The sequence below is a fragment of the Roseateles toxinivorans genome, assembly GCF_004362525.1.
GTDB classification, from domain to species: domain Bacteria; phylum Pseudomonadota; class Gammaproteobacteria; order Burkholderiales; family Burkholderiaceae_C; genus Paucibacter; species Paucibacter toxinivorans.
Map to the genome: position 1 here is coordinate 563919 of NZ_SNXS01000002.1, position 111396 is coordinate 675314.

The 111396-nt window shown below is 67.5% G+C and carries 113 protein-coding genes and 1 tRNA gene (2 of these 114 running past the window's edge); 43 read left to right on the forward strand and 71 right to left on the reverse strand.

The window, feature by feature from the left end; all coding sequences use genetic code 11:
• From hpaH to DES47_RS08345, 6 genes are all read right to left on the reverse strand, one after another.
• Nucleotides 1-337, reverse strand: the start of a protein-coding gene (gene hpaH / locus DES47_RS08320) for a 2-oxo-hept-4-ene-1,7-dioate hydratase (protein ID WP_133700216.1). The gene continues 467 nt to the left of window position 1, outside the view; the window shows 337 of its 804 coding nt (coding positions 1-337); the start codon lies at nt 335-337; its stop codon lies beyond the left edge, outside the window.
• A 63-nt stretch (nt 338-400) separates the two neighbouring features.
• Nucleotides 401-808 carry a 5-carboxymethyl-2-hydroxymuconate Delta-isomerase gene (locus DES47_RS08325; RefSeq protein WP_133700217.1) on the reverse strand — a complete coding sequence of 136 codons (408 nt, stop codon included), beginning with the start codon at nt 806-808 and terminating at the stop codon, nt 401-403.
• 4 nt (nt 809-812) lie between these two features.
• The gene (hpaD, locus tag DES47_RS08330; RefSeq protein WP_133700218.1) at nt 813-1682 is read right to left on the reverse strand and encodes a 3,4-dihydroxyphenylacetate 2,3-dioxygenase; all 870 of its coding nucleotides are present in this window, start codon (nt 1680-1682) and stop codon (nt 813-815) included.
• Nucleotides 1683-1697: 15 nt separating this feature from the next.
• A complete protein-coding gene (gene hpaE / locus DES47_RS08335; RefSeq protein ID WP_133700219.1) occupies nt 1698-3152 on the reverse strand; it encodes a 5-carboxymethyl-2-hydroxymuconate semialdehyde dehydrogenase in 1455 nt (484 codons plus the stop codon).
• Nucleotides 3153-3165: 13 nt separating this feature from the next.
• Entirely contained in the window at nt 3166-3903 is a 738-nt protein-coding gene (locus DES47_RS08340; RefSeq protein ID WP_133700220.1) for a fumarylacetoacetate hydrolase family protein, read from the reverse strand.
• Nucleotides 3900-4562 carry a fumarylacetoacetate hydrolase family protein gene (locus DES47_RS08345; protein ID WP_133700221.1) on the reverse strand — a complete coding sequence of 221 codons (663 nt, stop codon included), beginning with the start codon at nt 4560-4562 and terminating at the stop codon, nt 3900-3902. Before DES47_RS08345 ends, DES47_RS08340 begins: the two co-directional genes overlap by 4 nt.
• 90 nt (nt 4563-4652) lie before the next feature.
• On the opposite strand from DES47_RS08345, the gene hpaR reads away from it, so the two are divergent.
• The 4 genes from hpaR to DES47_RS08365 all read left to right on the forward strand — a co-directional run bounded on the left by hpaR (nt 4653) and on the right by DES47_RS08365 (nt 10094).
• Nucleotides 4653-5180 carry a homoprotocatechuate degradation operon regulator HpaR gene (gene hpaR, locus DES47_RS08350; protein WP_133700222.1) on the forward strand — a complete coding sequence of 176 codons (528 nt, stop codon included), beginning with the start codon at nt 4653-4655 and terminating at the stop codon, nt 5178-5180.
• A gap of 56 nt (nt 5181-5236) precedes the next feature.
• The gene (locus tag DES47_RS08355; protein ID WP_208114938.1) at nt 5237-7528 is read left to right on the forward strand and encodes a C1 family peptidase; all 2292 of its coding nucleotides are present in this window, start codon (nt 5237-5239) and stop codon (nt 7526-7528) included.
• Nucleotides 7529-7967: 439 nt separating this feature from the next.
• On the forward strand, nt 7968-9350 hold the full coding sequence (locus DES47_RS08360; protein ID WP_243748214.1) for an ATP-binding protein: 1383 nt from the start codon (nt 7968-7970) through the stop codon (nt 9348-9350).
• 138 nt (nt 9351-9488) lie between these two features.
• Nucleotides 9489-10094, forward strand: coding sequence for a DUF642 domain-containing protein (locus DES47_RS08365; protein ID WP_243748215.1), 606 nt, complete (start codon nt 9489-9491; stop codon nt 10092-10094).
• A 45-nt stretch (nt 10095-10139) separates the two neighbouring features.
• Here DES47_RS08365 and DES47_RS08370 read toward each other — a convergent pair whose 3' ends face one another.
• The 5 genes from DES47_RS08370 to DES47_RS08390 form a co-directional block, all read right to left on the reverse strand.
• A complete protein-coding gene (locus tag DES47_RS08370; protein ID WP_133700224.1) occupies nt 10140-11357 on the reverse strand; it encodes a sensor histidine kinase in 1218 nt (405 codons plus the stop codon).
• 121 nt (nt 11358-11478) lie between these two features.
• Nucleotides 11479-13875 carry a xanthine dehydrogenase family protein molybdopterin-binding subunit gene (locus DES47_RS08375; protein ID WP_133700225.1) on the reverse strand — a complete coding sequence of 799 codons (2397 nt, stop codon included), beginning with the start codon at nt 13873-13875 and terminating at the stop codon, nt 11479-11481.
• The gene (locus DES47_RS08380; RefSeq protein ID WP_133700226.1) at nt 13872-14363 is read right to left on the reverse strand and encodes a (2Fe-2S)-binding protein; all 492 of its coding nucleotides are present in this window, start codon (nt 14361-14363) and stop codon (nt 13872-13874) included. The genes DES47_RS08375 and DES47_RS08380 overlap by 4 nt, the downstream gene beginning before the upstream one ends.
• Nucleotides 14364-14382: 19 nt before the next feature.
• On the reverse strand, nt 14383-15240 hold the full coding sequence (locus tag DES47_RS08385) for an FAD binding domain-containing protein (protein ID WP_133700227.1): 858 nt from the start codon (nt 15238-15240) through the stop codon (nt 14383-14385).
• 12 nt (nt 15241-15252) lie between these two features.
• On the reverse strand, nt 15253-15864 hold the full coding sequence (locus tag DES47_RS08390) for an SRPBCC family protein (RefSeq protein ID WP_133700228.1): 612 nt from the start codon (nt 15862-15864) through the stop codon (nt 15253-15255).
• 146 nt (nt 15865-16010) lie between these two features.
• On the opposite strand from DES47_RS08390, the gene DES47_RS08395 reads away from it, so the two are divergent.
• The 9 genes from DES47_RS08395 (at nt 16011) to DES47_RS08435 (ending at nt 23746) form a co-directional block, all read left to right on the forward strand.
• Nucleotides 16011-16718 carry a TetR/AcrR family transcriptional regulator gene (locus DES47_RS08395; RefSeq protein ID WP_133700229.1) on the forward strand — a complete coding sequence of 236 codons (708 nt, stop codon included), beginning with the start codon at nt 16011-16013 and terminating at the stop codon, nt 16716-16718.
• 1 nt (nt 16719) lies between these two features.
• Nucleotides 16720-17160, forward strand: a complete 441-nt coding sequence (locus tag DES47_RS08400) for a VOC family protein (RefSeq protein WP_133700230.1) — start codon at nt 16720-16722, stop codon at nt 17158-17160.
• 10 nt (nt 17161-17170) lie between these two features.
• The gene (locus DES47_RS08405; RefSeq protein WP_133700231.1) at nt 17171-18370 is read left to right on the forward strand and encodes an FAD binding domain-containing protein; all 1200 of its coding nucleotides are present in this window, start codon (nt 17171-17173) and stop codon (nt 18368-18370) included.
• Nucleotides 18371-18407: 37 nt separating this feature from the next.
• On the forward strand, nt 18408-19649 hold the full coding sequence (locus tag DES47_RS08410; protein ID WP_133700232.1) for an ABC transporter substrate-binding protein: 1242 nt from the start codon (nt 18408-18410) through the stop codon (nt 19647-19649).
• A gap of 6 nt (nt 19650-19655) precedes the next feature.
• Nucleotides 19656-20540: a branched-chain amino acid ABC transporter permease gene (locus DES47_RS08415; protein WP_133700233.1), complete on the forward strand. Its 885-nt coding sequence runs from the start codon at nt 19656-19658 to the stop codon at nt 20538-20540.
• The gene (locus DES47_RS08420) at nt 20540-21517 is read left to right on the forward strand and encodes a branched-chain amino acid ABC transporter permease (protein ID WP_133700234.1); all 978 of its coding nucleotides are present in this window, start codon (nt 20540-20542) and stop codon (nt 21515-21517) included. The genes DES47_RS08415 and DES47_RS08420 overlap by 1 nt, the downstream gene beginning before the upstream one ends.
• Nucleotides 21514-22260, forward strand: a complete 747-nt coding sequence (locus tag DES47_RS08425; RefSeq protein WP_133700235.1) for an ABC transporter ATP-binding protein — start codon at nt 21514-21516, stop codon at nt 22258-22260. Before DES47_RS08420 ends, DES47_RS08425 begins: the two co-directional genes overlap by 4 nt.
• 4 nt (nt 22261-22264) lie before the next feature.
• Nucleotides 22265-22969: an ABC transporter ATP-binding protein gene (locus DES47_RS08430; RefSeq protein WP_133700236.1), complete on the forward strand. Its 705-nt coding sequence runs from the start codon at nt 22265-22267 to the stop codon at nt 22967-22969.
• A gap of 102 nt (nt 22970-23071) precedes the next feature.
• On the forward strand, nt 23072-23746 hold the full coding sequence (locus DES47_RS08435) for a flavin reductase family protein (RefSeq protein WP_133700237.1): 675 nt from the start codon (nt 23072-23074) through the stop codon (nt 23744-23746).
• A gap of 2 nt (nt 23747-23748) precedes the next feature.
• On the opposite strand, the gene DES47_RS08440 is transcribed toward DES47_RS08435, so the two are convergent.
• The 19 genes from DES47_RS08440 to DES47_RS08530 form a co-directional block, all read right to left on the reverse strand.
• Nucleotides 23749-24462, reverse strand: a complete 714-nt coding sequence (locus DES47_RS08440; RefSeq protein ID WP_133700238.1) for a 2OG-Fe(II) oxygenase — start codon at nt 24460-24462, stop codon at nt 23749-23751.
• Entirely contained in the window at nt 24459-25535 is a 1077-nt protein-coding gene (ada, locus tag DES47_RS08445; RefSeq protein WP_133700239.1) for a bifunctional DNA-binding transcriptional regulator/O6-methylguanine-DNA methyltransferase Ada, read from the reverse strand. Before ada ends, DES47_RS08440 begins: the two co-directional genes overlap by 4 nt.
• Before the next feature lie 87 nt (nt 25536-25622).
• Nucleotides 25623-26336 carry a transcriptional regulator NanR gene (locus DES47_RS08450; protein WP_133700240.1) on the reverse strand — a complete coding sequence of 238 codons (714 nt, stop codon included), beginning with the start codon at nt 26334-26336 and terminating at the stop codon, nt 25623-25625.
• Complete coding sequence (oiaK, locus tag DES47_RS08455; RefSeq protein WP_133700241.1) at nt 26333-27718, reverse strand: 3-oxo-isoapionate kinase OiaK; 1386 nt, start codon at nt 27716-27718, stop codon at nt 26333-26335. Before oiaK ends, DES47_RS08450 begins: the two co-directional genes overlap by 4 nt.
• Nucleotides 27718-28971 (reverse strand): ribulose-bisphosphate carboxylase large subunit family protein, encoded by a 1254-nt coding sequence (locus DES47_RS08460; RefSeq protein WP_133700242.1) that lies wholly within the window; start codon nt 28969-28971, stop codon nt 27718-27720. The genes oiaK and DES47_RS08460 overlap by 1 nt, the downstream gene beginning before the upstream one ends.
• Nucleotides 28952-29719: an SDR family oxidoreductase gene (locus DES47_RS08465; RefSeq protein ID WP_133700243.1), complete on the reverse strand. Its 768-nt coding sequence runs from the start codon at nt 29717-29719 to the stop codon at nt 28952-28954. The genes DES47_RS08460 and DES47_RS08465 overlap by 20 nt, the downstream gene beginning before the upstream one ends.
• Nucleotides 29720-29729: 10 nt before the next feature.
• Entirely contained in the window at nt 29730-31169 is a 1440-nt protein-coding gene (locus tag DES47_RS08470) for an aldehyde dehydrogenase family protein (RefSeq protein ID WP_133700785.1), read from the reverse strand.
• 19 nt (nt 31170-31188) lie between these two features.
• Nucleotides 31189-32160, reverse strand: coding sequence for a TRAP transporter substrate-binding protein (locus DES47_RS08475; RefSeq protein WP_133700244.1), 972 nt, complete (start codon nt 32158-32160; stop codon nt 31189-31191).
• Nucleotides 32161-32231: 71 nt separating this feature from the next.
• Complete coding sequence (locus DES47_RS08480) at nt 32232-33062, reverse strand: phosphogluconate dehydrogenase C-terminal domain-containing protein (RefSeq protein WP_133700245.1); 831 nt, start codon at nt 33060-33062, stop codon at nt 32232-32234.
• Between the two features lie 114 nt (nt 33063-33176).
• The gene (locus DES47_RS08485) at nt 33177-34499 is read right to left on the reverse strand and encodes a TRAP transporter large permease (protein WP_133700246.1); all 1323 of its coding nucleotides are present in this window, start codon (nt 34497-34499) and stop codon (nt 33177-33179) included.
• 24 nt (nt 34500-34523) lie between these two features.
• Nucleotides 34524-35015 (reverse strand): TRAP transporter small permease, encoded by a 492-nt coding sequence (locus DES47_RS08490; RefSeq protein ID WP_133700247.1) that lies wholly within the window; start codon nt 35013-35015, stop codon nt 34524-34526.
• Nucleotides 35016-35076: 61 nt separating this feature from the next.
• Entirely contained in the window at nt 35077-36051 is a 975-nt protein-coding gene (locus DES47_RS08495) for a TRAP transporter substrate-binding protein (RefSeq protein ID WP_133700248.1), read from the reverse strand.
• 45 nt (nt 36052-36096) lie between these two features.
• The gene (gene denD, locus DES47_RS08500; RefSeq protein ID WP_133700249.1) at nt 36097-37101 is read right to left on the reverse strand and encodes a D-erythronate dehydrogenase; all 1005 of its coding nucleotides are present in this window, start codon (nt 37099-37101) and stop codon (nt 36097-36099) included.
• A complete protein-coding gene (otnI, locus tag DES47_RS08505; RefSeq protein ID WP_133700250.1) occupies nt 37098-37895 on the reverse strand; it encodes a 2-oxo-tetronate isomerase in 798 nt (265 codons plus the stop codon). Before otnI ends, denD begins: the two co-directional genes overlap by 4 nt.
• 19 nt (nt 37896-37914) lie before the next feature.
• Nucleotides 37915-38577, reverse strand: coding sequence for a class II aldolase/adducin family protein (locus DES47_RS08510; protein WP_133700251.1), 663 nt, complete (start codon nt 38575-38577; stop codon nt 37915-37917).
• On the reverse strand, nt 38577-39839 hold the full coding sequence (otnK, locus tag DES47_RS08515; protein WP_208114939.1) for a 3-oxo-tetronate kinase: 1263 nt from the start codon (nt 39837-39839) through the stop codon (nt 38577-38579). Before otnK ends, DES47_RS08510 begins: the two co-directional genes overlap by 1 nt.
• Nucleotides 39836-40744 (reverse strand): L-threonate dehydrogenase, encoded by a 909-nt coding sequence (gene ltnD / locus DES47_RS08520; RefSeq protein ID WP_133700252.1) that lies wholly within the window; start codon nt 40742-40744, stop codon nt 39836-39838. Before ltnD ends, otnK begins: the two co-directional genes overlap by 4 nt.
• Nucleotides 40741-41496, reverse strand: coding sequence for a FadR/GntR family transcriptional regulator (locus DES47_RS08525; RefSeq protein WP_243748217.1), 756 nt, complete (start codon nt 41494-41496; stop codon nt 40741-40743). Before DES47_RS08525 ends, ltnD begins: the two co-directional genes overlap by 4 nt.
• A 104-nt stretch (nt 41497-41600) precedes the next feature.
• Nucleotides 41601-42632, reverse strand: coding sequence for an isocitrate/isopropylmalate dehydrogenase family protein (locus tag DES47_RS08530; protein ID WP_133700253.1), 1032 nt, complete (start codon nt 42630-42632; stop codon nt 41601-41603).
• Nucleotides 42633-42849: 217 nt separating this feature from the next.
• On the opposite strand from DES47_RS08530, the gene DES47_RS29215 reads away from it, so the two are divergent.
• Nucleotides 42850-43653 carry a tyrosine-type recombinase/integrase gene (locus DES47_RS29215; protein WP_133700254.1) on the forward strand — a complete coding sequence of 268 codons (804 nt, stop codon included), beginning with the start codon at nt 42850-42852 and terminating at the stop codon, nt 43651-43653.
• A gap of 7 nt (nt 43654-43660) precedes the next feature.
• On the opposite strand, the gene DES47_RS08540 is transcribed toward DES47_RS29215, so the two are convergent.
• The 7 genes from DES47_RS08540 to DES47_RS08570 form a co-directional block, all read right to left on the reverse strand.
• Complete coding sequence (locus tag DES47_RS08540; protein ID WP_133700255.1) at nt 43661-44566, reverse strand: hypothetical protein; 906 nt, start codon at nt 44564-44566, stop codon at nt 43661-43663.
• A gap of 431 nt (nt 44567-44997) precedes the next feature.
• Nucleotides 44998-45073 (reverse strand) — tRNA-Phe (locus tag DES47_RS08545).
• Between the two features lie 76 nt (nt 45074-45149).
• Nucleotides 45150-45839: a response regulator gene (locus DES47_RS08550; RefSeq protein ID WP_133700256.1), complete on the reverse strand. Its 690-nt coding sequence runs from the start codon at nt 45837-45839 to the stop codon at nt 45150-45152.
• A gap of 13 nt (nt 45840-45852) precedes the next feature.
• Nucleotides 45853-48132, reverse strand: a complete 2280-nt coding sequence (locus tag DES47_RS08555; protein ID WP_133700257.1) for a sensor histidine kinase — start codon at nt 48130-48132, stop codon at nt 45853-45855.
• Nucleotides 48129-48761: a DUF4390 domain-containing protein gene (locus DES47_RS08560; RefSeq protein WP_243748218.1), complete on the reverse strand. Its 633-nt coding sequence runs from the start codon at nt 48759-48761 to the stop codon at nt 48129-48131. Before DES47_RS08560 ends, DES47_RS08555 begins: the two co-directional genes overlap by 4 nt.
• Before the next feature lie 30 nt (nt 48762-48791).
• The gene (gene rsmB, locus DES47_RS08565) at nt 48792-50144 is read right to left on the reverse strand and encodes a 16S rRNA (cytosine(967)-C(5))-methyltransferase RsmB (protein ID WP_133700258.1); all 1353 of its coding nucleotides are present in this window, start codon (nt 50142-50144) and stop codon (nt 48792-48794) included.
• Nucleotides 50145-50174: 30 nt separating this feature from the next.
• Entirely contained in the window at nt 50175-51068 is an 894-nt protein-coding gene (locus DES47_RS08570) for a DMT family transporter (protein WP_243748219.1), read from the reverse strand.
• A 121-nt stretch (nt 51069-51189) separates the two neighbouring features.
• Between DES47_RS08570 and DES47_RS08575 the strand changes: the two genes are divergently transcribed.
• From DES47_RS08575 to DES47_RS08585, 3 genes are read left to right on the forward strand one after another with little or no spacing between them, the layout of a single operon-like run.
• On the forward strand, nt 51190-52128 hold the full coding sequence (locus tag DES47_RS08575; protein WP_133700259.1) for a LysR family transcriptional regulator: 939 nt from the start codon (nt 51190-51192) through the stop codon (nt 52126-52128).
• A 7-nt stretch (nt 52129-52135) separates the two neighbouring features.
• Nucleotides 52136-52855: a GTP cyclohydrolase I gene (gene folE / locus DES47_RS08580; protein WP_133700260.1), complete on the forward strand. Its 720-nt coding sequence runs from the start codon at nt 52136-52138 to the stop codon at nt 52853-52855.
• Between the two features lie 13 nt (nt 52856-52868).
• Entirely contained in the window at nt 52869-53291 is a 423-nt protein-coding gene (locus tag DES47_RS08585; protein ID WP_133700261.1) for a BLUF domain-containing protein, read from the forward strand.
• A gap of 1 nt (nt 53292) precedes the next feature.
• Here the strand turns inward: DES47_RS08585 and DES47_RS08590 are convergent, their stop codons facing one another.
• The 7 genes from DES47_RS08590 to DES47_RS08620 all read right to left on the reverse strand — a co-directional run bounded on the left by DES47_RS08590 (nt 53293) and on the right by DES47_RS08620 (nt 59802).
• Nucleotides 53293-53838 (reverse strand): LemA family protein, encoded by a 546-nt coding sequence (locus DES47_RS08590; RefSeq protein ID WP_133700262.1) that lies wholly within the window; start codon nt 53836-53838, stop codon nt 53293-53295.
• Nucleotides 53835-54569 carry a 7-cyano-7-deazaguanine synthase QueC gene (queC, locus tag DES47_RS08595; RefSeq protein WP_133700263.1) on the reverse strand — a complete coding sequence of 245 codons (735 nt, stop codon included), beginning with the start codon at nt 54567-54569 and terminating at the stop codon, nt 53835-53837. Before queC ends, DES47_RS08590 begins: the two co-directional genes overlap by 4 nt.
• Before the next feature lie 41 nt (nt 54570-54610).
• Nucleotides 54611-54808 carry a hypothetical protein gene (locus DES47_RS08600; protein WP_133700264.1) on the reverse strand — a complete coding sequence of 66 codons (198 nt, stop codon included), beginning with the start codon at nt 54806-54808 and terminating at the stop codon, nt 54611-54613.
• Nucleotides 54809-54821: 13 nt separating this feature from the next.
• Nucleotides 54822-55478: a Crp/Fnr family transcriptional regulator gene (locus tag DES47_RS08605; RefSeq protein ID WP_425057417.1), complete on the reverse strand. Its 657-nt coding sequence runs from the start codon at nt 55476-55478 to the stop codon at nt 54822-54824.
• Nucleotides 55479-55694: 216 nt separating this feature from the next.
• Nucleotides 55695-56432: a Crp/Fnr family transcriptional regulator gene (locus DES47_RS08610; protein ID WP_243748220.1), complete on the reverse strand. Its 738-nt coding sequence runs from the start codon at nt 56430-56432 to the stop codon at nt 55695-55697.
• Nucleotides 56433-56496: 64 nt separating this feature from the next.
• Nucleotides 56497-58818 carry a cytochrome P450/oxidoreductase gene (locus tag DES47_RS08615; protein ID WP_133700266.1) on the reverse strand — a complete coding sequence of 774 codons (2322 nt, stop codon included), beginning with the start codon at nt 58816-58818 and terminating at the stop codon, nt 56497-56499.
• A gap of 18 nt (nt 58819-58836) precedes the next feature.
• Nucleotides 58837-59802, reverse strand: a complete 966-nt coding sequence (locus tag DES47_RS08620) for a Bug family tripartite tricarboxylate transporter substrate binding protein (protein ID WP_133700267.1) — start codon at nt 59800-59802, stop codon at nt 58837-58839.
• A gap of 128 nt (nt 59803-59930) precedes the next feature.
• Here DES47_RS08620 and DES47_RS08625 point away from each other — a divergent pair, with 128 nt between their 5' ends.
• Nucleotides 59931-60734 carry an IclR family transcriptional regulator gene (locus DES47_RS08625; RefSeq protein WP_133700268.1) on the forward strand — a complete coding sequence of 268 codons (804 nt, stop codon included), beginning with the start codon at nt 59931-59933 and terminating at the stop codon, nt 60732-60734.
• Between the two features lie 15 nt (nt 60735-60749).
• On the opposite strand, the gene DES47_RS08630 is transcribed toward DES47_RS08625, so the two are convergent.
• The 4 genes from DES47_RS08630 to DES47_RS08645 all read right to left on the reverse strand — a co-directional run bounded on the left by DES47_RS08630 (nt 60750) and on the right by DES47_RS08645 (nt 65982).
• Nucleotides 60750-61907: an OmpA family protein gene (locus tag DES47_RS08630; RefSeq protein WP_133700269.1), complete on the reverse strand. Its 1158-nt coding sequence runs from the start codon at nt 61905-61907 to the stop codon at nt 60750-60752.
• 56 nt (nt 61908-61963) lie between these two features.
• Complete coding sequence (locus tag DES47_RS08635; RefSeq protein WP_133700270.1) at nt 61964-63862, reverse strand: Ig-like domain-containing protein; 1899 nt, start codon at nt 63860-63862, stop codon at nt 61964-61966.
• Nucleotides 63863-63957: 95 nt separating this feature from the next.
• Nucleotides 63958-65244 (reverse strand): glutamate-5-semialdehyde dehydrogenase, encoded by a 1287-nt coding sequence (locus DES47_RS08640; protein WP_133700271.1) that lies wholly within the window; start codon nt 65242-65244, stop codon nt 63958-63960.
• Nucleotides 65245-65292: 48 nt separating this feature from the next.
• Nucleotides 65293-65982: a glutathione S-transferase family protein gene (locus DES47_RS08645; RefSeq protein ID WP_133700272.1), complete on the reverse strand. Its 690-nt coding sequence runs from the start codon at nt 65980-65982 to the stop codon at nt 65293-65295.
• A gap of 64 nt (nt 65983-66046) precedes the next feature.
• On the opposite strand from DES47_RS08645, the gene DES47_RS08650 reads away from it, so the two are divergent.
• Both DES47_RS08650 and DES47_RS08655 read left to right on the forward strand, forming a co-directional pair.
• Complete coding sequence (locus DES47_RS08650) at nt 66047-67726, forward strand: ExeA family protein (RefSeq protein WP_133700791.1); 1680 nt, start codon at nt 66047-66049, stop codon at nt 67724-67726.
• An 8-nt stretch (nt 67727-67734) separates the two neighbouring features.
• Nucleotides 67735-68364 (forward strand): general secretion pathway protein GspB, encoded by a 630-nt coding sequence (locus DES47_RS08655; protein WP_133700273.1) that lies wholly within the window; start codon nt 67735-67737, stop codon nt 68362-68364.
• A 16-nt stretch (nt 68365-68380) separates the two neighbouring features.
• Here DES47_RS08655 and DES47_RS08660 read toward each other — a convergent pair whose 3' ends face one another.
• The 16 genes from DES47_RS08660 to DES47_RS08735 all read right to left on the reverse strand — a co-directional run bounded on the left by DES47_RS08660 (nt 68381) and on the right by DES47_RS08735 (nt 85145).
• Entirely contained in the window at nt 68381-68950 is a 570-nt protein-coding gene (locus tag DES47_RS08660; RefSeq protein ID WP_133700274.1) for a dihydrofolate reductase family protein, read from the reverse strand.
• A gap of 9 nt (nt 68951-68959) precedes the next feature.
• A complete protein-coding gene (locus DES47_RS08665; RefSeq protein WP_133700275.1) occupies nt 68960-69595 on the reverse strand; it encodes an isochorismatase family protein in 636 nt (211 codons plus the stop codon).
• 36 nt (nt 69596-69631) lie between these two features.
• A complete protein-coding gene (locus tag DES47_RS08670) occupies nt 69632-69841 on the reverse strand; it encodes a DUF4287 domain-containing protein (RefSeq protein WP_133700276.1) in 210 nt (69 codons plus the stop codon).
• Nucleotides 69842-69954: 113 nt separating this feature from the next.
• The gene (locus DES47_RS08675) at nt 69955-70359 is read right to left on the reverse strand and encodes a hypothetical protein (RefSeq protein WP_133700277.1); all 405 of its coding nucleotides are present in this window, start codon (nt 70357-70359) and stop codon (nt 69955-69957) included.
• A gap of 6 nt (nt 70360-70365) precedes the next feature.
• Nucleotides 70366-70836 carry an NUDIX hydrolase gene (locus tag DES47_RS08680; protein ID WP_133700278.1) on the reverse strand — a complete coding sequence of 157 codons (471 nt, stop codon included), beginning with the start codon at nt 70834-70836 and terminating at the stop codon, nt 70366-70368.
• Between the two features lie 71 nt (nt 70837-70907).
• Nucleotides 70908-71126, reverse strand: a complete 219-nt coding sequence (locus DES47_RS08685) for a hypothetical protein (RefSeq protein ID WP_133700279.1) — start codon at nt 71124-71126, stop codon at nt 70908-70910.
• Between the two features lie 218 nt (nt 71127-71344).
• Nucleotides 71345-71812, reverse strand: a complete 468-nt coding sequence (locus DES47_RS08690) for a DUF2269 family protein (protein ID WP_133700280.1) — start codon at nt 71810-71812, stop codon at nt 71345-71347.
• Nucleotides 71809-72180, reverse strand: coding sequence for a DoxX-like family protein (locus DES47_RS08695; RefSeq protein WP_243748221.1), 372 nt, complete (start codon nt 72178-72180; stop codon nt 71809-71811). The genes DES47_RS08690 and DES47_RS08695 overlap by 4 nt, the downstream gene beginning before the upstream one ends.
• Before the next feature lie 11 nt (nt 72181-72191).
• Nucleotides 72192-72683, reverse strand: a complete 492-nt coding sequence (locus tag DES47_RS08700) for an SRPBCC family protein (protein ID WP_133700792.1) — start codon at nt 72681-72683, stop codon at nt 72192-72194.
• Nucleotides 72664-73782 carry a saccharopine dehydrogenase family protein gene (locus tag DES47_RS08705; RefSeq protein ID WP_243748222.1) on the reverse strand — a complete coding sequence of 373 codons (1119 nt, stop codon included), beginning with the start codon at nt 73780-73782 and terminating at the stop codon, nt 72664-72666. The genes DES47_RS08700 and DES47_RS08705 overlap by 20 nt, the downstream gene beginning before the upstream one ends.
• A gap of 42 nt (nt 73783-73824) precedes the next feature.
• A complete protein-coding gene (locus DES47_RS08710) occupies nt 73825-76656 on the reverse strand; it encodes a M16 family metallopeptidase (RefSeq protein ID WP_133700283.1) in 2832 nt (943 codons plus the stop codon).
• A 100-nt stretch (nt 76657-76756) separates the two neighbouring features.
• On the reverse strand, nt 76757-77902 hold the full coding sequence (locus DES47_RS08715) for a serine hydrolase domain-containing protein (protein ID WP_208114940.1): 1146 nt from the start codon (nt 77900-77902) through the stop codon (nt 76757-76759).
• A 150-nt stretch (nt 77903-78052) separates the two neighbouring features.
• The gene (locus tag DES47_RS08720) at nt 78053-79018 is read right to left on the reverse strand and encodes an AEC family transporter (RefSeq protein WP_133700285.1); all 966 of its coding nucleotides are present in this window, start codon (nt 79016-79018) and stop codon (nt 78053-78055) included.
• A 24-nt stretch (nt 79019-79042) separates the two neighbouring features.
• Complete coding sequence (locus DES47_RS08725; protein WP_133700286.1) at nt 79043-80230, reverse strand: methyltransferase; 1188 nt, start codon at nt 80228-80230, stop codon at nt 79043-79045.
• Nucleotides 80227-81048: a carbon-nitrogen hydrolase family protein gene (locus DES47_RS08730; RefSeq protein WP_133700287.1), complete on the reverse strand. Its 822-nt coding sequence runs from the start codon at nt 81046-81048 to the stop codon at nt 80227-80229. The genes DES47_RS08725 and DES47_RS08730 overlap by 4 nt, the downstream gene beginning before the upstream one ends.
• Before the next feature lie 14 nt (nt 81049-81062).
• A complete protein-coding gene (locus DES47_RS08735) occupies nt 81063-85145 on the reverse strand; it encodes a YhdP family protein (RefSeq protein WP_133700288.1) in 4083 nt (1360 codons plus the stop codon).
• Between the two features lie 129 nt (nt 85146-85274).
• Here DES47_RS08735 and glnE point away from each other — a divergent pair, with 129 nt between their 5' ends.
• From glnE to DES47_RS08755, 4 genes are all read left to right on the forward strand, one after another.
• Nucleotides 85275-88013 carry a bifunctional [glutamate--ammonia ligase]-adenylyl-L-tyrosine phosphorylase/[glutamate--ammonia-ligase] adenylyltransferase gene (gene glnE, locus DES47_RS08740; protein WP_133700289.1) on the forward strand — a complete coding sequence of 913 codons (2739 nt, stop codon included), beginning with the start codon at nt 85275-85277 and terminating at the stop codon, nt 88011-88013.
• On the forward strand, nt 88010-88585 hold the full coding sequence (gene rrtA / locus DES47_RS08745; RefSeq protein WP_166651916.1) for a rhombosortase: 576 nt from the start codon (nt 88010-88012) through the stop codon (nt 88583-88585). Before glnE ends, rrtA begins: the two co-directional genes overlap by 4 nt.
• Nucleotides 88586-88626: 41 nt before the next feature.
• Nucleotides 88627-89517 carry a DMT family transporter gene (locus tag DES47_RS08750; protein ID WP_133700291.1) on the forward strand — a complete coding sequence of 297 codons (891 nt, stop codon included), beginning with the start codon at nt 88627-88629 and terminating at the stop codon, nt 89515-89517.
• Nucleotides 89518-89595: 78 nt separating this feature from the next.
• Entirely contained in the window at nt 89596-90249 is a 654-nt protein-coding gene (locus DES47_RS08755; protein WP_133700292.1) for a glutathione S-transferase family protein, read from the forward strand.
• Nucleotides 90250-90257: 8 nt separating this feature from the next.
• On the opposite strand, the gene DES47_RS08760 is transcribed toward DES47_RS08755, so the two are convergent.
• Together DES47_RS08760 and DES47_RS08765 are read right to left on the reverse strand one after the other, a co-directional pair.
• Entirely contained in the window at nt 90258-90515 is a 258-nt protein-coding gene (locus DES47_RS08760) for a MoaD/ThiS family protein (protein ID WP_133700293.1), read from the reverse strand.
• On the reverse strand, nt 90512-91723 hold the full coding sequence (locus DES47_RS08765; RefSeq protein ID WP_243748223.1) for a sialidase family protein: 1212 nt from the start codon (nt 91721-91723) through the stop codon (nt 90512-90514). Before DES47_RS08765 ends, DES47_RS08760 begins: the two co-directional genes overlap by 4 nt.
• A gap of 218 nt (nt 91724-91941) precedes the next feature.
• On the opposite strand from DES47_RS08765, the gene DES47_RS08770 reads away from it, so the two are divergent.
• The 3 genes from DES47_RS08770 to DES47_RS08780 are packed head-to-tail and all read left to right on the forward strand — an operon-like array spanning nt 91942 to nt 94098.
• Nucleotides 91942-92289, forward strand: a complete 348-nt coding sequence (locus DES47_RS08770) for a GntR family transcriptional regulator (RefSeq protein ID WP_133700294.1) — start codon at nt 91942-91944, stop codon at nt 92287-92289.
• A 1-nt stretch (nt 92290) separates the two neighbouring features.
• On the forward strand, nt 92291-93166 hold the full coding sequence (locus tag DES47_RS08775) for an ABC transporter ATP-binding protein (RefSeq protein ID WP_133700295.1): 876 nt from the start codon (nt 92291-92293) through the stop codon (nt 93164-93166).
• 20 nt (nt 93167-93186) lie between these two features.
• Nucleotides 93187-94098 (forward strand): hypothetical protein, encoded by a 912-nt coding sequence (locus tag DES47_RS08780; protein WP_133700296.1) that lies wholly within the window; start codon nt 93187-93189, stop codon nt 94096-94098.
• A 60-nt stretch (nt 94099-94158) separates the two neighbouring features.
• On the opposite strand, the gene DES47_RS08785 is transcribed toward DES47_RS08780, so the two are convergent.
• Nucleotides 94159-95022: a ferritin family protein gene (locus DES47_RS08785; protein ID WP_133700297.1), complete on the reverse strand. Its 864-nt coding sequence runs from the start codon at nt 95020-95022 to the stop codon at nt 94159-94161.
• A gap of 68 nt (nt 95023-95090) precedes the next feature.
• Entirely contained in the window at nt 95091-96029 is a 939-nt protein-coding gene (locus DES47_RS08790; protein WP_133700298.1) for a MerR family transcriptional regulator, read from the reverse strand.
• Between the two features lie 150 nt (nt 96030-96179).
• Here DES47_RS08790 and DES47_RS08795 point away from each other — a divergent pair, with 150 nt between their 5' ends.
• From DES47_RS08795 to DES47_RS08835, 9 genes are all read left to right on the forward strand, one after another.
• A complete protein-coding gene (locus DES47_RS08795) occupies nt 96180-96776 on the forward strand; it encodes a glutathione peroxidase (RefSeq protein ID WP_133700299.1) in 597 nt (198 codons plus the stop codon).
• A gap of 343 nt (nt 96777-97119) precedes the next feature.
• Entirely contained in the window at nt 97120-98421 is a 1302-nt protein-coding gene (locus DES47_RS08800) for an NAD(P)/FAD-dependent oxidoreductase (RefSeq protein ID WP_133700300.1), read from the forward strand.
• 44 nt (nt 98422-98465) lie between these two features.
• Complete coding sequence (locus DES47_RS08805; RefSeq protein ID WP_425057432.1) at nt 98466-99206, forward strand: DUF1365 domain-containing protein; 741 nt, start codon at nt 98466-98468, stop codon at nt 99204-99206.
• Nucleotides 99207-99223: 17 nt separating this feature from the next.
• Nucleotides 99224-100450 (forward strand): SAM-dependent methyltransferase, encoded by a 1227-nt coding sequence (locus DES47_RS08810; RefSeq protein WP_133700301.1) that lies wholly within the window; start codon nt 99224-99226, stop codon nt 100448-100450.
• A 1-nt stretch (nt 100451) separates the two neighbouring features.
• Nucleotides 100452-100994, forward strand: coding sequence for a chalcone isomerase family protein (locus tag DES47_RS08815; protein ID WP_166651917.1), 543 nt, complete (start codon nt 100452-100454; stop codon nt 100992-100994).
• Entirely contained in the window at nt 100991-102247 is a 1257-nt protein-coding gene (locus DES47_RS08820; RefSeq protein ID WP_133700303.1) for an MFS transporter, read from the forward strand. The genes DES47_RS08815 and DES47_RS08820 overlap by 4 nt, the downstream gene beginning before the upstream one ends.
• Nucleotides 102247-102777, forward strand: a complete 531-nt coding sequence (locus DES47_RS08825) for a DUF3833 domain-containing protein (protein ID WP_133700795.1) — start codon at nt 102247-102249, stop codon at nt 102775-102777. The genes DES47_RS08820 and DES47_RS08825 overlap by 1 nt, the downstream gene beginning before the upstream one ends.
• A gap of 3 nt (nt 102778-102780) precedes the next feature.
• Entirely contained in the window at nt 102781-103566 is a 786-nt protein-coding gene (locus DES47_RS08830) for an SDR family NAD(P)-dependent oxidoreductase (protein WP_133700304.1), read from the forward strand.
• Between the two features lie 3 nt (nt 103567-103569).
• Nucleotides 103570-104046: a nuclear transport factor 2 family protein gene (locus DES47_RS08835; RefSeq protein ID WP_133700305.1), complete on the forward strand. Its 477-nt coding sequence runs from the start codon at nt 103570-103572 to the stop codon at nt 104044-104046.
• Between the two features lie 4 nt (nt 104047-104050).
• On the opposite strand, the gene corA is transcribed toward DES47_RS08835, so the two are convergent.
• Both corA and DES47_RS08845 read right to left on the reverse strand, forming a co-directional pair.
• Entirely contained in the window at nt 104051-105013 is a 963-nt protein-coding gene (corA, locus tag DES47_RS08840) for a magnesium/cobalt transporter CorA (RefSeq protein WP_133700306.1), read from the reverse strand.
• Nucleotides 105014-105236: 223 nt separating this feature from the next.
• Nucleotides 105237-105833, reverse strand: a complete 597-nt coding sequence (locus DES47_RS08845) for a response regulator (RefSeq protein WP_243748224.1) — start codon at nt 105831-105833, stop codon at nt 105237-105239.
• Between the two features lie 515 nt (nt 105834-106348).
• On the opposite strand from DES47_RS08845, the gene hpf reads away from it, so the two are divergent.
• From hpf to hprK, 3 genes are all read left to right on the forward strand, one after another.
• The gene (hpf, locus tag DES47_RS08850; protein ID WP_133700308.1) at nt 106349-106690 is read left to right on the forward strand and encodes a ribosome hibernation-promoting factor, HPF/YfiA family; all 342 of its coding nucleotides are present in this window, start codon (nt 106349-106351) and stop codon (nt 106688-106690) included.
• 235 nt (nt 106691-106925) lie between these two features.
• Complete coding sequence (locus DES47_RS08855) at nt 106926-107396, forward strand: PTS sugar transporter subunit IIA (RefSeq protein WP_133700309.1); 471 nt, start codon at nt 106926-106928, stop codon at nt 107394-107396.
• A 37-nt stretch (nt 107397-107433) separates the two neighbouring features.
• Nucleotides 107434-108393 (forward strand): HPr(Ser) kinase/phosphatase, encoded by a 960-nt coding sequence (gene hprK, locus DES47_RS08860; RefSeq protein ID WP_133700310.1) that lies wholly within the window; start codon nt 107434-107436, stop codon nt 108391-108393.
• An 8-nt stretch (nt 108394-108401) separates the two neighbouring features.
• Here the strand turns inward: hprK and fur are convergent, their stop codons facing one another.
• Nucleotides 108402-108833: a ferric iron uptake transcriptional regulator gene (gene fur / locus DES47_RS08865; RefSeq protein ID WP_133700311.1), complete on the reverse strand. Its 432-nt coding sequence runs from the start codon at nt 108831-108833 to the stop codon at nt 108402-108404.
• A 195-nt stretch (nt 108834-109028) separates the two neighbouring features.
• Between fur and DES47_RS08870 the strand changes: the two genes are divergently transcribed.
• The 4 genes in view from DES47_RS08870 to DES47_RS08885 are tightly spaced (at most 8 nt apart) and all read left to right on the forward strand, a layout consistent with a single transcriptional unit that may run on beyond the window.
• Nucleotides 109029-109499 (forward strand): outer membrane protein assembly factor BamE, encoded by a 471-nt coding sequence (locus DES47_RS08870; protein WP_243748225.1) that lies wholly within the window; start codon nt 109029-109031, stop codon nt 109497-109499.
• Nucleotides 109496-110308, forward strand: a complete 813-nt coding sequence (dapB, locus tag DES47_RS08875; protein ID WP_133700313.1) for a 4-hydroxy-tetrahydrodipicolinate reductase — start codon at nt 109496-109498, stop codon at nt 110306-110308. Before DES47_RS08870 ends, dapB begins: the two co-directional genes overlap by 4 nt.
• 8 nt (nt 110309-110316) lie before the next feature.
• Nucleotides 110317-110979, forward strand: a complete 663-nt coding sequence (locus DES47_RS08880; RefSeq protein ID WP_133700314.1) for a MotA/TolQ/ExbB proton channel family protein — start codon at nt 110317-110319, stop codon at nt 110977-110979.
• A 6-nt stretch (nt 110980-110985) separates the two neighbouring features.
• A protein-coding gene (locus tag DES47_RS08885; RefSeq protein WP_133700315.1) for an ExbD/TolR family protein crosses the window boundary here: on the forward strand, nt 110986-111396 show its 5' portion. It continues 9 nt past the right edge of the window; the window shows 411 of its 420 coding nt (coding positions 1-411); the start codon lies at nt 110986-110988; its stop codon lies beyond the right edge, outside the window.

The following is a 111396-nucleotide window of genomic DNA, read 5'->3' on the forward strand; positions in this document are numbered from 1 at the left end:
GGATGAAGGCCAGCTCGACCTCGACGCGGGGCGCGATGAAGTCCTTGATGGGAATGTCACCGCCCTGCTCGTAGAACATATCGTCCAGCAGCGGCGCGTAGTCGGGCTCGGTGATCTGCGAGGCCTGCTGCATCGCCCGCGAGGTCAGGCCTATCTTGCGACCCCGGATGACGCGACCCTGGGCCAGGCGCAGCTTGACCCACTCGCGCTGGATCGCGTAGCCGTCCTCTATCGTCATCGTCGGGTGGGCCTTGGAGAAATGGCGCAGCGGCGTGCGGCTGACGCGCGCGGCCTCGAGCTGGCGGGCGAGGTCTTCGATGATGTCTTGTGCAAGCATATTACTCAGTCAGTTGGTGCCAGAGCTTGCCGGAGTACCGCCAAGGTCTGGCACGCAAATCATTCAACTTTTGTTCTGGAACAACGGATGCAGGCTGCTGTGCTTGGCATCGAACACTTCGGGGCCCACATCGATCTGCAAGGTCACGCCCACGGGCCGGCTGGCGATCAGCTGGGCAAAGTGCTCGCGGGCCACGGCGCTGAGCGCCTCGCCCACCGCCTTGTGTACCGCATCGCTGCGGCCGCGGCCCATGCGCAGGTTCAGATAGACGAAGCCGTAGTCGCCCTGGCCATCGGCCACCGCCCAGTGCGCGGCCGGGTAGGCCAGCACGCGTATGCCGCCGGTGGGGAAGACCGGTTTATTTGCCTCGTCGCGCTGCACTTGCATCGTGTCGGCCAAGGCCCTGCACAGCACCGTCATATTGGTCAACTCGTCGAGCTGGCCGGTGTAATAGATCACCAGATGGGGCATGGTCCTATCCTTGCGCAGGCAGCGGCGTGACCGGGAAGATCGCATTGATTTGCCCCGTGCCCGAGCTGCCGAAGTAGGGCGTGATGACCTCGACCTTGCCGGTGTATTGCTCGCCACCGAGCAGGCCCAAGAGCATGGCCGTGTCGTGCATGCCGCCCTCGCCCCAGCATTTCTCGGCATAGAGCGGCAGCATGGGCGTGAAGGTCTTGAAGTCGCCCTGCTCCCACAGCTCGACGACGCGCCGGTCAACCTGTTCGAGGAATGGATCCCAGACCTTGTGCATGAAGTCGGGCGCGGTGCCGTTGTTGGCGAAGTGGTGCGACAGCGAGCCGCTGGCGAACACCGCCACCGTGCCTTCGTAGCGCTCCTCGATCGCGCGGCGTACGGCCAGGCCGAAGCGTTCGCTCTCCTTCAGGTCATGCCAGACGCACCAGCCGGCGATGGACACGACCTTGAAGTGCTGGTCGGCATTCATGTATCGCATCGGCACCAGGGTGCCGTACTCCATGCCCAGCGAGGTATCGCTGTGGGCGCGGCTTTTCACGCCCATGTCATTGGCCACATCGGCGATCAGATGGCCCAGGCCCGGGTTGCCGGGGTAGGCGTAGTCCATGTTCTTGATGAAGTGCGGCAGCTCGTTGCTGGTGTAGCAGCCTTCGAACTTCGGGCCGCAGTTGATGTGGTATTCGGAGTTCACCAGCCAGTGCACGTCGAACACGACGATGGTGTCCACGCCCAGTTCACGGCAGCGCCGGCCTATCTCCTTGTGGCCATCGATGGCGGCCTGGCGGCAGCCCTTGTGCGGGCCGTCCAGCTCGCTGAGATACATGGACGGGACGTGGGTGATCTTGGCGGCGAGGGCGAGTTTTCCCATGACAGTTCCTTGGCCTCACAGGCCCCAATGAGGGATGTGATGATCCGTTGTCGAGACACAGATGTTCTTGGCTTCCAGAAACACCTCGAAGCTCCAGGTGCCGCCTTCGCGGCCGGTGCCTGAGGCCTTGGTGCCGCCGAAGGGCTGGCGCAGGTCGCGCACGTTCTGGCTGTTGACGAAGCACATGCCGGCCTGTACGGCGGCGGCCACGCGATGGGCTCGGCCGAGGTTCTGCGTCCACACGTACGACGACAGGCCGTAGCGGGTGTCGTTGGCGATGCGGATCGCGTCGGCCTCGTCGTCGAATGGGATCAGGCAGGCGACCGGGCCGAAGATCTCGTCCTGGGCGATGCGCATCTCGTTGCTGACGTTGGCGAACACCGTCGGCCGCACGAAGTTGCCGCGCTTCAGATGGGCGGGCAGCTCGGGTGCATCCAGACCGCCGGTCAGCAGGGTGGCGCCCTCGGTCGGGCCCAGCTCGATGTAGTGGCGCACCTTGGCCAGGTGCTCCGGCGAGATCATCGGGCCGATGATGGAGTTCTCATCCATCGGGTCGCCGACCGCGATGCGGGAGGCCCGCGCCGCGAACTCCTTGGCAAATTGGTCGTAGATGCTCCGCTGCACCAGGATGCGCGAGCCGGCCGTGCAACGCTCGCCGTTGTTGCTGAAGATCATGAAGATGGCCGCATCCATCGCGCGCTTCAGATCGGCGTCCTCGAATACGACGAAGGGGCTCTTGCCGCCCAGCTCCATCGAGAACTTCTTGAGCCCCGAGCTCTGGATGATGCGGTTGCCGGTGGCCGTGCTGCCGGTGAACGAGATCGCGCTCACATCCGCATGCTTGACCAGCGACTCGCCGGCCGTGCGGCCATAGCCATGGACGATGTTCAGCACGCCCGCCGGCACGCCGGCCTCCAGGGCCAGCTGGCCCAGGTGGGCGGCCGTCAGCGGCGACAGCTCGCTCATCTTCAGCACCGCGGTGTTGCCAAAGGCCAGGCAGGGTGCGACCTTCCAGGTCGAGGTCATGAAGGGCACATTCCAAGGCGAGATCAGCGCGCACACGCCGACCGGATGGAACAGCGTGTAGTTCAGATGCGTCTCGGTCGGGTAGGTGTGGCCGTCGGTGCGCGTGCACATCTCGGCGAAGTAGTAGAAGTTGTCGGCCGCGCGGGGGATCAGCGCCTTCTTGGTCTGGCCTATCACCTGGCCGGTGTCGCGCGTTTCCATCTCGGAGATCTGCGGCACCTGGGCAGCGATCAGATCGCCCAGCTTGCGCATGATCTTCGCGCGCTGCGCGGCCGGCAGGCCGGCCCATTTCGGGAAGGCCTCCTTGGCCGCGGCCACCGCTTGTGCCACCTCAAGCTCGCCGCCGGACGCGACATCGGCCAGCACCTCCTGCGTGGCCGGGTTGACGGTCTCGAAAACCTCGCTGCTGGCGACGTTCCTGCCGTTGATCAGATGTTCAATCATTGCTTGCTCTCCATTACGAGACGATGGTGTTGACCAAGCGTCCTATGCCTTCGATTTCTGTCACGACTTCATCGCCCGGCTGGCAGTCCACCACGCCGTCCGGCGTGCCGGTCAGGATGATGTCGCCGGGCTTCAGTGTCATGAAGCTGCTCAGGTACTCGATCAGCAAGGCGACCGGGAACACCATGTCGCGGGTATTGCCCTGCTGCGTCAGCCGGCCGTTGACGGTGGTCGTCAAGGCCAGTGCCTGCGGATCGGCCACCTCGTCGGCGCTGACCAGCCAGGGGCCCAGCGGCGTGCAGGCGTCGCGGTTCTTCACGCGCAGATTCGGGCGGTAGAAGTTCTCCAGATAGTCGCGTATCGCATAGTCGTTGGCGACCGTGTAGCCGCCAACGTAGGACAGCGCATCCTCGCGCTTGACGCGGCGCGCCTCGCGGCCGATCACGGCCACCAGCTCGCACTCGTAGTGCATGAACTTCACGCCCACCGGCCGACGCGTCTGGCCACGGTGGCCGGTCAGCGCATTGGGACCCTTCAGGAACACCAGCGGCTCCTCGGGCGGCTTGAAGGCCAGCTCCTTGGCATGGTCGGCGTAGTTCAGGCCCAGCGCGAAGATGGTGCCGGGCACCACCGGCGGCAGCCACAGCACCTGGTTCTCGGCCAGCACGCGGCCATCGGGCAGTCGCACACCGTCGGCATGCGGCGTGACGGTGTGGATCTGGCCATCGAAAACAATGCGGGCGGTTCTCATCGTGCGCCCTCCGCCACCAGATGCGTGACAAGCGGCGCAAAGCCCGCAGCCTCAATCGTCACCACATCGCCGACCCGCACGCGCGGCGCGCCTTCGGGCACGCCGACATGCAGCACATCGCCGGCCTGCAGGGTCATGAACTCGGTCACATCGGCCAACAGCTGAGGCAGGCTGCGCACCAGCGCGTCGAGCCTGAAGCGCTGGCGCTCCTGGCCATTGACCTTGACGACGATCTCCAGCTGCTGCGGATCGGCCAGCTCGCCCGCCGGCAGCAGCGCGCCGATAGGGCAGAAGCCATCGCGGTTGCGGTGCCTGACCGGTGGCCGGTGCACGCTGGCATGGGGCACGGTCAGGTCGTTGATCAGCACATAGCCGGCCAGATGGCTCAGCGCCTGGGCCGTGGTCACCGCGGTCGCGGTGCGGGCGATGACCAGGCCCAGCGTCGCGCCGGCTTCCAGCTCGGACACCTCAGCGGGCACCTCGACGTGTGCATCGGGGCCGACCACGGTGTTGGCCGTCTTGATGTAGAGCACCGGGACCTGAGGCAGCGCCTTGTAGACGCTGGCGGCCAGGTCGCCCTGGGCCTGCAGCGTGGCCAGATTGGCCTGGTGGTTCAGCAGGGTGCCGTACACCGTGCCGGGTTGCGGGGGAATTTGCATGCGGCTTGGACTCAAAGTTATTTAATAAGTTAAATAACATGATAATGCAGTCACCGAAAAGCGCAAGCACTCCGTGCGAGCATTTGACCCATGACAAAGATTCAGAAGAAGACGGCCGAGCGCCCGGCCCGCCGCAGCCTGCCCCTGCTGCTGCTGCAGACCCGCGAGGCGGTGATGAGCCATTTCCGTCCCTTGCTGCGCGAGCATGGCGTCAGCGAACAGCAGTGGCGCGTGATCCGTGCATTGCAGGACGGCGGGCCGATGGAGATGGGGCGGCTGGCGAACATCTGCTCGCTGCACGGCCCCAGCCTGACCGGCATGCTGACACGGATGGACCAGGCCAACTTCGTCACCCGCAGCCGTTTCGAGGGTGACCAGCGCAAATGGATCGTCGCGCTGACGCCCAAGGCCGAGACGCTGTTCGACAGCATGCGCAGTGGCATGCAGCTGCAGTACGCGCTGATCGAGCAGAAGCTGGGCCGCGAGGACCTGACGGCGCTGTACGCGATGCTGGACACGGTCATCGAGCGCCTGGGGGGAGTGCCCGACGAGGAGGCCGCTGACGTGGGCAATGGCGCTGCCCCCGCGTCCAAGAGCAGGCGCAACCGTCCTACCTAGGGATTGGCGTTTTTGGCGAGCCCCGGTCAAGATGCGCGCCACCACAGGAGACGCATATGGCCACCACCCGCAGCAAGCCCGCATCAAAGACTTCGGCCAAGCCCGCAGCCAAGACGCGGGCCAAGTTGGCATCCAAGGTGGCCAAGCCGGCCGCCACCACGCCGGCTGCCGAAAGCACCACCAGCATGGGCCGCGTGCTCGACGCCCGCCCCGACCGGCTGGACTTCCGCGACCGCCTCTACGCCCCGCCGCTGCATTCGCTGCCGGCGGCGTTCCCGTCGAACGACGAGATCAAGCGCTTTCTGGGCAGCTATGTGAAGCAGGGCCTGATACTGAACCAGGGCACCGAGGGTGCCTGCACCGGCTTCGGCCTGGCCTGCGTGGCCAACTACCTGCTGTGGGTGCGGCATCTGGGCAGCGGCAGCCGGGCCAAGTTCGAGTCGGTCAGCCCGCGCATGTTCTACGAGCTGGCCAAGCGCTATGACGAATGGCCGGGCCAGGACTATGACGGCTCCAGCTGCCGCGGTGCGCTGAAGGGCTGGCACAAGCATGGTGTGTGCGCCTGCTCGCTGTGGGCCTATCCGCTGAATGCCAATAACGAGCCGGTGTTCGAGCGGCCCAAGGAGGGCTGGGCGACCGACGCGACCCAGCGCCCGCTGGGCGTGTACTACCGCGTCAGCAAGTTCTCGGTGGTCGACATCCAGGCGGCGATTGCCGAGATCGGCGCCGTCTATGTCTCGGCCGAGGCCCATGACGGCTGGGATGGGCTGCTGAACGACAAGCCGACCAAGCCGCCCCTCAATCATGGTCAGTTGCCGGTGATCGCGCCGGTCAAGGACCCCAAGAGCAAGGGCGGCCATGCTTTTGCCCTGGTCGGCTACAACGAACGCGGCTTCATCGTGCAGAACTCCTGGGGCGAGCGCTGGGGCACGGCCGGCTTTGCCATCCTGCCCTATGACGACTGGGCCCTGCATGCCACCGACGCCTGGGCCTGCGCGCTGGGTGTGGCCCTGTCCCTGCCCGATGGGAAGGGCGGCATGCGCTCGCAGGAGGCATCGCGCTGGCGCGTGGCCAGCGGCCGCTCGATCAACGAGCTCGATCGCAGCGCCCGCCAGCCCAACAACCCGGTCGATGATGCCTGGCCGCTGGACCATGCCTTCCTACGCCCCGAGCACGAGCCCTGGCCCACCGACCAGGCCTATCTGCACACGCTGGTGGCCGGCAACGAGGGTCGGCTGATGGTCAGCGACATCACCCGACACGCCAGCGACGCCGCCGGCCATGCCCAGGAGATCGTTGTCGAGCAGCCGCTGGCCTGGTTCAAGGGCCGCAATGAGAAGGTGCTGAAGCTGGCGCTGTATGCCCACGGCGGGCTGAACAGCGAGGGCGACTCGATAGACCGCATCCGCGTGCTGGCGCCCTACTTCGCCGCCAACGGCATCTACCCCTTGTTCGTCAGCTGGAAGACCGGCGTCGGCGAGACGCTGTCGGGCATCGTCGAGGACTGGGCGCGCAAGGTCTTCGGCCCCGAGGACGAGCGCGCCGGCGGCTGGCTGGATCTGGGCGAGGCCAAGGACCGCGCGATCGAGGCGCTGGGCCATGTGGTGGGCAAGGGCATCTGGGGCGAGATGCGGGAGAACGCGGCCTGCGGCGTCCAGGCCGGCCATCTGCTGGACCTGCTGGCCCAGCAGCTGCAGTCCTTGGCCCAGGCGCTGCAGAAGAACAAGTGCCAGCTGGAGCTGCATCTGATCGGTCACTCGGCCGGCTCGATACTGCTGGGCCATCTGCTGACGGTGCTCGGCAAGCTGCCGGCCAGCCCCCAGCGCCCGTCGGCCAGCAGCTGCACGCTGTATGCCGCCGCCTGCTCGGTGCGCTTTGCCGTCGAGCACTATCTGCCCGCCGACAGCCTGGGCGTGCTGAGCCTGAAGCAGCTCCATCTGTACCAGCTCAGCGATGCCAACGAGTGCGGCGACGGCCTGCCCAGCGCCGAGCGGCCGGTCTATGGCAAGTCGCTGCTGTACCTGGTGTCGCGTGCGCTGGACGATGCCCGCAAGATGCCGCTGCTGGGCATGGAACGCTCGCTGCTGCCCGCCTTTGCCAGGGACGCGACGCAGTGGGAGGCCAAGGAGCTGCCCTTTGTCCAGCAATGGCAGAAGGCCTGGAGCCCGCCCGCCGGTGTGCTCGCGGCGACCACGGTGACTAGCCCCAAGATCCGGCAGACGCGCATGGGCGATCAGGCGGTGTCCAGCCACGGTTCGTTCGACAACAATATCGAGGTGCTGACGCAGACGCTGGAGCGCATCAAGGGCGGGCCGCTGGTCGGCGAGCTGGAGTGGCTGGACTATTGATGGTGTTTCGCCGCACCACCGATTCAAGGGGCCAGACGGGGAGTCCGGCGTGATTTAATGCCCGTTCAATTTTATCGATTGAACGCGGGGATGAAGTGGTCAAGGTCCCTTCGCAAAGGCATGGCCGGCCGGCCGTCCCGATGACGGGAGGGCGACCGTAGGGCGTCGAATCGGCGCTGCGGCACTGGGCCCGCCGGATTGCCCGCGGGCACCAGGCCGAGGCCGAGTGCCGGCTGAGCGAGTCCATGGGTTACCGCAACACCGGGCTGACTCCGGCCGCGCTGCAGCTGGAGGACCCGATCAATGTGCTGGGCAATACCGCCTCCGGCTACTACTACCAGCTCGAGAGCGAGGACCTGCCCGGCTACCGCGAGCGCTGCATCGCGCTGAACGAGCGCGCGCTGGCACTGGCCGAGGCCGGCGACGAGCTCTATGCCCAGTGCCTGAGCCGGCTGAATCTGGCCACCAATGTGGCCCTGCGCTGGCGCGCCTACAGTCCGAGATCGAGCTGCGTCGCGCCACCGAGGCCGCCCTGCAAAGCACCCATGACGAGCTCGAGCGCAAGAAGCAGGTCAGGGCGCAGAGCGTGCACGAGGCGCGGCGCCTGCTGGCGCGTCAGGAGACGCTCGCCGCCCTGGGCAATCTGGGCGTCGGCCTGGCGCATGAGCCGAACACCCCGATCGGCAATGCGCGGCTGGAGCTGCTCAAGCAGGGGCAGGACCTGGAGCTGGTCGTCGCCAACGACGGCTGTGGCCTCGACGCGGCGCACCGTGACCGTGTCTTCGAGCCCTTCTTCACCACCCGCTTCGGCCAGGGCGGATCGGGCCTGGGTCTGCACCTGGCCCATCAGCTGGCGCCGCAGTGTCGGCTCAGCGACGGGCTGCGCAGCCTGCGCACGCACATCGCCGCCTTGCAGCTGGACGGCGCCGAGCGCCAGGCGGAGGCGCTGCTGCGCCTGGCCCAGGGCGATGCCTACTGGTCGCGCCGTCTGGAGATCTGCGCGCTGCATCAGCGCGCGGTCACCGCGCCCGACGCCGAACTGCTGCTGCAGGCCAGCGACCTGCTGACCTGGGCCGAACGCGAGGGCGACGCCGGCGTCCAGGCCGCCGCGCTGCTGACCCAGGCGATCGTGATGCGCCGCCAGCGCCGCTTAGGCAGTGCCCTGCAGCAAGCGCGCCGCGCCCGGCAGCTGTTCGAGCAATTGCCCGAGCATGCCGACGCGCAATTCATGTTGCCCTCTTTCTGCACCCTGCTGTTTCATGCCGAGCGCTATGCGGAGCTGATACAGGTCGGCGAGGCCGAGCTGGACCGCAGCGCCGAGCTCAGCGACCGCTTCGAGGCGGTGGCCGGTCTGGTCGCGCCGCTGGAGGCGAGCGAGTCACGGCAGCAAGACCTGACCCAGCTGCTGCGCAAATGCCCTCGCGCCTATGCCTCGCGTCTGCGGGCCCAGGGCGTGCGCCTGGGGCTGCAACTGCCGCCCAGCCTCGGCTGCGAGGGCCACGCCGAGACACTGGAGCAGGTGCTCAACCAGCTGCTGGAAAATCTGTTGCCGGTCAGCGCCAACAGCCTGCAGTGCGGGGCCGACGTGCTGTTGGAGCTGAGCAGTCAGGGCGAGCAGGCGCTGCGGTGCCTGGTGCTGCCCCATGCCTCCGGCCCCGGCCTGGCCCTGCAGCAGCAGGTCGTGCGCCATCTGGTCGATGTCCTGCTCCATGGCGAGCTACGCTGCCTGACCGATGCCGAGGGCGGGCAGCTGCGCTACGAGATCGAGTTCCCGCGGGAGACGCCTATGGCTGCCGCCGGCCGTGCACAAGTTCACGATTGAGCCGGCCGGCTGCCGCTTGAGGTGCCGCAACCCGCGAACGCGGGGGTGACCCAGGGGTCATGTCTGGGCACAGTCCGGACATCCGCTGCCAACGGTGGCAAGCAAACCCTTCACAACTGACCCCGGAACTCGCTCACCATGTTCAAGAAGATCCTGATCGCTGCCGCCCTGGCCACCCCGCTGTTCGCCTCGGCCTCGGTGGTCTTCTCCGACAACTTCGAAAACCTGGCCGCGCCCTACAGCACCGGTCTGAACTGGAGCGCTGCCGGCACGCCCTGGACGGTGGGCAATGGCACGGTCGACCTGATCGGGGCCGGCTCCAGCTGGAACTTTGTGCCCGCCTTCGGCAAGTATGTGGACCTGGACGGCTCCAGCGGCAAGGCCGGTGTGTTCTCGACCACGCTGAACCTGAACGCCGGCGTGACCTACAACCTGACCTTCGCCCTGGCCGGCAACCAACGCGGCGGCAGCGACGCGGTCGAGGTGCTGTTCGGCGGCGCCGCGCTGCAGAGCTTCACCCGCACCAGCTCGGCCGGCTTCACGACCGAGTCAATCCTGTTCACGCCCAGCGCCTCGCAGGCGTTCACGCTGAGCTTCCACAATCTGGGCGGCGACAACGTCGGCGCGCTGCTGGACAACGTCTCGGTGGCCTCGGTGCCCGAACCCCAGACCTACGCGCTGCTGATCGCTGGCCTGGCCGCGATGGGCATGGTGTCGCGCCGCCGCAAGCAGGCGCAGCGCTGATTCGCTCGCTGATTCAATGACGGGGCCCGCAACAGCGGGCCCTTTTTACGTCGGTCGCGGCAAGGGCAGTGTCAGCAGAAAGCTTGCGCCACCCGTTGCGCCGGCCGGCTCCAGCGCCAGCTCGCCACCATGCTCGCGGGCCACCGAGCGCGACAGCGACAGTCCCAGGCCGGTGCCGCTGCCCTCGGTCTTGGTGGTGAAGAAGGGCTCGAACAGCCTGGCGCGCGCGGCGGCCGCTATGCCGGGGCCGTTGTCGGCAATGCGCAGCCAGAGCTGGGCCGGTGTCTCCTCATCGGCGGCGGGCCGCAGGCCGGTGCTCACCTGCACGCGGCGCTCGCCCTCGTGGGCTGCCAGCGCCTGCTGTGCATTGACCAGCAGATTCAGTACCACCTGGCCGAGCTGGTCGCCATCGGCCTGCAGGCTGGGCAGATCTTGTGCCATCGCCAGCTCCAGGCTGATGCCGTGGCTGCGGTAGCTGTAGGCCAGCATGTCGGCGGCCGCCTGCACCAGCCCTTGCAGATGCACGGTGCCGCGCTCGGTCGGACGGCTGCGTGCCATGTTCAGGAAGGTGCGGACGATGCGGCCGCAGCGCTCGGCGGCCTCGCGTATGCGCTGCAGATCGGCGCAGGTCTGGGCATCGGCGCCCCGGTCCTGCAGCCGCTCCTCGAGCAGGCTGGCCCGGCCCATGACGATCGCCAGCGGGTTGTTCAGCTCGTGGGCGACGCCGGCCAGCAGGCTGCCCATGGCGCTGAGCTTCTCGCTCTGGCGCAGCGCGTCGCGCTGGCGGGCGATCTGCTCCGATTTCAGCGCCTCGCTGGCCTGCCACAGCTGCTCGTTGAGGCGCTGCTCGGTGTGGTCCAGCCCGCAGACGATGACGGCCGGGATGCTGCCGTCGGCGGCGGTGAACGGGAACAGCGTCTGCTCGCGGAAACGCCGGCCCTGGCGCTGATAGTCGACCCAGCCCTCGATGTGCAGGGTCTCGCCGCCGAACACGCGATCCAGCAGCGGCACGAAGCCCTGGTACAGCGCCGCGTCCAGCACCTCGGACATGTGGCGGCCGACCACCTGCTCGGCCGGCAGGCCCATGAACTTCAGCGCCTCGCGGTTCAGATAGCTGTAGCGGTGGCCGCGATCAATCACCGCCACGCGGGTGCTGATGTGCTCCAGGGTCAGGGCCAGCAGGGCCGGGTCGAGGCTGTGCAGCGCCGCGATCGGCGATTCCGGCGGCCCCGACCAGTGCAGAACGCGTTCGGCCTCGGTCATGCCGGCCCCGAGCCTGCTGATCGAGTCGTGAAGAAGTTGCTGGCGATGCCCATTGGAACTGCCTCCCACGCCGGAATGCCGGGTGGGGAGAGTATCGCCGCAGGCGCCCGAAGTCGGCCGCTCAGACCACCTTGCCCAGCGCCCGCAGTATCTTCTCCGGTGTGAAGGGCTGCGAGAACACCGCCGCGTTCAAGGGCTGCAAGGCGTTGTTGATCGCATTCATCACCGCCGCCGGCGCGCCGGCCGTGCCGGCCTCGCCGGCGCCCTTGGCACCAAGCTTGGAGCTGGTGGTGGGTGTCTGCACATGGGCAACGACGATGTCGGGCATCTCGCCGGACATGGGCACCAGGTAGTCGGCCATGCTGCCGTTGAGCAGCTGGCCGCTGGCGTCGTACAGGCATTCCTCGAACAGCGCGCCGCCTATGCCCTGGACGATGGCGCCGCGCATCTGCTCGTCGACCAGCATTGGGTTGATGACGCGGCCGCAGTCCTCCACCGCCCAGTGCTTGAGCAGCTTGACGAAGCCGGTCTCGATGTCGACCTCGACATAGGACACCTGCACGCCGTTGGTGAAGATGAAGGGGTAGTCGCGCTGGGCGTAGTGGCGCGTCACCATCAGCTCGGGGGTGAAGCCGGGCGGCAGGGTGTCGGGCCGGAAGTAGGCAACGCGACCCAGCTCGGCCAGCGGCAGCAGCGCCGCGCCCGAATCGAGGTCGATGATCTCGTCGCGCTTCACGGCCAGCTCGCCGGCCTCGCGGTTCAGGATCACGGCCGCGACCTTGAGGATATTGGCCTGCAGCGCCAGGCCGGCCTGCAGCACCGCCTCGCCGCCGATGCCCGCGCCGCGTGAGGCCCAGGTGCCGCCGCCGTAAGGCGTGACGTCGGTGTCGCCGGTGACGACGCGGACTTTGTCCATCGCCACGCCGACGGCATCGGCCGCGATCTGCGCAAAGATGCCCTCGGCCCCCTGGCCCTGCTCGCCGACGCTGCACAGCACGGTGATCGCGCCGGTGGGCTCCAGCCGGATGGTGGCGCCATCCTGTGCCGCGATGCGGGCGCCGCCGACGCCGTAGAAGGCCGCGCCGGGATTGGTCAGCTCGATCAGCGCCGCAAAGCCGATGCCGCGATAGACGCCCCTGTCGCGCAGCGCCGCCTGCTCGGCCAGCAGTGCCGGGTAGTCGATCAGTGCCTCCATCTTGCGCAGGCACTCCTCGTGAGACAGCACTTCGAGCTTGATGCCCGAGGCGCCGGCGGTCGGGTAGGCATCGTCAGGGATGACATTGCGCTGGCGAAAGACCAGCGCATCCATGCCCAGCTTGGCGGCGGCCAGATCGACCAGGCCCTCGGTCACCGCGCAGGCGATCGGGTGGCCCACGCCGCGGTACTGGCAGGTCGGCGGCTTGTTCAGGAACACCACCTTCAAGTTGGCACGGTACTGCTGATGCTTGTAGGGCCCACCGGTCAGGTTGACGACCTGATTGCCCTCGATCGCGCTGGTGCGCGGGAACATCGAGTAGGGGCCGATGCCGGTCAGGTCGTCGATCTCGAAGGCAAGGATGTCGCCGGCCTTGCTGGCCGCGATACGGCCATGGATGCGGTGCTCGCGCGCATGGATGTCGCTGGTGAAGGACTCCAGCCGGTCGGCGACGAACTTGACCGGGCGCTTCAGCAGCATGGACACGGCCACGGTCGCGAAGTCGTCCGGATAGGCGTGGACCTTGATGCCGAACGAGCCGCCAACGTCCTTGCAGATCACCCGCACCGCCGACTCGGCCAGGCCGAACTGGCGGGCATACAGGTCCTGCATCATGTGCGGCGCCTGCTGCGAGTGGTAGACGGTCAGCCGCTGCTCGCCGGGGTTCCAGTCGGCGATCTGGCAGCGGGGCTCCAGGGTCACGCCGGTGTGGCGGCCGAAGTGGAAGGTGGCCTCGGCGACCACGTCGGCGGCGGCGAAGGCGGCGTCGACGCCGCCGGTGTCCAGGCTGCGCGTGAAGCACAGGTTGTCGCCCAGTTCGGGGTGGATGACGGGCGTGCCGGCGGCCAGCGAGGTTTCCATCTCGGTGGTGGCGGGCAGCGCCTCCCACTCGACCTGCAGGTATTGCAGCGCGTCTTCGGCCTGGGCGCGGGTCTCGGCCACGATGGCCACCACCGGCTCGCCCTGCCAGCAGGCGCGCTCCATCGCCAGCGGGTACTGCGGCGCCGACTTCATGCCGGCCAGATGGCCCAGCGTCGCGACCCAGGGCTTGCAGATCGTGGCCACATCGGCGCCGTCGAAGATGCCCAGCACGCCGGGCATCAGCCGGGCGTACTCGCGCTGGACGGCGACGATGCGGCAGTGCGCTACCGGCGAGCGCCAGTAGACGACATGGGCCATGCGCGGCAGCTTGATGTCATCGACATAGGTGCCGCGGCCCTCGACCAGGCGGCGCGCGCCGGGCCGGCTGACGGCCGCGCCGATGTAGCGCGGGTCGTCGGTGATCGGCCGCAGCTCGGGTGGGTGCTTCTCGGGGGCGTTCATGCGGACACTCCGGCGGCGCGGCGGCTGGCCTGCACATCGCAGATCGCATCGACGATGGCCTGGTAGCCGGTGCAGCGGCAGTAGTTGCCGGAGATCCAGGCGCGCACCTGCTCGCGCGAGGCATTCGGCCGCGTGTCCAGCAGCTCGGCGGCGGCCATCAGCATGCCCGAGGTGCAGTAGCCGCATTGCAAGGCGTTGCGGGCGACGAAGGCGTCCTGCAGATCGCGTACGGTGCCGCCCTCGGTCAGTCCTTCGACGGTCTCGATCGCCCGGCCGTCGGCCTGCACCGCCAGTACCAGGCAGCCTCGCACGACCTGGCCGTCCAGCCTGACCGTGCAGGCGCCGCAGACGCCGTGCTCGCAGCCCAGGTGCGAGCCGGTCAGGCCCAGGTCCTCGCGCAGAAAGTCCACCAGATGCTGGCGCGGCGCCACCGCGCAGTGGCGGCTCTCGCCGTTGACGGTGAGATGGATGGTTCGCTTGTCGTCCATGTTCTTCAAGCTCCAGGGTTCAAGCAGCAAGTGCACTTGTGAGCAAGCGGCGGGTCAGCACGCCGGCCAGATGCCGCTTGGTCGCGACCGAGTTCGTCAGATCGGCCAGCGGCTGCAGTTCGTCCAGCAGCGAGTCCATCAGCGCGCCCAGCTGCATCGTCGTGAACGGCGTGCTTGCGAACAGGGCCTCTGTGCGCCGCGCGCGTATCGGTGTCGTGCCCAGGCCCAGGAAGGCGAGCTTCAGCTGCCCCAGGCCGCCGGGCACGCTGCGCGCGGCCAACGCCAGGCCGACGATGGCGTAGTCGCCATGGCGGCGTGCCAGCTCGTCGAAGCGGAACACGTCCGCGGCTTGGGCCAAGGGCAGCTCGCAGGCAATGACCAGCTCGCCCTCGGCCAGCGCCGTGGTGTACAGGTCGAGGAAGAAGTCCTTGGCGGCAATGCGCCGTTCACCTTGGGCGCCGCGCACCACGACCACGCCGTCCAGCGCGGCCAGGCAGCAGGGCCATTCGGCGGCCGGGTCGGCATAGGCAATCGAGCCGCCCCAGGTGCCCAGATTGCGGATCGCACGGTGGGCGATGTGGGGCACGGCCAGGCTCAGCAGCGGTGCGTGCTGCGTCACCAGCGCCGAGGCCTCGATCTCGCTGTGGGTGACCAGCGCGCCGATGCGCAAGACCTGGCCCTGCACGGAAATGCCTTTCAAGGCCTCGATGGCGGTGATGTCGATCAGCAGCGCCGGCTCGGAGAGCCGCATGTTCAGCGTCGCCAGCAGGGTCTGGCCGCCGGCCAGCAGCCGGGCTTCGTCGCCATGACTGGCCAACAGCTCGAACACCGCATCCAGCGAGCGGGGCTTCTGATAATCGAAGGCGGGGGCTTTCATGCTGCGCGCTCCTCAGTGGCCCAGGGCCTTGGCGATCCAGAAGCCGAAGGCGGTGGCGGCAGCGCCCAGCGCGAACCAGAGCACGCGCACGCCCTCGCCGGTGGCGGCAACTGGAGGCGCTGTGACGGTTCTGGTGGCTACGGCAACGGCTTGCGTTTCGGTTGTCAAAGCAGCGGCGGCCACCGGCGCGCCCAGCTGTGCGCTGAAGGCCTGGAAGAACTGGTCGGCCGTCTGCTTGGCCGAGGCATCGATCATGCGCCCGCCGATCTGCCCCAGCTTGCCGCCCACCGAGGCCTCGGCCGTGTAGCTGAGTCGGGTGCCGTCGCCCTCGCTCGCCAGGCTCACCGTCGATCGGCCCTTGGCAAACCCGGCCGCGCCGCCCGAGCCCTCGAAGTTCAGCACGCAGCCCTCGTTGGCGCGCACCTCGCTCATCAAGATCTTGCCGACGAAGCGGGCACGCACCGGTCCCAGCTTGATCAGCACGCGCACATGGGTTTCGGTGGGCGACAGCTGCTTGACTTCCTCGCAACCGGGAATGCTGGCCAGCAGCACCTGCGGATCGTTCAGCGCCTGCCAGACGCGCTCGCGCGCCGCAGTGATCAGGATGTCGCCGTTCAGTTCCATGGCCTGCCTTTTTGAATTCTGCCGTGTTCTGGGGTTTCCACGGATGATGCTATTTACCATCCGATCAACAATGCTACGCAACGTTGATCAATTGGTAAATAAGAAAAGCCCCGGACTTACCCCAGGCCTAGACCAAGCACCTCGAAATGACGAAGACCCCGCCCGCCGAACCCATTGCCGCACGCAAGCGCCTGTCCACGGCGGAGCGTGAGCAGCAGATCGTGCAGGGCGCCATCCGCTTTTTCTCGGACCGCGGTCTGGACGGCCAGCTGCGCGATCTGGCCAAGAACATCGGCGTTACCCACGCGCTGCTGTACCACTACTTCCCGACCAAGCAGGCGCTGATCGATCGCGTCTATGTCGAGCTGTTCGAGGGGCTGTGGAAGCCCGAGTGGGAGCAGATCCTCGACGACCCGGCACTCGACGCGCACACCAAGTTCACCCGCTTCTATTGCGATTACGCCAAGGCGATCTTCCGGCGCGACTTCGTGCGCATCCTGGTGTTCTCGGGCCTGAGCGACCGTTACATCCCGGACCGCTTCTTCGTGCTGCTGCGCGAGCGCCTGTTCCCACGCCTGATACGCGAGACGCGCCGCCACTGCGGCGTCGTCAGCCGCGCCAAGCCCAGTGCCCGCGAGCTGGAGCTGCTGATGGGCCTGCATGGCGGCATCTTCTATATCGGCCTGCGCCGCTGGGTCTACGAGCAGGCGGTGCACGGGGCCGAGGCCTCCGAGCATGACGAGACCTATATCTGCGACCGTGTGCAGGGCTATCTGCTGTCGGTCAAGGACGTGCTGTACGCCGAAAAGCCCGCCGCCAAGGCTGCAAAGACCAGCCGAACCAGGAGCGCCTGAAATGGCATTGACGCTGAACCACTTCTCGATACGCACCACCGACCTCGAATCCAGCCGCGCGTTCTACGCCGATGTGCTGGGCCTAACGGTGGGCCCGCGCCCGGCGTTCCCGTTCCCGGGCCTGTGGATGTACCGCGGGCCGCACGACGATGTGGCCAATGCCGTGGTCCACATCATCGGCATCGACCGGAATGATCCCGCAGGGCTGAAGGCCTATCTGGGCGACCGTGACGAGGTGTCGCTGGAGGGCTCGGGCGCCGTCGATCACATCGCCTTCTTCGCCGACGGTCTGGCCGCGATGCATGCGCATCTGAAAGCGCGGGCCGTGCCCTTCCGCGAGCGCACCGTGCCGTCCATCGGCCTGCACCAGCTCTTCCTCGAAGACCCCTCGGGCGTGGTCATCGAGCTGAACTATCCCGCCTCCGAGCAGGCAGGCGGCTGAGCCACTCACCATGGCCCGCATCCTGATCGCCGGTGGATCGCTGGGTGGCCTGCTGGCCGCCAATATGCTGCTGCGCGAGGGTCATGAGGTGCAGCTGCTGGAGAAGGCCACCGGCTCGCTGGACGGGCGGGGCGCCGGCATCGTCACCCATGCGGCGCTGAACCGGGGGCTGGAGCGTGCCGGCGTCGCCATCGACGACAGCCTGGGCGTGCGCATCGCCTCGCGGGTGGTGCTCGATGGCGCCGGCGAAGCGGTGGCCAGCCTGGCGCTGCCACAGGTGCTGACCTCCTGGAGCCGGCTCTACGCATTGCTCCACGAGGCCTTTCCGGCCGAGCGCTACCTGCAGGGCCGAGTCGTGCAGGGCTTCGAGCAGGCGGCCGGGGGCGTGCGCGTCAACTGCGAGTCGGGCGAGCGCTTCGAGGCCGATCTGCTGATCGCCTCCGACGGCATACGCTCGGCCGTGCGTGCGCAGTGTGCGCCGGAGGTGCAGCCGCAGTACGCCGGCTACATCGCCTGGCGCGGCGTCTGCGACGAGGCGCTGCTGTCCCGCTTCACGCTCACCAGTGTGTTCGAGCAGTTCGGTTTCGGTTTGCCGGCCGGCGAGCAGCTGATCGGCTATCCGGTGGCCGGCAGCGGCAATGCCACGGCGCGCGGCCGGCGGCGCTACAACTTCGTCTGGTACCGCGCGGCCGATGAGCAGGTGGCGCTGCCGGCCCTGCTGACCGATGCCGATGGCGAGCACCATCCGCTGGGTATTCCACCGCACAAGGTGTCATGGCGCCAGGTGGCGGCGATGCGCGAGGCGGCGCGCGCGCTGCTGGCGCCGCAGTTCGCCGAGATCATCGAGAAGACCGCCCAGCCCTTTCTGCAGCCAATCTACGACGTGCACTCCGAGCGCCTGGCCTTTGGTCGCGTGGCCCTGATGGGTGATGCGGCCTTTGTCGCCCGCCCCCATGTGGGCATGGGCGTGACCAAGGCCGCCGAGGACGCGATGGCCCTGGCCGAAAGCATCCGTGAGCACGGCGCCACCGCCGCTGCCCTGCGCGCCTTCGAGGCCGCACGGCTGCCACCGGGCCAGGCGGTCGTGCAGCGCGCGCGCCGACTGGGTGCCTATATGCAGGCGCAGGGCAAGCCAGGCGCCGAGGCACGGCGCGACGCCGAGACCGTGCTGCGCGAGACCGCGATCGATCCCGAACACCCACCCACATAGGTCCGCAGAAGACCATCCCTTCCACCAGGAGACAAGCATGAGCCAGCAACCGATAGACACCCGCCGCCGCACCCTGATCGCAGGTGGTGCCGCCGTCGCCGCCTCGCCCTTCATGTTCAATATCGCCCGTGCGCAGGGAGCGAACATCAAGATCGGCTTCCCGGTGCCGTTGACCGGCGCGTTCTCGGCCGAGGCCCAGGACCAGGTGCGTGCTGCCGAGATCGCGATCAAGGACTTCAACGATGCCGGCGGCTTTGGCGGCCGCAAGGCCGAGCTGCTGGTGCGCGATGACAAGCTCAACCCCGGCGAGGCGGCCACCCGCACGCTGGAGCTGATCGAGAAGGACAAGGTCAACTTCATCGTCGGCTCGCTGTCGGCGGCTACGCAGCTGTCGATCAATGCGGTGGCCCGCGACCGCAAGGTGCTGTTCAACTCGATCAGCCAGTCGGACGCGATCAACGAGGCCAAGGACTGGAGCCTGTACACCTTTCACGAGGCACTGAACCCGCACCTGACGGCCGGCGCCGTGGCCCGCTATGCCTTCCCGAAGTTCGGCAAGCGCATCGTCTACCTGACGGCCGACTATGCCTACGGTCACGAGATGGTGCGCGGCTTCCAGCGCGCCGGTGCGCCGCTGGGCGCGACCACCTTGGCCGACATCCGCCACCCGCTGGGCGTGGCCGACTACTCGGCCTTCCTGCCGCGCATCCAGGCGCTGAAGCCCGATGTGCTGGTGCTGTGCAACTTCGGCCGCGACCTGGTCAACTCGGCCAAGCAGGTGACCGACTTCGGGTTGAAGGCCAGCACCAAGGTGATCGCACCGGTGCTGCTCTACACCTCGCGCCAGGCCGGCGGCGCTGATGCCTTCGAGGGCATCATCGGTGGCACGTCCTACTACTGGGGCATGGAAGACAAGATCCCGGCCGCCAAGGCCTTCAATGACAAGTTTCGCAAGGCCCATGGTGGCGCCGTGCCGTCCGACTACGGTGCGCTGGGCTATGCCGGCGTGAGGAGCGTGCTGCAGGCCGTGCTCAACGCCAAGTCGACCGACTCGATGCCGGTCAGCATCGCGCTGCGCCAGCTCAAATACAACTGGTACAAGGGCGATCAGTTCTATCGCAAGTGCGACCACCAGTCGGTGCAGTCGGTGATCATCGTCGAGTCGAAGTCCAAGAACATGAAGGACAAGTACGACGTGTTCAATGTGCTGTCCATCGAGGACGCCAACGAGGCCAATCTGCGCAGCTGCGACGAGATGGGCCACAAGATCTCGACCTGAACCACCATGGGCGACATCACCCTCTCGCTGCTGCTCCTGCAGCTGATGACCGGCATCGCGCTGGGCGCGGTCTACGCGCTCCTGGCGCTGGGCCTGTCATTGATCTTCGGCATGCTCACCGTGGTGAACTTCGCCCACGGTGCCTTCTTCATGGTCGGCGCGTTTCTGGGCGTCTACTTCCTCGGACTGACCGGCAACTTCTGGTTCAGCCTGCTGCTGACGCCGCTGGCCGTGGGCGCCATCGGCCTGGTGGCCGAGCGCTTTCTGGTGCGGCCGCTGTACGGGCGCGGCATTGACTATCCGCTGCTGCTGACGTTCGGCCTGTCCTACGTGATGATCGAGGCGATGCGGGTGGCCTTCGGCATCGAGGGCGTGGCCACCTCGACACCGCCCGAGCTGCGCGGTGCGGTGAACCTGGGCTTCGGCCACTTCCCGCTGTACCGGCTGTTCCTGATCGGCGCCACCGCCATCGTGGTGCTAGGCCTGTGGCTGTTCATCGAGAAGACGCGCTTCGGCTTGATCATTCGTGCCGGTTCGCGCGACCCCGAGATCGTGCGCGTGCTGGGCATAGACATCTCGCGCGTCTGGCTGCTGGTGTTCGGCATCGGCACGGCCATCGCAGGGCTGTCCGGTGTGCTGGCCGCGCCGACACGGGCGGTCAATCCCGAGATGGGCATCTCGGTGCTGGCCGAGTCCTTTGTCGTCACCGTCGTCGGCGGCATGGGCTCCTTGCCCGGCGCGGTGGTGGCCGGCCTGCTGGTGGGCGTGGTGTTCAGCATGACCTCGCTGTTCGCGCCGGACCTGGCCGAGCTGTCTATCTTCGTGCTGATGGCGGTGGTGTTGCTGATCAAGCCCCAGGGCTTCTTCGGCAAAGCGGGGTTGATGAGCTGATGGAACTGAGCAAAGCCTTGAATCTGATCGCCCGCCACCGCGTGGCCGCGGTGATCGCCTGCCTGCTGGTGTTTCCGCTGGTCATGCCCTACGAGGCGCTGGCCATCAACATCTTGATCTTCGGTCTGTACGCGGTGGGCTTCAACCTGCTGTTCGGCTACACCGGCATGCTGTCCTTCGGCCATGCGGCCTTTCTGGGCGTGGGCAGCTATCTGTGCGGCATTGCCATCGTCAGCGGCGGCTGGCCCTGGTGGGCGGCCATCGCCGCCGGCGTGGCGGCGTCGGCCCTGGTCGGCCTGGTGATGGGCTATCTGGCCATCCGCACGCGGGGCATCTATTTCTCCATGGTCACGCTGGCCCTGGGCCAGATCGTCTACTACGCCTTCTACAAGGCGGAGCGCTGGACCGGCGGCGAGAACGGCCTGCGCGGCATCCGCGTCGAGACCATAGACCTGCTGGGCTGGAAGCTGGACTTCGTCGACCCGATCACCAAGTACTACGTGATCCTGGCTTTCGTCGCCGCGGCGTTGTGGTTCGTGTCGCGGGTGCTGAGCTCGCCCTTCGGCGCGGTGATCGAGGCGATACGCGAGAACGAGAAGCGCACCGCCGCCTGCGGCTATGACGTGGCGCGTGCCAAGCTGCTGGTGTTCGTGCTGTCGGCCGCGCTGTGCGGCCTGGCCGGTGCGCTGCGGGCCCTGCATCTGTCCATCGTGCCCATCGACTCCCTGCACTATCTGCAGTCGGGCCAGGCGGTGATGATGTGCCTGCTGGGCGGCATGGGCACCTTCTTCGGGCCCTTTGTCGGCGCGGCGGCCTTCCTCTATCTCGAAGACGTGGCCACCAGCTTCACCAAGCACTGGATGGCGGCGGTCGGTGTGATCTTCATGGTCTTCGTGCTGTTCTTCCCGCGCGGCGTCTGGGGCTCGGCCATGCACTGGCTCAAGCGCCAGGGTCTGGCGAAGGAGGGCGCGGCATGAGCGTCCAACCGATTCTCGAAGTCGAGAACGTCAGCCAGCGCTTCGGCAACTTCGTCGCGCTGAACAAGGTCAGCGTGGCCTTCGAGCCCGGCAGGCTGACGGCCATCATCGGCCCCAACGGCGCCGGCAAGAGCACCTTCTTCAATGTGCTGAGCGGGGCCTTCCCGCCCAGCTCGGGCCGCGTGCGCTTCCAGGGCAAGGACATCACCGGCCTGGCCCAGCATGAGTTCGCGCGCATCGGCATTGCCAAGAGTTTTCAGATCACCAATGTATTCAAGCAGCTGTCGGCCCACGAGAACGTGCGGGTGGCCGCGCAGATGCGCGAGACGCGCTTCCAGCTGCTGCGCCCGCGGGCCAGCCTGCGCGCGCTGATCGACAAGGCTGACGCGCTGCTGGAGCGGGTCGGCCTGGCTCATCTGCGCGACAAGACCGCCGCCGACCTGGCCCACGGCCAGCAGCGTGCCTTGGAGATCGCCATGGCCCTGGCCAGCGACCCGGTGCTGCTGCTGATGGACGAACCGACGGCCGGCATGTCGCCCGAGGAAACGGGCGTGATGATGGGCCTGATTCGGCAGCTGGCGGCCGAGCGCACCCTGGTGCTGGTGGAGCACAAGATGAAGCTGGTGATGGGGCTGTGCGAGCGGCTGATCGTGCTGCACCACGGCGAGTTCCTGGCCGAGGGCTCGCCGGAGCAGATCCGCAACAACGTCGAAGTGCGGCGTGTCTACTTGGGTGAGGGTTGAGCCGATGTTGAAGGTACAAGGGCTCAACGCCTGGTATGACCGCAGCCATGTGGTGCAGGATGTGTCGTTCGAAGTCGGGACCGGCGAAATCGTCACGCTGATGGGCCGCAACGGCGCCGGCAAGACCACCACCTTGCGCACCCTGATGGGCCTGGTGTCCAAGCGCAGCGGCAGCGCACAGTTCAATGGCAGCGAGATGCTGGCCGATGCGGCGCACACCCGCTTTCACGCCGGCCTGGCCTATGTGCCGGAGGAGCGGCGCATCGTTGCCGGACTGACCGTGCGCGAGAACCTGCAACTGGGCATCACCGCCAGCAGGAACCGTCACGAGATGGCGGCGATGATCGAGGAGATTGCAGCCACCTTCCCCCGGCTGAAGGAGCGCCTGAACCAGGACGCGACCTCGATGTCCGGTGGCGAGCAGCAGATGCTGGCGATTGCCCGCGCGATGATGGCCCGGCCCAAGATGATTCTGCTCGACGAGCCGTCCGAGGGCATCATGCCGCTGCTGGTCGACGAGATGTTCCATCTGTTCACCCGGATGAAGCAGGCCGGCACGACCATTCTGCTGGTCGAGCAAAACGTCGAGCGGGCGCTGCGCATCTCCGACCGAGCCTACATCCTGGACCAGGGCCAGGTCGTGCACACCGGCAGCGGCGAGGAGCTGCTGGCCGACAGGGAGATTCAGGAGCGTTACTGCGCGGTGTAGGTGGGGACGTGCCGGCTGGCAGAGCAAGAAACGGGGTGATGGGGCGACTGCCGGTGAGCACACTGGCGCTTCCACAACAGCCAGTTTCGAGGGAGCCCCGCCGTGCACAAGACCATAGAACCCGCCATCCACTACTGGGGCACGCCGGTGGTGCTGATCAGCACCTTGAACGAAGACGGCTCCGCCAATCTGTCGCCGATGTCCAGCGCCTGGTGGCTGGGCTGGAGCTGCATGCTGGGGCTGGACGCCAGCTCCAAGACCAGCGAGAACCTGCAGCGCGAGCGCGAATGCGTGCTCAATCTGGCCTCGGTAGGCCTGGCCCCGGCCGTCAACCGCCTGGCCCTGCTGAGCGGCTCGTCGCCGCTGCCCCTGCACAAGACCTTTCTGGGCTATGAGCACGAAAAGGACAAGTTCGGCGTGGCCGGCCTGAACGCCGACCCGTCGCTCGACGTGCGCGCCCCGCGCGTGCGTGAGTGCCAGGTGCAGCTGGAGGCGGTGGTGCAGGAGGTGCGACCCTTTGGCGCCCGCGACCCGCGCGTGGCCGTGCCGACACTGAGCTTCGAGCTGCGCATCCTGCGTGCGCACGTCGAGGAGACCATCCTGCAGGCCCCCGACTCGCACCGCATCGATGCCGACAAGTGGCAGCCCCTGCTGATGACGTTCCGGCAGTTCTACGGCGGCGGCCCGCGCGTCCAGCCCTCGACCCTGGCCACCGGGCCGGAGGAGGCCTATGCGCCGTGGAAGTTTGCGGCGAGGCCGGCGAAGCAGCCGGCCTGAGTTCATGTGGCGTCGTGAAAGACGATGCCGGCTGTGAAGCGTGAGCCCGATCGAATCCGGCTCACGCCGTGGCGCAGGTTCACTCGGTAGCTGCCGCGTGTGCCCTGCACCGGGCGGTGGTGGACTGCTATCACCGCCGCATCGCCCTGGCGCAGCGGCAGCACCATGGGGCGCGACTGCATGCGCGGCCTCTGCTCGGTCATCACGAACTCGCCGCCGTCGAAGTCGCGGCCGGGCTCGGACAGCAGCAGGACCACCTGCAGCGGGAACACCTCGTCGCCGTACAGATCCTGGTGCAGGCAGTTGTAGTCGCCAGGGCCGTAGCGCAGGAGCAGCGGTGTCGGTCGCTGCTGGCCGGCCGCATGGCATCGCTCGATGAAGGCCTGGTGCGTGGCCGGGAAGCGCGTGTCCAGTCCCATCAGCGCATGCCAGTGGTTGGCGATGGTCACCAGCCGCGGGTAGAGCGCCTCGCGCAGCTGGGCGATCAGGTCCGGCAGCGGATAGTGGAAGTACTGGTACTCGCCCTGTCCGAAGCCGTGACGAGCCATCACGACGCGGCTGCGGAACAGCGACTCGTTGCCGTACATGGCGGCCAGCTGCGCGCACTCGCTGGTGGTGATCAGGCCGGGCAGCAGCGCATGCCCTTCTGCGCCAAGTTCGTCGCCGGTCTGCTGCCAATCGATCGCGCTCAATCGGGCGGAGATGTCCAGGCTCATGCCAACGCCTCGCGGTCCAGCAAGGCCCGCTTGCGCTCGACGCCCCAGCGGTAGCCCGACAGGCCGCCGTCGCTGCGCACGACGCGGTGGCAGGGAATGGCCACCGCCAGCGCATTGGCGCCGCAGGCTTGCGCCACCGCGCGGGCCGAGGTCGGCGCACCGATGCGTTTGGCGATCTCGGTGTAGCTGGCCGTGTGGCCCGGCGGTATCGCCCGCAAGGCCTGCCAGACGCGCTGCTGGAAGGCGGTGCCGCGCAGATCCAGCGGCAGGTTGAGGCCCAGCCCCGGCGCATCGACAAAGCCGACCACCTGGGCCATCCATTGCTCGAAGCCCGCGTCGCCGCCGATCAGCTGCGCCTGCGGGAACCGATCCTGCAGATCGCGGGCCAGCGCATCGGGATCGTCGCCGAGCAGGATGGCGCAGACGCCGCGCTCGCTGCGCGCCACCAGGATGGCACCCAGCGAGCATTGGCCGATGGCGAAGCGGATCTCGGTCTGCGCACCGCCGGCGCGGTAGGCGGTGGGCGTCATGCCCAGCACATCATCGGCGCTTTCGTAGAAGCGGGCGCCCGAGTTGTAGCCGGCGCCGTAGATCGCCTCGGTGACGGTGGCACCGGTGTTCTTCAGCTGCTGCTGCACGCGCTGCGTGCGGTGGGCATTGGCATAAGCCTTGGGCGTGAGGCCGGTCGCGGCCTTGAACAGCCGGTGCAGGTGGTAGGGGCTGATGCCGGCGTGAAGCGCCAGCTCGTCCAGCGTCGGTGGCTGCTCGGCCGCCTCGATGTAGCGGCACAGCGCGGTGATCTTGGCCGCCAGCTGGTCGGCCAGCGGCGCCTCGTTGGGCCGGCAGCGCTTGCAGGCCCGAAAGCCGGCCTGCTCGGCCTCGGCCGCCGTGGCGTGGAAGGCCAGGTTCTCGGGCCGCGCCGGGCGGGCCGCGCAGCTGGGACGGCAATAGACGCCGGTCGTGCGCACCGAGTAGAAGAACTGACCGTCGGCTTCGCTTGCGCGGGCCCGGATGGCGGCCCAGCGGGGATCGCTCGTGACGGCGGCGGCGCGTAGTTCAGACTTGCTGCTCATGATCAAGGGCCGAGGGTTGATACGATGAGCCACTGTAGGCCGGGCCTGGCGCGCGCACACCCCGAGTCTTGCTTTTGAATTCGCCGTTCAGCCCGGTGCCAGCTGCCGGTACAACTCGTTGGCCCGGGTCAGGTGCTCGCGCATCGCCTGCTCGGCCTGCTGGGGTTGGCGCGCGGCGATCGCCTCGACGATGCGCAGATGCTCGCTCAGGGTAAGCTCCTCGGCGCCGGGAGCGCGGACCAGCGGCTGGTAGTACTCGCTGGCCCACATGAACAGCGACTCGACGATGGCCGGGAAGATAGGGTTGCCGCTGATCAGCGCGATCTCCCTGTGGAAGGCCATATCGTGCTCGAGGAATTTGCTCAAATTGGCCATCGACGCGCGGTGCTCGGCCAGGCGCTCGCGCAGCCGGGCGATGTCTGCGTCACTGGCGCGCTCGGCGGCCTGGCGGGCCATGCCGCACTCCAGGAACACGCGGGCTTCCTTCAGATGCTCCAGGGTCTCGGGCTGCATGCGCAGCAGATGGCGGGCGCTGCCGGCGATCTGATCGAACAGGCTTTGCGCGTTGGGCAAGAGCACGCGGGCCCGCTCGCCATGGGTGATCTCGACAATGCCCGAGCGCTCCAGCGACTGCAGCGCCTCGCGCACGGCCGGCCGGCCGACGCCGTAGAACTCCATCAGCTCGCGCTCGGAGGGCAGCTGGGCGCCGGGCGCGATCTCGCCGCTGCGGATGCGCTCCAGCAGCCGGTCCAGCACTTCCTGGTACAGCTTGCGGCGGTGTATCGGTTCGGTGGTCGTCATGGCGGCGGGGAAGTTACCACAGCCCCGGCTCGCGCATCGGCAAAAAACCCCGGGCTGCCCATCTGGCCGCCCTTCAACACGATCTCCAGCCCGTCGCGCTCGCGCCGGTCGGACCAGACCCGGCACAGCGGCGCGCCGGGCGCAAGACCGGCCACCACGCTCAGCGCGGCGATGTCCAGGGCGCTGGCCACTTCGCCCGAGCTGTCGCCGCCGGCGACGACGATGCGCTTCAGCGCGCTGCGATCCAGCAGCCGTCTCATCACCTGGGCCAGACCCTGGCCAACGCGCCGGGCGGCCTGTTCGCGGCTCAGACCCGCCTCGGCAGCGATGGCGTCGAAGCCTGTCACGGCCGGGTCGTCGGGCCCGGCGGCGGAGTAGATCAGCGGGCTTTGGCCTCTGGCAAGAGCTGTCAGCGCGGCGGCCACGGCGCGTTCAATCTCGGTGTCGGGTTCGGCCAGCAGGCGGGGCAGATCCAAGCGTTCGGCGGCAAAGCCCTGCCGCGCGGCTGTGGCGATCTGCGTGGCGGTGACCGGTGAACAGCTGCCGCTGACGACGGCGATCTGCTCCACCGGCTTGGCTCTGGGCAATCCGGCCAGCATCGGTACCAGGCCCTGCTTGCGCCAGTGCGCGGCCAGCGCGTACTGCAGGCCCGAGGACGAAGCGCTGAACAGTCCCTTGCCGCGCTGCTCCCAGATCAGCCGGCCGGCCTCCGCCAGCGTCTCGTCATCGAGCACGTCGATCAGCAGCGCCGGCACATCGTCGCCGGCCAGCTGCTGCACCCGTTCGGCAGCAAGGCCCGCGCGCAGCTGAAGCATGTCGATCAGCTCGATGCGGCGCGTTGTCTGTTCGGCCAGATGCAGTCGCAGATCGGCCTCTGCCATCGGCGTGACCGGATGGCGCGACATCGTCGGGTGGCGGTCCAGCCGGTGGCCCACGCCGTTGACGGCCGCGAACAGATTGCCGAACAGCTGGAAGCGGTTCAGCCGCGGCGCGCCGACGACCATCGGTGACCAGTTCCCCGCCATCAAGGGCGCGCCCATCGCGATCGCGCAGCCTATCGAGCCGGTGCTCGGCGAGGAGTCGAAGGTCGAGCAGATCTTGTATTGCAGCAGCGGCGCGCCGAGGCTCGCCAGCGATGTGAACGCGGCCGGCAGCTCGGCCGCCATCCACTCGGGGCTGCGGCCGCGCGAGGTGCCTGCCAGGCCGACGCAGCGCAGGCCCGGAAAGCGGGCCAGGTCCTGCGGCGTGGGCGGGCGCAGAAACAGCATCGTTGGCACACCGGCGGCGGTGAAGGCCTCCATCACATCGGTGGAACCGGTGAAGTCGTCGCCGTAGTAGCTGAGCAAGAGCCCCTCGGGCCAGGCGGCGGCGGGCGCTGTCATCACCAGAACTCCAAGGCCTGGCGTAGCTCGGCGTGTTTGACCGCGTGGTCTTGCAACGGTGTGCCCGCCATCGCCGCGTCCCAGGCCTGGCGGAAGGCGGTCACGCCCGCGGCCACGCCGCCCGGATGGCCGAAGATGCCGCCGCCGGCCGCGTGTATCAGGTCGGCCGTGCCCAGGGCGGCGAAGGTGCCGGGCGCCTGCTTGCCGGTCTGGCCGGAGCTGAACACCGGCATCGCGGCCATTGGAGCGCCATCGAACATCGGCTTGAGCACCGCCCGTGCGGCGGCGATCACGCTGTCGTCGGGCTCGCTGAACTTGTTGGCCAGGCCGTTGACGTGCAGATGGTCGGCACCGGCCAGCCGCTGGATCTGCTGCCAGGGGCCGTAGTCCCAGCCCAGGGCCGGGCAGCGGCTCAACCAACCCCAGCCGGCGCGGTGGCCGTGGATGGGCAGGCTCGAGTGCCGGCGCAGTTCGATCAGGCCGACCAGGCCGATCGCGTTCAGGCTGGCCATCACGCAGGTACCGCCCAGCTCCAGCACCAGATCATGGCGGTGCCGCATCTGGTCCAGGTCGCCGGTGATGTTGAAGGCGACCATGGGCTTGCGGCCCAGCGCTTCAGCGCCGTCGTTGACGACGCGCATCACCGCGCGCACCCGCTCGTCGAAGGGGCAGTGCGGGCCATCGGCCTGCAGTTCGTCGTCCTTGATGAAGTCGATGCCGCCGTCAATCAAGAGCCGCACCTGCTCGGCCGTCTGTTCGGGGCTCAGGCCGACGCTGGGCTTGATGATGGTGCCGATCAGCGGGCCCTGGGCCACGCCGGACAAACGCCGCGTGCCAGTGATGCCGAAGGCCGGGCCGGGATAGGCCGCAGCAAAGGCCGGTGGCAGCTTCAGATCGGTGATGCGCAAGCCGCTGACCTGGCGCAGCTCGAACAGATTGCCGGCGACCGTGGCCATCAAATTGGTCAGCGAGGGCCCCAGGTTCTCCAGCGGCCAGGACAGCTCCAGCTGGCAGCGGGTGTAGGTGCTGCCGGCCATGCCGCCGGGCAGGCTGGGTGCAGTGCTTGTATCGATCACCTCCAGCCGTTCGACGCGAGCGCCTGAGCGCTCTTTCAACTCCGGCGTCTCGTTGGCCAGCTTCAGGAACGTGCCGCTGGATTGCTCGCCGGCGATGACCTCGGCGGCGTGCGCCGGGTCGTCACCGGTTTCGAGCCAGTAGCTGGCGTGGATGCGTTCAGATGCAACGGCCACCATCGACCTCCAAGGCCACGCCGGTGATGAACTCGGCGTCGTCGCTGGCCAGGAAGGCGGTCGCCTTGGCAATGTCCAGCGGCGTCGACATCCTGCCCATCGGAATCGTCGCGATGATCTTGGCGCGGGTTTCCGCGCTGTCTTCGCCGGGCAGGAAGTCCTGGATCAGGCCGGTAGGGCTCATTACCGGGTTGATCGCGCAGACGCGTATGCCGTCCGGCGCCAGCTCGATGGCCATGCCCTTGGTCAGGGTGATGGCCGCGCCCTTGGTGCCGGCATACCAGCTCAGGCCCGGCCGCGGTCGCAGGCCGGCGGTCGAGGCGATATTGATGATGACGCCGCTGCGCTGCTGCTTGAACAGCGGCACGGCATGGATCGCGCCCAGATAGATGCTCTTCACATTGGTTGCATAGACGCGGTCGAACGTCGCCTCATCGACCTCCAGCATCGACTGGTTCTTGTGCGTCGTGCCGGCGTTGTTGATCAGTATGTCCAGCCGGCCGTAGTGCTTGACGGTGGCGGCCACCATCGCGCCCACCGACTCGTTCTTGGTCACGTCGGCGTGCACCGGAATCGCCTTGCCGCCGGCGGCCTCGATCTCGGCCGCCACGCGCTCGGCGGCGTCCATGCGCCAGTCGGCGACGACGACCTTGGCGCCCAGCTCGGCAAACAGCTTGGCAATGCCCTCGCCGAAGCCGCTGCCACCGCCGGTGACGATGGCCACGCGGTCCTGCAATTTCTTGTCGCTCATCGGGGTTTCCTTATCCGTGCTGAATCGCAATGGTCTTGATCGTGGTGAAGCTGCGCAGGCCCTCGAAGGCCTTCTCGCGGCCATAGCCCGAATGCTTCATGCCGCCGAAGGGCAGCTCGATGCCGCCGCCGGCGCCGTAGTTGTTGATGAAGACCTGACCGGCCTCGATGCGCTGGGCGGCGCGCAGCTGCAGCGCGCCGTCGCGGGTCCAGACCGCGGCGGTGAGGCCGAACGGCGTGCCGTTGGCCAGCTCGATGGCCTCGTCTTCGGTATCGAACGCGAAGGCCGCCAGCACCGGGCCGAAGACCTCGCCCTGGGCGACCGGGTGCTGGGCCGGCACGGCGTCCAGCAGCATCGGCGGGAAGAAGAAGCCGCCGGCCGGTGCGTCGGCAGCCAGCTTGGCGCGGGCGGCGACGCGAATGCCATCGCTGGTGGCTGCCTCAATCATCGAGGCCACACGGTTCAGCTGGCGGCGGTTGATCAGCGGGCCGCAGTCGAGATTGGCGATGCCGGCGCCGGTGTTCAGCGCCTCGAAGCGGGCCTTCAGCCGGCCCATCACATCGGCATAGATGCTGCGGGCGATCAGCACGCGGCTGCCGGCGGCGCAGGTCTGGCCGGCGTTTTGCACGATGGCGTTGACGACCACCGGTATCGCCTTGTCCAGATCGGCGTCGGCGAACAGGATCTGCGGCGACTTGCCGCCCAGCTCCAGGGTCACCGGCACATGGTTGACGGCGGCGGCCTGGGCCACGGCCGTGCCGGTCTGCGGCGAGCCTGTGAACGAGATGTGGCTGATGCCGGTGTGGGCCGCCAATGCAGCACCGGCCTCGATGCCGAGCCCGCAGACGATGTTCAGCGCGCCCGGTGGCAGGCCCGCTTCGAGCGCCAGTGCGGCGATGCGCAGCGGCGTCAGGCAGGCGTCCTCGGCCGGCTTGACGACGCAGGCATTGCCGGCGGCCAGCGCGCCGCCGACCGAACGGCCGAAGATCTGCGCCGGATAGTTCCACGGAATGATGTGGCCGGTCACGCCGTGCGGCACGCGCATGGCGATCACCGTGCTGCCCTGGGCGTAGGGAATGGTCTCGCCATGCAGCTTGTCGGCCGCGCCGCCGTAGTACTCGAAGTAGCGGGCGCAGGCGGTGATGTCGGCGCGGGCCTGCTGCATCGGCTTGCCGGTGTCGCCGCATTCCAGCTCGGCCAGCTCGTCGTGGTGCTGCAGGATCAGGGCCGAGAGGCGCGACAGGATGCGCCCGCGCTCGGTCGCCGTCTGCCGGCCCCAGGCGCCGTGGAAGGCGGCGCGCGCCGCCTGCACGGCGGCGTCCACATCGCGGGCATCGCTGCGCGGCAGGGTGGTGAAGACCTGGCCGTCGGACGGGTCGAGTACCTCAATCGTCGCGCCGCTGGCGGCGGCGTAGCGCTCGCCGGCAATCAGGTTTTGTTGCGGGGCCAAGGTCTTCATATCGATTCCTTCAACGGACAGCCTGGATGGCGGCTATTTTGTCCGCTCCGAACTCCTTGGCAAACTGGGCATAGGCGGGCACCACGGCCTTGCGGAAGCTCTCGCCGTCCACCTTTTCTATGACCTGCATGCCGTCCTTGCGCAGCTGGGCGATGCCATTGGCCTCGTCCTCGTTGACCTTCTTGCGCTGTGCGATGCCACCCTTTTGCGCGGCCTCGACGAAGACCTTTTTGTCGGCGTCCGACAGCTTGTTCCAGACATTGGGCGACATGATGATCACCGCCGGCGAATAGACGTGCCCGGTCAGCGAGAGGTACTTCTGCACCTGGGCGAACTTGGCCGACAGGATGACCGGAATCGGGTTCTCCTGGCCATCGACGGTGCCCTGCTGCAACGCTGTGAACAGCTCCGGAAAGGCCATCGGCGTGGGCAGCAGACCGAAGGTCTTGTAGCCGTCCATATGGACCTTGTTCTCCATCGTGCGCAGCTTGAGCCCGGAGGCGTCGCTGGCCGTCATGATGGGGCGCTTGTTGTTGGTCATGTGGCGGAAGCCGTTCTCCGTCCAGGCCAGGCCGATCAGGCCTTTGGCGGCCATCTTCTTGAGCAGGTCCTGGCCGATGGGGCCGTCCATCGTGTGGCGCGCATGGTCGTAGTCGCGGAACAGGAAGGGGATATCCACGATCTTGGTCTCGGGCACGAAGTTGCCCAGGGCGCCGGTCGAGGCGTTGACCAGGTCCTGCGTGCCCAGCTGCACCGCCTCGATCTGCTCGCGTTCGCCACCGAGTGCCGAATTGGGGAACTGCTGGCACTTGTAGCGGCCCTGGGTGTTCTTCTCGACCTCGTCGCAGAAGGTGACCGAGCCGACCCAGTAGTGCGAGTCCTTGGCCGGCGTGTAGCCGATCTTCAGCACGGTCTGGGCCGAGGCGTTGCCCAGGCTCAGGGCGAGGGCGGCGGCAACGAGAAGGGTCGGGCGTAGCGTCATGGTGTCTCCAGGATGGAATGAAAGGGCTCGCCCGCCGCTTCGGTGTCGGCTGGGCTTTGGCGGAACAGGGGTCAGGTGATGCGGCGGATGCTCTCGGCGATTTCTTCGCGGTCGAACACCTGCTTCCAGTCCTCGCGCATCAGCCGCGGCTTGCCGAAGGTGATGGCCTTGTTGCAGGCGTCGGAGAACTGGCCCGGGATCTCCTTGAAGATCACCGCGGCGAGTATGGTCATATGGCCCAGCAGGAAGTCGCGGGCGGCCTCGGCCGGCACGCCGCGCGCCACGACCTCGTCCATGGCCTCGCGCATCACGTCCAGCAAGGTGGCGCAGACGGTCTCGGACAGGCCGGGCTCCAAGAGCGCCATCTGATCGACGGTCAGCCGGTAGGAGCGCAGGATGGGCGCGTAGATCGTCTTGGCGATGTCCTCGCCGAGTGCGAAGTCCGCATCCGTGCCCTGCATCAGCGCGCTGACCACCGACTGCTTGGCATGGCCGCCGCCGAAGAAGTCACGCCGCGCCTCGGGCGTGGTCTCGTCATTGAAGATCGGCGGGTGGCAGGGGTGGGCGACGAAATAGACCAGATCGGGCCGCTCCGGCAGATGGCCGGCGAACGGCGCCGCGGCATCCAGGGTCATCACCATGGTGCCCGGCCGCAGCAACGGCGCAATCTCGCGCGACAGCTTGCCGATCAAGGTGTCCGGCACGGCCAGTATCACCACGTCGGCGCCGTCCAGCGCTGCCTCGGCCGAGACGCAGGCCAGGCCCAACTCGTCCTGCAGCCGCTGCCGGCCCACCGCGCCCGGCTCCACATGCCGGACCTTGTAGGCCGACCCGACCAGGTTGCGGGCCAGCCGCACGCCCATCTTGCCGCCAGCGCCAAACAGCGCAATCGTTGCACTCATCAAAACCTCCAGACCAGAAAATGGGGTCAGACTCCAATTCCTCGGCGTCTGTTGGTCTAATGGTATAATGAGTACATCACACGATATACAGCGTAAACCCTTGATTCACCGCAATCATTGCGGGGCGATAGACGGCATCGGCACCGGCGCCACCACCGCCGGCGCATAGACCAGATCGCGCAGCGCCAGGCTGATTTGCGGGATGTAGGTGATCAGCATCAGGCAGCCGATGATCACCAGCACAAAGGGCAGCAGGTACTTGACGATGCGGTCCAGCGAGATCTTGGCCACCGTGCAGGCGGCGAACAGATTGACGCCGAACGGCGGCGTGATCATGCCCAGCGCCAGATTGACGACCATGATGGTGCCGAAGTGCACCGGGTCCACACCGAAGTGCCGTGCCACCGGCACCAGAATCGGGGCCAGCACGATGATGGCCGCCGAGGTCTCGATGAACATGCCGATCACGAACAGCGCCGCGTTCACGCCCAGCAGGAACCACATCGGCGATTGCAGCACTTCGGTCAGCCAGGCCCCCAGCGCCTCGGGCACGCCGGCGCGGGTGATCAGGAAGGCAAACAGGCCGGCGTTGGCGATGATGAACATGATCACCGCGCTGGAGATCACCGACTTGCGGAACACCGGTATCAGGTCCTTGAACGTCAGCTCACGGTGGATGAACAAGCCCACGATCAGCGCATAGAACACCGCCACGACCGAGGCCTCGGTGGGCGTGAAGATGCCGCCGTAGATGCCGCCCAGGATGATCACCGGCATCAGCAGCGCAAAGCCGGCCTTGTAGGTGGCGGTGCCCACGCTCAGGCGGCCGTCACCGTCCTGCTTGCCCCAGCCCTTCCAGCGGCAGTACAGGTGCACAAACAGCATCAGCACGCCGCCGATCAGCAGGCCCGGGCCGAAGCCGGCGATGAACAGCTCGCCGATCGAGACCTCGGCCGACACGCCGAACAGAATCATCGGAATCGACGGCGGGATGATCACCCCCAGCTCAGCCGAGGTGGCCTGCAGCGCTGCCGCGTATTCGCGCGGGTAGCCGTGCTTGATCAGTGCCGGGATCAGGATAGAGCCGATCGCGAAGGTGGTGGCTACCGAAGAGCCCGACACCGCCGCGAAGATCATGCAGGTCAGCACGCAGGTCATTGGTAGCCCGCCCTGCACGCCGCCGACCAGCGACTTGGCAAACTCAACCAGCCGGCGCGAGATGCCGCCGGTTTCCATCAGATTGCCGGCCAGTATGAAGAAGGGCACGGCGGCGAGCGGAAACTTGTCGATCGCGGTGAACATCTCCTTGGGCGCGAGCACCAGGCGTTCGGGGTCGAAGAAGGCCAGGCCCAGCATGGCGGAGCCGCCAATCGAGACGGCGATGGAGATGCTGAAGGCAAAGGCCAGCAGCATCGTGATGAGCAGGGTGAATGACATGGTGTGGGTCGCTTCCGGGCTGGTTTACTGAGCGTTTTCCAGCTCTTCATTCATCGGGTCGATGTGCTGTGCGATCACGGCCACGAGGGCCAGCGCCGCACCCACCGGCAGGGCGGCATAGGCCCAACCCATCGACAGCTCCATGCTGGCAAAAGTCTGGAAGCGCACGCGCCAGGCCAGGTTGATGCCGTACCACAGAAGCACGCTCAGAAAGGCCAGGGAGCTCAGCGTGATCACCCAGCGCACCGCCTGGTGGAAGACGCCCTTGGTCATGCGCAGCATCAGATCCACCGAAACCAGCGCCCCGCGCCGGAAGGCCACCACCACGCCCAGCATCACGCACCAGATCAAGAGGCGCCGCATCGACTCCTCGGTCCAGGTCGACGGTTGCGACAGCACGAAGCGGGTCACCACCTGCCACATGCCCAGCACGCTGATCACGGCCAGCAGCACGCAGGCGGCGTTGAGGGCGAAATTGCTCAGATGGCGGTCGATCGCCAGCAGAAGAGTGCGCATGGCGCCTCCCGGTCAGGCCGGGCCGGCGCGAGTGAGCGCCGCCCGGCAGGTTTGCACGGACTTACTTGACGGCTTGGATGGCAGCGATCTTGTCGGCGCCGAATTCCTTGGCGAAGTTGGCATAGGCCGGGGCCACGGCCTTGCGGAAGCTCTCGCCGTCCACCTTCTCGATCACCTGCATGCCGTCCTTCTTCAGCTGGGCGATGCCATTGGCCTCGTCGTCATTGACCTTCTTGCGCTGGGCCGCGCCACCCTTCTGCGCGGCATCAACGAAGGCCTTCTTGTCGGCCTCGGACAGCTTGGCCCAGACCGCGGGCGAGAGCAGTATCACCGCGGGCGAATAGACGTGCCCGGTCAGCGACAGATGCTTCTGCACCTGGGAGAACTTCGAGGCCAGGATCACCGGGATCGGGTTCTCCTGGCCATCGACCGTGCCCTGCTGCAAGGCGGTGAACAGCTCCGGGAAGGGCATCGGCGTGGGCAGCAGGCCGAAGGTCTTGTAGCCCTCCATATGCACCTTGTTCTCCATCGTGCGCAGTTTCAGGCCCGAGGCATCGCTGGCGGTCATGATGGCCCGCTTGCTGTTGGTCATGTGGCGGAAGCCGTTCTCCGTCCACGCCAGGCCGATCAGGCCCTTGCCCTGCAGCTTCTTCAGCAGGTCCTGGCCGATGGGGCCGTCCATCGTGTGGCGGGCATGGGCGTAGTCACGGAACAGGAAGGGGATGTCGACGATGCGCGTCTCTGGCACGAAGTTACCCAGCGGGCCGGTCGAGGTATTGGTCAGGTCCTGCGTGCCCAATTGCACCGCCTCGATCTGCTCGCGCTCGCCGCCCAGCGCCGAGGCCGGGAACTGCTGGCACTTGTAACGGCCTTGCGTGCCCTTCTCCATCTCGTCGCAGAACACCGTGGAGCCCACGCCGTAATGCGATTCCTTGCTGGTGGCATAGCCGATCTTCAGCACGGTCTGCGCGGCGGCGGTGCCGGCCAGTGCGCACAGCGCGGCGGTGATCAGGGTGGTCTTGAATGTCGTGGTCATGCTTGTCTCCGTCTCTAGGTTTTGGTGGATGGGTTGGGAAAGTATTCAGACGCGCAGCGGGATCGTCACTGCGGCCGGGTTGTCCTGCACATACTGCAGCACGATGCTCTTGAAGTCGGTGTCGGGCCGCAGGCCCAGGCGCTCGCGCCGGGCCGACTCGAAGCGTGCCGGCCAGCCGCCGACCATGCGTGCAACACCGGCGTCGGGCTCGAAGCGCACGCGCGCCACGGCCTCGGGGCCGGCCACGGCGGCCAGCGCGTCCAGCATCTGCTGCACGCTGACGGTCAGGGCCGGCAGGTTCAGTGCGGTGCGGCCGCCGAAGTCCTCACGGCTGGCCTCGATCACGGCGATCAGGCCTTCGATCGTGCGTGCCGGCGAGGCCAGCGCGATGCGCGTCTCGGGGGCGACCGGGCAGACGGCGTCCAGCCCGGCCAAGGGTTCGCGGATGATGCCGGACAGAAAGCCCGAGGCCGCACCATTGGGCCGGCCCGGCCGCACCGATACCGTCATCAGCCGCGCCGTGCGGCCATCAATGAAGCCCTTGCGCGTGTAGTCGGACACCAGCTGCTCGCAGATGAATTTGTGCACGCCGTAAGACGACTGCGGCGTCGGCAGCGTGTCGTCCTGCACCACCGCCGGCAACGGCAGGGCCGGGTCTGAACCAAAAACGGCCACCGAGCTGGCGAACACGAAGCGCGGCGCTGCCGCGCCCTGCTGGGTGTGGGCCCGCAGCGCATCGAGCAGTGCGCGGGTGGTGTCGAGGTTGGAGCGCAGGCCGAGCTCAAAGTCCAGCTCGCATTCGGCCGACACGGCCGAGGCCAGGTGAAACACGCCGTCAAAGCCTTCGGCGCCCAGCGCCGCGCATTGGTCAAGCAGCGCGCCGGTGCGGGCCTGCACACGGGCATCGGCCATCAGATCGGCGGGCGGCGGGAACAGATCGGCCAGCACCAGCGTGTTGACCTTGCGGCCGTTCAGCTGGCCCCGTGCCAGCAGCGTGCGCGCGAGCCGCGCACCCAGAAAGCCGGCCCCGCCGGTGATCAGCAGCTTCATGATTGGGAATCCTTGTAGGGGGCGAACCAGGCCAGGCCTTCTGATGTGCCTGCGCGTGGCCTGTATTCGCAGCCGATATGGCCCTGGTAGCCCAGCTCGTCGAGCAGCGCGAACAGATAGGGGTGGTTGATCTCGCCGAGATCGGGTTCATGCCGCTCGGGCACACCGGCGATCTGGATGTGGCCGACGTTGCCGCCGGGCAGGTACCGGCGCAGCTTCATCGCCAGATCGCCTTCGACGATCTGGCAGTGGTACAGATCCATCTGCACCTTCAGATTCGGCGCGCCGACCTCGGCGACGATGGCATGGGCCTCGTCCTGGCGGTTCAGGAAGAAGCCCGGTATGTCGCGCGTGTTGATGGGCTCGATCAGCACCTCCCGGCCGGCGCTGGCGGCCTGCCGGGCGGCCCAGGCGAGGTTCTCCAGATAGGTGGCACGCAGGGCGGCACGGTCGACGCCTGCCGGCACCAGGCCGGCCATCAGGTGGATGCGCGGGCATGCCAGCGCCTCGGCATAGGGCAGGGCCAGCTCCAGGAAGCCACGGCGGAATTCGTCCTCGCGGCCGGGCAGGCAGGCGATGCCGCGCTCGCCGGCCTCGAAGTCGCCGGGCGGGGCGTTGAACAGCACCTGGCGCAGGCCGTTGTCGGCCAGGCGCTGGGTCAGCTCGGCCTTGCCGAAGGCATAGGGGAACAGGTACTCGACCGCGCGGAAGCCATCGGCAGCCGCCGCGGCAAAGCGGTCGAGGAAGCCATGCTCCGTGTACATCATCGTCAGGTTGGCGGCGAAACGGGGCATGCGGTGTCTTCCTTCTTCCTTACCAGCGCGCGCCGAACTGGCTGCGCAACTCATTGATCTGGGCGTCGCTGAGCGGCGCCGGCTTCGTCATCAGCCACAACCTGGCCGTCTCTTCCAGCTCTTCCAGCACGGCCATCGCGCTGGCCGGCGACTCATGCCAGACATTGGGGCCCAGCCGGTCCAGCATCACCGCCCGCAGCGGTGTGCCGCTGCGCTGACCGCGCAGAATGGCCGCGGCCACCGCTTCGGCCGCGGCCGGGTCGCCGGGCCGGTGGTAGCGAATCAAGGGCACATGGCCGACCTTCATCACGTAGTAGGGCGTGATCGGTGGCACGATGTCGTGTTCGGTCCAGACACCGGCCAAGGTCAGCGCCACCAGATGGGTGCTGTGGGTGTGGATCACGCAGTGGGCCGTTGGCTCGGCCTCGTAGATGCGCCTGTGCAGGGCCAGTGTCTTGCTGGCCTTGGCGCCGGCCAGCTGGCGCCCGTCAGGTGCCACATGGGCCAGATCCTCGGGCCTCAGGAATCCGAGGCAGGCGTCGGTGGGCGTGATCAGAAAGCCTTCGCCCTCTGCCAGACGCACGCTGATATTGCCGGCCGTGGCATGCACATAGCCGCGCTCGAACAGCGAGCGGCCGACGCGGCAGATCTCGATGCGCAGGGTGCTGTGCTCGAAGTCCATCACGCCACCTGCCCCAGCGCCTTGGCGAAGAAATCGATGCCGCCGAAGTTGCCGGACTTCAGGGCCAGCAGCAGTTGTCGTCCCTGGGCTTGCGTCCAGGGCACGCCGGGGTCAATCGGCGCACCGATGCGCAGCGACTGCACGCCCAGCGCCTGTACCACCGCGCCCGAGGTCTCGCCACCGGCCACCACCAGCCGGCGCACACCACCCTCGACCAGGCCCTGCGCGACCCGGGCCAGGCAGTGCTCGACCAATTGGCCGGCACGCTCCACACCCAGCGCCGCCTGCACGGCCTGCACCTGCTGCGGCGCGGCGGTGGCGTAGATCAGCACCGGCTCTTGCTGCTGAGCGGCCCATGCCAACGCGGCCGCGGCGACATCGATGCCCTCGGCCAGCGCCAGCGCATCGACGCGGAAGCCCGGCTTGCCCGCCTCCAGCCATTGCTGCACCTGGGCATTCGTCGCCGTCGAGCAGGAGCCCGACAGCACCGCCGCCTTGCCACCGATCGAGGGCAGCTGGGCCGCCTGCGCATCGGGCCGCAGCCAGCCGCGCGCGGCGTAAACCTCGGGCAGGCCCAGCGCCACGCCGGAGCCGGCGGTGATCAGCGGCAGGTCGGCGCAGGCCTGGGCCAGCACGCGCAGGTCATCGTTGTTGACGGCATCGGCCACGGCCAGACGCACGCCCTCGGCGCGCAGCGCGGCGATGCGCTCGCGCGTGGCCTGCAATCCCCGGGCCAGCGTGTCGTAGCGCAGCAGGCCCACCGGGCCCTCGGCCTGGGCCTGCAGCACGGTCACCAGATTGGCATCAAGCATCGGCGTCAGCGGATGGCTGCGCATGCCGGAGTCGCTGAGCAGCTGGTCGCCGACGAACAGATGACCGCGGAACACCGTGCGGCCGTTCTCCGGGAAGGCCGGGCAGGCAATCGCGAAATCGGCGCCCAGTGCGGCCATCAGCGCCTCGGCCACCGGGCCGATATTGCCGGCCGGCGTCGAGTCGAAGGTCGAGCAGTACTTGAAATAGAACTGGCGCGCGCCGGCCTGCTGCAGCCAGCGCAAGGCGGCCAGCGATTCGGCCACCGCCTGATCGGCCGGCGTGGTGCGCGACTTCAGCGCCACGACCACGGCGTCGGCATCGGGCAGCGCGGCATCTGCCGCCGGCACGCCAATCACCTGCACCGTGCGCATGCCGGCCCGCACCAGCATGCTGGCCACGTCGGTGGCGCCGGTGAAGTCGTCCGCGATTACGCCGAGGATGATGCTCATGCGGCAGCCTTCGGCAATTCCAGCCCGGCCAGCTGCGCATAGAACTTGATCACCGCCGAGTCGTCCTCGCCGCCATGGCCGGCAGCGGCGGTGGCCAGATACAGCTGGTGCGCCTGCGCGGCCAACGGCAGCGGAAACTGCAGCTTGCGCGCGGCGTCGAGCACGATGCCCAGGTCCTTGATGAAGATGTTCACCGCCGACAGCGGCGTGTAGTCGCCGGCCAGGATGTGGGGCACGCGGTTCTGGAACATCCAGCTCATGCCGGCCGAGTTGCAGATCACCTCGTAGAGCTGATCCGGGTCCGCCCCGGCGCGCATGCCCAGGGCCATGCCCTCGCAGGCGGCGGCGATGTGTACGCCGGCCAGGTGCTGGTTGACCATCTTCACCGTCGAGCCGACGCCGGCCTTGTCGCCGAGCCGGTAGACCTTGCCGGCGATCGCATCGAGCAGCGCGCCGGCCGCGGCAAAGGCCTCGGGCTTTCCGGAGGCCATCACCGTCATCTGGCCCTCGGCGGCCTTCTTGGCGCCGCCCGAGACCGGGCCGTCGATCAGCCACAGGCCGCGCTCGGCCAAACGGGCCTCCCACAGCGGCGGCAGGGTCGGATCGACGGTGGCCGAGGTGACGATCACCGAGCCAGGCTTCAGCGTGGCGGCCAGTCCGCCCTCGCCAAACAGCACGTCCTCGGTCTGCGCGGCATTGACCACCAGCACGACGACCACATCGCAGTTCGCGCCCAGCTCCGCCAGCGAGGCGGTGCTGCGGCCACCGTCGGCGACGAAGCGCTCGCGCGCCTCGGCCCGGGTGTCCAGGCCCCAGGTCGGCACGCCGCGCTTCAATGCGGAGACGGCCGCGCCATAGCCCATCGAGCCGAGACCGACGACGCCCAGCGTCTTGTTCGTTGTCATTTCTGTTTGTCCTTTGCAGCGGCAGGCGTGGTCAGCACGCCTGCCATCTCGAGCCGCCGCGCCGCCTGCACCATGTGATTGCTGGCCGCACGCCGGGCGGTGGCGGCGTCGCGGGCGGCGATGGCCTCGACGATGGCGTGATGCTCCTCGCGCACCGCGGCGGCAAAGCCCTGGTGGCGGGCCTCGTTGCCGCGCGTCACGCGCATGGCCTCGCGCAGGTACTGCTCCAGAAAGCCCAGGAGCCGGCCGAACTGCGGATTGCCCGAGGCCTCGGCAATGGCGCGGTGCAGGGCCAGGTCTTCATCGACGCCATCGCGCCCGGCGGTCACGGCCGCCTCCAGCGCCTTCTCGGCGCGCCTGATGGCCGTCACCTGCTTGGCGTTGCCGCGTTCGGCCGCCAGCGCGGCGATCTCGCCCTCCAGCGCCCGGCGCACCTCGACGATCTGGGCCACCGCCTGCACCGACTCCAGCACCTCTGGGTCAAAGGCCAGCGGCTTGTTGGTGGCCGGCGGCGCGACATAGACGCCCGAGCCCTGGCGCGAGATCAGCAGCCCCTGCGACTTCAGCTGGTGCACGGCCTCGCGCACCACGGTGCGCGACACGCCGTGCAGCTCGGCCAGCTGCTGCTCGGTGGGCAGCCGGTCGCCGGGCGCCAGACTGCCTGCCTGCACCTGCTCGGCCAGCAGCGCGGCCAGGCGGTCCGACAGGCGGCTGGCCTGTAGGCGCGGGCCGACCGACATCAGTGCGCTCATGAAGAAGTGACCCGAGAAACTGAATTCATCGGGTCATCATACAAATCTGAGGGCGCGTGAGACCCCGGGCAAACCCTGGGCCGGCGCGGCTGGTCGGCTGTCGGTCAGCCGTTCTTGATACGGCTCACCAGGGCCTGCGCATAGGCGGCCGTGCTGGCGCTGCCGCCCAGGTCGCCGGTGCGCACCTTGTCGATGTTCAAGGTCGCGTCAATGGCCTGGCGCAGCCGCGTCGCTTCGTCGGTCAGCTTGCAGTGGTCCAGCATCATCGCCGCGGCCAGCAGCAGGGCCGTCGGATTGGCGATGCCCTTGCCGGCGATGTCGGGGGCGGAGCCATGCACGGCCTCGAAGATCGCCGCGTCCGCGCCGATGTTCGCGCCCGGCGCCATGCCCAGGCCGCCGACCAGACCGGCCACCAGGTCCGACAGGATGTCGCCGAACAGATTGGTCGTCACCAGCACGTCGAACTGCCAGGGGTTGAGCACCAGCTTCATCGCGCACGCGTCGATGATGACGGTGTCCAGCGCGATGCGGTCCTTGTACTTGCGCGCCCACAGCTCCTCGCCGGTCTCCAGGAACAGACCGGTCAGGGCCTTCATGATGTTGGCCTTGTGGACGATGGTCACCTTCTTGCGGCCGGTGGCAATCGCCAGCTCGAAGGCGTACTCCAGCAGGCGGCGGCTGCCCTGGCGGGTGTTGACGCCGGTGGCCATGGCCACCGCGTGGGGGTCGCCGTCGATGGGCACATAGTGCTCATGGCCGATGTAGAGGCCTTCGAGGTTCTCGCGCACCACGAGCAGGTCGATGTTGTCGAAGCGGCCGCCCGGAATGATGGTGCGGGCCGGCCGCACATTGGCGTAGAGCTGGAACTCCTCGCGCAGGCGCACATTCGATGAGCGGTAGCCGCCGCCCGAGGGCGTCTCCAGCGGGCCCTTCAGCGCCAGCCGCGTGCGGCGGATGCTGTCCAGCGTGGCCTGCGGCAGCGGGTCGCCATGGGCCTGCACGCCGCCCAGGCCGGCTATCTGCCGGTCCCACTCGAACGGCGCCTTCAGCGCATCAAGTGCGGCCAGGGTGGCGTCAACGATCTCGGGGCCGATGCCGTCGCCGGGGATCAGCGTGGCGGGAATGGGTGTGGTCATGATGTGGGTGGTGTGGCGGGGTTGATGGACTGCTGTTGCATAGGCGCAGGGTACTCCAGAGCCTGGCGCCTGGCCCCGGCGAGCGCTTGAAACAAACGATATCGGCCGGCCGACTCACGGTAGCCGGGCCGCACGTGCAGGGCATCCAACCCACCGCAAACCCCATGAAGGCAACAGTCTTGATTGAGCGCCGCCCTGGCGCCAGCCCGACCCGAGCGTGAAGACCTTTGCTGTGGTGTCGCTGAAATACGAGCTTGAGGTGATTCCGGCCAAGGCCAGGCGCACCCAAACCGACAACCTGAAAGAGCTTGAGCGCCTGCGAGCGGTGTTCGGCCGCGTGCTGATCGACTCGATCAAGCCGCACCATGTGCGCGCCTATCTGGACAAGCGCGGCGAGCAAGCCAAGGCCCGAGCGAACCGCGAGAAAGCATTGCTCAGCCACATCATCAACAAGGCCCGCGAGTGGGGCTACACCGACGCACCGAACCCCTGCCAAGGGGTCAAGGGCTTCAAGGAAACCGGGCGGGACCGCTATGTCAGCGACGCCGAGTTTCGGGCGGTGTGGGAGAAGGCCGGCCAGACCGTGCGCGATGCCATGGACCTGGCGCTGCTGACCGGCCAGCGGCCGGCCGATGTGCTGAAGATCAAGCGGGCAGACTTGCACGACGGTGCGCTGTGGATTGTGCAGAACAAGACCGGCGCCAAGCGGGCCATTGAGCTGACCGGCGAACTGGCCCAGTTGATCGAGCGGATCAACGCCCGGCCGCGCGTACGTACGAGTGCTTGGCTGATTCAGGACGATGACGGCAAGCCCCTGGGCACCTTTGCATTGCGCTCGCGCTTTGACAAGGCCAGGAAAGCGGCCGGCGTGTCGTTTCAGTTCCGAGACTTGCGGGCAAAGGCCGCATCCGACACGGGCGACCTGGCGCATTCGCAGAAACTTCTAGGCCATCGCAATCGAGAAATGACCGAGCACTATGTGCGGGCTCGAGCAGGGGAGCGAGTCAAACCTCTACGATAGCCAGACACTAGCCTTGGCGCGATAAGGTGAGAACCTGTGGATATGGGAACCGCGGGTTCAGCACCGCGAAAGCATCAGCCGACGAGCTGAGAGAGAACTCTCTAGCAGACCTTGGCGCAAACGTAGCGGACGGATTGGTGCATACGCACCCGATGCCGGCAATGTGCGATGGCACCTTCTTGCGCCGACCAAGGTCGATAAGCAATGGTTCCAGCGCTGTCCGCAGCAGTGGGGAGGCAACAGATGCCCCAAGCACAACAATTCCGCCCACATCAACCGACAGCTGCTCGGCTGCTCTCTTGAGCTGCTTGATGATGATGCGCTCAAGCCGTGCCAAGTCGGGCATTGGGCGTGGCCACTGCAAATCGGCGGGCGCCTTCACCTCAATCCCGATCTGTGTAGTGGGTCCGAAGTTGATGAACATATCGGGGGATTGACCCCGGTGCAGCTTCGCGTCGTTGAAACCGATTGGGTTGCCTAGGTCCGCAAGATAGGTGCAAGCAATGAACTGCGCCACGGCGTGAGGGAACTCATGAATGAGTGCATACGAGATTCCTCTAAAGTGTGGGTGGTGTTGCCAACGCGATATCAAGTGTTCAACAACCTGTAGGAAGTTGACGGCGATGCCGTGATCTCCATGCAGGTTCAGTCCGCCTGCCGTCAAACCCTTCTGAAGCGTCAGCAGTGCCCATGCGGGAGGGTGGTCCAAGAACCGATGATTTCCCGCATTCATCGCCCGCTGCGTTGTTGCCAGGCAGTCATCAAAGCCACGGCAGAGTTCGCGCATTTGACGCTCGACAGACTGCAGCCAATCCAATCCGAGTTGCGTACCTGTTCTTGCGTCATCACGGATGCCGTTCACACCGCGGATTCGAGCAATTTCCTGATCGCAGCTGATGGTGGCATCTGCCAAGTCCAAGGGGGCAGATATACAAAACCGTCCTGCCGTTCCTAAGGTAATAAGACCCAAGGGCATTGGTTCGCCATCGGGCCAAGGCTCAGTGGTCGATATCGCGTGGCACCTGCCGCACTCTATGCCTACGGCAACAAGCTTCCGAGGTTCATAACCAGCCACCAGTAGATTGCCGCATGAGCTGCATAGGAAATCACTCGGGCCGGAGCCCTTCGCGATTGGGCCTTCTCCGATCTGCGCGAATCGCGGGGGAGTCATTGGCACGTTGGCCGGCTGATCCTGATCGCTACCAAATCGGTGCATCGTCGCGCCTCCCGAACTCAATTGCCAAGCCGAATCGGGAGCCCTCGCAATTCTCAGTTTGTAGAGATTGCGGCCGAATTGTAGAAAAGCCCCGGACACCTGAATGTACGGGGCTTCCTATGAAACTGTGGTGGCCTGGGGCGGAATCGAACCACCGACACACGGATTTTCAATCCGTTGCTCTACCGACTGAGCTACCAGGCCATTATTTCTATCTACGGTCAGGCATTGCGGCCATCGCGTGAAGCCTCGCAGTATACACCAGAAGCCGAGGCGGAAATCAAACGCCCTTCTTGTTGCGGCTGAGATCGACCCCCAGCTGTTTGAGCTTGCGGTAGAGGTGGGTGCGCTCAAGGCCGGTCTTCTCGGCAACGCGTGTCATCGAGCCGTGTTCCTTGGCGAGGTGGAATTCGAAGTAGGACTTTTCGAAGGCGTCGCGGGCTTCGCGCAGCGGGCGGTCGAGTTCGAACACCTGTTCGGACTGCAGGCCCATGCTGACCATGGCCGGCTGGGCGGTGCTGATCAACGGGCTGCTGATGCCGGGGGCACCGTTGCTCATCAGGTCAACGCGGGTGTAGGTCACGGTGCCTGGCAGCGGGCGCGGGGCGGCCTTGACCAGGGCCTGCTCGACGGCGCGCAGCAGCTTCTGCAGCGTGATCGGTTTTTCCAGGAAGGCGATGGCGCCGAACTTGGTGGCCTCGACCGCCGTGTCTATGGTGCCGTGGCCGCTCATCATGATCACCGGCATGCTCAGCTGGCCGGCGGCGCCCCACTCCTTGAGCAGGCTGATGCCATCGACATCGGGCATCCAGATGTCGAGCAGCACGAGGTCGGGCCGCATGCGCTCGCGGCAGGCGCGGGCCTGCGCGGCGTTTTCGGCGAGCTCGATCGTGTGACCTTCGTCACTGAGAATTTCGGAGAGCAGGGCACGTATGCCCAGTTCGTCATCGACTACAAGTATGGTTGCCATGAGTGCCTGCTGTTCACGCGGGCCTGGGCTCGTCAGCGGGGCTGACGGGGCTCGGTGCAGTCGCGAGTTTTGAAAATGATAACGAAACTTGCGAACCGGTCACCGGCTGGGCCTCATCGCCGCGGTCGTGCAAGTTGGTGATGCGTATGCGAGCGCCGTGTTCGTCGGCGATTTTCTTCACCACCGCCAGGCCCAATCCGGTGCCTTTGGCCTTGGTGGTGACATAGGGTTCGAAGGCGCGCTTGAGCACCTTCTCCGGGAACCCGGGGCCATTGTCTATGACTTGCAGGCGCAGCGCACGCAGTTCGCCGGCTTCGTTGGTCGCCACCTCGGTGCGCACGCGCACGCGGCCCTGTTCGCGCTCGGCGGTGGCATCCAGCGCGTTCTGCACCAGGTTGTGGATGACCTGGCGCAGCTGGGTGGCGTCGCCGACGATCTGCGGCGGCGCCACGGCCAGCTCGGCCACCAGGTGGCCGGCTTCCTGCGCCGGCGCGTACAGCGTCAGCACCTCGGCGACCAGCGCATTCAGATCCAGCGGCGTCAGATTGGCGGCGGGCAGGCGGGCGTAGTCGCGGAACTCATTGACCAGCTGCTTCATCGCCTGCACCTGGTTGACGATGGTGCCCACCGAGCGCACCAGCATCGCCTGGTCGGCGCCTTCGAGCTTGCTCTCGAGCTTGTGTTGCAGCCGTTCGGCCGAGAGCTGGATCGGCGTCAGCGGGTTCTTGATCTCGTGGGCCAGGCGCCGCGCGACCTCGCTCCAGGCGGCCGAGCGCTGCGCGGAGACGACCTCGCTGATGTCGTCGAACACCATCAGCCTTGAGTCCTGGGGCAAGACCGCACCCCGCACCAGCAGGGTCAGCACGTCGCGCTCCTTGCCGGTCTGCAGCTCGAAGCTGTCCTGCCAGAGGTCGCGCTCGCCGTCCTCGGGGCTGGACTTGTGCTGATCGAAACGCTGCCACACGCCCTGGGCAAAGGCCTCCAGCTCGGGCACCTCCTCGAGCTTGCGGCCGCGGTAGGCGAACAGCGGCAGGCGCAGGATGCGCGTCGCACCCGGGTTGACGGTCTCGATGCGGCGCTCGTGGTCGAACACGATCACGCCGGCGGTCAGGTTGTCCAGAATCGTCTGCAGATTGGTGCGCGCGCCCTCCAACTGGGCCACGCTGCGCTCGACCATGCCGCGGGCATCGGCCAGCTGCTCGGTCATCTCGGCAAAGCTGCGGGTCAGGCCGCCGAGCTCGTCGCGCGAGGTCAGCACCGGCTTGCGCGTCAGGTCGCCCTTGGCCACCTGGCGCACGCCGTCGGCCAGCAGCAGCAGCGGCCGCGCGAGCTGGTTGCCCAGGGTGACGGCCAGCAGCAGCGCCGCGAACACGGCCAGTATCAGCACCAGGGTCAGCGTGCCGATGTACATGCGGCGCAGGCCGTCGCGCTCCAGCGCGCGCTGCTGGTACTCGCGGAAGGCGGTCTGCACCACCAGCGCGTTGTTGACGATGCTGCCCGGCACCAGCTGCACCACCATCAGATAGCGGTCGCCGCTGCCCAGCGACAGCTCGGCATTGGGCACCAGTGCGATCGCGCGGATGCGGGCCCTGCCCTGCACGGTGGCGGCGTCCTCGTCCAGGCCCTCGAGCTGGCTGACCACGCCGGTCATGCGCACCTGGCGCAGCAGCGAGGTGGCCGGGCGGTCGGGCGTCAGAGACAGCGCATCGCCGCCCACCGTGACCAGGATCTGCCCGCCGGCGCCTATCAGCGACAGCGTCTGCGCCGATAACTGCTCGCGCATGCGCTCCAGCTGCAGCGGCTGCGGGCTGTTGAGGCCCTCGTTGGAGCGCTCCGACAGGCGCTCGGCGGCGCTGCGCGTCTTGGTGCCCAGGTCATTGACCAGGGCGTCCAGGGTGACGCGGCCCAGGTTCAGGCCGGCGTCCAGCGCGGTGGCCAGCCGCTGGTCGAACCAGCTGTCGATCGAGCGGGAGACGAATTGGTAGGAGACGGTGTAGATCAGCACCCCCGGCACCACACCGACGAGCGCAAAGATGCCGGCCAGTTTCAGCAGCAGCCGGCTGCCGAACTTGCCGCTGCGCACCCGCACCACCAGGCGCACGGCGGCCAGGCCGATGACCACCACCAGGGCGGCGGCCACGGCCATATTGACCCAGAACAGCCAGACGTAGTGGCGCTCGAAAAAGCCCCGCTCGGCGGTGGCGCTGATCGACAGCAGAAAGGCCAGCACGCCGCAGGCCCCCGTCACGGCCACCACGGCGACCAGCCACACCCATCGCGCGGATTTGGTCATGGTGTGCCGCGCACGGCCAAGTCAACGGTCATATTGCGCGCGACCTGCAGCGCCCAGCCCTCGGGCGAGCCGAGGCCGATCTGCATCGGCCGCGGCAGCTGGCTGGTGTCGAGCTTGTAGCTGAATTCAAGATAGTGCTTGGCATCGTCCTCGAGCTGGCTGAGCTCGGCAATGCGCCAGCCCTGGGCGCCGCGCATCGCGTTCAGCGCCTCATGCAGCGAGCCATAGGTCTGGTTCAGCCCGCCGGTGCTGACGCGGTACTGCCGCGTCAGCGGCTGCCAGGCCAGGCGCCAGCTGCGGCTGACCCGGGCAATGCGCGCATCGCGCCAGTACCAGCGGCTGCGATAGATGGACACCTCGGCGGTGAAGTAGATCGGCACGCCCTTCTGCAGCGCGTCTTCCACCGGCCGGGGCAATTCATAGACGGTGCTGAAGCTCAGGCTCAGCGCGTCCTCGTCTCGCTCGGCCTTCAGTGTGGTCAGCTCTATGCCCTGGGCCTGCGCCTGCGGCGCGAGCAGCAGAAGCCCGCACAGCAGCAGCGCCCAGGCCAGCAGCAGACCACGCAGCGCGCCCGGCGTGCCCGGAGCACGCCGCGCGAGGGAGGCTGACGATGATGAGACGGCTTGCACGGGCGGGGGATCGGTGAAACGTCAACGGCGTCAGGTCTTGACCAGCAGGGCGTAGAAGAACCCATCGTAAGCCGCCGGCCCGGCGGCCATGCCCGGATTTTCGGGCAGCGGCAGCAGATGTCCGGTGAAGGGCAGGCTTTGCACGCTTTTTGCATCGCCATGGCGTTGCAAAAATGCATCGACCTGGGCCTGGCCCTCGTCCCTGAACAACGAGCAGGTTGCATAGACCAGGCGCCCGCCCGGTTTGAGCAGCGGCCACAGTGCCTCCAGCAGCTCGGATTGTGTGCGCACCAGATTGCCGATGTCGCTGTTGCGGCGCAGCCAGCGCACATCGGGGTGGCGGCGCACGATGCCCGAGGCGCTGCAGGGGGCGTCGAGCAGGATGGCGTCATACGGTTTGCCGTCCCACCAGGTGGCGGGGTGGCGGGCGTCGGCGGCGCTGAGCTGGGCGTTCTGCCGGATGCGATCCAGCGTGTCCTTGACGCGCGTCAGGCGGGTCGGGTCGCTGTCCAGCGCCTGCAGATCCAGATCGGCCAGCTCCAGCAGGTGCGCGGTCTTGCCGCCCGGGGCGGCGCAGGCGTCGAGCACGCGGGCGCCTGCGGCCAGCGGCGCACCGGCCTCGGGCGGCAGGTTGCGGCCGACGACCAGCGGCGCGGCCAGCTGTGCGGCGGCGTCCTGCACCGAGACCTCGCCCTCGGCAAAACCGGGCAGCTGGGTCACCGGCACGGCCCGGGCCAGCACCACCGCCTGCGGCGCCAGCGAGCCCAGCAGGCGGGCGGCAATGCCGCGCTCGGCCAGCCGGGCCACATAGGCCTCGGCCGTGCCATGGCGGGCGTTGACGCGCAAGGTCATAGGCGGATGTTCGTTGCTGGCCTGCAGCACGGCCTGCCACTGCTGCGGCCAGTCCTTGCGCACCCGCTCTATCCACCATGGCGGATGGTTGAACGCGCCCTGCGGATCACGCTGGGCGGCGGCCACCAGCGCCTCCCGCTCGCGCAGAAAGCGGCGCAGCACGGCATTGACGAAAGCGGCATTGGCCGGCGTGCGCTTGCGCGCCGCGGTGACGGCCTGGTCCACCAGCGTGTGATCGGGATAGGGTGGGTCTTTGACCGGCCACAGCAGGGCGATGCCGGTGGTCAGCAGCGCATCGACGGCCGGCGGCGGGTTCTTGGGCACCATCAGCTTGGCCGCGGCCTGGGCCGAGCCCATCCAGCGCAGCACATGGAAGCTCAGCGCCTGCGTGCCGCCGCGCAGTTCGGCCGGGCAGCGGGCCAGCACATCGGTCAGCGAGCGGCCCTCGCGCACCGCCTGCACCGCATCGGCGGTGCGGCTCAGCAGTTGCGACAGGGGCTGGGAGGTGGGGGATGGGCTGGTAGGGGACACCGCGCCAGTGTAGTGGCCCCGCCCATTTCCTCAGGCTTGCAGGGCCCGGGCCTTCGGCTTGAGGCCCAGGCGCCAGCCGCGCTGGTTGGCCACCACGGCCAGCAGTATCAGGCCCATGCCGGCCCATTGGGCGGCGCTGAGGCTGACGCGGAAGTAGGCGAGATCGACGATCAGGGCGACCAGCGGATAGATGAAGGACAGGGCCGCCACCTGCTGCGCAGCCAGACGCTGGAAGGCGGCATACATCAGCGTGTACATCAGCGCCGTGTGCACCAGGCCCAGGGTCAGGAGGGCGGCCAGGCCGGGCACGGTCAGCGTACGGTCCAGCGGCAGGGCCATGGGCGCCAGCACCACGGTGCCTATCAGCATCTGCAGGCCGGCGATCTGGGCCGGCGGCAGCCCCTTCAGCCGCTGCGCGGCGAGCGTCGCGACGGCGTACAGAAAGGCGGCGGCGCAGGCCAGCAGCGCGCCGGGCCAGAAGCCGGTCTGGCCCATGCCGTCCAGCGTGAAACCGGCGCTGAAGCCCACGCCGATGAAGGCCAGCACCAGCCAGGGCAGGCGGGCGCGGTCCAGCTTTTCGCCCTGCAGCCAGGCCGCCAGCACCAGCAGCATGAAGGGCTGGGTGTGATAGACCACGGTGGCCACCGACACGCTGCTGTAGCGGTAGGCCGAGAACAGGCAGACCCAGTTGAACACCAGGGCCAGCGCGCCGATGGCGATCCAGCGCCAGTGGGTGGCCGTCAGCGGGCGCCAGCCTCGGCTGACGCTGAGCCAGGCCAGCAGGCCGGCGCCACCGATCAGGCAGCGGAAGAACACCACCGCCAGCGGCGACTGGCCGCTCTCGGTGACCAGCAGGCCTATGGTGCCCGACAGGACCATGGCCAGGCCCATGCGCCAGCCGCCGCCCGATGTATTGACTTGCATTTTTTTGCCACTCCTTGCGCCAACAGGACGCCGTGGAGGGACTTTCGGTCAACGCCTAAAAACCAACAATATGGCTTTGACTCACAATATCGTTGATTCAAACGCAACAGTTGGGCATGCCATGGAGCTGGTTCCGGAGATGCTGGTGTTCGCCCGTGTGGTCGATGCCCAGGGCTTTTCCAGCGCCGCAAGGCAGCTGGGCCTGAGCACCTCGGCGGTCAGCCGCAGTGTCGGCCGGCTGGAGGCGCAGGTCGGTGCGCGGCTGCTGCAGCGCACCACCCGCTCGGTCAGCGTCACCGAGCTGGGCCGCGAGGTCTATCAGCGCTGTGTGCAGATCGCTGCCCTGGCCCGTGAGGTGCAGGCGCTGGCCGCCAGCCAGGGGGCGGCGCCGGGCGGACGGCTGCGCATCAGCGCGCCGGCAGTGCTGGGCCAGGTCTGGCTGACGCCGCTGCTGCCGGGCTTTCTGCGCGCCTGGCCAGGCGTAGAGCTGGACCTGATGCTGCAGGACCGCATGGTCGACCTGGTCAGCGAGTCCGTCGACGCGGTGATACGCATCACCACCGATCCGCCCCCCGGCCTGGCGGCCCGGCCGCTGTTCGAGACGCGCTACCGGCTGGTGGCCTCGCCCGCCTGGTTGCAGCGCCGGGGCCTGCCGCAGGAGCCTGCGGCGCTGGACCCGCGCGAGCTGATGTACCTGGGCTACGGCTCGTTCGACGACCAGCTGGTGCTGAGCCGCGGGGCGGAGACCCGCCAGCTGCAGATGAAGAGCCGCATCACCGTCTCCAACACGCTGGCCATGCTGGCCCTGGCCCAGGCCGGCGAGGGCATCGCCCTGCTGCCCGACTTCACCGCCGCGCAGGCGCTGCGCGAGGGCTCGGTGCAGGCCCTGCTGCCGGACTGGACGCTGGGCGGCGCCTATCGCCCGCGCCAGGTCTTGCTGCTCTATCCGCCGACGCCCTGGTTGCCGGCCAAGGTGCGGATGTTCATCGACCATTTGGTGGTGGCCGGGCAAGGCCTTGACGATGCGTACACAATGCAGGGCCAAGCTAGAGAACAATGAGGCATCCATGACCGGCGATACGCGCGAGAACCTGCCCCCCAGCGAGTCGGAGACCGGCGCCCTGCCGACCTCCGAGCGCATCCGCTACCGGCTGGTGAATGCCGGCTGCCGCTATCACGCCAACGACAATATCTCGGCCTTCGTCGAAGAGGGCGAGCTCGACCAGATACAGGCCGAGGTGCAGCAGCATCTGCAGGGCGTGCTGCGCGCGCTGGTGATAGACACCGAGAGCGACCACAACACCAACGAGACCGCCAAGCGCGTGGCCAAGATGTTTGTGCGCGAGGTCTTCGAGGGCCGCTATGTGGCGCCGCCCAACGTCACCGAGTTTCCGAACGTGACGCGGCTCAACGAGCTGATGATCGTCGGGCCGATCAAGGTGCGCAGCGCCTGCTCGCACCATCTTTGCCCCATCATGGGCAGGGTCTGGGTGGGTCTGCTGCCCAACGAGCATTCGAACCTGATCGGCCTGTCCAAGTACGCCCGCATCTGCGAATGGATCATGCGCCGCCCGCAGATACAGGAAGAGGCCGTGACGATGCTGGCCAACGAGCTGCAGGAGCGCGTGCAGCCGGACGGCCTGGCCATCGTGATGGAGGCCGACCATTTCTGCATGCACTGGCGCGGCGTCAAGGACGACGAGTCCAAGATGACCAATAGCGTGATGCGCGGGGCGTTCCTGAAGGACGCCAACTTGCGGCGAGAGTTTCTCGCCTTGATCAAGTGATCTGGAGATCCAAATGCTAGTCCGCCTTCTCTACGCCAGCCGCGCCGTCAGCGGCTTCAGCCCTGATGAGCTGAACACCATCCTGAAGCAGTCGCGCTCACACAATCCCGAGCGCGGGGTGACCGGCGTGCTGTGCTACTCCGACGGCCTGTTCATGCAGGTGCTGGAGGGTGGGCGCGATGTCGTCAACGAGCTGTACAAGCAGATCGTCACCGACCCGCGCCACAGCGATGTCGTGATCCTGCGCTACCAGGAAATCACCGAACGCCAGTTCGCCGGCTGGACCATGGGCCAGGTGACGCTGTCGCGCCTCAATCCCGGCCTGGTGCTGAAGTATTGCGAGACCGGCAAGCTCGACCCGTATCACATGTCGGGCCACGCACTGATGGCGCTGTTCAACGAACTGGTAAGTTCCGGCGCAATCGTCTGCAGTTGAATTACAGGGAACGGGCTTCCTTGAAGCCATAGATGCCGGCCAGTATCCGCGTCGGGAACTGGTTCGTCGCCTCGTTGTAGACGCGCACCGCCTCGTTGAACAGCTGTCGCGCGAACGAGCGCTGCTGCTCGATGGCGCGCAGCTCGTCCAGCAGGGGCTGGATGTCGTCCCGGGCGCGCAGCTCGGGGTGCTGGTCCAAGAGGGCCAGCAGGCGGGTCAGCGCGGCCGCATGCACGGCCACCGCCACCGCCAGCTGGGCGACAGGGTCGGCCACGGCGGGCCGGGCCCGCACGGCGGCGGCGGCCGTGTCGCAATCGGTCTGCGCGCTGTGCAGCGCGTCGAAGGCGGCCAGCTCGGTCACCAGCTCCGGCAGCAGCAGCTCCATCAGCCTGGCCACCAGTTTGGCGCGGGTGCTCAGGTGCTGGTCCAGCTGCGCATAGGCATCGCCGATCTTGTTGCGCAGCCGCATGATGCGGTTGTAGGCGCCTATGCCCCAGAACAGCAGCACCGCCGCCAGGCCGACGAGGAACCCCGAGAAACCGCTCACGCGCAGGTCGCCTTGGCGGCCAGATACTCGTCATGACCCTTGCGCCGCAACTCGCAGGCCGGGCAGCTGCCGCAGCCATAGCCCCAGGCGTGGCGCAGGCCACGATCGCCCAGATAGCAGGTGTGGGTGTGCTCGATGATCAGCTCGTTCAAGGCCGGGCCGCCGAGCTGTTCGCTCAGGCTCCAAGTTTCGGCCTTGGTGATGAACATCAGCGGCGTCTCTATCGTCATCGCCGTGTCCAGGCCCAGACTCAACGCCACCTGCATGGCCTTCAGCGTGTTGTCGCGGCAGTCGGGGTAGCCGGAGTAGTCGGTCTCGCACATGCCGCCCACCAGCACCGAGGCGCCGCGCCGGTAGGCCAGCGTGGCGGCAAAGCCCAGGAACAGCAGATTGCGGCCGGGCACAAAGGTGTTGGGCAGGCCGTTGGCCTGCATCTCGATCGCGCGCGATTCGGTCAGCGCGGTGTCCGAGATCTGGCCCAGCAGGCGCAGGTCCAGCAGATGGTCCTCGCCGAGCTTGGCCGCCCAGGCCGGGAACTGTGCCGCGATCTCGCGCCGCACGGTCTGCCGGCAGGCCAGCTCGATGCGGTGGCGCTGGCCATAGTCGAAGCCTACGGTCTCGACCTCGGCATAGCGCTCCAGCGCCCAGGCCAGGCAGGCAGTGGAGTCCTGGCCGCCGGAGAACAGCACCAGGGCGCGACGGTTGGAATTGGCTTCGGGATTCGGCTTCATGGCACGGACGCTGCAGAGGAGTCCCGAGTGTGCCAGGGTCGCTAGATGCGGCTCCGCTGCTGCTCCAGCATCTGGTGCAGCAGGTCCAGCGCCCCGACACATTCCAGCACCGTTCCGGCCATCGCGTTGCTGGGATCGCCCGATGTCACTGCGGCGCGCAACCGGGCCTTCACGGCATCGAACATCAGGTCCCAATCCTCGACGGCGGCTGCCGCGCCTGGGCAGGCATCTGCTTGCATCGTTTGCGTCTGCTTACACATTGGCGCACTGACTTTGTTTGTGGACCATGGGTGCTGCGGGCGACGGCGACGCATAGCACTCGCAGCTGCGCGCCTCCAGGCCGCTGCGGTCCAGCACCGTGAGGCGCCCGCGCCCGTAGCTGATCAGCCCGGCCTTCTGCAGTTTCAGGGCTCCGCCGGTGACGCCTTCGCGGCGCACCCCGAGCATGGCGGCAATGCGCTCCTGCGTGATCACCATCTCGCTGCCCTGCTGCCGGTCGAGATGCAGCAGCAACCAGCGGCACAGCTGCTGGTCCAGCCCGTGATGCCGGTTGCAGGCCGAGGTCTGCGCCATCTGGGCGAACAGCGCCTGGGTGTAGTGCAGCAGCTGCTGCATCAGCGGCTCGCTGTGCTGTGCCTGCGCCCTCAGGGCCGGCGCGCCCATGCGCAGGCCATAGCCCGAGCCCTGCACCACCGCGCTGCTGAGCGAGGGCGCGCCGCCCATGAAGGCACAGACCCCGACCATGCCCTCGTTGCCGACCACGGCGACCTCGGCCGCGGCGCCGCTCTTCATCGTCGAGATCAATGAAACGACGGCGGTGACCGGAAAGTACACATGCTTGAGCAGGCTGCCGGCCTCATGCAGCAGGGTGCCGGCCGGCATTTCCAGCCACTCCAGCTGCGGGCTCAAACGCTCCCAGTCTGCGAGCGGAAGAGCTGAGAGGACCTTGTTCTGCGAGGGTTTGGGCGACATCGGCGACGGTGGATGAGCGTGAATCGCCCTCGATCACCGGCAGGCCGGACTGCCTGCCGCTTTGGGCGTCCGCAATGTAGGTCGCGTCCCGTTGTCGCCGTATGTAGAAAGACATAGCCCGCCGGCCAGGCTTTCAGTTCAGTTCAGTTCAGTTCAGATCAGGGGTCGCGGCGGCGGGTGCCCATCGCCGAACAGATCGGCCAGGCGAGCCAGCGCCTTCACATCGCGCATGAACAGGCGGCCGTCGGCGATGCGGTGCAGGCCGCGGCGCTCCAGCTTGCGCAACGTCTTGTTGGTGTGCACCAGGGACAGGCCCAGGCCGTCGGCGATGTGCTGCTGCGTCAGCGGAAAGGGCACGCCGTTGGCGCCATCGTTCTTCTGCAGCGCCGCGGCCCGCTTGAACAGCAGTATCAGCAGCATGGCGATGCGCTCCTCGGCGCTGCGCCGGCCGACCGACAGCAGGGTGTCGTCGACCAGCGACTCCTCGTGCGCAGTCAGCCAGGTGATGTTGAAGCCCATCGTCGGCGAGCGGCGATGCAGCTCCCACAGCGAGTCGCGCTGGAAGACGCAGAACAGCGCCGGCGTCAGGGTGTCGACGCCATGGGCGGCCGCGTCGCCCATCTTCTGCTGCACGCCGATGAAGTCTCCGGCGAGCAGAAAGCTGAGGATCTGCCGGCGCCCGTCGCTGAGCGTCTTGTAGCGGAAGGCCCAGCCTTCGCGCAGCGTGTAGAGCGGGGCATCAGTCTGCCCTTCGTGGATCAGGGTCTCGTCGGCTTCAAGGCGCACCTCGCGCCGTTTTAGCGACTGCACCAAGTCGACTTCATCGGTGCTGTGCTCAAGAAACAGAGGCAGCGGCCGCAGGGGGCAATCGGCACAGCGGGTTTCGGTCATGGTTCAGCTCATCAGAGGCGGTGACCGCGGGAGGGGACTCCGCCATTGTGGCTGAACGAACGATCTACAGCTCCAGCACCAGCTTCTGACCGCCGCAGGCGCGCGAGCAGCAGCTCATCATCTGCCGGTTGGCCTCACGCTCGGCGCGGGTCAGCACGACGTCGCGGTGATCGACCTGACCGCTGAGCACCGACACCTCGCAGGAGCCGCACAGCCCCTCCTCGCAATCGCTCTGGATGTCCACATTGGCGGCGCGCAACGCGGCCAGCAGGGTCTGGTCGGCGCGCACCGGGATCGTGAAGCCGGAGTCCTTCAGCTCGACCTCGAAGGCCTGCTCCCTGGCCGGGTCCAGCGTGCCCACCGTCGAGACGAAGTGCTCGACGCGCAGCGCGTCCTCGGGCCAGGCGGCGCAGGCCTGCGCCAGCGCATCAAGCATGCGCACCGGGCCGCAGGCGTAGATCTGCGTGCCGGCCTCGGGTGTGGCGAGCAGCGCCTGCAGATCGAGGCGGCTGCCCTCCGCGCTGACGTGCACGTGCAGCTGCTCACCATGCAGGGCCGCTAAATCGTCCAGCATCGCCATGCCGGCGCGCGAGCGGCCGCAATAGTGCAGCTGATATTCGATGCCCAGCGCATGCGCACGGCGCGCCATCGCGCTGACCGGCGTGATGCCGATGCCGCCGGCGATCAGGATCAGCCTTTGCGCCGACTCATCGAGCCGGAAGTGGTTGCGCGGCCCGCGTATCTTCAGCCGGTCGCCGACCAAGACCCGCCCATGGACCCAGGCCGAGCCGCCGCGGCCCGCGGCCTCGCGCAGCACGGCAATCTCCAGCGCGCGCTCGTCGGCCGGGTCGCCGCACAGCGAGTACTGGCGCGACAGCTCGGCGCTACCGCACTCCACATCAATGTGCGCGCCCGGTGCCCAGCGCGGCAGGGCCTGGCCATCGGGCGACACCAATCGCAGCTTGATGACGCCCTCGGCCAGCGGCGTGATGGCCTCGACGATCACCGGTCGTGTGATCGCGTGCTTGGACGGCTCGCCGATGCGCACCGGCTGCTGCCTGCGCAGCAGCTCGGGCGTGTTCCGCTCGGGGTTCAGCGCCGCATCCCACTCGACCCACAGATGCTCGGGCCCGCGGAACGAGGTGTTGGGCACATAGCTGAAGGTCTGCTGCGCCAGGCGCATATGGGGCAGCCGGCGCGTGAACTCTTCCAGGAAGATCTGCATCTCCATGCGCGCCAGGTTCTTGCCCATGCATTGGTGGGCGCCGTAGCCGAAGGTCAGGTGCTCGCTCGCGTTGTCGCGGCGTATGTCGAACAGGTCGGCGTCGGCGAAGTGGCGTTCGTCGTGATTGGCCGACGAGGTGACGATCAGCAGCTTGGAACCGGCCGGAATGGCGATGCCGTCGATGACCACATCGGTCGTTGCCAGGCGCCGCCAGGCCGCCACCGAGCCGTTGTGGCGCAGGCATTCCTCGACGGCATTGGGGATCAGGCTCGGGTCTTCGCAGATGTCTTGCCAGGCCCTCGGGTGCTGCAGCAGCAGCTTCATCGCATTGGCCGTGGCATTGGCCGTGGTCTCGTGGGCGGCGACGATGCCGGCCATCATCATCGAATGCAGGTACGAGTCGGTGACGACCTCGGGGTGCAACACCTGCTGGCGTATGCCGTATTTCATCCAGCCCGGGCCCGAGGGGTCGAGCCGCATCTTGGCCAGGATCTGGCCGGCCAGCTGCCAGAAATTACCCACAGCATGGGCCACTGCCACCTGCTCCTCCGGCTTGGGCCGGCCCCAGGTATTGACGGTGTGGGCGATGGAGTAGCGGCGCAGCGCGTCCATGTCTTCCTCGGGCACGCCGAGGAAGTGCAGGGCTACCGTCAGCGGCACCTCCCACAGCAGCTGGTCGACCAGATCGGCCCGGCCGTCGTTGATGAAACGGTCCACATACTGGCGCGTCAGCTCCCGCACCATCGGTTCATGCGCCTTCAGCGCCTCGGGCGTGAACGGCTCCATCAGCACGCGGCGGCGCGGCATGTGCGCCGGCTCGTCCTCGTTGACCAGGGTGCGGTTCATCGCATAGCCATAGCTGGCCAGCACCGCATTGGCCTCGGGGCCGGTCGGTGTGATCTTCTCCAGCGCAATCGAGGGGCTGAAGGTGATGTTGTCGCGGAAGATGGCCTTGATGGCATCAAACCGCGTCACCACCCAGTAGCCCAGCTGCGGGCTGAAGAAGGTGGGCTCCTGTTCGCGGGCCCAGCGCAGGTACTCGGGCGGGTCCTGCTGATAGCCGTCGCCGAAGGGGTCGAAGGCCATCGCCTGGACACTGACCGGGCAGGTGCCTGCGGCGGCAGGCGCCATCGCGGCGTGGGGGAAGGGGCAGGTGGCCATGGCGCGACTCCTGTGCAATCAGTCCAGGGTGATCTTCAGATCACGAATCAGTTTCTGCCAACGCGCAGTCTCGCTCTTCAGCAGCTCGGCGAACTGGGCCGGCGTGTTGCCGACCGGCTCGACGCCGAAGTCGCTGAGGCGCTTGTGAACGGCCGGCTCGTTGATCGCCGCGACGACCTGCTTGTTCAGCGCCGTGATCACATCGGCCGGCGTGGCCACCGGCACGACCATGCCCACCAGGGCGGCGGCCTCGACGTTCTTGTAGCCCAGCTCGGCAAAGGTCGGCACATCGGGCAGCTGGGGCAGGCGCTTGGCATTGGCCACCGCCAGCGCCTTGACCTTGCCCGATTTGATGAAGGCAGCACCCGCGGCCAGGTCCACCATCATTGCCGGCACCTGGCCGCCGGCCACCTCGGCCAGGGCCGGTGCGGCGCCGCGGTAGGGCACATGGGTCATCGTCAGGCCGGTCTCGACCTTCAGCAGCTCCATCGCCAGATGGTGGGGGCTGCCGGCACCGGCCGAGCCGTAGTTCAAACCTTCCGGAGTGGCTTTCGCCTTGGCGATGAAGTCCTTGGCGCTGGTGACCGGCAGGCTGGGGCCGACGACCAGGATCATCGGGAAGCGGCCCATCAAGGTGACCGGCGCCAGATCCTTGACCGGGTTGTAGCTGAGCGTCTTGTACAGCACAGGGTTGAAGATCAGCGTGCCGTTGTCGGCCGACAGCACGGTGTAGCCGTCGGCGGGCGAGCGGGCCGTCTCGGCCGCGGCAATGGCCGTGTTGGCGCCGGGCTTGTTGTCAACGACCACGGTCTGGCCGACCTGGCTGGACAGCGTCTGGCCAATCGTGCGGGCCAGGAAATCGGAGCCACCCCCGGCGGCATAGGGCACCAGCCAGCGTATCGGCTTGGACGGGAAGCTCTGGGCCGTGGCCATCGAACTCAGCAATGGCAGGGCCAGGATCAGGCCGGCGAGGTGCTTTTTCATCGAGTCTCCTTGATTTTGATCACGCAATGCGTAAGTATCATGCGCATTGCGTAATTAATGCATCAAGGGAAAACCCTTGATTTGAATCAAGGCAAGCCCAGCCTCACAACTGCTTAACATCGGCGCCCATGGACTTCAACGACGACACCGCCCCCCGCGCCCGCCGCCAGCGCGTGCAATCGGCCGAAACCGGCATGGCCGTGCTGAAGGGTTTGGCACGGCTGGGCGGCCGCGCCAGCCTGACGTCGCTGGCCGCCCATGTGGGCGAGAGCCCGGCCAAGGTGCATCGCTATCTGGCCAGCCTGGTCGAGGAGGGGCTGGTCGCGCAGGACGCCGGGTCCCAGGCCTATTACCTGGGCGCCGAGGCCATACAGATCGGCCTGGCAGCGATGCGTCAGGCCGACCCGATACGCGCCGCCGAGCCGGCCCTGGTGCGGCTGCGCGAGAGCCTGGAGGTGACTTGTTTTCTGGCCGTGATGGGCAACAAGGGCCCGACCATCGTGCGCATGGAGGAGCCCGGCCTGCCGGTGACGGTGAATGTGCGCGCCGGCTCGGTGCTGTCGATGCTGTGGTCGGCCAGCGGCCGCGCCTTTCTGGGCTTTCTTGACGAGTCGCGGGTGCGGGCCTTCGCCGAGGAGGATCTGGCCGCTGCGCCGCCCGAGCAGCGCGCGCAGCTGGATGCCGCGGATCCGATCGGCCAGTTGCGGCGCGAGGTGCAGGCCGCTGGCTGTGCCACCGTGCGCGATACCTATCTGCGTGGCATCAGCGCCGTGGCCGCGCCGCTGTACGACCATGCCGGCCGCGTCTGCGCGGTGCTGACGGCGCTGGGCGCGACCGGTGGGTTTGACCCTGCGGCGGACGGCGTGATTGCCACGGCCGTACGTAACGAAGCCCGGGCGGCCAGCGAGCAGCTGGGCCAGACCCGGGCTTGAGGGGCGGACGCCGGCTCAGCGGGTGCCGGTCACCTCGATGACAACGCGGCGATCGGGCTGCAGGCAGGCGATCAACTTCGCCGTCTGCTGGGTGCCCTTGCAGTCGCCGGGCTGCGTGACCGGCATCGACTCGCCCTTGCCGCTGGCGTTGACCTTGCTGCCCTCAATGCCGCCCGGGGCTACCAGATAGGCCTTGACCGCTTCGGCGCGCTGCGTCGAGAGGCGCTGGTTGTAGGCCTCGCTGCCCAGTCGGTCGGTATGGCCCTCGACCATGATCACGTCGAAGCGGGTGGCGCGAGTTTCGCTTGCGAACTGGTCCAAGGCCAGCCGGCCCTCGGGCTTGATCGTCGACTGATCGAAGCCGAACAGCGACTCCGCGGCAAAGCTTACGCGCCGGGGCGGGGGCGGCGCGGCCGGCACCACCACTGGCGGAGGAGGGGGCGCCGCGGCAACGATGACCGGCGCCGGTGCGGGCGGCGGCTCATAGACCGGCGCGGCGCTGACCCGCGGCGCCACCGTTGGCGCGCGACCGAACGGGAACACCAGGCTCAGCGACACCACGTTGACGCCGCCGTGATTGCCCACCGCGTCATTGACGCGGTAGTGCTCGGCCTCGCCGCGCAGCAGCAGCGACGGACCGAAGGCGTATTGCAGGCCAGCGCCGGCCTTGTAGTTGACCTCGCGGCTGCTCGGGTTCGGGTTCAGCACGGCCACCGCGCCGGTGCCGCTGAAGTGGTCACGGGTACGCGCATGCTGCGCGCCCAGCCGCACGAAGGCGGACAGGCGCTCGGTCAGCGGCATCGTGCCGATCAGGTCGAGGTTGATGCCCGACAACCGGATCTGGCCATTGAGCGAACCCGTTGGCGTGGTGGTGGTGGCGAAGCCGAACTTGCCCAGATCGAAGTAGCCCAGCTCGACGCCCAGGTGGCGGTTGAACTGATAGCCACCGAACAGCTTGAAGGCCTTGTCGCGCTCGTCACGGTTGAAGCCGGTGACCGTCAAGCCATTGCCGACCAGGCTCGAGCTGATGCGCTCCTGGTCGATCCTGGCCCTCGACGAGCCGACGGACAGGCCACCGTAGTAGTAGCTGTCGTCCTGGGCCAGGGCGGCGGTGGCGAGCACCGAGCCGAGGCCGGCCAGGGTCAGGAATCGCAGGGTGTGATTGGAGATCATCGTGTGCTTTCGGACAGTCGTTGAGGCGCGCTTGAATCGGGCGGGGGTGCGAGCGTTCATGGCGCAACAATCGTGGTGTTGACCAGGGTCACCGAGGCCGTCAGGCCGATCGCGCGACCGACCAGGGTGGTCTGTATGGCCTGACCGGCGGTGGAGAAGGTCACGCCGGCCGGCGCGATGATGGTGCCCACCATGGTGCTGCCGTCCTCGACGCGGGCCGCGCTGCCGACCTGCCAGAACACGTTCTTGGCCTGGGCGCCGTTGATCAGGACCACACGGCGCGGCGTGGCTTGCAGGCCCACGGTCAGTGCCGAGGCGCTCTGGAAGACCCACGCTGCGTTGGCGTTGCCTTTTGCATCCAGGGTCAGGTCGCCGCTGGTGACGTCGAAGGTGCCGCCGGCCGAGGTGTAGACCCCCGGAGCCAGCACCAGGCCGCCGAGCTGACCGGCGCCAGGATCGGTGCCGGGCGGCAGGGCCACCATCAGGTTGTAGGCGGCCTGCGCGTCAGCACGGGCCTGGACAGCAATGGCCAGCGTCGTGCTCGTGCCCGGTGCCGGGGGGCCGCAGTTGATGCTGCCGTTGACCGCACCGATGTTCAGCGGCGTCTGCGTGTAGGCATTGCTCGCGTCATGGAAGCCGGTGATCAGCGAGCATGCCGCGGTGCTGCCCAGATTGCCACCCACCACGGTGTTGATGCCCTGGTTGGTGACACCTGCTGCGCCGCCAAACGCCCCGAAGGACGCGGCCGAGCCAAGGTCCACCGTGGTCACGAGCGTCCCGCAGGACGTCACGCCGGTGGAGAAGGCCCAGATCCGGGCGGTCGCCAGCGCATTGCCGGCCAGGTCCTTGACGCCGGTGCTGCCAGCGGCAATGGTGACGACGTAGCCTCGGTCCGCGGGCAGTCCCGTCGCGGCCGTGGGCGCAAAGGTCGCCACCCGGGTCAGTGCGTTGTAGCTGACGGAGCCGGCCGCGGCCACGCCGCCGTCGGTGACGCTGAAGCTCGATGTCGTGATCGTTGCCGCGTCCATGTCCTCGCTGAAGGTCGCGCTGACGCTGGCCGTGGCCGAGCAGACGGCCGTGTCGGCATCGACCGGGCTGATGGCAATCACCTCAGGGGCGATGCTGTCGGTCGACGCACCCGTGGTGAAGGTCCAGACCTGATTGCCGGCTGCGGGCAGACTGGCGGTGTTGCCGGCAAGCGCGTTACCGGCAAGATCGGTGGCCGCCGTGGAGATCGTCGCCGTGTACAGCGAGCCGCTGGCCAGCGAGGCCGCCAGGGCCGGCGTGAAGGTGGCGGTCCGTGAGGCGGCCACATAGGTGACGGTGCCTGCCACCGCTGCGCCCGCGGTGGTGTTGGTGACGCTGAAGCTTGCGGCGGTCAAGGTCGCCGGATTCATCGGCTCACTGAAGGTGGCGCTGATCTTGGTGTTGATCGGCACCTCGGTGGCGCCGGCCAGCGGCAGGGTGACGGTGACGGTTGGCCGCGTCGTGTCGAGCGCCGCGGCCGGGCCGGTGACGAAGCTCCACACGAAGGCAGCGGACAGCGGCACATCGGTCATGTCCATCACGCCAGTGCTGATGGTGGCCGTGCAGGTGGTGGTCGGCGGCAGCGGTGCGGCCGGTGTCAGGGTTGCAATCCGGGTGGCGGCGTCATAGCTGACGGTCGCTGTCACCGCCGTGCTGCCCGGGCAGCCCAGGCTGAAGCTGGCCGGCGTCAATGACGCGGCTTTCATCGGCTTGCTGAAGATGGCCGTCACCTTGGATCGGATGTCCACTCCGGTCACGATCGGCGTGTTCGCCACCGGCGAGGTCGCGGTGACGGTGGGCACGCGGGTGATGTCGGGCGTGCCCAGTACCGGGTCGAGATCGCCGCCACCGCAGCCCGACAGCGCGGCGATCAGCAGGGTGCAGGCTCCAAGCTTCGGTGCGTTGAAGAAGGTGCGGAGTGCGTGCATGGTGAGGTCCTTGCGCAGAGCCTGATCGCGGCGATTGCCACGACAAGCTTGCGTTGTAGGACCTTGGAGCGCAGTCGTCTGTGCGCTGGCGTACGCTAGCCGCGCACTTCGCCCTGCCCCAGCACCACCCATTTCAACGAAGTGAGTCCCTCCAGGCCCACCGGGCCACGGGCGTGGAACTTGTCGGTCGAGATGCCGATCTCGGCGCCCAGACCGTACTCGAAGCCGTCGGCAAAGCGGGTGCTGGCATTGATCATCACGCTGGCCGAATCGACCTCGCGCAGAAAGCGCATCGCGTTCGGGTGGTTGGTCGTCAGGATGGCGTCGGTGTGATGCGAGCCGTAACGGTTGATGTGGCTGATAGCCTCATCAAGACCTGTCACCACCTTGATGCTGATGATCGGGGCCAGGTATTCCTCGCTCCAGTCGGCCTCGGTGGCGGCCACCACCTTGGCGCCGGGCACATCGACCAGCATGCGGCGGCTGATGCCGCAGCAACGCATCTCCACGCCCTTGGCGGCGAAGATGGCGCCGATGCGGGGCAGAAAGGCCGCCGCCTGGCGCTCGTGCACGAGCAGCGACTCGGCGGCATTGCAGGGGCTGTATTTGTGGGTCTTGGCGTTGTCGGCGACTGCCAGCGCCTGCTCCAGGTCGATCTCGGCATCGACGTAGACATGGCAGTTGCCGTCCAGGTGCTTGATCACCGGCACCTTGGCCTCGCGGCTGATGCGCTCGATCAGGCCCTTGCCGCCGCGCGGGATGATCACGTCGACGAACTCCGGCATCGTGATCAGATGGCCCACCGCCGCGCGGTCGGTGGTGTTGACCATCTGCACCGCGTCGGCCGGCAGGCCGGCCTCGGCCAGCGCATTGCGCACCAGTGCGGCCAGCACCAGATTCGACTGCAGCGCCTCGGAGCCGCCGCGCAGGATGCAGGCATTGCCGCTCTTGATGGCCAGCGAGGCGGCCTCTATCGTTACATTCGGCCGGCTCTCGTAAATCATGCCGAACACGCCCAGCGGCACGCGCATCTGGCCTACGCTGATGCCCGAGGGCCTGCGCTTGACGCCGGTGATCTCGCCCACCGGGTCGGCCATGGCGGCGAGCTGCTCGCAGCCCTCGGCCACCGTCTCCAGCACCTTTGGGGTCAGGCGCAGGCGGTCCACCATCGGGGCGTCAAGGCCGGCGGCGACGGCGGCGTCCAGGTCCTTGGCATTGGCGGCCTGCAGGGCCGGGCCCTGGGCCCGCAGCCGGCGCGCCAGCGCCAGCAGGGCTGCGTTCTTGGCTGCGGTGGGCGCGGCGGCCATGGCGGTGGCGGCGCGGCGCGCGGCGGCGCCGAGCTCGGCCATATAGGCATTCAGATCGTGGATGGAGGCAGTCATGGCGTCATTTTCGCCGATGCGGCGTGGGTGTGCCCTGTCACCGGTCTTTCAGACGCTGTCCGGGTCGAAGAAGCGTCGCGACAGGCCGGCGCGGCCCGGAAAGAACTTGAAGAAGGGCCGCGCCGCGTCAACCGTGCGCGCCACCGATGGGCGATCCATCAGGCGATCGAAGTAGGCGCTCAGGCGTTCATGCTGCGGCGCTATCGGTACATAGCTGGCGGCATAGAGCAGGGCCGGTGCGGCCGCGCAGTCGGCCATGCTGAAGGCATCGCCGGCCAGCCAGGTGCGCCCTTCGAGTTGGTGGTCAATCAGTGCATAGGCCGATGTCAGGCCTTCGCGGGCCCGGGCCACGCCCTGCGCGTCGCGCTCAGCCTCCGGGCGCAAAAGATCGGCGGTGAGCGCCTGCATAGGCGTCATCACGTACAGGTCGAGCAGGCGGTCCCAGAGGCGCACCTCGAGCGCTGCGCCGGGGTCCGGCGGGACCAGCGTGCGGCCCGGGCCGGCATGGTGGCGCTGCAGGTGCTCGATGATGATGCTGGTCTCGGGAACGGGCCGCCCCTGGTCCACCAGCAACGGCATCTTGCCAAGGGGCCACAGCGCCAGGAAGGCCGCGCGCTCGGCCGGATCGCCCAGGTTCAGCAGACGCCTGTCTGCCTCGATGGCCAGCTCGTCGAGCGCGATCAGCACCTTGTGGCAGCAGGACGACAGGGGGTGGTAGTGCAGCGTCAGCGCGGTCATGGCGGTAGGCGTCCCGGTGTGTGCGGAACGGGAAAGTATCATGTCCCCAGCCCCACTCCCCACCATGTACGCGAAATTCTTTGGCCTGCAGCACGAGCCGTTCTCGATCGCGCCCGACCCTCGCTACCTGTTCATGAGCGAGCGCCACCGCGATGCGCTGGCGCACCTGCTGTATGGCCTGCGCGGCGGCGGTGGCTTCGTGCTGCTGACCGGCGAGATCGGCGCGGGCAAGACCACGGTTTGCCGCTGCTTCCTGGAGCAGATACCGAAACGCTGCAATGTGGCCTATATCTTCAACCCCAAGCTCACCGTCAACGAGCTGCTGAAGACGGTCTGCGAGGAATACGGCATCCAGCACGAGCACCCGGAGGCTGCGGCCGAGACGGTCAAGCAGTACCTGGACCCGATCAACGAGTTCCTGCTCCGCACCCATGCGGTCGGCCAGAACAATGTGCTGATCATCGACGAGGCGCAGAACCTGTCGGCCGAGGTGCTGGAGCAGCTGCGGCTGCTGACCAATCTCGAAACCAATGAGCGCAAGCTGCTGCAGATCATCCTGATCGGCCAGCCCGAGCTGCGCACCTTGCTGGCCCGGCCCGAGCTGGAGCAGCTGGCCCAGCGGGTGATCGCGCGCTTTCATCTGCAGGCCCTGTCCGAGCCGGAGACCTCGCAGTACGTGCGCCATCGTCTAGGCGTGGCCGGCTTCAGCGGCGTGCTGCCCTTTGATCGCAAGGCCTTGCGGCGCATCTTCCGGTTGACCGGTGGCGTGCCGCGGCGCATCAATCTGCTCTGCGACCGGGCCCTGCTGGGCGCCTATGCCCAGGGGCGCAGGCAGGTCGATGGCGCCACGGTTGATCAGGCCGCCGCGGAGGTGTTCGATGCCGGCCGCTTGCGCGCCGCAGTGCCCGGCCGCCGCCGCGCCATTGCGTGGCTGGCCGGTGCGACCGGCGTGGTCGCTGTGGCGACGGCCATCGCGCTGGTCATGGCCATGCCTGATCGCGGGCCGGCCCGCCCGCTGGCCGCTGCTCGGCCAGCATCAAGCCCGACGGCCGCTGCCCCGGCCAGCCGCGTAGCAGCGTCGAGCACCAGCGTGGTGAAGCCGGCCGCCTCACGGCCGGCTCCGACGCTGGAAGTCTCTTCCGCCGCCATCACCTGGGGCCTGCGCGATGAGGGCGAGGCCTGGCGAGAACTGGCCCCGGCCTGGCGCCTGACCCTGCCCGAGGGCGATCCCTGCCCGGCCGCCAAGCGCCAGCAGCTGCAGTGCTTCCGCAGCGAGGGCGGCCTGGCCCTGCTGCGCCTGCTCGATCGGCCCAGCCTGCTGACCCTGCGCGATGACGACGGCAAGCCCTCCTATGTGCTGCTGCTCGGCCTGGGCAGCCAGCATGCGACCGTGCGAGCCGGCTCGCGCACGCAAACCATCAGCCTGCTCGCGCTGGGCCGGCAGTGGCGCGGCGAGTTCGCCACGCTGTGGCGAACGCCCCCGGGCTATACGGCCAGGCTGGGCCCGGGCCCGGCGCTGGACTGGTTGGACCTTCAGCTGGCCCAGGCCCTGGGCTTGGCCCCTGGGCCGGCCGGGCGCGGCCTGGATGCCGCCTTGCGGTCCCGGGTGGCGGCCTTCCAGCGTGCCCAGGGCATGGTCAGCGATGGCCGGGTGGGGCCGGTCACGCTGATGCAGCTGAACCGCGCCGCGGGCGTGGTCGAGCCCCGCCTGCAGCCGCTTCCGACCTCAGACCTTGCCAGCTAGGGCCGCCCATGTCGTACATCCTTGATGCCCTCAGGCGCGCCGAATCCGAACGCGAGCGCGGCACCGTGCCCACCTTGAGTGCCAACCCGGCGGCGGCAGACCTGGCCGACGATGATGTGGCTGTGCGGCGCGTGCGGCCTTGGGTCTGGGCGGGCATGCTGCTGTTGCTGGCGGTGCTGGGTGCGGCAGCGGCGCATCGGTTGATGCGCGGAGACGCCGTACCGCCGCCCACGCCGCCATCGCCGCCGGCCCAGCCCGCGCAGACCCAGACCGTCGCTGCAGCACCGCCGCCGCCACCTGCCGCTCAAGCCGCTGCGGTCGCGCCGCCGCCGGTTGAGGCAATACCTGCCCCCGAAACGAAACCGCGTGCGCCGTCGCGGCCGCCGGCGCCCGCCGCTGCGGCGGAGCGTCCGCTGCCCATGGCCAGCGGCCTGCCCGAGGACATCCGCCGGCAGTTGCCACCGCTGGTGGCCGGCGGTGCGATGTACTCCGAGTCCGCCGCCCACCGTATCCTGATCGTCAACGGCCAGCTGTTTCGCGAGGGCGACAGGATCGCCCCCGAGCTGGTGCTGGAGCAGATCAGGCACCGGGGCGCTGTGCTGTCGTTCAAGGGCCAACGCTTTCGCATCAGCTACTGATCGCCAGGCCCCAGGCTCAAGCGACAGCGCCGTTGCGGCCGGGCAGCCGGTAGCGCAGCTCCGCAAAGCCCGGCCCGATCAGGCGGGCCGACAGCAGGCGCCAGGGCGGACTCGTGACGCGGCGGGGAAACAGCGGCTTGCCTGTGCCCAGGGTCACCGAGGCCACCTGGATGATGGCTTCATCCAGCAGTCCGGCATCATGGAACTGCCCGGCCAGGTCGCCGCCACCGACGATCCAGATGTTCCTGTTGCCGGCGGCGAGTGCCATTTCGGCATGCACTTCCCGGACGCCTCCTTGAACCATGCGTATGTCTGCGCCTTCGACGCGGGGCAGGTCCCGGTGCGTGAAGACCCAGGTCGGCTGTGTGTACGGCCATGCCGAGCCCGCCTCGTCGGCGACCTTGTCGGCATGGCGAAGCATCCACTCGTAGGTCGTCGCGCCCATGGCCAGGGCGCCTACCTCCGCAATGAAGGCCGGATAACTGGTGTCATTGATGTCTCCGAGAGGGAACAGCCAGTCCAGGGAATCGTCTTCGGTGGCGATGAAGCCGTCGAGGCTGGTGGCGGTGTAGTACTGGGTCGTCATCGAGAGCTCCTAGAAAGCGATGTCAACAGCCTTCTTGACTTCGGTGCGCACGTTGGGAACGCTGATCCACTCGAACACCGCGTTCAGCTCCGCCACTATGGCCCCTGCGGCGACTGACACTCCGCTCGGGAGCTTCATCGACTCGGTCGAGTGCGCGTCGCTGACCAGCGCCAGGTTGTAGCCGCGGTCGACTGTGGCATAGGCGGTCGCTCGAATACACCAGTTGGTCGCTGCGCCGGCCAGGACGATCCGGGAGATGCCGAGGGCCTTCAGTCGCTGATCCAGGTCCGTGTTCGCGAACGAAGAGTTGTACTTCTTGTGGATGACGAGCTCCGCAGCGGACGGGACGAAGTTCGGGGCGAGCTTCCAGCTCTCGGAGCCGTACTTCAGCTCATCGTCGTCGGAATGCTGAACCCAGACCACCGGCGCGCCGGCGGCTCTGGCCTTGTTCACGAGCGTCTCGATGTTTGCAATCACGCGCGTTGACTCCCAGATGCCGGATACAACGCCCACCTGGGCATCCACCACCAGCAATGCAGACTTGGCGCGCGTCGCTTGGCCCGCTGACCGGCTGTCTTGCGCGATGGCGAAGACTGGGCAAGTGGCTGCGAGCAGCAGCGAGAAGAATCTGGGTGAAAGTGCCATGATGATTCTCTGGTGAGGTCCGCATCGATGCAGCGGCTACGCCTTGGCCTTGAACCAGGCGACCAGGGCATTGGCGTGGCCATGGCCCATCTGATGCTCGGTCTTGAGGTGGCTGACGAGATCCATGTGCTTGAGTGGGCCCGTTTGCTTGAGCACTTCCATCCAGTGGGCGATGGGCTTGCCGTACTTCTTCTCGATGGAGGGAAAGTAGGAAGCCGGGCCTTTGACCGTTTCTCCGGTTGACATGCGTTGACTCCTTTCGATCGGCGTCGCTGTGTGCAGGACACGCGCCGACAGTTGGGTGAATGATTCCATCTCAACGACGATTGATGGCAGCGATATTCGACACGCGGGTGTGACTATTTCACCTGAACTGAATGAAGATATTCTGCGACCCCCAGTGTTGCTGGAAGATGGCCGCCGACCGGACCAGGCCCGGCTGGATGGGGTACGGATCTCGATGCCAACACGGGCAAGGAGTCCTTCAGCAGATCAAGGTGCGTTTCGAGCGCCCGCGTTGAGTCATGAAACCATCGGAAGACAGCCGCATATCGGCCTCTGCCGTCGGTGGCGCAGAAGGCGGCCCCTGTTGTGGAGCGCCCCAGCACGGCCGTGGTGCCAGCGCCCAGCGTCACCAGCAGCACCTCGTCAGCACCTGCAAACTCGCGCTTCAAGAGGCGCTGCACGCGGCGGCCACGGATGCTGCTCATGCCCAGCGTGTATTGGCCGGCGAGGGAGGTCAGGGTGTCTGGGTGGATGGGCATGGGGTGTCACTCCCTTTGCCTGAAGTGGCCGAACGGCAAGCCCGGCTGCGTCAATGCCGTGATGAGGAACGAGGGCTTCAAATCGACTTGATGTAGCTCCGTGAGCGCAAACCATGCAAACTCGAGCCGCTGGTTGCCCTCGATGCCGATGTGCACGCGGTCTTTGGCGAGTAGTTGAGAGTCGGGTCTGAAGTGGGCCAGGAAGTGCAGGCCGAGCTCATGATGGCGCTGCCCCTGATAGTCGAAGAAGTTCTCGGCAACATACAGCAGGCGCTCGCAAACCACTTCTTGCCCAATTTCCTCCTGCATTTCCCTGGCAACGGTTGCGGCCGCATCTTCGCCGGGTTCGACCCGGCCGCCCGGAAGCGCCCAGAACGCATCGAACTCGGTTCGGTGCAGAAGGACCGAACCGTCATGAACAATGACCGCCGCTGCCCGCAACTGAAACTTGTGCCCATCGAGGATGAAGGAAATCATGCTGCTGTGCGACTCCTACTTGTTGTGCCAGTGTCCTTTGTGCAGGGACCGCACCAAGGTTCGCCAAGCTGTCACCGCACCTGTTCATGGCCCTTGATGCGCTGCTCCATTCGCAGCCGTGCCTGCACGTCAGCGGAGGCCATGGCGACGAGCGCTTTCAAGGCAGCCGCATCGATATCCACTTCCGGCCTGAGCATTACATGGCGCATGAACTTGCCCCTGCCTTCCATCGGGAGCTCGGCGCCGCAGTAGTAACCGCCGACAAGCTCAAGCGTCGACGGTGTAGTCATGCGGGTTCGATTTCCAGGCGGGGCGGCCTTTTGATCCCGGGCGACTCGACCCTCACGATGCCGCAGAGTGTATCCGCGGGGCTTGCAGCGCCGCGCTGTTGAATCCGATGGACGGGCTGCAGGTGTTTTGAAGCTTGTCACGGAGTCGAGCCATGAGTAAATCCGGCACCTTGTTTGTCGGATTGAACGCCATCGATGCCGGTGCTGAAATCTCCGGGCTATCCCGGCTTCACAACCATGAGAAAGAAGATGGCCGGCATGGCCGCGAAGGCCGGGTAGCCCAACCACTCCCAGTACCGTGCATAACGCCAGTAGAGCGGTGGCAGCTCGGTGTGCAGCAGCTGTGCCTGGCGCGCCATGGCGGCCATGCGCAGCTGCAACCACACCACCGGCAGCCAGCACAGGCCCGCCAGCCCGTACAGCAACAACGAGACCAGCAACCAGGGGGTCGTCAGCGGCCAGCCAGCCCAGTGAGCCAGCAGCAAACCGCTGATGGGCTGAAAGATGACCGTCGGCGTGGTGAACCACCAGTCGGCGCGCACCGCGAGCCGCGCCACGTGGGCCTGCGTGCTGATATCACCGCTGCGATTGGCAAAGAACAGGTAGAAGGCCGAACCCAGACCGGTGCCCACCAGCAGCACGCTGGACATGATGTGCAGCCACTTGACTGTCAGATAGGTGTTCATCGCGTGCGTATTGCCAATACCCAAAGCAGTCCGGCCAACGCAACGTTCTTCGTCAGCGGGCCAAGTGGGTGCAGCCACAGGTCAGGTCGAAGCAGGCTGGCCAGCACAGTCATCGCCACCATCATGAACAGGGCCATCAGATAGACGCGCCGTGACGGCTTGAGCCACAGCGCCAGACCCAGCAGCGCATCGACGACGGCACCACCCAGTATCAGGGTGTCCATCAATGCCGGCTGTTGCATCCCGGCCGCACGCAGCAACTCGGCGCTCTGCCCATGCCACTCGATGACACTGACCAGGCTGGTGGCGAGCCAGACGAAGACCAGGCAGTAGCGCAACAGTTTGACGTCCCGCGCTTCGAGGCGCATGTCCGCTCCTGTCATTGGGTAAGCTCCTGCCAGGCGCTCAACTCATCGGCATGCCCGGTCAGGAATTGGCTCATGCGCTCGAAGCGCCGCCGGGTCTGCCGATCGAAGACCAAGCGGACGACGGGCTCGATCAGCCAGCGAAGTGCGCGCGGCCCTGCCTCGAAGGTGTAGGTGTATATCAAGATTGAGTTCTGGGCATCGATGGGCCGATGTTGCATTGATGCGGCCCAACGTGTGAACGGAAACGAACGGCCGATCATGCTCGCTGCGGCCCGGTGGGGCCGATCGAATGAAACAAAGCGCGTGCGCATCGCCAGCCCGCGCAGCCAGCCGGCGCCACTGCTTTCCGTCACTGCACCGACATAGGGACAGGGCGCGCCGCCCTGGACTTCGGTCACGGCCACCAGCGAATCCCAGCGCAGGCGCCAATGGTGATAGTGGAAGGCATCAAAGGCCACCGCCGCAGAAGCGGGCATCACGAACTCAAGTCGGCCGTGTGCCATCGCCACCACCCTCTTCAAGCACATCGGTCAACATGCCCCAGCGTGCGAACTCGGGCTCGAAGTCGCCGAGCGACAGGAGGCCCGTGCAAGGATGCGCCCCTGTCGGTAACGACTCACCGCGCGCCAGTCGGCGCGCCAGCAGGATGGCGGCCATGCAGGGGATCTCGGGGCCACGGTCATTGTCGGCGGCGATATGCCAGGCCCGGCTGGCTTCAAGGCCCCGTGCGTCCAGGCCCTGCACGCGCACCACCATGCCGCCCAACGACGATCCCAACCCATCCAGCCAGCGGGCCGAGGCGTTCAGGTGACGCGCCAGCGCCTGCGGGCGCCGCAACAGGCCGATCCGCCGCAGCCCGGCCAGTGTGGCCATGCCGCGCTGCGCAATACCGACCTCGAGCGCGGCGCGGAACATCACCGTCTGAACCCCGGCATAGAGCGCGGGAAACAGCTCCAGATCGGGAATGTCGCAAAGCGCCCCGAGCCTTGGGCGCAAGCGTGCAAAGAATACGCGCTGGGGTTGAGCCCAGCCATGACGCAACTGCCAGCGACCGTCCAGCCAGACCCGCAGCGGCGCCCCGCAATAGCTGAGCACGGCGGCCAAGGTGGCTTCGCCGCGCGGTGCGGTCTGCGCCGGGGCGATGCAGATGTCTATGCTGCGAATCTCTGGCCAGCCAACGCAGAGTGCGTCGACCACGGCAGAGGACAGTGCGGGTACCGTGCTGGCGCCGCTGATCGCGCTGCGGTCGGCCGCGCGGAACGGGGTGTCCAGCGCAGCGGAGAAGTCGCAGACGAAGCGGCGGCCGTCGGCCAGATCGATGTAGTGCGCGTTCGCAGCTGCTGCGGCGCGAGCCACGGCGTAGTCCAGGCCCTGGAATGGGCCCGCCGCGTGAACGACCAGACCCACCCTCTGCGCGCGCAGTTGCTTGGCCAGGTCGGACCGACCGGCATCGATGTGCAGGCCGCGCGCACCGTGCGCCAGCCGCGCAGTCAGGGCCTCCGCACGGGCTGCATCGCGGCCGCCGATGAGCAGCTCGATGGCCGGGTCGGCGCTCAACGCACGGGCAATGCGTGCACCGAAGTTGCCGTAGCCGCCGAGCACCAGAATCTTCAGAACGCCTCCCGAGCTGCCAGCCTGATAGGTTCAGGGCCCAATCAGCTTGCCCTCATCATCCCAGGTCTCCAGCGGCCCCCGCCCCAGTGCATCCAGCTGCGGCAGCACTTTGGCCTTGTCGCCAACGGCGACGACGATCAGCTCGGCCGGTTTGACCTGTTGCTGGGCGGCCTTGAAGGCGCTGGCGGCGGTGACGGCGGCGTACTGGCCGGGCAGCTTGACGATGTGATCTTGGGCTAAGCCCAGGGCCCAGTCGCTGGCGTAGCTGGAGACGACGACGCGGTTGGTGTCGAACAGGCCGGGCAGCGACAGCAGCTGGGCATTGCGCACGCGGCTCAGCTCGGCCGCGCCCATGGGCTTGGCACGCAGGCCGGCTATCTCGGTGAACATGTCGCCGAGCGCCGGCCCGGTGACCTCGGTGCGCACGCTGCCGTAGATGCCGAACTGGCCGCTGCTGCGACCCATCGCATAGGCCGAGTAGACGCCATAGGTATAGCCCTTGACCTCGCGCAGCTGGGTGTTGATGCGCGAGGTGAACAGGCCGCCGAGCGCCGCGTTCATGACCTTGATCGAGGCCGCCTCGGGATGCGATGCCAGCGGGCCGGCGGAGACCACGGCCAGCGCGGTCTGCGGCGCCCCGGGTTTGTCCACCAGCACGACGCGGGCCTGGGTGCTGCGGGCCGGCGGTGCGGCCTGCACGGCGGCCGCTGCGGCGGGGCGTTGCCAGGCGCCGAACAGTTGTTCCGCCAGCGTCCTCAGCTCGGCTTCGGTGATGTCGCCAGCCACCACCAGGGCGGCCTGGTCCGGGCGGTACTGGCTCTGCCAGAAGCGGCTCAGGGCGGCGCTGTCGGTGGCCTTGATGCTGGCCTCGTCGCCCAAGGCAGGCATGGCCAGCGGGTGGCCTTCGCCCTGGACGGCGCGATTGGCCACCAGCGAGGCCACAGTGGGCGCATCGGCACGTTGCTGGGCCAGCGCGGCCAGGCGGGCGCTGCGCTGACGCTCGACCTCGGCCGGGCTGAAGGCCGGATTCAGTGCCACATCGGCCAGCAGGGTCAGGCCTTGACCGAAGTTGGCTTTCAGGCTGCTGAGCTCGATGCGCGTGTCCTCGCGGCCGGCGGTGGCCTGCAGGCTGGCACCCAGATTGGCCAGTTGGTCGGCCAGTTGCTGGGCGCTGCGTGTCTTGCTGCCCTCCTGCAGCATGGCGGCGGTGAAGCCGGCCAGGCCGGGCTGGTCGGCGGGGTTGTTCATCTGACCGGCGCGCAGCACCAGTGCGGCGCTGATCAGGGGCAGGCCCGGTTTGGCGACGTGGACCACCGTCAAGCCATTGGCCAGCGTGAAGCGCTTGCCCGCCGGCAGGCTCAGGGCAGGCGCCTTGCCCGGCTTGGGTTGCTGCTTGCGCCAGGGCTCGTTGGCATTCAATGCCTCGCGCTCGCCTTTGGCGGCCGCTGTGGGCGCAGGGGGAGTGGCCACCTCGGCCGCCAGTACCTTGGGGCCGGGTGTGGCCTGCACCACCACCCGCGCGTTCCTGCCCAGGTATCGGGCCGCGGCCGCGCGCACCGTGTCCGGCGTCACCGCCTGGTAGCGGGCCAGGTCCTTGCCGATGAAGTCGGGGTCGCCGGCCATCTGGTTGTAGTGGTTGACCAGATCCGCCAGCGTGCCCATCTTCTCCATGCGCGCGAACAGCTGGGTCTGGATGGTGGTGCGGGCGCGCTGCAGCTCTTCGGCCGAGGGCGGCCGGGTGGTCAGCTCCGTCAGCTCGGCGTCGATCAGCGCCTCGATCTCGTCCAGCGACTTGCCGGGCCGCGCCAGCACCTCGATGCCGAACACCGAGCCCAGCGACGCCGAGTCCTGCGAGACCTGCACGCTCTGCGCCAGCTGGCGTTCGTAGACCAGCTTCTTGTACAGGCGGCTGGCCTTGCCGCCGCCGAGGATGTGCGAAACGACGTCGAGGTCGGCGTCGCCGCTCTGGTATATGGCCGGCGTGTGCCAGGCCAGGTTCAGGCGAGGCAGCTCGACGTGGTCGGTGACCTGCACGCGCCGTTCGGCGGTGAGGCGCGGCTGGGCGACGACCACCGGCGGCACCGGCTCGCCGGCCTGCAGCGTGCCGAAGTACTTCTGCACCAGGCGCTTGGCGTCGGCTGCCTTGAAGTCGCCGGCCAGCACCAGGGTGGCGTTATTGGGCCGGTAGTAGCTGCGTGCGAAGGCCTTCACATCGGCCAGCTGGATGGACTGGATGTCGGCATGGGAGCCGATCACGACCGCCCGGTAGGGATGGCCCTCGGGAAACAGCGCCTGGTAGATGGCCTCCTCGACAACACCATAGGGTCGGTTCTCGACCGACTGGCGGCGCTCGTTGCGCACCACGTCCTGCTGGTTGGCCAGGGCCACCGAGTCGACCTCGTCGATCATATAGCCCAGCATGTCGGACTTGATCCACAGCCCCAGCTCCAGCTGGTTGGCGGGCAGGGTGAAGTAGTAGTTGGTGCGGTCGAAATTGGTCGACCCGTTGGAGTCGGTGCCGCCTGCCGCATCGACGATTCGGTCGGCCGCTCCTCGCGGTATGTGCTTGGTGCCGGCGAACATCAGGTGCTCGAACAGATGGGCGAAACCGGTCTGACCCCTGGCCTCGTTGCGCGGCCCGGCATGCACCCACAGATTGAAGGCCACCAGGGGCAGGCGGTGGTCCTCGATCAAGATCACCTCGAAGCCATTGGCCAGCTTCAGCTTCTCGTGCCGTACCGACAGGCTGCTGCCATCGGACACCACGGCGCCCAGCAACGGGCCCGCGGCGAGTGCGGGCAGAGTCGAAACGCCGCCGAGACCGGCGCAGACGGCGGCGAGGGCCAGGAGTTTGAAACGCATGACAAGGGATCCTGCTGTCAGTGGAAGCTGGCGGACCATACTGTGAGCCGCCGCCCCGGGCAATTGGCGCTTGCCCCTTCGCTAATAGCTTGCGGGGGGCTCAGGGCGCAATCGCCCTGAGGATGCGGGTGGCCACCTCACGGACCGCCTGGTCGGCCTTGGCGTCATCAGCGGCGTTGCTGCTCACCAGCACGGCATCCTCGCTGTCCGGGCGCAGCACGATGAGGGCGAACCAGGCCTCGTTGCTGCCGGTGTGGGCGAGGTGCCTGGCGCTGACGCCGGCCATGCTGTTCTGCAGGCGCCAGCCGAGTGCGAACCTGCCACCCTCGCGCACCGCCTGATGCAGCAGACGATAGTTCGCGGTCTGCAGCAGTTTGCCGCGGCCCTGCTCGCCGGCCATCTGGTCGATGGCGAAGCTGGCCCAGTCGTCCATCGACATGTGGATGCCCCCTGCCGGCGCGATCACCGCCGGGTTGTCGGCCTCCCTGCCTTCGACGGGCTCACCCGCCTTGTGCCCCAGGGGCTGACCGCGACGGGTGGGGCCGAAGGCCGCGCTGCGCAGGCCCAGCGGCTCGAACACCTCGCGCTGCATCAAGGTCTCATAGGGAAGACCGCTGGCGCGTTCGGCGATCAGGCCCGCAACCAGCACCCCGTTGTTGGAATAGCCATCGGCCGTGCCGCGGGCATAGGCGGGCGGCTGTGCGAGCGCGATGCGGGCGTAGGCCAGGCGCTGCTCATGCAGGGGGCGCTTGTCTTGATGGAAGACCGCCACCCAGGATTCGTCGATATTGGCCTGCATGCCGGACTGGTGGGCCAACAGATCACGCAGCGTCACGTCGCGGTAGGCGGCCTGCATGTCGGCGGCCAGCTCGGGCAGCAGTCGGCTCAGCGGCGCGTCCCAGGACAACAGCCCCCGCTCCACCAGCCGCGCCACCATCGTGGCCGTCATCGCTTTGCCATTGGAGCCGAGGTGCCAGACATCACCGGGCTGAACCGGATCGCTCCCGCCCTTGGCGCGCAGGCCGGCCACCGCACGCTCCGTCACCTGCCCCCGACGTATCAACACCGCACCCATGGCCGGAACCTGGCTGCCCTCGACGCTGGCCTTGAGCAGGGCCTCCAGACCGAGGGCCTGGCCCGGTTGAAGGGCTGGCGCTGTGACCGCTGATGGCTCGGCCGCGGTGGCGCTGCCGCCGAGGGCGGCGCAAACCGCCAGGACCATCGCACAAATCTGTTTCGTCTTCATCATCATCTCGACCGGATCTCCAGCGTGGTGTGCCGGCAGTGTCGCCAGCGCCGAGGCCTGATGCCAGCGCCGACCGATGAACTGCACAACCACAGTCATCAGGTACAAGCACCCGATGCCCGTCGGGGCGGGCCTGAGCCCGCGTGAGGCTCAGCCCAGCCAGGCCAGCACCGTCAACCAGGCCGGCGCCATCACCACAAAGGCCAGGGTCGAGATCACGATCGCGGCGGTGGCCTGGGCCTCCTGGGCCTGGTAGCGCTGCGCGAACAGCAGCGCATTGGAGCCCACGGGCAGCGCCGCGCCGAGCACGATCACCGCCAGCGGCACGCCGCTCTCGCCCAGCAGCCAGTGGCCCACCGCCAGCACCAGCAGCGGCAGGCACAGCATCTTGCCCACGGTCAGCAGCAAGGCGATGTTCACCGCGCCCTTGATGCCGTAGTGCGCCAGCGACAGGCCGATCAACACCAGGCACATCGGCACCACCGCCGAGCCCAGCATCTGCAGTCCGGCATCCAGCAGCGGCCAGATCGGCAGGCCCAGCAGGTTCCAGATCAGGCCGGCCATCACCGGCAGTATCACCGGGTGTATCAGCGTGCTCCTGGCGGTCTGGGCCAGGGTGGTCATCAGCGCGGCGCCCTGGCCCGCATGGTGGGCGGCACGGGCAATGTCCAGCTCGACCAGCAGGGTGGCCAGGCTCATCAGGGTCAGCGCGTGCAGGCTGATGATGGCCACATGGATGCTCAGGCCGGGGTCGCCATACAGCGCCGCGACGAAGGGCAGGCCCAGCTGCACCGTGTTGCCGAAGCTGGCACTGATGGCGCGCACCGCGGGTGCCGCCGGCTCCAGCCGCGCATTGCGCTTGTTGACGGCATAGACGACCAGCATCCACACCACCGCCGGCCCGAAGAAGGCCAGCAGGGTGCCCCAGGGCATGGTGGCGAAGTCGATGCGCGCGGTGGCGCGGAACAGCAGGGCCGGCGTGAACAGGTAGAAGGCCAGGTTGGAGAGCACGCGCACTGTGTCGCCGCCGCCCAACAGGCGGGTGCGGCCGGCCGTCCAGCCCATGGCCACGACCACGAACAGCACCAGCAGCTTGATCCAGAGTTCACTCGTCATGGCGGGCGAGTATGCCGCCGCGCGCTATGCGCCCGCGCGCAGCAGCAGCAGATGCCCCTGCACATCGGCATCCAGGTTGCGCCGCAGCACGCGGGACTCGGTGCGCTCGAGCACCAGGCCCCGCTCGGCCGCCAGCCGCTGCAGATAGGGCAGCGCGTGGCGATAGCGCCGACTGGCACCCAGCTCCACCTCGCCATCCTGCGCCGCCTCGACCGAGAACAGGAAGCGCCCGCCCGGCCGCAGCACCCGCCGCACGCCGGCAAACACGGCCGACAGATCACCCAGATAGACGAACACATCGGCCGCGACGACGAGGTCGAAGCGCTCGTTGCAGGCGGCCAGCCAGGCCGTCAGCTCGGCACAGTCCAGCGTGTCGTACAGGCCGCGCTCGCCGGCTTTGACCAGCATCTTCTCGGACAGATCGATACCCACCAGCCGCGCTGCCCGCGGCCGCAGGAAGGCGCCGCACAGGCCGGTGCCGCAGCCCAGGTCGAGCACGGCCAGCGCGGCGTCTGGCTGATCAGGCAGCAGCTCGGCCAGCAATTGCGGCGTGCGGTAGTCCAGCTCCTGCACCAGCGCCTGATCGAAACCCTCGGCATAGCCGTCGAACAGTTCTCTGACGTAGGCGGCGGGGGCTTGCTCCGGCATCGCGTCCGCGCCCACGGTGGCCAGTACGAAGCGCATATGCTGGGCGCGCTGTGCGTCAGCACCCAGGCCCAGCGCCCGCTGCAGCGCCTGCACGCCCTCGTCGCGCCGCCCCAGGCGCAAGAGCACGTCCCCGCACTGCATCAGCGAGATCGCGCAACCGGGCTCCAGCGCCAGGGTCGCGTCATAGGCGGCCAGCGCCTCGCTCAGGCGGCCCAGCGCATACAGGCTGCGCGCCCGCCCGCGGGTGGCGAACAAGTCCCCGGCCTGGGCAGCAAGCACGGCATCAAAGCTGGCCAGCGCCGCGGCCGGCTGGCCCGCCGCCAGCTGGGCATTGCCCAGATTGGACCGCGCCGGCATGAAGTCCGGCCGCTGCGCGGTAACCCGCGTCAGCAACTCGACCGCCTCATCGTGCCGCCCCTGCTGACCCGCGACGATGCCCAGCAGGTGCAGTGCGTCGAGATACACCGCATCGTCGGGCGCGATCGCGCGGTAGGCGCTAGCAGCCTCGTCCAGCCGGCCCGCGCGGTGCAATGCAAAGGCCGCATCGAGGCTGGCTTCGCTCATCCCAGCACTCTATGCGTCAACGCCGGCAGCTGCGCACGCACCGCCGCCAACCGCGCCGCATCGATCTCGGCCACCACCACGCCCTCTCCTTCGGGCAGCACGGCCAGCACCTCGCCCCAGGGGTCGACAATCATGCTGTGGCCCCAGGTGCGGCGGCCGTTCTCGTGCTTGCCGCCCTGGGCCGCGGCGATCACATAGCACTGGTTCTCGACCGCGCGGGCGCGCAGCAGCAGCTCCCAATGGGCCTGGCCGGTGGTGTAGGTGAAGGCGGCCGGCACGCTGATCAGGTCGCAGGGCGCGGCGCCCGGCGCAAAACTCATCGCCCGGTACAGCTCCGGAAAGCGCAGGTCGTAGCAGACGCTCAGGCCCACACGCAGCGGCCCGGCCTGCACGGCGGTGGGCGTGTCGCCGCGCTCCAGCACGCGGCCCTCGTCATAGTCTTCGCGGCCGTTGTTGAAGCGGAACAGATGGATCTTGTCGTAGCGCGCGGCCTGGCTGCCATCGGGCGCGAACACCAGGCAGGCATTGCGCACGCGGGCCACATCGGGCGTACGCAGCGGCAAGGTGCCGGCGATCAGCCACAGCCCGTGCTCTTGTGCGGCCTGACTGAGCATCTGCTGGATCGGCGCGTGCAGATCGCCCGGCTCCTCTGCAATGCTCAGCTTGTCGGTGTCCGCCCGGCCCATCAGGCAGAAGTACTCGGGCAGGCTGACCAGCGCGGCGCCCTGGGCCGCAGCCTCGGCGATCAGCCGCCGGGCACTGTCCAGATTGCGCGCCACATCGGGCGTGGAGACCATTTGAACGGCGGCCAGCTTCATTGCCTGCTCCTGACTCAGTTATGGGGGGCGGAGGCGGCCTCGGCAGCCCCCTCGACCTTGCGCTCCACCCGGTCCACCTTGGGGTCGGCCCAGGTGCCGGTGACATGGAATTCGCGCGTGCCGGCCGCCATCATCGGTTTTCTCAGCAGCAGCTGGGCGAACAGCGTGCCCAGGCCGATGGCCGGATTGATGGCCGCATAGGCCAGCGACGCGGTGGTGGCGCTGATCTCGGGCACGACGATGATGCGCAGGTCCTGGATCTCTCGGGCCAGATCGGTCTGACCCTCGGTCAGCACCACGGCCGAGACGCCGCGCATGCGCAGATTGTTGGTGCTGGCCAGGCCCTGATTGATCTTCACGTTGCCGCTGAAGCTGTCGAAGGCAAAGCCCTCCTGGAACAGATCGCGGAAGTCCAGGGTGAAGCGCCGCGGCAGCGACTGCAGGCTCAGCACGCCCAGCAGCCGGCCGACGCCGGGGTCGGCCTTCAGGAACTGGCCGGCGTCCAGCGCCACCGCGACCTGGCCGGTCATGCTCGGGTAGTCGGGGCTCAAGGGTGAGCCCAGCCAGCCGACCTGGCCCGACATCTCGCCCTTGCCGCCGCGCACCACCCGGCCCAGGCCCAGGCGCTCGAGCAGATTGCCGGCATCGGCGATCTTCATCTTGAAGTCCATTAGCGCGCGGCGCCGCGGCTGGCCGGGCTCGGCCGCCCAATTGCCAGTGGCCGTGAGCGTGGCATCGGGCTGGGCCAGCTGCAGGCGGCTCAGCCGCCACTCGCGCGCCGCGCCGCTGTGCTGGGCCTCGACCTCCAGCTTGCCCAGCTTCAGTCCGCGCAGCTCGAAGTCGTCGATGACGATGTCCAGGGCCGGCACGCTGCTGGGCTGGCTGTCGAGCAGGCTCTCCACCGATTCGGCATCCGACTTGGGCAGGGCCAGCCGCGCCAGCCGCGCATAGACCCGGCCGGCGCCGCTGCGCGCGTCGCGGTACTCGATATAGCCGCCGAGCTGCTCGGCCTCGACATTGACCCGCCACAGGCCCTGGTCGGCGGCCGTGGTGGCCGAGCCGCGGTTGACGGTCGCCGCCAGCCTGTTCAGCTTGCGGCCGCTGAACTGCAGCTCCTGGGCCTTCAAGGTGAGCGCGCTCGGTGCGTAGCCGGCATCCAGCACCTCGGCTGTGCCGCTGCCGTTGCCCAGCACCCGCGCCGCCAGCGCCTGCCAGGCATCGACATTGACCGTGCCCAGATTGGCGCGCCCGTGCACGCCCGAGGGCGGCAGGCTCGGCAGACTGTCCTGCACGGCGATGACGCCGCGCAGCACCCGCGGCTGGGCGGCGCTCAGATCGCGCTGGTACTGCAGCTGCAGCAGATTGCCCAGCTCGAAGCGCAGCGTGTCGCGCGGCGCGCTGCCGGCGGCGCGAAACTCCGGTGCCAGCTGGGTCTGCAGGCGCAGCGGCAGCAGACTCTCGGCCTCCTTGCGCAGCGGCGCGGGCAGGTCCAGCGCCAGCCCTTGCAGATTGCTGGTCAGCTGCAGCTCGGTCAGGCCACGCACCACGCCCAGCTCCAGCCGGTAATTGGTCTGGCCGTTGAAAGACTGCGCCAGGCGCGAGAGAGCCCCTAGCTCGGCACTGCGCTTCAGCGCCTCGGCCGTGGCCAGGCCCTGGGCTGTGAAGCGCAGATGGCCATCGACCTGGCTGCCACCTTCGATAGACAGGTCCCCCCCCAAGGCCCGCGCGGTGACGCCCTGCAGGCTCACGCCCTTGTGACTGAAGTTGATGCGGCCCCGGGCATTGGCCAGCGCCGGCACATCGGGGCGCAGGCGCAGCTCGTTGCCGGCCAGGCTGATGCTGCCCTTGACCGTGGACTTGGCCGCATCGCTGAGCGGAATCTGCACGCCCAGGCTCAGATCTGCCATGCCGGTGCCTACCGCCGGGGTCAGGCCTTGCCCGGTCCATTCGGCCACCGGCGAGCTGCGCACAAAGCGCAGAAACTCGTTCAGCGGCCCGCGGCCCGTGCCGTCCAGCACCAGTACCGCGTTATGGCTCAGATCGCTGATACCGCCCTTCACGCCCGACAGCTCGACACCAAAGATGCGTGCCCGGCCGTTGCGTATCTCCATGCTGCTGCGGTCGAACACCAGGTCGGCATTCAACTTTTCCATCGCCGGCCAGGGCGATTCGAAGGCCGGGCGCCCGTCGCTCGCGCCGTGGCTGGGCACATAGGCGAACTGCAGGTCCCGGGCCTTGGCGGTGATGTGAAACTGGCCCTGGCGGCCGGCGTCGAACGGAAAGTCCCACAGATCGCCGCGCACCTTGAAGGTGGCGTCCTGGGCACTGCCGGACTGGATCGCGTCGCGCACCCAGTGGCGGGTGTCGGCCGGAATTTGCAGGGGCAGGTAGCGGGCGGTGGCGGCAGCGCGGCCCTCGTCCAGGCGCCCGCTCATGTCCAGCAAGCCCGGAAAGCGGCCCCCGCGCCCGGTGCCCGTGCCGGGGCCGGTGGTCCAGGTGGCGGTCAGGTCGCCATGCGCGTCGGCATTGGCGAAATTCACGTCGCTGAGCTTGAGCTCGATCTTCGGCGCCTGGCCGGCGGGCTGGGGGTCGATGCGCCAGTTCAGCTGGGCGCTGAACTTGTCGAGCTCGACCAACGGGTCCTCGAACACGCCGGGCAGCTCCAGCGCGCCGTTGTCGATCAGCAGCCTGCCCTCGCCGCCGCGCTCGGTGGCGCTGAGCTGCAGCTGCGCATTGCGCAGGCCCGGGCGGCCGGCGACCTTGGCGTCGCCTGTCTGGTGCGACGCAAAGCTCAGGCCGTTCAGCACGGTCTTGACCTTGTAGCTCACGGGCTGGTCCAGCGGCCCCTCCCACTGCGCCGACACCTCGCTGGCCATGCCCTTGGCCTGCAGCTCGACCAGCAGCCGCCGCAGCGCCTCGCCCATCGGCAGCCGCGAGCCGATCTGGGCCATCACCGCAAGGTCCAGCTGCTGTGCGCTGAACTCACCACCGCTGACGGCGGCCAGGCTGCCGTCCTTGGCGCGCGTCTGCCTGACCTTGATGCCGAGGTCGGCCCGCTGCCAGACCAGGCCATCGCCGGTAACAAAACCCAGCTGGGTGGCCGTCACGCTCAAACCCTTGCTGTCACGTTGCAGGGCCAGGCGCCCCTGGATCTGCTCCAGATCGATCGCATCGGCCTTGGGAGCCAGCCGCATCTGCACCGAGCGCAGGGCCAGATCAACGGTGGCGCCGGCGACCTCGCCGTCCTTGACGTCGATCCAGGCGCGCAGCGCGCCATCACCCTCGCTGAGCTCGAACGGCAGCTGTACGTGGCGCTTGAGTTCGCGCACATCGGCGCGCGGCAGGTCGGCATGCAGTTGGCCGCTCCAGTGGCGCAGCTCGCCGGGCCGCTTCAGCAGCGACTGGGTGAAGCGGCCGCGCAGGCTCAGGCGTTCACCCCATTGCGGCGGCGGCGTGGCGTCCAGCCGCAGCTGATGGCTGCGCAGGCCGTTGCGTATCACCAGGTTCACATCGCTGAGCTTCAGTGGCGGAGCGTCGCGCCCCTCGTCCAGCCAGCGCAGGGTGCCGCGCAGCACGACGAACTCATGCTGGCTGAAGAACCAGTCGGCCAGCTCGGCGCCGTCGGTCGAGGCCCGATCGGTATCGTCAAGGCTCAGGCCGGCGACGAAGATCTTGCCCTGCTTGTCGCGCCGCACCTCCAGCTGCGGGCCGTCGATCAGCAACTGCTCGAAGCGCAGTTCGAAGGCCAGCAGCGAGCGCGCCGACAGCGCGGCCGACACCATGGGCAGGCGCAGCACCTCGCGGCTGTGCGCGTCGGAGAAGCGCAGATCGCGCATTTCGATGGCCGGCACCCAGCCGCCGGAGCGCACCTGGATGCTGCCAATGCTCAGCTTTAGCCCTAGTGCTGCCGAGGCCTGAGTCTCGATGCGCCCGCGCCAGTCATCGATGTGCGGCAAAATTGCCCAGTGCAGCACCAACCAGGCCACCAGCACCAGGCCCCATGCCAATAACATCAGGCCCACCGCCCAACGGGCCAGGGCGCGCAACAGGCGGCCTGGGCGACGGGTGGCAGCGAGAGCGGACGTGAACAAAGACATGAATTCGGGGGCACCAGCAGTGGTACGAACAACAACAGCGCCGACGCGTGGACGGACCGGCCCTGAGCCCGTTCCCTCTTCGACCCCCGGCAGCGGGCGCGATCAATCTAGCACAGCGCTGTTGTCCTCATGACTTCACCCGACACGCTTCCCCTCGCATCGGCATCGCCAGCCGCCCTGGCCGAGCACAGCCGCTTCGTGCAGCGGGTGCGTCGCCGCTACGAAGCCGAACTCGCCCTGCTGCCTCCTGGCCTGCCCGATCGGGCCGCCATCGAGGCCCTGGTCGCCACCTTGCAGGCCGCCGGCCGGCCGCTGGCCGCCGCCCTGCGCGTGGCCCGGCATCTGGTGCTGGAGCGGCTGGCGGTGCTGGACATCGAGGCCGGCGCGGCGATGGAAGACATCACGCTGGTGATGACGACCCTGGCCGAGGTCAGCCTGTGCCTGGCCCTGGCCGACGCCCGGGCTACCCAGGACGCCGTCAATGGCGTGCCGCGCGACGCCCAGGGCCGCGAGATCGAGTTCTGGGTCATAGGCATGGGCAAGCTGGGCGCGCGCGAACTCAATGTCTCGTCCGACATCGACCTGATCTATGTCTATGAAGACAGCGGCCAGACCGATGGCGCCAAATCGATCAGCGCGCACGAGTATTTCTCGCAGGTCGCCAAGCGGCTGTACACCTTGATCGGCGATGTTACCGACGACGGCAATGTGTTCCGCGTCGATCTGGCGTTGCGACCCAATGGCAACTCGGGCCCGGCCGTGGTCAGCCTGGCGATGCTGGAAGAGTATTTCCTGGTCCAGGGCCGCGAATGGGAGCGTTTTGCCTGGCTGAAGAGCCGGGTGGTGGCGCCGCTCGCGAGCGTGACCAACGGTAGAGCCCTGGCCCTGCGCGATCTGGTCACCCCCTTCGTCTACCGCCGCTATCTGGACTACGGCGTGTTCGAGGGTCTGCGGCAATTGCATCGCAAGATACGTGACGAGGCGCAGAAGCGCGCCGCCGGCCGGCCCGAGCGGGCCAATGACGTGAAGCTGTCCCGCGGCGGCATACGCGAGATCGAGTTCACCGTGCAGCTGCTGCAGGTGGTGCGCGGCGGCCAATTCCCCGAGATCCGCACCCGATCCACCGTGAAAGCGCTGCACCGGCTGGCCGCGCGGGGGCTGATGAAGGTCAGCGCCGCCGAAAAGCTGGCCGAGGCCTATGTGTTCCTGCGCCGGGTCGAGCACCGCATACAGTTTCTCGATGACCAGCAGACCCATCTGCTGCCCACCGGCGATGGTGATCTCAACTGGATCGCTGCCAGTCTGGGCATGACCTGCCGTGCCGACGCTTGCCAATTGCTGGACCGGCTGTGCGAGATCCGCGAGATTGTCGCGATGGAGTTCGACGCGCTGCTGCACGACGGCAATGCCCCGCCGGCCAGCAAGGCCGGTGGCTGCAAGGGCTGTGGCGGCCCGCCGCCGACCCTGGATTCCGAAGACCTGCTGGAACGCCTGCCGCTGGACCTGGCCACGCCGGTGCGGCGCCTGGCGCTGACACCCAAGGTGCAGGGTCTGCGCGAGGAGTCAAAGCTGCGCCTGGGCAAGCTGGTGGCCCGTGCCGCGCAGGCGGTCGAGCAGGGCCAGTGCAGCATGGTCGCGGCGGTGCGCTTCGTCGATTGGATAGAGCCGCTGCTGCGCCGCGAGACCTATCTGGCCCTGCTGGTCGAGCGCCCCGCGGTGCAGACCCGGCTGCTACGGCTGCTGGGCCTGGCCCGCTGGCCGATGCGCTATCTGATGCTGCACCCCGGCGTGATCGACGAGCTGGCCGACGAGCGCGTGATGCACGAGCGCTTCGACGGCACAGCCTTCGTCGCCGACCTCGAAGCCCGCCACAAGGCCTGGCAGCGCGCGGGCGAGGCCGACGAAGGCGCGCTGCTGGACTCGCTGCGCCGCGCCCACCATGCCGAGGTGTTCCGCATCCTGGTGCGCGATGTCGAGGACCACATCAGCGTCGAGCAGGTGGCCGATGAGCTGTCGGCGCTGGCCGATGCGGTGTTGCAATGCACGATCACCTGGGCCTGGGACCGGCTCAAGCAACGCCACCGCGAGGTGCCGAGCTTTGCCGTCATTGCCTACGGCAAGCTCGGCGGCAAGGAGCTGGGCTACGGCGGTGACCTGGACGTGGTGTTTTTGTACGACGACGAGGACGAGCGCGCCTCCGAGGTCTATGGCGCCTTTGTGCGCAAGCTGATCACCTGGCTGACCCTGCGCACCGCCGCCGGCGAGCTGTTCGACATCGACACCGCGCTGCGGCCCAATGGCAACTCGGGCCTGTTGGTGACCTCGCTGCAGTCATTTGCCAACTACCAGCAGGGCCGCGGCAGCAATGTGGCCTGGACCTGGGAGCACCAGGCGGTGACCCGTGCGCGCTTCAGCGCCGGCAGCCCCGAGCTGGCGGCCGGCTTCGAGGCCGTGCGCCGCGCGGTGATGACGGCACCCCGCGATGCCGCCGCGCTGAAGGCCGAGGTCAAGGCAATGCGTGAGAAGGTGCGCGGCGCGCACCGGATCGCCGCCGAGCTGTTCGACGTCAAGCACAGCCCCGGCGGCATGATGGACGCCGAGTTCGCCGTCCAGGTGCTGGTGCTGCTGCATGGCGCAGCACACCCGGCGTTGTTGGACAACGCCGGCAATATCGCCCTGCTGCAGCGGGCCGAAGCCGCCGGCCTGCTGCCGGCGGGTGTCGGCGTGGCCGCGGCCGATGCCTACCGCGAGCTGCGCCGCGCCCAGCACCGGGCCCGCCTGGACGAGCAGCCGACCTCGGTGCCACCGGAGCGCATGGCCGCACAGCGTGATGCCGTGCTGGCGCTGTGGCGCGCCGTGTTCGATTGAAGTTCAGCGCCTGGACGGCGCTGTGCCTGCTGCTGGCCTGGGGCGCGGCGCTGGTGTTCGCCCTGCCCACAGCGGCGCTGGACTGGCAGCCCGGCCTGACCCATCAGGCCTGGCGCTGGTGGACCGCCGCCTGGGTGCATTGGAGCGCCCAGCACCTGATGGCCAATCTGGCCGGCACGCTGGTGCTGGCCGCGCTGGGCTGGGCCGCCCGGCTGCCCAGGCGCGCCGCGCTGGCCTGGGCGCTGGCCTGGCCACTGACGCAGCTGGGCCTGCTGACAAAGCCCGAACTGCTGCACTTCGGCGGCCTGTCCGGCGTGCTGCATGCCGGCGTGGCGGTGGCTGTGATCTCGCTGGCCTTCGCCTCGCGCCGCAGCGAACGGCTCTGGAGTCTTGTTATCGGCCTGGGCCTGCTGATCAAGATCGCGCTGGAGCAGCCGCTGGGCCCCGCCCTGCGCCAGGTGCCCGGCTGGGACATCGCGATCACGCCGCTGGCCCATGCCACCGGCGCGCTGGCCGGGGCGTTGTGCGCCCTCCTGGTGCATTTCGTTGCCCACCGCAGGGGCAGATACTGATTTGAGCGGGCATCATGCTCGGCCCCGTGCCGCACGCTGCTATGCCTAGAAAAACTCATCTCGACACCCTCGCCCTGATCACCCTGCTCGCCTGCTGCGCGCTGTGGGGTCTGAATCAGGTCGCCAGCAAGATCGCCCTGGCCGAGGTGCCGCCGCTGTGGCAGGCAGGCCTGCGCTCGCTGTGCGCGGCCGTGCTGCTGCTGGGCTGGTGCGGGTGGCGCGGCATCAAGCTGTTCGAGCGCGACGGCTCGCTGGGCGGCGGCCTGCTGGCGGGTAGCCTGTTCGGCCTGGAGTTCGCCTGCATTTTTGCCGGCCTGCAGTTCACCACAGCCTCGCGCATGATTGTGTTCATTTACCTGGCGCCCTTTGTCGTGGCGCTGGGCATGCCCTTCATCTCCAAGGCGGAGCGGCTGCAGCCACGGCAGACGGTGGGCCTGCTGCTGGCCTTCGGCGCCGTCGCCTGGGCCTTTGCCGAGGGCTTCGGCCAGAGCGACGCGCCGCCGCGGCAGTGGCTGGGCGACACGCTGGGCGTGCTGGCCGCGCTGTTCTGGGGCGGCACGACCCTGGCGATCCGGGCGACGAAGCTGTCCGGCCTGTCCGGCGAGAAGACGCTGTTCTATCAGCTGTGCGTGTCCGGGGTGGCGCTGAGTCTGGGTGCGCTGCTGCTGGGCGAGCCGTTCCCGACCAGCCTGTCGCCGCGCATCTCGGCCATGATGGCCTTCCAGATTGTCGTCATCACCTTTGCCAGCTATCTGCTGTGGTTCCGGCTGATGCGGCAGTACCCGGCGACGATACTGGCCTCGTTCACCCTGCTGACACCGCTGTTCGGCCTGCTGGCCGGTGCCCTGTTGCTGGGCGAACCTGTAACCCTGCGCCTGGTCGTCGCCCTGGTTGGGGTGGCCGCGGGCATCGTGCTGGTGAACCGGCGCTGATTGTCACGTTGGCTACAGGCCTGGCCCGGGCGCGGGTCTAGACTGTTGGCCACCTCCAACCTCGACAGGACCACCACCATGATCACCTTGTGCGGATTCAGCGCCTCCAACTACTACAACAAGGTCAAGATGGTCTTGCTGGAAAAAGGCATTCCGTTCGAGGAAGAGATGGTCAAGACCGGCAGCACCGACGAGGCCGTGCTGAACTGCACGCCGCTGGCCAAGGTGCCCTTCATCCGTACCGAACAGGGCGCCATGTGCGAGAGCCAGGCGATCGCCGACTATCTGGAGCTGGCCTATCCGCAGCCGGCCCTGCTGCCCGCCGACCCCTGGGCCGCCGGCAAGGTGCGCGAGCTGGTCGTCTATGTCGACTGGCACCTGGAAATGGTCGCCCGCCAGCTCTATTACGCAGCCTACTTCGGCGGCACCATCAGCGACGAGGCCAAGGAGAAGGTGCGCCAGCAACTGGTCAAGAACATCGCCGCCTTCAAGCGCCTGGCCAAGTTCTCACCCTATCTCGCCGGCGACACCTTCACGCAAGCCGACGTGGCCGCCTGGGTCAGCCTGCCGCTGATCTCGATGTCCACCAAGGCGATGTACGGTGAAGACCTGCTGACCGCCGGCGGCATCGACTGGAAGCCCTACGCGAAGATGATCGGCGAACGCGCCAGCGCGCAGAAGATCACCGCCGACCGCAAGGCGGATCAGGAGAAGGCGGCGGCCAAGACCTGAGCGTCTTGTTATCCGCCGCTGAGCGCGAGCACGACGGCCACAAAGTCATCCGGCTTCAGGGCATGCTGCATGTCCCGCACACCGAGGCCGTTGACGAAGATGCGCATATTCGGTCGCAGCTGGCCCTGCTCGTCGACGACGCGAAAGCGCAGCCCTGGATAGCGCCGGTCGAGGTCGGCGAACAGCTGGTCCAGCGTGTCGCCCTCCGCATCGACGTGCGACTCGCCGGTGTACGAGCGCAGCGCACCCGGGATCAAGACCTTCATGCGAGCTCGGCCACTTCCACCGCGTAGATCTCCGGCAGGTGCCGTGCGATGTTCGTCCAGCTCGCGCCCTCGTCGCGTCCTATCCACAGCTCGCCGCTGGTGGTGCCCAGATAGAGTGCCGGTTTCGCCTGCGCATCCACCGTCATCGCCTGGCGCTTCACTGTCCACCAGGCCTGGCTTTCGGGCAGGCCCTGGTCCAGCCGCTGCCAGGTCTTGCCGGCATTGCGTGTGACGTACGCCGCCGGCTGCCCGGCCGGACTGGTGCGCGGCCAGACATCGGTGCCATCCATCGGGAAGACCCAGGCCGTGTCGGGATCGCGCGGGTGCACGACCATCGGAAAGCCGACGTCGCCTACGCGCTTGGGCATCTTGCGGCCTATGCGCTGCCATACATCGCCCGCTGGACGCCCCGTCCGGTCCATGCGGTAGATGCCGCAGTGGTTCTGCTGGTACAGCCGGTCGGGCATGCCCGGGCACAGCCGCACGCAATGCGGATCGTGGAAGGTGACGGTGGCCGCATCGAAGCCCTCGACCACCTCCATGCCCTGGATCAACGTGGTCCAGCTCTGTCCGCCGTCGCGCGATTCATGGACGCCGCCGCCGGACATGCCGAAGTAGAGGTGCTTGGGGTCCCGCGGGTCGACGATCACCGAGTGCAGCTTGGGTCCGTCCGGCGTGCCGTCCTGCGCCGAGCCCATCCATTCGCGGAACTTTGGATCGTCGTTGACGGACGGCAGCGGCGCCCAGCTGACGCCGGCATCAATCGAGCGGAACAGGCCCTGCGGCGAGGTGCCGGCATACCAGCTGCCTGGCTCGCTGGCGTGGCCGGGCGTCAGCCAGAAGGTGTGATCGACCGAGCGGCCGGGCAGACCGTTGCTCGCCGGGGTAAAGGCTGGTGGCTGCTGCGCCTCCTTCCAGCTCCGGCCCAGATTGGTCGAGCGAAAAACCGTCGGGCCCAGGTGGCCGGTTTTGGCCGCCGCCAGCAGCGTGCGGCCGTCACGCGGGTCCAGCATCACATGGCTGATGGTGTGGCCCAGGAAGTGCGGCCCATTGACCGTCCAGGTCTTGCGCTGACCATCGCTGTGGAAAAGCCAGGCCCCCTTGCGTGTCGCCACGAGGACGACGAGGCGTGTGGACGACGCGGAAGACTTGCCGCGCGCGGCGGCTTTCTTGGCAGACGGAGAGGAGGGGGCGGATGTTCGACTCATGGCGGCTCCTGGGCAAGGGAAAACGAAGGGGCTTCCTACTCACTGCACGACGAACGAGTGGAGCCGAATTCGACAAGCTGCGTGAGGGAATTTTCACCCAACCGTCGTCCAGACCCTGCAGTTCGTCCGGCGCTTGTGCAGTTCATCGCAGCGGGTTTGGGGGGGCTGAACCCCGGTGATATGGTGTGCTACATCGCTAACACACCAGGTCAGACATCATGCAGACATGGACCTCTCAAGCTCCGATTTACCAGCAGCTCGCCGACCGCCTGGCCGACCGCCTGCTGGACGGCGAACCTGATGAGGGCGAGGCCATGCCCTCGGTGCGCACGCTCGCCAGCGACTATGTGCTCAACCCTTTGACCGTCAGCCGCGCGCTGCAGACCCTGGTCGACGAGGGGGTGCTGGAGACGCGGCGCGGCGTCGGCATGTATGTGCAGCCCGGCGCCCGTTTGCGGTTGCGCCTGGCCGAGCGTGAGAAGTTTCTGAAGGAAGAATGGCCGGCGATCGTGGAGAAGCTGCGCCGGCTGGGCATCAAGGCCCACGAACTGAACTGGGAGATCTGATATGAGCGCAGCATTGATTGAAGCAGGCAACCTGACCGTGCGCTATGGCAGCAAGGCCGCCGTGGACGGCGTCAGCTTTCAGGTGCCCAAAGGCCGCGTGGTTGGCCTGCTGGGCCATAACGGCGCCGGCAAGACCTCGCTGATGAAGGCGCTGGTGGGCCTGAGCAGCTTCGACGGCAATTTGAGCGTGCTGGGCCTGAACCCGCTGCGCGACCGCGAGAAACTGCTGGAGCAGCTCAGCTACATCCCCGACGTGGCCATCCTGCCCCGTTGGGCTCGCGTCGATCAGCTGATCACACTGATGAGCGGCATGCACCCGCGTTTCTCGGCCGACCGCGCCCGCACCTTGCTCAAGCGCACCAGCGTCGGGCCGCGCGACAAGATCAAGACCCTGTCCAAGGGCATGGTGGTGCAGCTGCACCTGGCGCTGATGGCGGCCATCGACGCCAAGGTGATGATTCTCGATGAGCCGACGCTGGGCCTGGACATCCTGTCGCGCAAGTCCTTCTACGAGATGCTGATTGACGAATGGTGCGACGGCGAGCGCAGCGTGCTGATCTCCACCCACCAGGTCGAGGAGATCGAAACCCTGCTGTCCGACGTGATCATGCTCAACGAGGGCAAGCTGGTGCTGAGCATCAGCCTCGAAGACATGGATACCCGTTTCGTCGGCCTCAGCCACGACCCGGCCCAGGCCGAGCAGATCGCCAGCGCCCATCCGCTGCTGCGCTACCGCCAGGCCGGCCAGTCGGCCGCGCTGTTCGACGGCGCGCCGCCCGAGCACATCACGGCCCTGGGCCAGCGTTTCCGCCCCAGCCTGGTGGACCTGTTTGTGGCGCTGACCCGCGCCCCCGAACGCAGCCGCCAACAAGCCTGAGCGACCAAGGAGAAATCACGATGACCCAATTCAAGACCCTGCTGCAGCGCGAGTGGATGCAACACCACCGCGGCTGGCTGCTGATGATGCTGGTGCCGCCGGTGCTGCTGCTGCTGGCCGTGCTGTTCGGCCAGATCGAGGGCCTGCACGAGGGCGACGGTGCCGAGTTCGCCTCCAGCCCGCTGGTGCTGATGATGATCAGCACCGGAGCGGTCACCGCCCTGGTGTTGTTCATCACCTGGGCGGCGGTGGGCCTGCAGGCCCCGGGCCAGGCCCGGCGCGACCAGCAGGACCGCTCGATCGAGTTCTGGCTGTCGATGCCGGTCAGCAACAGCGCCAGCATTGGTGCCACGGTGCTGATGCAGTTCTTCCTGGTGCCATTGCTGGCGGTCGCCCTGGGATGGGCCTGCTCGCAGGTCATCGGCCTGGTGGCGATCGCCCGCTTCGTCGGTCCGGGTGCCTGGTTCAGCCTGCCCTGGGGCGCCCTGCTGAATGCCGACCTGGCCCTGCTGCTGCGCCTGACCCTGGGCGTGGTGCTGGCGATGCTGTGGTTCATGCCGCTGCTGCTGCTGAGCATGGTGGCCTCGGCCTGGCTCAAGCGCTGGGGTGTACCGGTGATGATCGCGGCCATCGGCGCGGGCGGCCTGGTGCTGGACAAGCTCTACGGCATCACCTGGGTGTTCGACGTCATCAAGGCCCTGACCTCCTATGGCTCGCAGGCGCTGCTGCACGTCGGCCGTGGCGGCGGTGATGATGTCCAGATAAAGAGCCCGGACGACATCCTGCCGGTGCTCGACCAACTGCCCAGCTTCCTCGCCCACGACGGACTGGCCGCGCTGCGCGACTGCGCCCAGCCGCTGTTCCTTGGCGCGCTGCTGTTCAGTGCCGGCTGCTTTGCACTGCTGGTGCTGCGCCGGCGCAGAGGCGCCTGAGGCTTCGACCAGTGAAAAGGCCCGCAGATCGCGGGCCTTTCTTCATTCTGCGTCCGATGCTCAGCTGGCGGCCGGGGTCGGATCCACTGGCTTGGCGATGCGCGCCGCCATTTCCTTGCGGAAGCGATTCAACTCCTGCACGCTGGCAAAGCTGCGCTCCATCAGCAGGCTCATATTGTGGAGGATGCGCTCGACAACCTTGGTTTCCCACACGGCGTCGAACTGGATCTGCTTGTCCAGCCACTGCTCCAGCCATTCTGGATCGGGCACCCGGCTCTGGATGGTGTCGCGCGGGAACAGCTTGGCGTTGACATGAAGATTGGTCGGGTGCAGCGCCTGGGCGGTGCGGCGCGCGCTGGCCATCAGCACGCCGACCTTGGCGAACGCCGCCTTGGCCTCGTCACCGAACTTCTGCATCGCCCGCTTCATATAGCGCAGATAGGCGCCGCCGTGGCGAGCCTCGTCTCGGGCCAGGGTCTCGTAGATGGCCTTGATGACCGGCTCGCTGTGCCATTCGGCGGCGCGGCGGTACCAGTGGTTCAGACGGATCTCGCCGCAGAAGTGCAGCATCAGCGTTTCCAGCGCCGGGGCGGGGTCGAAGTCGAAGCGCACCTCGTGCAACTCGGCTTCGGTGGGCACCATGTCGGGACGGAAGCGGCGCAGATACTCCATCAGCACCAGCGAGTGCTTCTGCTCTTCAAAGAACCAGACGCTCATGAAGGCGGAGAAGTCGCTGTCATCGCGGTTGTCGCGCAGGAACATCTCGGTGGCCGGCAGCGCCGCCCACTCGGTGATCGCATTCATCTTGATCGTGCGCGCCTGATCATCGGTCAGCTGGCTGGCATCGAACTTGTCCCAGGGGATGTCGGTGTCCATATTCCAGCGCACGGCTTCCAACTGCTTGAAGAGTTCGGGATAAAGCATGATCCGTCCTTGAGTAGCTGCGGAGATTCTATGCCGTCCGTGTGACAAGCTGTCGTAAACCCTGGGGTTCAGCCCGGTACGGCGGACACATCACCGCCGGCATGCCAGCGCAGCAACTCGGTGCCGATCTCGCCCAGGCCGGCCACCCGCCGCACGCCCGGCAGCTGACGTCGGCGCAGGCTTTGCGAGGTGCCGCCAACCCACAGCTCCAGCGGCTCGGGCAGCAGCGCGCGCAGACGGGTGAGCCCGTCCAGGACTTGCTTGGCCGGCAGGAAGCCGGTGAAGCTCAGCGCCACCACATCGCTGCGGTGCACCGCAGCGGCCTTGACGATGTCGGGCAGCGGCGTCTGTGTGCCCAGCGACAGGCACTGGCAGCCCTCCAGCGCCAGCAGGGCCTCGACCATCAACAGGCCCAGGCCATGGGCTTCGCCAGGCAGGGTGGTGAGCAGCACCCGGGGGCAGCCCGCCTCGGCCGCCACCGGAATGCTCAGAATCGCCGGGCGCAGCACGCTCTGGATCGCCTCGGAGTAGATGTGCTCCTCGAAGATTTCCAGCTCGCGCTGCATCCAGGCCTCGCCGACCTGCGTATTGAGCGGCGCCACCACTTCGATCACGAAGCGCGCCAGCCCCAGCCGCAACAGCCACTGCGACAGCTGCCGTCGCACGCCCTCCACATCATGACTGCGCAACAAATCGAAGAATCCGTCCAGGTCGTGTGCCTGAGCATTGATTGCGGGCGCCTGGGCGGGCGTGCTGCGCGACTGCTCCAGCAGGGCCTCCAGCGCCGGCACCTCGCCCGGCACGATGCGCCCCGGCCGGTGGCCCAGCAGCATCAGCCGCTTGATCAGGCGCAGCTTGTGCATCTGTGCCGGGCCGTAGACGCGTTCGCCCTGGGCGTCACGCTCGGGCGTCGGGAAGCCATAGCGGCGCTCCCAGACCCGCAAGATGTCCTTGCTCAGGCCGGTTTCCAACTCAACCGCCGCAATGTGCAAGCCGAGCGCATCCATCAGCGACGGTCCGTCCGCTGGTGCGAATCACGGCACCGGCAGCTTTTGTGCTGAATCCAGCAGAAATTCATTTTGTCCAGGACAAACATATGACAAATCCCCATCAATGCCCTAATATAGCGTTGCCATGCGTATTTGCCTAGGACAGAAATGTTGAATCCACGACGCCACACCGCCTTCTCCGGCCCGCTCGCCAGCCTTGTGCTGGGCATGGCGCTGAGCGTGCCCGCCTGGGCCCAGACCCCGCCGTCTGCCTGCCCGACGCTGCTCAAGCGCGAGGCGCCGCGCCTGCAGGACGAGAAGCCGCAGAACCTGTGTCAGTACGCGGGCAAGGTGGTGCTGGTCGTCAACACCGCCAGCTACTGCGGTTTCACCTCGCAGTACAAATCGCTGGAGACCCTGTACGGCCAGTACCGCGAGCGGGGCCTGGTGGTGCTGGGCTTTCCGTCCAACGACTTCGGTTCGCAGGAGCCGGGCAGCAACAAGGACATCGCGGAGTTCTGTGAGAACACCTTCAGCGTCAAGTTTCCGATGTTCGCCAAGTCCCGGGTCAAGGCCGGGGACGCCTCGGTGAACCCGCTGTTTGCCGAGCTGGGCCAGCGCACCGGCAAGACGCCCAGCTGGAATTTCCACAAATACCTGATCTCGCGCGACGGGCGCGAGGTGCAGAGCTTCAGCTCGATCACCGACCCGATGAGCAAAAGCGTGGTGCGCGAGGTCGAGCGCCTGCTGAGCGCTGCGCCCTGAGTTCGCCCGCCACGGTGTCAGCAATGAAACTTCACATTCGATCGATGGAACTTCAAACCGACGGGCCAGTCAGACCGGCCAGTTCGCGGCGTGTTGTTCGGATTTCGAGCCCAACGCCCTTGAATATTGCGCGATTTCAAGTTAAAAATCGTACTACTGTTTTTAGTGTTTCGCTGTCGCACGACCGGCCTGTCTCAGGCACTGCAATCCCGAGGCCCTTCTCCTCCTCCTCCCTCCCTCCCTCGTTGGCTTCGGGGCGTCGTGCGGCACTCTTTATGACCGGGGCTTCCGCTCGCAGCGGAGGCCCCCTTCCTTTTGCCTTAGGCCCGGCCGGGGGGGGCTCATGAGCTGGCGTCGCAAGGTTGCTGTGGTGGGCTCGGGCATTTCGGGCCTGTCCACCGCCTGGTTGCTGGCCGAACAGGCCGATGTGACGCTGTTCGAGGCGGGTAGCTATTTCGGTGGCCATACGCACACGGTTGATGTCACGCTGGAGGGCATCACCCATGGCGTCGACACCGGCTTTCTGGTTTTCAACGAGCGCACCTATCCGCAACTGATCGCGCTGTTCGCCGAGTTGCAGGTCGACACGGTGGCCAGCGAGATGTCGTTCTCGGTTCAGCACCCCGCAGCCGCGTTGGAGTGGAGCGGCAGCGATCTGAACAGCGTCTTCGCCCAGCGCCGAAATCTGGTACGCCCTGGGTTCTGGCGCATGTTGGCCGACCTGCTGCGCTTCAACCGCCTGTGCACCGAACTGGCCGTGGGCAACGAGGAGGCGCGGCTGGCCCAGCCGATTGCCGACTTCCTGCGCGAGCAGCGCTTCGGCGCCGAGTTCCGCGAGTGGTATCTGCTGCCGATGGTGGCCTGCATCTGGTCTTGCCCGACCGCGCAGATGCTGCAGTTCCCCATCGCCACCCTGATTCGCTTCTGCCATAACCACGGGCTGCTGCAGGTGGCGAACCGCCCGCAGTGGTTCACCGTGCGCGGCGGCGCCAGGCACTATGTCGACAAGATGCTGGCCCGCCTGCCCGACGCGAGGCTGAACACGCCGGTGCGCCAGTTGCGCCGCACGGCCACCGGCGTTGACCTGGGCACGGACCAGGGCAGCGAGCATTTCGACGAGGTCGTGCTGGCCTGCCACAGCGACCAGGCGCTCGGCCTGTTGAGCGACGCCAGCGCGGCCGAGCAGCGCCTGCTGGGCGCCATCGGCTACCACCGCAACCGCGCTGTGCTGCACACCGATACTCGGCTGCTGCCGCAACGCCAGCGCGCCTGGGCGGCCTGGAACTACGAGAATGCGGGCGGCGAGCAGGAGCGCTCGGCCGTCTGCCTGCACTATCTGATCAACCGGCTGCAGCCGGTGCCGTGGCGGCAGCCGGTGGTGGTGTCGCTGAACCCGGTGCGCGAGCCCGCTACCGCCACCGTGCTGGGCGAGTTCGACTATGCGCATCCGGTGTTCGACCGGGCCGCCATCGCGGCCCAGCAGCGCTTAAGCGAGATCCAGGGCAAGGCCCACACCTGGTACTGCGGTGCGTGGACGCGCTATGGCTTCCACGAGGACGGTCTGATGTCGGGCCAGGCGGTGGCGCAGGCCCTGCTGCAGCGCTGGGCGCAGACCGATGAGCGCCTGAAGGATGTCGCAGCGTGAGACTGGATCAGCGCTCAAGTCTGCCGCGGGTGCCGCTGTTGGGCATGGGCCGCGTGCTCCATCGACGGCTGCGGCCCAGCCCACATGCGTTCGGCTATCCGAGCTATTTCCTGATGCTGCCGATGCGCAGCCTGCGCGAGCAGGGTGCGGCGGGCCCGCTGCGCCGCAATCGCTTCGGCCTGCTCAGCTTCCACGACGAAGACCATGGCGATGGCGGTCCCGACAGCCTGCAATGGCTTGACGCACTGTTGCAGCAGCAGGGCGTTGCCGACGCGCTGGGCGAAGTCTGGCTGCTGTGCTTTCCGCGCGTGCTGGGCTATGTCTTCAAGCCGGTCAGCTTCTGGTATTGCCATCGCTTGGACGGCAGCCTGCGCGCCATCGTCGTCGAGGTCAACAACACCTTTGGCGAGCGCCACTGCTATCTGCTCGACGGCCCGGCCCTGGCCTATGGGCACGAGCAATGCGCCGATAAGGTCTTCCACGTTTCGCCGTTTTGCGCCGTGGCCGGCAGCTACCGCTTCAATTTCATGCACAGCCAGACCCAGGGCCTGCGCACGGTGGCGCGCATCACCCACGAGGACGGTCAGGGCCCGCTGCTGCTGACCAGCATCAGCGGTGATCTGGCTCCCCTGGACCCGCAGCGCGTGCGCCGGGCCTTCTTCGGCGTGCCGCTGATGACCTTCGGCCTGATCCTGCGCATCCACTGGCAGGCCCTGCGGCTGTGGCTCAAGCGAGTGCCCCTGTTCCGCAAGCCCGCGCCCCCCAAGGCATTCGTGACCCGTTGAACTGCTCCAGACCGACTATGCGATCCACCTTGACCGCTCCCTTCTGCCTGCCCCAAGGGGCACCCGCCGCCGCCCGCCTGGTCGTCAAGCTGCTGAAGAGCCTGCGCCATGGCACGCTGGAGCTGCGCATGCCCGACGGCAGCCATGCGCACTTCGGTGATGCCAGCACCGCCGACGGGCCGCGCGCGGCCATCAGCCTGCGCAACTGGGATGTCTGCAGCGCCGCCCTGCAGTCGGGCGACATCGGCTTTGCCGAAACCTATGTCGCCGGCCACTGGACCACGCCGGACCTGCTGGCCCTGTTGAACCTGTTCATCGCCAATCGCGACGCGGTGGAGCAGGTGATCTACGGCCGCTGGTGGGGCCGTCTGCTGCACCGGCTCAAGCATCTGCTGAACCGCAATTCGCGCGAGGGCAGCAAACGCAATATCCACGCGCACTACGACCTCGGCAACGCCTTCTACCGGCTCTGGCTGGACGAGACGATGAACTACTCCAGCGCCCTGTTCGACGGCCGGCCGGAGCAGGCGATGGCTGATGCCCAGTGGGCCAAGGTCAGGCGCGCGCTGAGCGAGTGCGGGGCCGGCCCCGACGTCCGCCTGCTGGAGATCGGCTGCGGCTGGGGTGCGCTGGCCGAATGCGCGGCGCGCGAGTTCGGCGCCCGCGTCACCGGCGTGACCCTGTCCAGCGAGCAGCTGAGCTATGGCAAGGAGCGCCTGGCCAAGGCCGGCCTGCTGGACCGCGCCGAACTGCGCTTCCAGGACTATCGCGACATCCCCGAGCCGCAATTCGACGCCATCGTCTCGATCGAGATGTTCGAGGCGGTGGGCCGCAGCTACTGGCCCAGCTTCTTCGCCACGCTGCGCAGCAAGCTCAAGCCCGGCGGCCGCGCGTGCATCCAGACGATCACGATACGCGACGACCTGTTCGAGCGCTATGCCAGCGGCAGCGACTTCATCCAGCAGTACATCTTCCCCGGCGGCATGCTGCCCAGTAGCAGCGTGTTCCATGCCGAGGCGGCCAAGGCGGGGCTGAAGGTCGTCAACCAGCTGGCCTTCGGTACGGACTATGCCGAGACCCTGCGCCGCTGGCGCGAGCGCTTCCACGCGCAAGACGCGGCCGTGCGCAAGCTGGGCTTCGACGACCGCTTCATGCGCCTGTGGGAGTTCTATCTTGTCTATTGCGAGGCGGCATTTGCCTCCGGCAACACCGATGTCGTGCAGTTCACCTTGCAGCACGACTGACATGAACCGGCGCCAGGTCTTGCTGCTGAGCCTGCCCGCCTGGGCCAGCGCGCCAGCTTTGGCGCAAGACATGGCCCCAGTGGAGGTGCGCGCAGAGCTGCCCCGGGCCCGGCGCCAGGGCCAGGGCCTGATGCGCTTCTTCGGGCTGAGCATCTACACGATACGACTCTGGGCGCCGGAGCCGGTCGGGGCCGAGGCCTGGGCGGAGCGGCCGCTGGCGCTCGAGATCGAGTACGCGCGCAGCCTGGACGGCGCCGAGATCGCGAAACGCTCGCTGCAGGAAATGCAGCGCATCGGCGAGTTCACGGCAGGGCAGGGCGAGCAATGGCTGGCCGCCATGCGCGAGGCCTTTCCGAACGTGCGCAGCGGGGACCGCATCACCGGCTTCCAGCGACCTGGCGAGATGGCGCGCTTCTACGTCAACGGCCGAGCCGGCAAAGACATCACGGACGCGCTGTTCGCGCGCCTGTTCTTCGGCATCTGGCTGTCGCCGCGCACCTCGGAGCCCCGTTTGCGCGAGGCCCTGCTGGGCCTGAGCCCATGAGCGTTGCACGCATCGGCTCGGTGGCTGCGGCCCGCTATGGTGCGCTGGGCCTGCCGCTGGCCTTCGTCGCTCTGCCGCTGTATGTGATGCTGCCCAACCACTACGCTACCCAGTTCGGCGTGCCGCTGGCGGCGCTGGGCCTGTTGCTGCTGGCTGCGCGTCTGTTCGATGCGCTGGTCGACCCCTGGATCGGCCGTGTGGCCGATGCCGCGCTGGGCCGCTCCAGCCGGCGCGCCTGGTGGCTCGCCGCGGGTGCCAGCGCGGCGTTGCTGGTCGGCTTCGTGCTGCTGTTCTTTCCGCAGGTGCGTGGCACCGATGCGCTGCTGCTGTGGTGCGGTGCGGCGCTGTTGCTGACCTATCTGGGCTATAGCGTGGTCAGCGTGATCCATCAGGCCTGGGGTGCGCGCCTGGGCGGCGACGAGCTGCAGCGTGCCCGTGTCGTCAGCTGGCGCGAGGGGCTGGCCCTCGTGGGCGTGCTGCTCGCCAGTGTGCTGCCCAGCTTGGCTGGCCTGGCTTTTACCAGCGCCAGCCTGATCATGCTGACCCTGATCGGCCTGTGGCTGCTGCGTCAGGGCCCGGCGACCCAGGCCGCCGTGCAGGAGACCCCGCCGATCAGCCTGGCGCTGCCCTTCAGGAGCGTCGCCTTCCGCCGCCTGCTGGCGGTCTATCTGTGCAACGGCATTGCCAGCGCGGTGCCGGCGACCCTGGTGCTGTTCTTTGTGCGCGACCGGCTGCAGCTGCCTCAGGACGAGGCCCTGTTCCTGGGCAGCTACTTCGCCGCCGCGGCGCTGTCGATAGCGCTGTGGATGCGCTGCATACAGGCTATCGGCCTGGCACGCAGCTGGCTGCTGGCCATGGGGCTGGCCGTGCTCAGCTTCGGCTGGGCGCTGGCGCTGGATAGCGGCGACCGCCTCGGTTTCCTGGGCGTTTGCATTGCCAGCGGAGCGGCGCTGGGCGCCGACCTGGCCGTGCCCGGCGCGATGCTGGCCGGCGTGATCCAGACCGCAGGCCACGCGCGTCAGGCGGAGGGGGCCTACTTCGGCTGGTGGAACTTCGCTACGAAGCTGAACCTGGCCTTGGCCGCCGGCCTGGCCCTGCCGGCCCTGCAGTGGCTTGGCTATGCCCCGGGCGAGCAGGACGCGGCCGCCCTGTCGGCCCTGAGCCTGGTCTATTGCGCGCTGCCCTGCGCGCTAAAGCTGCTGGCCGCCGGCCTGCTGTATGGATTGTTGATAAGAAACGAGACCCCCCGATGATGAAACGTTATCTGCCGCTGCTGCTGTGCGCCTTGCTGACACTGGCCAGTTGCGCGTCCGCCCCCGTGCCGTCCGACTACGCGAGCGAGAAGCCCGTGCTCGATCTGGCCAGCTATTTGAACGGCCCGCTTACCGCGCACGGCCTGTTCACCGATCGCAGCGGCAAGGTGGTGCGCCGCTTCACCGTCGCGCTGAAAGGCAGCTGGCAGGGCGACAAGGGCGTGCTCGAAGAGGACTTCGTCTACAGCGACGGCAAGAAGGAGCGCCGCGTCTGGACCCTGCAGAAATTGCCCAATGGCCGCTACACCGGCACCGCCGACGATGTGGTCGGCGTGGCCCAGGGCGAGGTGGCCGGCAATGCGCTGCGCTGGGCCTACACCCTGCGCCTGCCGGTGGACGGAAGCGTCTACGAGGTGCAGTTCGATGACTGGATGTATCTGATGGACGACAAGGTGATGCTGAACAAGGCGGTGATGAGCAAGTTCGGCATCAAGCTCGGCGAGGTCACGCTGTCGTTCTACAAGCCCTGAGCCATGGCACTGAATCCCAAGCTTCGGGATTGGCAGGGCCGCTGCGTCTGGCTGGTGGGTGCCTCCAGCGGCATCGGCGAGGCGCTGGCCCATGAGCTGCACCGGCGCGGCGCCTTCGTCGTTGTCAGCGCGCGCAGTGCGAGTCGTTTGCAGGCCTTCGAGCGCGAGCACCCGGGCAGCCTGGCCCTGCCGCTGGATGTCACCGATGCCGACGCGATGCGCAACGCGGTTCGAACCATCACCACGGGCCACCGCGCCATAGCCCTCACCGTCTATTGTGCCGGCCACTACCAGGCCATGCGTGCCACCGACTTCGATCTGGCCCAGGCGCACCGGCACCTGGAGGTCAACTATGGGGGGGCGCTGAATCTGCTCGATGCCCTGCTGCCGCAGCTGGCCGCTCAGGGGCGTGGCGGACGCGGCGGCCACCTGAGCCTGGTATCCAGCGTGGCCGGCTACCGTGGCCTGCCCAAGTCCTTGGCCTATGGGCCGTCCAAGGCCGCGCTGGCCAACCTCGCCGAGACCCTGTACCTGGATCTGCATGGGATGGGCCTGGGCATCTCGCTGATCTGTCCGGGTTTTGTGGCCACGCCGCTGACCGCCGGCAATGACTTCCACATGCCCGCACTGATCACGCCCGCAGAGGCGGCAGAGGCGATGCTCGACGGCTATGCGAAGGGTCGCTTCGAGATCCACTTCCCGAAGCGCTTCACGCTATGGCTCAAACTGCTGCGTCTGCTGCCCTATCGTCTGTACTTCATGCTGGTCCGCCGCGTCACCGGAGTCTGAGGCATGCTGCAAAACCCCATCCTGCAGTCGCCCTCGACCTCGCATGCAGCCGACGACTCGAGGCTGCAGTCCGTGATCGACCTGTTCGAGCATTTGAAGTTCGAGGATGTGATGCGCCTCGGTGACTGGTACAGCGAGGACTGCTTCTTCAAGGACCCGTTCAACGAGGTCCAGGGCCTGCCCGCCACGCAGCAGATCTTCGTCCACATGTTCCAGGAGCTGCTGGAGCCGCGCTTCGTCGTGCTCGAAGCGGTGGCCCGCGGCGACCAGTGCTTTCTGACCTGGGACTTCCGCTTCCGGCTGAAGAGCCGGCCGCTGCAGCTGCAGACCATTCACGGCAGCAGCCATCTGCGCTGGAATGCGCTGGGCCGTGTCAGCTACCACCGCGACTACTGGGACGCGGCCGAGCAGTTCTACGAGAAGCTGCCGCTGCTGGGAGCCGTGCTGCGCTGGATCAAGAGGCGGCTCGCCGCTTCCTGAGCGATCAGCGCAACCAACCTTTGCGACGGAAGTAGATGAAGGGTGCGGCCACCGAACACAGCATCAGCACCAGGGCGAAGGGGTAGCCCCAGGCCTGGTCCAGCTCGGGCATGTACTTGAAGTTCATGCCGTAGATGCTGGCGATCAGCGTAGGCGGCAGCAGCGCCACGCTGGCCACCGAGAAGATCTTGATGATCTTGTTCTGGTTGATGTTGATGAAGCCCACCGTGGCATCCATCAGGAAGTTGATCTTGTCGAACAGGAAGGCGGTGTGCGAGTCCAGCGAATCGATGTCGCGCAGGATCTGCCGCGACTCCTCGAACTGCTCGGCATTGAGCATGCGGCTGCGCATCATGAAGCTGACCGCGCGGCGCGTGTCCATCACATTGCGGCGGATGCGGCCGTTCAAGTCTTCCTCGCGGGCGATCGCCGCCAGCACCTCGCCGGCCTCGGCGTCGTTGACGTCCTTCTTCAGCACGCTGGCGCTGACCTTCTCCAAGCTGTCGTAAATGCCCTCCAGCGCATCGGCCGAGTACTCGGCGTCGGCGTCATAGAGCTTGAGCAGCACATCCTTGGCGTCTTCGATCAGGGCCGGGATGCGGCGCGCCCGCAGGCGCAGCAGCCGGAACACCGGCAGGTCTTCGCCGTGGATGGAGAACAGCACGTTGTTGCGCACGATGAAGGCCACGCGCACATTGCGCGGCGTCACATCATCGTCGATCAGGAAGTCGGAGCGGATGTGCAGCTCACCGTTGTCCTCCTCGTAAAAGCGCGCCGATTCCTCAAGGTCGTCGTCGACCGCGTCGGCGGGAATGATCAGACCGAAGTGGTTCTCGATCCAGCCTTTTTCTTCGACGGTGGGATCTTCCAGATCGACCCAGACGGGCTGCACATGGGCAAGCGCGTCCAGGCTTTCAATCTCTTCCTGAAACAACCGGCCATTGGCCAGCGAAAAGACGTTGAGCATGAGAGCTCCAGCAGAGCTGACGGCGCTCACGCGCCGCCGGGGCCAAGTGGTGAAACGGGGAGGCTCGCAACCGTCTCACTCCGGCGCCTCGGCGCTTATCGCAGGCGCTTGAGCCTGCGTGGAGTGGACGGCTGCCGAGAAGGGGGCACGTCCAATTCAATCTCCGAAAGATTCGATGCGAAATTATGGCGCCTGGCGCCCCGCCGACTGCGAGGCGACGGGCTCAGCCGACGGCGGGTGTCGACGCCAGGGCGGTCGGCACGCGCTCGCGCACCAATTGCTCCAGCTCGGCAAACGGCACCGGCTTGATGAAGACCTTGACGCCATCGGGCAGGCCACCTCGGTTCTCGATGTCCTGCGGTCCGAGCGCCGTCACGGCCACGATCTCCAGGGTTTCCAGCCCCTCGCCGAAATTGCGCAGCGAGCGGATCATGCGGAAGCCGTCCATGCCGGGCATGTTCAGATCGGTGATCAACAGGTCGGGGCATTGCTCGCCGATGCGCACCAGCGCCTCGAAGCCATTGGTCGCCGTGCGAAGGGCCACCGGCAGGCCCCAATCCTCGATCACCATGGTGAACAGGCGCAACAGGTCGGGTTCGTCTTCCACGACCAGGATGCGAAAGGGTTGCGGCACATCGGGTTTGGCGACTTCGCCGCTGATCGCCATGCGGCGCTCTTCCAGCAGCTTCTCGACCGCCGACTTGGCAATGCGGCGGTGACCGCCGGCCGTTTTCCAGGCCGGCAGCACGCCACTTTCCACCCAGAGTTGCACCGTGCGCAGGGCCACGCCCAGGCGCTCGGCGGCGTCCCGGGTGGACATCACATCATCGTTTGCGGCACTCTTTCTCATCGGTGCGACCCGTTTCGTGGCGCTTGTGGGGCCGGTGCGGCCCTCAGAAGATCAATCGACTTTATCATTTTTCTATCTGTGGTTGTTCTGCCAGGCCCCTCACCCAACGAAGCCGATCATGCCATGCGCCCGGTCCGGCCCGATGCACCGGGCCTGTGCGCGTTGAGTGGCCCTATTCTGGCCCCTGTCAATGGTCTTGTGCAGCGGGCAAGCCTAACTTGCTGTTGCCGGGCCTGTCCAGTGCGCCCGGCGGTGGCGCCCAGTGGTGCGGGCGCGCGAAGTCAGGTGTCTACGTCAATCAATTTGTCAAGGCACAAACTGTCACGGAATCGGCCTCGAACTGATCGCTTTCCTGCATCGTCACCGGCTTGTCACATCCAAGGTTCAGGCGCACACTGAGTTCGCGATAGGTGAATCAAGTGGAACTCCTTCCTCCTGCATTCGTCCCACCGTGCCCTCGTCTCAATCCTGTGAAAGGAGGCTTTATGAACCTGACTATCAGTGGCCACCATCTCGAAGTAACGCCGGCCTTGCGTGAGTATGTGCTCACCAAGCTGGACAGGGTGACCCGCCACTTTGATCAAGTCGTTGACATCAACGTCTTGCTCACCGTGGAAAAGCAGAAAGAAAAGGACCGCCGTCAGAAGGCCGAAGTGACGGTACATGTCAAAGGCCGCGACATCTTTGTCGAACAATCCCACGAGGACCTCTACGCCGCCATTGACCAGTTGATGGACAAACTCGACCGCCAGGTCTGCCGACACAAGGATCGATTGCAAGACCACCACCACGCGTCCGCCAAGCGTCTGGACGTGCCTGCGCCGTAGCGCCCCCATTCCTTACACGAGGAGGCGGCCCAAAGGCCGCCTTTTTGTTGGCCGAAGCCGTCTCGGTGGGCGGAAACCAGCGCTTGTTGCTGCGCCGCCGCAAATTTGGTGCAATCCTCTATCCGGGGGGCGCACACAGGCCAACATCAAAGCCCCGGGCTTCCTATAATCCCCAGACCTGACATTGAACAAGCGTCCCGCCCAAGGCCTCGGCCGAAATCGGCGCTGCGACCCGATGAACCGTCTTGCCGCCATCCTTCCCATCAGCAATGTGCTGGTGAATGTGGACGCTTCCAGTAAAAAACGCGTGTTCGAACAAGCGGGGCTGCTGTTCGAGAACAACCACGCCATCTCCCGCGCCTCGGTCACCGACAATCTTTTCGCCCGCGAGCGCCTGGGCTCCACCGGTCTGGGCCACGCCGTGGCCATTCCGCACGGCCGCATCAAGGGTCTGAAGAATCCGCTGGCGGCGGTGGTGCGGGTGCAGCACGCGATTCCGTTCGATGCGCCGGACGACGAGGCCGTCAGCCTGCTGATCTTCTTGCTGGTGCCCGAGGCGGCCACCCAGCGCCATCTGGAAATTCTGTCCGAGATCGCCGAAATGCTGTCGGACCGCGAGTTGCGCGAACGGCTGATGCAGACCGAGCTGGCCAGCGAGCTGCACAAGCTGATCTCCGCCTGGGAACCGCTGAAGTCGGTCGCCTGACGCCCTCGTCAAACCACCACCCCGGCCTGCCTCACGCGTGAAACCCACCTCCATCAGTGCCGAGCGGCTGTTTGAAGAACACCGCGAGGCCATGCGCTGGGAGTGGATCGCCGGCCATGCGCACCCGGAGCGCCGTTTCGACGAAGCGGCCGTGCGCGACGCCCAGTCGGCCGCCGACCTGGTCGGCTATCTGAATTACATCCACCCCTACCGGGTACAGATCGTCGGCCGCCGCGAGGTCGCCTATCTGCAGGACTGCTCGCCCGAGGACCAGGAGCGCCGCATCTCGCGCATCGTGACCTTGGAGCCGCCGGTGTTGATCGTCGCCGACAAGCAGGTGCCGCCGCAGGCCCTGGTGGCGATGTGCGACCGCGCCGACATTCCGCTGTTCGTCACCGCGGAGTCGGCCGGGCATGTGATCGACGTGGTGCGCAACCACCTCAGCCATCTGTTCGCCAACCGCACCACCCGACACGGCGTGTTCATGGACATTCTGGGTCTGGGTGTGCTGCTGACCGGCGAGTCCGGGCTGGGCAAGAGCGAGCTGGGCCTGGAGCTGATCTCGCGCGGCCACGGCCTGGTGGCCGACGATGCGGTGGACCTGTATCGCGTCTCGCAGATCTCGCTGGAGGGCCGCTGCCCCGAGCTGTTGATGAATCTGCTGGAGGTGCGCGGCATCGGCCTGCTGGACATCAAGGCGATCTTTGGCGAGACCGCCGTGCGCCGCAAGATGCGGCTCAAGCTGATCGTGCACCTGGTGCGCAAGGAAACCTTGGAGCGCGATTTCGAGCGCCTGCCCTACGAACCGCTGTACGAGGACATCCTCGATGTGCCGGTGCGCAAGGTGGTGATTGCGGTCGATGCCGGCCGCAATCTGGCCGTGCTGGTCGAGGCGGCAGTGCGCAACACCATCCTGCAGCTGCGGGGCATAGACACTTACAGCGAGTTCGTCGAGCGCCACCAGCGCAGCATGACCCAGCCCGACCCGGATCGGTAAAAGCCCGTCTACCGTGCCCCGCGGTGCGGGCAGTCCTTGGTCTGGCAGGAGGCGTACAGGGCCAGCGAGTGCTCCTGCAGCGCAAATCCTTTTTGCTCGGCAATGGCGTGCTGACGCTGCTCGATCTCGGCGTCGAAGAACTCCTCGACCCGGCCGCAGTCCAGGCAGACCAGATGGTCGTGGTGGTGGCCCTGGTTCAGCTCGAACACCGATTTGCCGGTCTCGAAGTGGTTGCGTGACAGCAGGCCCGCCTGCTCGAACTGGGTCAGCACGCGGTAGACGGTGGCCAGGCCGATGTCGGCATCCTCCAGCAGCAGGGCCTTGTAGACGTCCTCGGCCGTCATGTGGCGCTGGCTGGTCTTCTGGAAGATTTCCAGGATCTTGATGCGCGGCAGGGTGGCCTTGAGGCCGCTGTTCTTGATTTCTTCGGTGCGGTTCATATGTGGGCGGGGCGGGCGGTGATGGAGGCAGGCGGCCCCCACGGGCCTGCCGCTAGAATGGGCTCATCATATCCAGCTTGCTCCCGCCCCGGGCGCCCAAAGCCACACGCCATGCAACCCCTCTCCAGATTTGCTTCTTGTGCGCGCCTGCTGGGCGCCGCTCTTGCGTTGTCGGCTCTTGGCGCCTGTTCCTATATGCCCTCCGTCACCGCCGACCGGGTGCTGGGCATCGTGACGCCCTACAAGGTCGAGGTGGTGCAGGGCAATGTGCTGACCAAGGAAATGGTCGCCCAGGTCAAGCCGGGCATGAACCGCAGCCAGGTGCGCGACCTGCTGGGTTCGCCGCTGCTGGCCGACATCTTCCATGCCGAGCGCTGGGACTATGTGTTCTCGATCCGCCGTCAGGGCGCCGAGCCGCAGAACCGCAAGGTCATTGCGATCTTCGATGGCGAGAATCTGAAATCGCTTGACGTGCCGGGTGACCTGCCCAGCGAGAGCGACTTCGTCGCCTCGATCACCACCTTCAAGCGCCGTGGCGACCTGCCGAAGCTTGCGTTGACCGAAGACGAGCGCAAGGCCCTGCCTGTGCCAGCCAAGGTGGCCCAACCTGCGGCCGAGCCGGTCGGTGCCGTGCGCAGCTACCCGCCGCTGGAACCGAAGTCGTGAGCGCCTCGCCCTTGCGCATTGCCGTGGCCGGGGCGAACGGCCGCATGGGCCGCATGCTGATCGAGGCCGTGACCCAGGCGAATGACTGCGTGCTGGCTGGCGCCCTGGGCCTGCCGGGCAGCCCCGAGCTGGGCCAGGACGCCGCCGCCTTTCTGGGGCGCGCCAGTGGCGTGCTGATCACCGCCGACCTGCATCAAGGCCTGGCCCATGCCGATGTGCTGATCGACTTCACCCGTCCCGAGGGCACCTTGGCCCATCTGGCCGTGTGCCGCGAGCTGGGCGTCAAGGCCGTCATCGGCACCACCGGCTTCAGCGACGAGCAGAAGGCCCAGATCGCCGAGCATGGACTGCACATCGCCCTGGTGATGGCACCAAACATGAGCGTGGGTGTCAACGTCGTGCTGCGCCTGCTGGACATGGCGGCCCGCGCCCTGAATGAGGGCTTCGACATCGAGATCGTCGAGGCCCACCACCGCCACAAGGTCGATGCCCCCAGCGGCACGGCGCTGGCGATGGGCGAGGTCGTGGCCTCGGCCCTGGGCCGCAATCTGAAGGAATGCGCCGTCTATGGCCGCGAGGGCGTGACCGGCGAGCGCGATCCATCCACGATAGGCTTTGCCACCGTGCGCGGCGGCGACATCGTCGGTGACCACACGGTGCTGTTCGCCGGTACCGGCGAGCGTATAGAGATCGCCCACAAGAGTTCCAGTCGCGCCACCTATGCCCAGGGCAGCCTGCGTGCGGCGCGCTTCCTGAGCGGCCAGAGCGTCGGCCTGTTCGGCATGGACCAGGTCCTTGGCCTGGGCTGACACGGCATATGAGCGGCTTCTCCACCTTCTGGGAGCAGGGCGACTGGGTGCTGCACAGCGTCACCCTCTTGCTGCTGCTGATGTCGGTCAGCGCCTGGGTGGTGATCTTCTGGAAGGGCTGGGTGCTGAACCGCGCCCGTGGGGACCTGAACCGCGCGATTCCTGCCTTCTGGGCCGCAGCCTCGCTGGCCGATGCCCGCCAGGCACTGGCCCATTTCGACCGCGAATCGGTGCTGATCCCGCTGCTGGACGCCGGCATGGCCACGGCGCCGAAAGGCACGCTTGAAACCTCGGGCAGGCGCGAGTCGCAGCTGACCCGCCGCCTGCGCGACGCGCTGCACGGTGTGCTGCAGCAGCTGCAGTTCGGCCAGGTAATGCTGGCCTCGATCGGCAGCACTGCTCCCTTCATCGGCCTGTTCGGCACCGTCTGGGGCATCTACCACGCGCTGGTCAGCATCTCGACGGCCGGTGCGATCACGATCGAGAAGGTCTCGGGCCCCGTCGGCGAGGCACTGATCATGACGGCCGCCGGCCTGGCGGTGGCAATTCCGGCCGTGCTGGCCTACAACATCTTCGGCAAGCTGGTTGGTGCCTGCGAGGCCGAGCTGGAAGGCTTTGCCCACGATCTGCGTGAGATGCTGGGCGACGACGCCCCGGCCCGGTCGGAGTAAGCCAGCATGGCTTTCGGTCGGCTTGAACGCACCACCGGCCCGACGCCGATGAGCGACATCAATATGACGCCGCTGATCGATGTGATGCTGGTGCTGCTGGTGATCTTCATGATCACCGCGCCGCTGATGAGCTCCAGCCTCCGCCTGGACCTGCCCAAGACCGAGGCGGCCACGCCCAGCGATGCGCCGCAGTTTCTGATCGTCGCGCTGACGCCCGACGGCAGCCTCTACCTCGGCGACCAGAGGATGGCGGCGGCCGAGCTGCGCCAGCGCCTGGCCCAGGCCGCCCAGCGCACGCCCGGCATCGAGCTGCAGCTGCGCGCCGACAAGATGGTGCCCTATGGCCAGGTGGCCGAGCTGATCGGCTGGGCCCAGGATGTGGGCCTGAACCGCATCGCCTTCGTGGCCCAGCCCGGC

Bases quoted from the DNA above. Each gene is read 5' to 3' on its own strand.
- DES47_RS08325 (WP_133700217.1), bottom strand. From the start codon at position 808: ATGCCCCATCTGGTGATCTATTACACCGGCCAGCTCGACGAGTTGACC.
- hpaD (WP_133700218.1), bottom strand. From the start codon at position 1,682: ATGGGAAAACTCGCCCTCGCCGCCAAGATCACCCACGTCCCGTCCATG.
- hpaE (WP_133700219.1), bottom strand. From the start codon at position 3,152: ATGATTGAACATCTGATCAACGGCAGGAACGTCGCCAGCAGCGAGGTT.
- DES47_RS08340 (WP_133700220.1), bottom strand. From the start codon at position 3,903: ATGAGAACCGCCCGCATTGTTTTCGATGGCCAGATCCACACCGTCACG.
- DES47_RS08345 (WP_133700221.1), bottom strand. From the start codon at position 4,562: ATGCAAATTCCCCCGCAACCCGGCACGGTGTACGGCACCCTGCTGAAC.
- hpaR (WP_133700222.1), top strand. From the start codon at position 4,653: ATGACAAAGATTCAGAAGAAGACGGCCGAGCGCCCGGCCCGCCGCAGC.
- DES47_RS08355 (WP_208114938.1), top strand. From the start codon at position 5,237: ATGGCCACCACCCGCAGCAAGCCCGCATCAAAGACTTCGGCCAAGCCC.
- DES47_RS08365 (WP_243748215.1), top strand. From the start codon at position 9,489: ATGTTCAAGAAGATCCTGATCGCTGCCGCCCTGGCCACCCCGCTGTTC.
- DES47_RS08370 (WP_133700224.1), bottom strand. From the start codon at position 11,357: ATGACCGAGGCCGAACGCGTTCTGCACTGGTCGGGGCCGCCGGAATCG.
- DES47_RS08375 (WP_133700225.1), bottom strand. From the start codon at position 13,875: ATGAACGCCCCCGAGAAGCACCCACCCGAGCTGCGGCCGATCACCGAC.
- DES47_RS08380 (WP_133700226.1), bottom strand. From the start codon at position 14,363: ATGGACGACAAGCGAACCATCCATCTCACCGTCAACGGCGAGAGCCGC.
- DES47_RS08385 (WP_133700227.1), bottom strand. From the start codon at position 15,240: ATGAAAGCCCCCGCCTTCGATTATCAGAAGCCCCGCTCGCTGGATGCG.
- DES47_RS08390 (WP_133700228.1), bottom strand. From the start codon at position 15,864: ATGGAACTGAACGGCGACATCCTGATCACTGCGGCGCGCGAGCGCGTC.
- DES47_RS08395 (WP_133700229.1), top strand. From the start codon at position 16,011: ATGACGAAGACCCCGCCCGCCGAACCCATTGCCGCACGCAAGCGCCTG.
- DES47_RS08400 (WP_133700230.1), top strand. From the start codon at position 16,720: ATGGCATTGACGCTGAACCACTTCTCGATACGCACCACCGACCTCGAA.
- DES47_RS08405 (WP_133700231.1), top strand. From the start codon at position 17,171: ATGGCCCGCATCCTGATCGCCGGTGGATCGCTGGGTGGCCTGCTGGCC.
- DES47_RS08410 (WP_133700232.1), top strand. From the start codon at position 18,408: ATGAGCCAGCAACCGATAGACACCCGCCGCCGCACCCTGATCGCAGGT.
- DES47_RS08415 (WP_133700233.1), top strand. From the start codon at position 19,656: ATGGGCGACATCACCCTCTCGCTGCTGCTCCTGCAGCTGATGACCGGC.
- DES47_RS08420 (WP_133700234.1), top strand. From the start codon at position 20,540: ATGGAACTGAGCAAAGCCTTGAATCTGATCGCCCGCCACCGCGTGGCC.
- DES47_RS08425 (WP_133700235.1), top strand. From the start codon at position 21,514: ATGAGCGTCCAACCGATTCTCGAAGTCGAGAACGTCAGCCAGCGCTTC.
- DES47_RS08430 (WP_133700236.1), top strand. From the start codon at position 22,265: ATGTTGAAGGTACAAGGGCTCAACGCCTGGTATGACCGCAGCCATGTG.
- DES47_RS08440 (WP_133700238.1), bottom strand. From the start codon at position 24,462: ATGAGCCTGGACATCTCCGCCCGATTGAGCGCGATCGATTGGCAGCAG.
- ada (WP_133700239.1), bottom strand. From the start codon at position 25,535: ATGAGCAGCAAGTCTGAACTACGCGCCGCCGCCGTCACGAGCGATCCC.
- DES47_RS08450 (WP_133700240.1), bottom strand. From the start codon at position 26,336: ATGACGACCACCGAACCGATACACCGCCGCAAGCTGTACCAGGAAGTG.
- oiaK (WP_133700241.1), bottom strand. From the start codon at position 27,718: ATGACAGCGCCCGCCGCCGCCTGGCCCGAGGGGCTCTTGCTCAGCTAC.
- DES47_RS08460 (WP_133700242.1), bottom strand. From the start codon at position 28,971: ATGGTGGCCGTTGCATCTGAACGCATCCACGCCAGCTACTGGCTCGAA.
- DES47_RS08465 (WP_133700243.1), bottom strand. From the start codon at position 29,719: ATGAGCGACAAGAAATTGCAGGACCGCGTGGCCATCGTCACCGGCGGT.
- DES47_RS08475 (WP_133700244.1), bottom strand. From the start codon at position 32,160: ATGACGCTACGCCCGACCCTTCTCGTTGCCGCCGCCCTCGCCCTGAGC.
- DES47_RS08480 (WP_133700245.1), bottom strand. From the start codon at position 33,062: ATGAGTGCAACGATTGCGCTGTTTGGCGCTGGCGGCAAGATGGGCGTG.
- DES47_RS08485 (WP_133700246.1), bottom strand. From the start codon at position 34,499: ATGTCATTCACCCTGCTCATCACGATGCTGCTGGCCTTTGCCTTCAGC.
- DES47_RS08490 (WP_133700247.1), bottom strand. From the start codon at position 35,015: ATGCGCACTCTTCTGCTGGCGATCGACCGCCATCTGAGCAATTTCGCC.
- DES47_RS08495 (WP_133700248.1), bottom strand. From the start codon at position 36,051: ATGACCACGACATTCAAGACCACCCTGATCACCGCCGCGCTGTGCGCA.
- denD (WP_133700249.1), bottom strand. From the start codon at position 37,101: ATGAAGCTGCTGATCACCGGCGGGGCCGGCTTTCTGGGTGCGCGGCTC.
- otnI (WP_133700250.1), bottom strand. From the start codon at position 37,895: ATGCCCCGTTTCGCCGCCAACCTGACGATGATGTACACGGAGCATGGC.
- DES47_RS08510 (WP_133700251.1), bottom strand. From the start codon at position 38,577: ATGGACTTCGAGCACAGCACCCTGCGCATCGAGATCTGCCGCGTCGGC.
- otnK (WP_208114939.1), bottom strand. From the start codon at position 39,839: ATGAGCATCATCCTCGGCGTAATCGCGGACGACTTCACCGGCGCCACC.
- ltnD (WP_133700252.1), bottom strand. From the start codon at position 40,744: ATGACAACGAACAAGACGCTGGGCGTCGTCGGTCTCGGCTCGATGGGC.
- DES47_RS08525 (WP_243748217.1), bottom strand. From the start codon at position 41,496: ATGAGCGCACTGATGTCGGTCGGCCCGCGCCTACAGGCCAGCCGCCTG.
- DES47_RS08530 (WP_133700253.1), bottom strand. From the start codon at position 42,632: ATGACCACACCCATTCCCGCCACGCTGATCCCCGGCGACGGCATCGGC.
- DES47_RS08550 (WP_133700256.1), bottom strand. From the start codon at position 45,839: ATGGCAACCATACTTGTAGTCGATGACGAACTGGGCATACGTGCCCTG.
- DES47_RS08555 (WP_133700257.1), bottom strand. From the start codon at position 48,132: ATGACCAAATCCGCGCGATGGGTGTGGCTGGTCGCCGTGGTGGCCGTG.
- DES47_RS08570 (WP_243748219.1), bottom strand. From the start codon at position 51,068: ATGCAAGTCAATACATCGGGCGGCGGCTGGCGCATGGGCCTGGCCATG.
- DES47_RS08575 (WP_133700259.1), top strand. From the start codon at position 51,190: ATGGAGCTGGTTCCGGAGATGCTGGTGTTCGCCCGTGTGGTCGATGCC.
- folE (WP_133700260.1), top strand. From the start codon at position 52,136: ATGACCGGCGATACGCGCGAGAACCTGCCCCCCAGCGAGTCGGAGACC.
- DES47_RS08585 (WP_133700261.1), top strand. From the start codon at position 52,869: ATGCTAGTCCGCCTTCTCTACGCCAGCCGCGCCGTCAGCGGCTTCAGC.
- queC (WP_133700263.1), bottom strand. From the start codon at position 54,569: ATGAAGCCGAATCCCGAAGCCAATTCCAACCGTCGCGCCCTGGTGCTG.
- DES47_RS08600 (WP_133700264.1), bottom strand. From the start codon at position 54,808: ATGCAAGCAGATGCCTGCCCAGGCGCGGCAGCCGCCGTCGAGGATTGG.
- DES47_RS08610 (WP_243748220.1), bottom strand. From the start codon at position 56,432: ATGACCGAAACCCGCTGTGCCGATTGCCCCCTGCGGCCGCTGCCTCTG.
- DES47_RS08615 (WP_133700266.1), bottom strand. From the start codon at position 58,818: ATGGCCACCTGCCCCTTCCCCCACGCCGCGATGGCGCCTGCCGCCGCA.
- DES47_RS08620 (WP_133700267.1), bottom strand. From the start codon at position 59,802: ATGAAAAAGCACCTCGCCGGCCTGATCCTGGCCCTGCCATTGCTGAGT.
- DES47_RS08625 (WP_133700268.1), top strand. From the start codon at position 59,931: ATGGACTTCAACGACGACACCGCCCCCCGCGCCCGCCGCCAGCGCGTG.
- DES47_RS08630 (WP_133700269.1), bottom strand. From the start codon at position 61,907: ATGATCTCCAATCACACCCTGCGATTCCTGACCCTGGCCGGCCTCGGC.
- DES47_RS08635 (WP_133700270.1), bottom strand. From the start codon at position 63,862: ATGCACGCACTCCGCACCTTCTTCAACGCACCGAAGCTTGGAGCCTGC.
- DES47_RS08640 (WP_133700271.1), bottom strand. From the start codon at position 65,244: ATGACTGCCTCCATCCACGATCTGAATGCCTATATGGCCGAGCTCGGC.
- DES47_RS08645 (WP_133700272.1), bottom strand. From the start codon at position 65,982: ATGACCGCGCTGACGCTGCACTACCACCCCCTGTCGTCCTGCTGCCAC.
- DES47_RS08650 (WP_133700791.1), top strand. From the start codon at position 66,047: ATGTACGCGAAATTCTTTGGCCTGCAGCACGAGCCGTTCTCGATCGCG.
- DES47_RS08655 (WP_133700273.1), top strand. From the start codon at position 67,735: ATGTCGTACATCCTTGATGCCCTCAGGCGCGCCGAATCCGAACGCGAG.
- DES47_RS08660 (WP_133700274.1), bottom strand. From the start codon at position 68,950: ATGACGACCCAGTACTACACCGCCACCAGCCTCGACGGCTTCATCGCC.
- DES47_RS08665 (WP_133700275.1), bottom strand. From the start codon at position 69,595: ATGGCACTTTCACCCAGATTCTTCTCGCTGCTGCTCGCAGCCACTTGC.
- DES47_RS08670 (WP_133700276.1), bottom strand. From the start codon at position 69,841: ATGTCAACCGGAGAAACGGTCAAAGGCCCGGCTTCCTACTTTCCCTCC.
- DES47_RS08675 (WP_133700277.1), bottom strand. From the start codon at position 70,359: ATGCCCATCCACCCAGACACCCTGACCTCCCTCGCCGGCCAATACACG.
- DES47_RS08680 (WP_133700278.1), bottom strand. From the start codon at position 70,836: ATGATTTCCTTCATCCTCGATGGGCACAAGTTTCAGTTGCGGGCAGCG.
- DES47_RS08685 (WP_133700279.1), bottom strand. From the start codon at position 71,126: ATGACTACACCGTCGACGCTTGAGCTTGTCGGCGGTTACTACTGCGGC.
- DES47_RS08690 (WP_133700280.1), bottom strand. From the start codon at position 71,812: ATGAACACCTATCTGACAGTCAAGTGGCTGCACATCATGTCCAGCGTG.
- DES47_RS08695 (WP_243748221.1), bottom strand. From the start codon at position 72,180: ATGCGCCTCGAAGCGCGGGACGTCAAACTGTTGCGCTACTGCCTGGTC.
- DES47_RS08700 (WP_133700792.1), bottom strand. From the start codon at position 72,683: ATGGCACACGGCCGACTTGAGTTCGTGATGCCCGCTTCTGCGGCGGTG.
- DES47_RS08710 (WP_133700283.1), bottom strand. From the start codon at position 76,656: ATGCGTTTCAAACTCCTGGCCCTCGCCGCCGTCTGCGCCGGTCTCGGC.
- DES47_RS08715 (WP_208114940.1), bottom strand. From the start codon at position 77,902: ATGAAGACGAAACAGATTTGTGCGATGGTCCTGGCGGTTTGCGCCGCC.
- DES47_RS08720 (WP_133700285.1), bottom strand. From the start codon at position 79,018: ATGACGAGTGAACTCTGGATCAAGCTGCTGGTGCTGTTCGTGGTCGTG.
- DES47_RS08725 (WP_133700286.1), bottom strand. From the start codon at position 80,230: ATGAGCGAAGCCAGCCTCGATGCGGCCTTTGCATTGCACCGCGCGGGC.
- DES47_RS08730 (WP_133700287.1), bottom strand. From the start codon at position 81,048: ATGAAGCTGGCCGCCGTTCAAATGGTCTCCACGCCCGATGTGGCGCGC.
- DES47_RS08735 (WP_133700288.1), bottom strand. From the start codon at position 85,145: ATGTCTTTGTTCACGTCCGCTCTCGCTGCCACCCGTCGCCCAGGCCGC.
- glnE (WP_133700289.1), top strand. From the start codon at position 85,275: ATGACTTCACCCGACACGCTTCCCCTCGCATCGGCATCGCCAGCCGCC.
- DES47_RS08750 (WP_133700291.1), top strand. From the start codon at position 88,627: ATGCCTAGAAAAACTCATCTCGACACCCTCGCCCTGATCACCCTGCTC.
- DES47_RS08755 (WP_133700292.1), top strand. From the start codon at position 89,596: ATGATCACCTTGTGCGGATTCAGCGCCTCCAACTACTACAACAAGGTC.
- DES47_RS08760 (WP_133700293.1), bottom strand. From the start codon at position 90,515: ATGAAGGTCTTGATCCCGGGTGCGCTGCGCTCGTACACCGGCGAGTCG.
- DES47_RS08765 (WP_243748223.1), bottom strand. From the start codon at position 91,723: ATGAGTCGAACATCCGCCCCCTCCTCTCCGTCTGCCAAGAAAGCCGCC.
- DES47_RS08770 (WP_133700294.1), top strand. From the start codon at position 91,942: ATGCAGACATGGACCTCTCAAGCTCCGATTTACCAGCAGCTCGCCGAC.
- DES47_RS08775 (WP_133700295.1), top strand. From the start codon at position 92,291: ATGAGCGCAGCATTGATTGAAGCAGGCAACCTGACCGTGCGCTATGGC.
- DES47_RS08780 (WP_133700296.1), top strand. From the start codon at position 93,187: ATGACCCAATTCAAGACCCTGCTGCAGCGCGAGTGGATGCAACACCAC.
- DES47_RS08785 (WP_133700297.1), bottom strand. From the start codon at position 95,022: ATGCTTTATCCCGAACTCTTCAAGCAGTTGGAAGCCGTGCGCTGGAAT.
- DES47_RS08790 (WP_133700298.1), bottom strand. From the start codon at position 96,029: ATGGATGCGCTCGGCTTGCACATTGCGGCGGTTGAGTTGGAAACCGGC.
- DES47_RS08795 (WP_133700299.1), top strand. From the start codon at position 96,180: ATGTTGAATCCACGACGCCACACCGCCTTCTCCGGCCCGCTCGCCAGC.
- DES47_RS08800 (WP_133700300.1), top strand. From the start codon at position 97,120: ATGAGCTGGCGTCGCAAGGTTGCTGTGGTGGGCTCGGGCATTTCGGGC.
- DES47_RS08805 (WP_425057432.1), top strand. From the start codon at position 98,466: ATGGGCCGCGTGCTCCATCGACGGCTGCGGCCCAGCCCACATGCGTTC.
- DES47_RS08810 (WP_133700301.1), top strand. From the start codon at position 99,224: ATGCGATCCACCTTGACCGCTCCCTTCTGCCTGCCCCAAGGGGCACCC.
- DES47_RS08815 (WP_166651917.1), top strand. From the start codon at position 100,452: ATGAACCGGCGCCAGGTCTTGCTGCTGAGCCTGCCCGCCTGGGCCAGC.
- DES47_RS08820 (WP_133700303.1), top strand. From the start codon at position 100,991: ATGAGCGTTGCACGCATCGGCTCGGTGGCTGCGGCCCGCTATGGTGCG.
- DES47_RS08825 (WP_133700795.1), top strand. From the start codon at position 102,247: ATGAAACGTTATCTGCCGCTGCTGCTGTGCGCCTTGCTGACACTGGCC.
- DES47_RS08830 (WP_133700304.1), top strand. From the start codon at position 102,781: ATGGCACTGAATCCCAAGCTTCGGGATTGGCAGGGCCGCTGCGTCTGG.
- DES47_RS08835 (WP_133700305.1), top strand. From the start codon at position 103,570: ATGCTGCAAAACCCCATCCTGCAGTCGCCCTCGACCTCGCATGCAGCC.
- corA (WP_133700306.1), bottom strand. From the start codon at position 105,013: ATGCTCAACGTCTTTTCGCTGGCCAATGGCCGGTTGTTTCAGGAAGAG.
- DES47_RS08845 (WP_243748224.1), bottom strand. From the start codon at position 105,833: ATGTCCACCCGGGACGCCGCCGAGCGCCTGGGCGTGGCCCTGCGCACG.
- hpf (WP_133700308.1), top strand. From the start codon at position 106,349: ATGAACCTGACTATCAGTGGCCACCATCTCGAAGTAACGCCGGCCTTG.
- DES47_RS08855 (WP_133700309.1), top strand. From the start codon at position 106,926: ATGAACCGTCTTGCCGCCATCCTTCCCATCAGCAATGTGCTGGTGAAT.
- fur (WP_133700311.1), bottom strand. From the start codon at position 108,833: ATGAACCGCACCGAAGAAATCAAGAACAGCGGCCTCAAGGCCACCCTG.
- DES47_RS08870 (WP_243748225.1), top strand. From the start codon at position 109,029: ATGCCCTCCGTCACCGCCGACCGGGTGCTGGGCATCGTGACGCCCTAC.
- DES47_RS08880 (WP_133700314.1), top strand. From the start codon at position 110,317: ATGAGCGGCTTCTCCACCTTCTGGGAGCAGGGCGACTGGGTGCTGCAC.